Annotated in this window: 119 protein-coding genes and 2 pseudogenes; 71 read left to right on the top strand and 50 right to left on the bottom strand. The window is 43.1% G+C overall.

Annotated elements, in window-relative coordinates; translation table 11 throughout:
* Window positions 1–20: 20 nt before the first annotated feature.
* Window positions 21–725, bottom strand: coding sequence for a glycerophosphodiester phosphodiesterase family protein (locus ACVA58_RS17590; RefSeq protein ID WP_446511672.1), 705 nt, complete (start codon window positions 723–725; stop codon window positions 21–23).
* Window positions 726–1000: 275 nt separating this feature from the next.
* On the opposite strand from ACVA58_RS17590, the gene ACVA58_RS17585 reads away from it, so the two are divergent.
* The 8 genes from ACVA58_RS17585 to ACVA58_RS17550 all read left to right on the top strand — a co-directional run bounded on the left by ACVA58_RS17585 (window position 1001) and on the right by ACVA58_RS17550 (window position 8512).
* Window positions 1001–2014 carry a C4-dicarboxylate TRAP transporter substrate-binding protein gene (locus tag ACVA58_RS17585; protein ID WP_446511671.1) on the top strand — a complete coding sequence of 338 codons (1014 nt, stop codon included), beginning with the start codon at window positions 1001–1003 and terminating at the stop codon, window positions 2012–2014.
* A 72-nt stretch (window positions 2015–2086) separates the two neighbouring features.
* A complete protein-coding gene (locus tag ACVA58_RS17580) occupies window positions 2087–2548 on the top strand; it encodes a TRAP transporter small permease (RefSeq protein ID WP_446511670.1) in 462 nt (153 codons plus the stop codon).
* Between the two features lie 11 nt (window positions 2549–2559).
* Entirely contained in the window at window positions 2560–3843 is a 1284-nt protein-coding gene (locus ACVA58_RS17575; protein ID WP_446511669.1) for a TRAP transporter large permease, read from the top strand.
* A 25-nt stretch (window positions 3844–3868) separates the two neighbouring features.
* Window positions 3869–4651 carry an HAD-IIB family hydrolase gene (locus tag ACVA58_RS17570; RefSeq protein ID WP_446511668.1) on the top strand — a complete coding sequence of 261 codons (783 nt, stop codon included), beginning with the start codon at window positions 3869–3871 and terminating at the stop codon, window positions 4649–4651.
* 501 nt (window positions 4652–5152) lie between these two features.
* A complete protein-coding gene (locus ACVA58_RS17565) occupies window positions 5153–5509 on the top strand; it encodes a YibL family ribosome-associated protein (protein ID WP_446511667.1) in 357 nt (118 codons plus the stop codon).
* Between the two features lie 103 nt (window positions 5510–5612).
* The gene (locus ACVA58_RS17560) at window positions 5613–6191 is read left to right on the top strand and encodes a nucleoside triphosphate pyrophosphohydrolase family protein (protein ID WP_446511666.1); all 579 of its coding nucleotides are present in this window, start codon (window positions 5613–5615) and stop codon (window positions 6189–6191) included.
* Window positions 6192–6297: 106 nt separating this feature from the next.
* Complete coding sequence (locus ACVA58_RS17555; RefSeq protein ID WP_446511665.1) at window positions 6298–7668, top strand: MATE family efflux transporter; 1371 nt, start codon at window positions 6298–6300, stop codon at window positions 7666–7668.
* Window positions 7669–7699: 31 nt separating this feature from the next.
* Window positions 7700–8512, top strand: a complete 813-nt coding sequence (locus tag ACVA58_RS17550) for an alpha/beta fold hydrolase (protein WP_446511664.1) — start codon at window positions 7700–7702, stop codon at window positions 8510–8512.
* An 83-nt stretch (window positions 8513–8595) separates the two neighbouring features.
* On the opposite strand, the gene ACVA58_RS17545 is transcribed toward ACVA58_RS17550, so the two are convergent.
* From ACVA58_RS17545 to ACVA58_RS17535, 3 genes are all read right to left on the bottom strand, one after another.
* Window positions 8596–9096, bottom strand: coding sequence for a hypothetical protein (locus tag ACVA58_RS17545; RefSeq protein WP_446511663.1), 501 nt, complete (start codon window positions 9094–9096; stop codon window positions 8596–8598).
* A 90-nt stretch (window positions 9097–9186) separates the two neighbouring features.
* Window positions 9187–9915, bottom strand: a complete 729-nt coding sequence (locus ACVA58_RS17540) for a nitroreductase family protein (protein WP_446511662.1) — start codon at window positions 9913–9915, stop codon at window positions 9187–9189.
* 93 nt (window positions 9916–10008) lie between these two features.
* A complete protein-coding gene (locus tag ACVA58_RS17535; protein ID WP_446511661.1) occupies window positions 10009–10857 on the bottom strand; it encodes a lipase family protein in 849 nt (282 codons plus the stop codon).
* Between the two features lie 272 nt (window positions 10858–11129).
* Between ACVA58_RS17535 and ACVA58_RS17530 the strand changes: the two genes are divergently transcribed.
* From ACVA58_RS17530 to ACVA58_RS17510, 5 genes are all read left to right on the top strand, one after another.
* On the top strand, window positions 11130–11807 hold the full coding sequence (locus tag ACVA58_RS17530; RefSeq protein WP_446511660.1) for a hypothetical protein: 678 nt from the start codon (window positions 11130–11132) through the stop codon (window positions 11805–11807).
* A 172-nt stretch (window positions 11808–11979) separates the two neighbouring features.
* Window positions 11980–12465 carry an acyl-CoA thioesterase gene (locus ACVA58_RS17525; protein ID WP_446511659.1) on the top strand — a complete coding sequence of 162 codons (486 nt, stop codon included), beginning with the start codon at window positions 11980–11982 and terminating at the stop codon, window positions 12463–12465.
* Window positions 12466–12576: 111 nt separating this feature from the next.
* Entirely contained in the window at window positions 12577–13221 is a 645-nt protein-coding gene (locus ACVA58_RS17520; RefSeq protein ID WP_446511658.1) for an SDR family oxidoreductase, read from the top strand.
* Window positions 13222–13358: 137 nt separating this feature from the next.
* The gene (locus ACVA58_RS17515; protein ID WP_446511657.1) at window positions 13359–14492 is read left to right on the top strand and encodes an acyl-CoA desaturase; all 1134 of its coding nucleotides are present in this window, start codon (window positions 13359–13361) and stop codon (window positions 14490–14492) included.
* A 229-nt stretch (window positions 14493–14721) separates the two neighbouring features.
* Window positions 14722–15624 carry a L,D-transpeptidase family protein gene (locus tag ACVA58_RS17510; protein WP_446511656.1) on the top strand — a complete coding sequence of 301 codons (903 nt, stop codon included), beginning with the start codon at window positions 14722–14724 and terminating at the stop codon, window positions 15622–15624.
* Window positions 15625–15686: 62 nt separating this feature from the next.
* Here the strand turns inward: ACVA58_RS17510 and ACVA58_RS17505 are convergent, their stop codons facing one another.
* Window positions 15687–16370, bottom strand: a complete 684-nt coding sequence (locus ACVA58_RS17505) for an AraC family ligand binding domain-containing protein (protein ID WP_446511655.1) — start codon at window positions 16368–16370, stop codon at window positions 15687–15689.
* A gap of 273 nt (window positions 16371–16643) precedes the next feature.
* Between ACVA58_RS17505 and ACVA58_RS17500 the strand changes: the two genes are divergently transcribed.
* A complete protein-coding gene (locus ACVA58_RS17500; protein WP_446511654.1) occupies window positions 16644–17753 on the top strand; it encodes a 1-acyl-sn-glycerol-3-phosphate acyltransferase in 1110 nt (369 codons plus the stop codon).
* 48 nt (window positions 17754–17801) lie between these two features.
* Here the strand turns inward: ACVA58_RS17500 and ACVA58_RS17495 are convergent, their stop codons facing one another.
* Both ACVA58_RS17495 and ACVA58_RS17490 read right to left on the bottom strand, forming a co-directional pair.
* The gene (locus ACVA58_RS17495) at window positions 17802–18362 is read right to left on the bottom strand and encodes an OmpA family protein (RefSeq protein WP_446511653.1); all 561 of its coding nucleotides are present in this window, start codon (window positions 18360–18362) and stop codon (window positions 17802–17804) included.
* 89 nt (window positions 18363–18451) lie between these two features.
* Window positions 18452–19378 (bottom strand): LysR family transcriptional regulator, encoded by a 927-nt coding sequence (locus tag ACVA58_RS17490; RefSeq protein WP_446511652.1) that lies wholly within the window; start codon window positions 19376–19378, stop codon window positions 18452–18454.
* A gap of 346 nt (window positions 19379–19724) precedes the next feature.
* Between ACVA58_RS17490 and chrA the strand changes: the two genes are divergently transcribed.
* Both chrA and ACVA58_RS17480 read left to right on the top strand, forming a co-directional pair.
* Window positions 19725–20870 (top strand): chromate efflux transporter, encoded by a 1146-nt coding sequence (chrA, locus tag ACVA58_RS17485; RefSeq protein WP_446511651.1) that lies wholly within the window; start codon window positions 19725–19727, stop codon window positions 20868–20870.
* Window positions 20871–21073: 203 nt separating this feature from the next.
* Window positions 21074–21364: a hypothetical protein gene (locus ACVA58_RS17480; protein WP_446511650.1), complete on the top strand. Its 291-nt coding sequence runs from the start codon at window positions 21074–21076 to the stop codon at window positions 21362–21364.
* 67 nt (window positions 21365–21431) lie between these two features.
* On the opposite strand, the gene ACVA58_RS17475 is transcribed toward ACVA58_RS17480, so the two are convergent.
* The 3 genes from ACVA58_RS17475 to rpoS form a co-directional block, all read right to left on the bottom strand.
* Window positions 21432–21971, bottom strand: coding sequence for a DUF1439 domain-containing protein (locus tag ACVA58_RS17475; RefSeq protein WP_446511649.1), 540 nt, complete (start codon window positions 21969–21971; stop codon window positions 21432–21434).
* Between the two features lie 96 nt (window positions 21972–22067).
* Window positions 22068–22295 carry a hypothetical protein gene (locus ACVA58_RS17470; RefSeq protein WP_446511648.1) on the bottom strand — a complete coding sequence of 76 codons (228 nt, stop codon included), beginning with the start codon at window positions 22293–22295 and terminating at the stop codon, window positions 22068–22070.
* A gap of 175 nt (window positions 22296–22470) precedes the next feature.
* Window positions 22471–23346, bottom strand: coding sequence for an RNA polymerase sigma factor RpoS (gene rpoS / locus ACVA58_RS17465; RefSeq protein ID WP_446511647.1), 876 nt, complete (start codon window positions 23344–23346; stop codon window positions 22471–22473).
* A gap of 349 nt (window positions 23347–23695) precedes the next feature.
* Between rpoS and ACVA58_RS17460 the strand changes: the two genes are divergently transcribed.
* Window positions 23696–24151, top strand: a complete 456-nt coding sequence (locus ACVA58_RS17460; RefSeq protein ID WP_446511646.1) for an NUDIX hydrolase — start codon at window positions 23696–23698, stop codon at window positions 24149–24151.
* Between the two features lie 27 nt (window positions 24152–24178).
* Here the strand turns inward: ACVA58_RS17460 and ACVA58_RS17455 are convergent, their stop codons facing one another.
* The 3 genes from ACVA58_RS17455 to ACVA58_RS17445 all read right to left on the bottom strand — a co-directional run bounded on the left by ACVA58_RS17455 (window position 24179) and on the right by ACVA58_RS17445 (window position 25524).
* Window positions 24179–24535 carry a TraR/DksA family transcriptional regulator gene (locus ACVA58_RS17455; protein WP_446511645.1) on the bottom strand — a complete coding sequence of 119 codons (357 nt, stop codon included), beginning with the start codon at window positions 24533–24535 and terminating at the stop codon, window positions 24179–24181.
* Between the two features lie 128 nt (window positions 24536–24663).
* A complete protein-coding gene (locus tag ACVA58_RS17450) occupies window positions 24664–24816 on the bottom strand; it encodes a hypothetical protein (protein WP_446511644.1) in 153 nt (50 codons plus the stop codon).
* 255 nt (window positions 24817–25071) lie between these two features.
* Complete coding sequence (locus ACVA58_RS17445) at window positions 25072–25524, bottom strand: hypothetical protein (RefSeq protein ID WP_446511643.1); 453 nt, start codon at window positions 25522–25524, stop codon at window positions 25072–25074.
* A 239-nt stretch (window positions 25525–25763) separates the two neighbouring features.
* Here ACVA58_RS17445 and ACVA58_RS17440 point away from each other — a divergent pair, with 239 nt between their 5' ends.
* From ACVA58_RS17440 to ACVA58_RS17425, 4 genes are all read left to right on the top strand, one after another.
* Window positions 25764–25907 (top strand): hypothetical protein, encoded by a 144-nt coding sequence (locus ACVA58_RS17440; protein ID WP_446511642.1) that lies wholly within the window; start codon window positions 25764–25766, stop codon window positions 25905–25907.
* Window positions 25908–26044: 137 nt separating this feature from the next.
* A complete protein-coding gene (locus tag ACVA58_RS17435) occupies window positions 26045–26332 on the top strand; it encodes a lipoprotein (protein WP_446511641.1) in 288 nt (95 codons plus the stop codon).
* 71 nt (window positions 26333–26403) lie between these two features.
* The gene (locus ACVA58_RS17430; RefSeq protein WP_446511718.1) at window positions 26404–26913 is read left to right on the top strand and encodes a helix-turn-helix domain-containing protein; all 510 of its coding nucleotides are present in this window, start codon (window positions 26404–26406) and stop codon (window positions 26911–26913) included.
* Window positions 26910–27752: an IS3 family transposase gene (locus ACVA58_RS17425; protein ID WP_446511717.1), complete on the top strand. Its 843-nt coding sequence runs from the start codon at window positions 26910–26912 to the stop codon at window positions 27750–27752. The genes ACVA58_RS17430 and ACVA58_RS17425 overlap by 4 nt, the downstream gene beginning before the upstream one ends.
* A 277-nt stretch (window positions 27753–28029) precedes the next feature.
* On the opposite strand, the pseudogene ACVA58_RS17420 reads toward ACVA58_RS17425, so the two are convergent.
* The 3 genes and pseudogenes from ACVA58_RS17420 to ACVA58_RS17410 form a co-directional block, all read right to left on the bottom strand.
* Window positions 28030–28728, bottom strand: a pseudogene (locus tag ACVA58_RS17420) (ISNCY family transposase); the annotation flags it as partial.
* A gap of 202 nt (window positions 28729–28930) precedes the next feature.
* Window positions 28931–30283, bottom strand: coding sequence for an ISNCY family transposase (locus ACVA58_RS17415; protein ID WP_446511716.1), 1353 nt, complete (start codon window positions 30281–30283; stop codon window positions 28931–28933).
* 166 nt (window positions 30284–30449) lie between these two features.
* Entirely contained in the window at window positions 30450–30707 is a 258-nt protein-coding gene (locus tag ACVA58_RS17410) for a helix-turn-helix domain-containing protein (RefSeq protein WP_446511640.1), read from the bottom strand.
* A 148-nt stretch (window positions 30708–30855) separates the two neighbouring features.
* Between ACVA58_RS17410 and ACVA58_RS17405 the strand changes: the two genes are divergently transcribed.
* From ACVA58_RS17405 to ACVA58_RS17360, 10 genes are read left to right on the top strand one after another with little or no spacing between them, the layout of a single operon-like run.
* Entirely contained in the window at window positions 30856–31092 is a 237-nt protein-coding gene (locus ACVA58_RS17405) for a hypothetical protein (protein ID WP_446511639.1), read from the top strand.
* Complete coding sequence (locus ACVA58_RS17400) at window positions 31089–31313, top strand: helix-turn-helix domain-containing protein (protein ID WP_446511638.1); 225 nt, start codon at window positions 31089–31091, stop codon at window positions 31311–31313. The genes ACVA58_RS17405 and ACVA58_RS17400 overlap by 4 nt, the downstream gene beginning before the upstream one ends.
* Entirely contained in the window at window positions 31310–31591 is a 282-nt protein-coding gene (locus ACVA58_RS17395) for a hypothetical protein (protein WP_446511637.1), read from the top strand. Before ACVA58_RS17400 ends, ACVA58_RS17395 begins: the two co-directional genes overlap by 4 nt.
* Window positions 31588–32139 (top strand): 3'-5' exonuclease, encoded by a 552-nt coding sequence (locus ACVA58_RS17390; RefSeq protein WP_446511636.1) that lies wholly within the window; start codon window positions 31588–31590, stop codon window positions 32137–32139. Before ACVA58_RS17395 ends, ACVA58_RS17390 begins: the two co-directional genes overlap by 4 nt.
* Entirely contained in the window at window positions 32132–32419 is a 288-nt protein-coding gene (locus tag ACVA58_RS17385) for a hypothetical protein (protein WP_446511635.1), read from the top strand. The genes ACVA58_RS17390 and ACVA58_RS17385 overlap by 8 nt, the downstream gene beginning before the upstream one ends.
* Window positions 32419–34101 (top strand): rolling circle replication-associated protein, encoded by a 1683-nt coding sequence (locus ACVA58_RS17380; RefSeq protein WP_446511634.1) that lies wholly within the window; start codon window positions 32419–32421, stop codon window positions 34099–34101. Before ACVA58_RS17385 ends, ACVA58_RS17380 begins: the two co-directional genes overlap by 1 nt.
* A gap of 13 nt (window positions 34102–34114) precedes the next feature.
* The gene (locus ACVA58_RS17375) at window positions 34115–34282 is read left to right on the top strand and encodes a hypothetical protein (RefSeq protein ID WP_446511633.1); all 168 of its coding nucleotides are present in this window, start codon (window positions 34115–34117) and stop codon (window positions 34280–34282) included.
* Window positions 34275–34739, top strand: coding sequence for a hypothetical protein (locus tag ACVA58_RS17370; protein ID WP_446511632.1), 465 nt, complete (start codon window positions 34275–34277; stop codon window positions 34737–34739). Before ACVA58_RS17375 ends, ACVA58_RS17370 begins: the two co-directional genes overlap by 8 nt.
* Before the next feature lie 24 nt (window positions 34740–34763).
* Window positions 34764–35243 (top strand): hypothetical protein, encoded by a 480-nt coding sequence (locus tag ACVA58_RS17365; protein ID WP_446511631.1) that lies wholly within the window; start codon window positions 34764–34766, stop codon window positions 35241–35243.
* Between the two features lie 59 nt (window positions 35244–35302).
* Entirely contained in the window at window positions 35303–35926 is a 624-nt protein-coding gene (locus ACVA58_RS17360; protein ID WP_446511715.1) for an ATP-binding protein, read from the top strand.
* Between the two features lie 27 nt (window positions 35927–35953).
* On the opposite strand, the gene kwaB is transcribed toward ACVA58_RS17360, so the two are convergent.
* Together kwaB and kwaA are read right to left on the bottom strand one after the other, a co-directional pair.
* Window positions 35954–36913 carry an anti-phage protein KwaB gene (gene kwaB / locus ACVA58_RS17355; RefSeq protein WP_446511630.1) on the bottom strand — a complete coding sequence of 320 codons (960 nt, stop codon included), beginning with the start codon at window positions 36911–36913 and terminating at the stop codon, window positions 35954–35956.
* On the bottom strand, window positions 36913–37542 hold the full coding sequence (gene kwaA / locus ACVA58_RS17350; protein WP_446511629.1) for an anti-phage protein KwaA: 630 nt from the start codon (window positions 37540–37542) through the stop codon (window positions 36913–36915). The genes kwaB and kwaA overlap by 1 nt, the downstream gene beginning before the upstream one ends.
* 436 nt (window positions 37543–37978) lie before the next feature.
* Between kwaA and ACVA58_RS17345 the strand changes: the two genes are divergently transcribed.
* The 13 genes from ACVA58_RS17345 to ACVA58_RS17285 all read left to right on the top strand — a co-directional run bounded on the left by ACVA58_RS17345 (window position 37979) and on the right by ACVA58_RS17285 (window position 44785).
* The gene (locus ACVA58_RS17345) at window positions 37979–38812 is read left to right on the top strand and encodes a major capsid protein P2 (protein ID WP_446511628.1); all 834 of its coding nucleotides are present in this window, start codon (window positions 37979–37981) and stop codon (window positions 38810–38812) included.
* Window positions 38813–38821: 9 nt separating this feature from the next.
* A complete protein-coding gene (locus ACVA58_RS17340) occupies window positions 38822–39097 on the top strand; it encodes a hypothetical protein (protein WP_446511627.1) in 276 nt (91 codons plus the stop codon).
* Complete coding sequence (locus tag ACVA58_RS17335) at window positions 39097–39249, top strand: hypothetical protein (RefSeq protein ID WP_446511626.1); 153 nt, start codon at window positions 39097–39099, stop codon at window positions 39247–39249. Before ACVA58_RS17340 ends, ACVA58_RS17335 begins: the two co-directional genes overlap by 1 nt.
* Window positions 39246–39452 carry a hypothetical protein gene (locus ACVA58_RS17330; RefSeq protein WP_446511625.1) on the top strand — a complete coding sequence of 69 codons (207 nt, stop codon included), beginning with the start codon at window positions 39246–39248 and terminating at the stop codon, window positions 39450–39452. The genes ACVA58_RS17335 and ACVA58_RS17330 overlap by 4 nt, the downstream gene beginning before the upstream one ends.
* Window positions 39452–39883: a hypothetical protein gene (locus ACVA58_RS17325; protein WP_446511624.1), complete on the top strand. Its 432-nt coding sequence runs from the start codon at window positions 39452–39454 to the stop codon at window positions 39881–39883. Before ACVA58_RS17330 ends, ACVA58_RS17325 begins: the two co-directional genes overlap by 1 nt.
* Complete coding sequence (locus ACVA58_RS17320) at window positions 39876–40211, top strand: hypothetical protein (RefSeq protein WP_446511623.1); 336 nt, start codon at window positions 39876–39878, stop codon at window positions 40209–40211. Before ACVA58_RS17325 ends, ACVA58_RS17320 begins: the two co-directional genes overlap by 8 nt.
* A complete protein-coding gene (locus ACVA58_RS17315; RefSeq protein ID WP_446511622.1) occupies window positions 40211–40798 on the top strand; it encodes a chemotaxis protein in 588 nt (195 codons plus the stop codon). The genes ACVA58_RS17320 and ACVA58_RS17315 overlap by 1 nt, the downstream gene beginning before the upstream one ends.
* Window positions 40795–41619, top strand: coding sequence for a hypothetical protein (locus ACVA58_RS17310; RefSeq protein ID WP_446511621.1), 825 nt, complete (start codon window positions 40795–40797; stop codon window positions 41617–41619). Before ACVA58_RS17315 ends, ACVA58_RS17310 begins: the two co-directional genes overlap by 4 nt.
* Window positions 41616–42725, top strand: coding sequence for a hypothetical protein (locus tag ACVA58_RS17305; protein ID WP_446511620.1), 1110 nt, complete (start codon window positions 41616–41618; stop codon window positions 42723–42725). The genes ACVA58_RS17310 and ACVA58_RS17305 overlap by 4 nt, the downstream gene beginning before the upstream one ends.
* Window positions 42722–43240, top strand: coding sequence for a virion protein (locus ACVA58_RS17300; RefSeq protein WP_446511619.1), 519 nt, complete (start codon window positions 42722–42724; stop codon window positions 43238–43240). The genes ACVA58_RS17305 and ACVA58_RS17300 overlap by 4 nt, the downstream gene beginning before the upstream one ends.
* A 94-nt stretch (window positions 43241–43334) precedes the next feature.
* Window positions 43335–43550, top strand: a complete 216-nt coding sequence (locus ACVA58_RS17295) for a hypothetical protein (RefSeq protein ID WP_446511618.1) — start codon at window positions 43335–43337, stop codon at window positions 43548–43550.
* 9 nt (window positions 43551–43559) lie between these two features.
* Window positions 43560–43748: a hypothetical protein gene (locus tag ACVA58_RS17290; protein ID WP_446511617.1), complete on the top strand. Its 189-nt coding sequence runs from the start codon at window positions 43560–43562 to the stop codon at window positions 43746–43748.
* Window positions 43749–43843: 95 nt separating this feature from the next.
* Entirely contained in the window at window positions 43844–44785 is a 942-nt protein-coding gene (locus ACVA58_RS17285; RefSeq protein WP_446511616.1) for a trypsin-like peptidase domain-containing protein, read from the top strand.
* Between the two features lie 47 nt (window positions 44786–44832).
* Here the strand turns inward: ACVA58_RS17285 and ACVA58_RS17280 are convergent, their stop codons facing one another.
* The 3 genes from ACVA58_RS17280 to yciH all read right to left on the bottom strand — a co-directional run bounded on the left by ACVA58_RS17280 (window position 44833) and on the right by yciH (window position 46203).
* Entirely contained in the window at window positions 44833–45186 is a 354-nt protein-coding gene (locus ACVA58_RS17280; protein ID WP_446511615.1) for a phage protein, read from the bottom strand.
* A gap of 172 nt (window positions 45187–45358) precedes the next feature.
* Window positions 45359–45511 carry a hypothetical protein gene (locus tag ACVA58_RS17275; protein ID WP_446511614.1) on the bottom strand — a complete coding sequence of 51 codons (153 nt, stop codon included), beginning with the start codon at window positions 45509–45511 and terminating at the stop codon, window positions 45359–45361.
* Window positions 45512–45879: 368 nt separating this feature from the next.
* On the bottom strand, window positions 45880–46203 hold the full coding sequence (gene yciH / locus ACVA58_RS17270; protein WP_446511613.1) for a stress response translation initiation inhibitor YciH: 324 nt from the start codon (window positions 46201–46203) through the stop codon (window positions 45880–45882).
* A 117-nt stretch (window positions 46204–46320) separates the two neighbouring features.
* On the opposite strand from yciH, the gene ACVA58_RS17265 reads away from it, so the two are divergent.
* Both ACVA58_RS17265 and ACVA58_RS17260 read left to right on the top strand, forming a co-directional pair.
* Entirely contained in the window at window positions 46321–46926 is a 606-nt protein-coding gene (locus ACVA58_RS17265; RefSeq protein WP_446511612.1) for an HAD family hydrolase, read from the top strand.
* Window positions 46927–47039: 113 nt separating this feature from the next.
* A complete protein-coding gene (locus ACVA58_RS17260) occupies window positions 47040–47531 on the top strand; it encodes an ATP-dependent zinc protease family protein (protein ID WP_446511714.1) in 492 nt (163 codons plus the stop codon).
* 70 nt (window positions 47532–47601) lie between these two features.
* Here ACVA58_RS17260 and ACVA58_RS17255 read toward each other — a convergent pair whose 3' ends face one another.
* Window positions 47602–47982, bottom strand: coding sequence for a DUF3319 domain-containing protein (locus ACVA58_RS17255; RefSeq protein WP_446511611.1), 381 nt, complete (start codon window positions 47980–47982; stop codon window positions 47602–47604).
* 169 nt (window positions 47983–48151) lie between these two features.
* Between ACVA58_RS17255 and ACVA58_RS17250 the strand changes: the two genes are divergently transcribed.
* Entirely contained in the window at window positions 48152–49123 is a 972-nt protein-coding gene (locus ACVA58_RS17250) for a tyrosine-type recombinase/integrase (protein ID WP_446511610.1), read from the top strand.
* A gap of 82 nt (window positions 49124–49205) precedes the next feature.
* On the opposite strand, the gene ACVA58_RS17245 is transcribed toward ACVA58_RS17250, so the two are convergent.
* The 4 genes from ACVA58_RS17245 to ACVA58_RS17230 form a co-directional block, all read right to left on the bottom strand.
* Complete coding sequence (locus tag ACVA58_RS17245) at window positions 49206–49844, bottom strand: putative adenosine monophosphate-protein transferase Fic (protein WP_446511609.1); 639 nt, start codon at window positions 49842–49844, stop codon at window positions 49206–49208.
* Entirely contained in the window at window positions 49834–50007 is a 174-nt protein-coding gene (locus ACVA58_RS17240; RefSeq protein WP_446511608.1) for a YhfG family protein, read from the bottom strand. The genes ACVA58_RS17245 and ACVA58_RS17240 overlap by 11 nt, the downstream gene beginning before the upstream one ends.
* 135 nt (window positions 50008–50142) lie before the next feature.
* Window positions 50143–51135, bottom strand: coding sequence for a D-alanine--D-alanine ligase (locus ACVA58_RS17235; protein WP_446511607.1), 993 nt, complete (start codon window positions 51133–51135; stop codon window positions 50143–50145).
* Window positions 51136–51382: 247 nt separating this feature from the next.
* The gene (locus ACVA58_RS17230) at window positions 51383–51907 is read right to left on the bottom strand and encodes an SPOR domain-containing protein (protein WP_446511606.1); all 525 of its coding nucleotides are present in this window, start codon (window positions 51905–51907) and stop codon (window positions 51383–51385) included.
* Between the two features lie 155 nt (window positions 51908–52062).
* On the opposite strand from ACVA58_RS17230, the gene ACVA58_RS17225 reads away from it, so the two are divergent.
* Together ACVA58_RS17225 and ACVA58_RS17220 are read left to right on the top strand one after the other, a co-directional pair.
* Complete coding sequence (locus ACVA58_RS17225) at window positions 52063–52572, top strand: DUF2301 domain-containing membrane protein (protein ID WP_446511605.1); 510 nt, start codon at window positions 52063–52065, stop codon at window positions 52570–52572.
* Between the two features lie 161 nt (window positions 52573–52733).
* Complete coding sequence (locus tag ACVA58_RS17220) at window positions 52734–55427, top strand: bifunctional acetate--CoA ligase family protein/GNAT family N-acetyltransferase (protein WP_446511604.1); 2694 nt, start codon at window positions 52734–52736, stop codon at window positions 55425–55427.
* A 119-nt stretch (window positions 55428–55546) separates the two neighbouring features.
* On the opposite strand, the gene ACVA58_RS17215 is transcribed toward ACVA58_RS17220, so the two are convergent.
* Window positions 55547–56443: a LysR family transcriptional regulator gene (locus ACVA58_RS17215; protein WP_446511603.1), complete on the bottom strand. Its 897-nt coding sequence runs from the start codon at window positions 56441–56443 to the stop codon at window positions 55547–55549.
* 401 nt (window positions 56444–56844) lie between these two features.
* Here ACVA58_RS17215 and ACVA58_RS17210 point away from each other — a divergent pair, with 401 nt between their 5' ends.
* Window positions 56845–57561, top strand: a complete 717-nt coding sequence (locus ACVA58_RS17210) for a DUF4344 domain-containing metallopeptidase (RefSeq protein WP_446511602.1) — start codon at window positions 56845–56847, stop codon at window positions 57559–57561.
* Between the two features lie 310 nt (window positions 57562–57871).
* Window positions 57872–58228: a hypothetical protein gene (locus ACVA58_RS17205; protein WP_446511601.1), complete on the top strand. Its 357-nt coding sequence runs from the start codon at window positions 57872–57874 to the stop codon at window positions 58226–58228.
* Between the two features lie 192 nt (window positions 58229–58420).
* Here the strand turns inward: ACVA58_RS17205 and ACVA58_RS17200 are convergent, their stop codons facing one another.
* Window positions 58421–59698, bottom strand: coding sequence for an NRAMP family divalent metal transporter (locus tag ACVA58_RS17200; RefSeq protein ID WP_446511600.1), 1278 nt, complete (start codon window positions 59696–59698; stop codon window positions 58421–58423).
* Between the two features lie 392 nt (window positions 59699–60090).
* Here ACVA58_RS17200 and ACVA58_RS17195 point away from each other — a divergent pair, with 392 nt between their 5' ends.
* From ACVA58_RS17195 to ACVA58_RS17180, 4 genes are all read left to right on the top strand, one after another.
* Window positions 60091–63417, top strand: coding sequence for an intermembrane phospholipid transport protein YdbH family protein (locus ACVA58_RS17195; RefSeq protein WP_446511599.1), 3327 nt, complete (start codon window positions 60091–60093; stop codon window positions 63415–63417).
* Window positions 63418–63521: 104 nt separating this feature from the next.
* On the top strand, window positions 63522–63737 hold the full coding sequence (locus ACVA58_RS17190; RefSeq protein ID WP_373689531.1) for a YnbE family lipoprotein: 216 nt from the start codon (window positions 63522–63524) through the stop codon (window positions 63735–63737).
* Between the two features lie 18 nt (window positions 63738–63755).
* Window positions 63756–64076 (top strand): YdbL family protein, encoded by a 321-nt coding sequence (locus ACVA58_RS17185; RefSeq protein WP_446511598.1) that lies wholly within the window; start codon window positions 63756–63758, stop codon window positions 64074–64076.
* A 171-nt stretch (window positions 64077–64247) separates the two neighbouring features.
* Window positions 64248–65198 carry a YeiH family protein gene (locus ACVA58_RS17180; protein ID WP_446511597.1) on the top strand — a complete coding sequence of 317 codons (951 nt, stop codon included), beginning with the start codon at window positions 64248–64250 and terminating at the stop codon, window positions 65196–65198.
* Window positions 65199–65686: 488 nt separating this feature from the next.
* Here ACVA58_RS17180 and ACVA58_RS17175 read toward each other — a convergent pair whose 3' ends face one another.
* Window positions 65687–66988 (bottom strand): Y-family DNA polymerase, encoded by a 1302-nt coding sequence (locus tag ACVA58_RS17175; protein ID WP_446511596.1) that lies wholly within the window; start codon window positions 66986–66988, stop codon window positions 65687–65689.
* A gap of 3 nt (window positions 66989–66991) precedes the next feature.
* Window positions 66992–67375 (bottom strand): LexA family protein, encoded by a 384-nt coding sequence (locus ACVA58_RS17170; RefSeq protein WP_446511595.1) that lies wholly within the window; start codon window positions 67373–67375, stop codon window positions 66992–66994.
* A 338-nt stretch (window positions 67376–67713) separates the two neighbouring features.
* Here ACVA58_RS17170 and ACVA58_RS17165 point away from each other — a divergent pair, with 338 nt between their 5' ends.
* On the top strand, window positions 67714–68124 hold the full coding sequence (locus ACVA58_RS17165; RefSeq protein WP_446511594.1) for an SPOR domain-containing protein: 411 nt from the start codon (window positions 67714–67716) through the stop codon (window positions 68122–68124).
* A 64-nt stretch (window positions 68125–68188) separates the two neighbouring features.
* Here the strand turns inward: ACVA58_RS17165 and ACVA58_RS17160 are convergent, their stop codons facing one another.
* The 3 genes from ACVA58_RS17160 to ACVA58_RS17150 all read right to left on the bottom strand — a co-directional run bounded on the left by ACVA58_RS17160 (window position 68189) and on the right by ACVA58_RS17150 (window position 70474).
* On the bottom strand, window positions 68189–68719 hold the full coding sequence (locus tag ACVA58_RS17160; protein WP_446511593.1) for a GNAT family N-acetyltransferase: 531 nt from the start codon (window positions 68717–68719) through the stop codon (window positions 68189–68191).
* Window positions 68720–68989, bottom strand: coding sequence for a type II toxin-antitoxin system TacA family antitoxin (locus tag ACVA58_RS17155; protein WP_446511592.1), 270 nt, complete (start codon window positions 68987–68989; stop codon window positions 68720–68722).
* A 108-nt stretch (window positions 68990–69097) separates the two neighbouring features.
* Window positions 69098–70474: an MATE family efflux transporter gene (locus ACVA58_RS17150; RefSeq protein ID WP_446511591.1), complete on the bottom strand. Its 1377-nt coding sequence runs from the start codon at window positions 70472–70474 to the stop codon at window positions 69098–69100.
* Between the two features lie 212 nt (window positions 70475–70686).
* Here ACVA58_RS17150 and ACVA58_RS17145 point away from each other — a divergent pair, with 212 nt between their 5' ends.
* Window positions 70687–71649: a LysR family transcriptional regulator gene (locus ACVA58_RS17145; protein ID WP_446511590.1), complete on the top strand. Its 963-nt coding sequence runs from the start codon at window positions 70687–70689 to the stop codon at window positions 71647–71649.
* 15 nt (window positions 71650–71664) lie between these two features.
* On the opposite strand, the gene ACVA58_RS17140 is transcribed toward ACVA58_RS17145, so the two are convergent.
* Both ACVA58_RS17140 and ACVA58_RS17135 read right to left on the bottom strand, forming a co-directional pair.
* Complete coding sequence (locus tag ACVA58_RS17140; protein WP_446511589.1) at window positions 71665–72594, bottom strand: electron transfer flavoprotein subunit alpha/FixB family protein; 930 nt, start codon at window positions 72592–72594, stop codon at window positions 71665–71667.
* Window positions 72594–73367, bottom strand: coding sequence for an electron transfer flavoprotein subunit beta/FixA family protein (locus tag ACVA58_RS17135; RefSeq protein ID WP_446511588.1), 774 nt, complete (start codon window positions 73365–73367; stop codon window positions 72594–72596). Before ACVA58_RS17135 ends, ACVA58_RS17140 begins: the two co-directional genes overlap by 1 nt.
* A 155-nt stretch (window positions 73368–73522) precedes the next feature.
* Here ACVA58_RS17135 and ACVA58_RS17130 point away from each other — a divergent pair, with 155 nt between their 5' ends.
* Window positions 73523–75154: an electron transfer flavoprotein-ubiquinone oxidoreductase gene (locus ACVA58_RS17130; protein WP_446511713.1), complete on the top strand. Its 1632-nt coding sequence runs from the start codon at window positions 73523–73525 to the stop codon at window positions 75152–75154.
* A gap of 59 nt (window positions 75155–75213) precedes the next feature.
* Here the strand turns inward: ACVA58_RS17130 and rlmF are convergent, their stop codons facing one another.
* Entirely contained in the window at window positions 75214–76218 is a 1005-nt protein-coding gene (rlmF, locus tag ACVA58_RS17125) for a 23S rRNA (adenine(1618)-N(6))-methyltransferase RlmF (protein WP_446511587.1), read from the bottom strand.
* A gap of 270 nt (window positions 76219–76488) precedes the next feature.
* On the opposite strand from rlmF, the gene ACVA58_RS17120 reads away from it, so the two are divergent.
* From ACVA58_RS17120 to pelG, 7 genes are read left to right on the top strand one after another with little or no spacing between them, the layout of a single operon-like run.
* Window positions 76489–79224 carry an endo alpha-1,4 polygalactosaminidase gene (locus ACVA58_RS17120; protein ID WP_446511586.1) on the top strand — a complete coding sequence of 912 codons (2736 nt, stop codon included), beginning with the start codon at window positions 76489–76491 and terminating at the stop codon, window positions 79222–79224.
* Window positions 79225–79248: 24 nt separating this feature from the next.
* Window positions 79249–82758 carry a tetratricopeptide repeat protein gene (locus ACVA58_RS17115; protein ID WP_446511585.1) on the top strand — a complete coding sequence of 1170 codons (3510 nt, stop codon included), beginning with the start codon at window positions 79249–79251 and terminating at the stop codon, window positions 82756–82758.
* 27 nt (window positions 82759–82785) lie between these two features.
* Window positions 82786–83316, top strand: coding sequence for a hypothetical protein (locus ACVA58_RS17110; protein WP_446511584.1), 531 nt, complete (start codon window positions 82786–82788; stop codon window positions 83314–83316).
* A gap of 44 nt (window positions 83317–83360) precedes the next feature.
* On the top strand, window positions 83361–84707 hold the full coding sequence (locus ACVA58_RS17105) for a PelD GGDEF domain-containing protein (protein WP_446511583.1): 1347 nt from the start codon (window positions 83361–83363) through the stop codon (window positions 84705–84707).
* Entirely contained in the window at window positions 84670–85638 is a 969-nt protein-coding gene (locus tag ACVA58_RS17100) for a HEAT repeat domain-containing protein (RefSeq protein ID WP_446511582.1), read from the top strand. The genes ACVA58_RS17105 and ACVA58_RS17100 overlap by 38 nt, the downstream gene beginning before the upstream one ends.
* Complete coding sequence (pelF, locus tag ACVA58_RS17095; protein WP_446511581.1) at window positions 85635–87182, top strand: GT4 family glycosyltransferase PelF; 1548 nt, start codon at window positions 85635–85637, stop codon at window positions 87180–87182. The genes ACVA58_RS17100 and pelF overlap by 4 nt, the downstream gene beginning before the upstream one ends.
* Window positions 87163–88536: an exopolysaccharide Pel transporter PelG gene (pelG, locus tag ACVA58_RS17090; RefSeq protein WP_446511580.1), complete on the top strand. Its 1374-nt coding sequence runs from the start codon at window positions 87163–87165 to the stop codon at window positions 88534–88536. The genes pelF and pelG overlap by 20 nt, the downstream gene beginning before the upstream one ends.
* Window positions 88537–88639: 103 nt before the next feature.
* On the opposite strand, the gene ACVA58_RS17085 is transcribed toward pelG, so the two are convergent.
* Window positions 88640–89413, bottom strand: a complete 774-nt coding sequence (locus ACVA58_RS17085) for a slipin family protein (protein WP_446511579.1) — start codon at window positions 89411–89413, stop codon at window positions 88640–88642.
* Between the two features lie 72 nt (window positions 89414–89485).
* Window positions 89486–90886 carry an NfeD family protein gene (locus ACVA58_RS17080; protein ID WP_446511578.1) on the bottom strand — a complete coding sequence of 467 codons (1401 nt, stop codon included), beginning with the start codon at window positions 90884–90886 and terminating at the stop codon, window positions 89486–89488.
* 283 nt (window positions 90887–91169) lie between these two features.
* Here ACVA58_RS17080 and ACVA58_RS17075 point away from each other — a divergent pair, with 283 nt between their 5' ends.
* A complete protein-coding gene (locus ACVA58_RS17075) occupies window positions 91170–92264 on the top strand; it encodes a transporter substrate-binding domain-containing protein (RefSeq protein ID WP_446511577.1) in 1095 nt (364 codons plus the stop codon).
* Between the two features lie 130 nt (window positions 92265–92394).
* Here the strand turns inward: ACVA58_RS17075 and viaA are convergent, their stop codons facing one another.
* The 3 genes from viaA to ACVA58_RS17060 form a co-directional block, all read right to left on the bottom strand.
* The gene (gene viaA / locus ACVA58_RS17070) at window positions 92395–93843 is read right to left on the bottom strand and encodes an ATPase RavA stimulator ViaA (RefSeq protein ID WP_446511576.1); all 1449 of its coding nucleotides are present in this window, start codon (window positions 93841–93843) and stop codon (window positions 92395–92397) included.
* A 14-nt stretch (window positions 93844–93857) separates the two neighbouring features.
* On the bottom strand, window positions 93858–95513 hold the full coding sequence (locus ACVA58_RS17065; RefSeq protein ID WP_446511575.1) for an ATPase RavA domain-containing protein: 1656 nt from the start codon (window positions 95511–95513) through the stop codon (window positions 93858–93860).
* A 385-nt stretch (window positions 95514–95898) separates the two neighbouring features.
* Complete coding sequence (locus ACVA58_RS17060) at window positions 95899–96168, bottom strand: hypothetical protein (RefSeq protein WP_446511574.1); 270 nt, start codon at window positions 96166–96168, stop codon at window positions 95899–95901.
* Between ACVA58_RS17060 and ACVA58_RS17055 the strand changes: the two genes are divergently transcribed.
* Entirely contained in the window at window positions 96167–96904 is a 738-nt protein-coding gene (locus ACVA58_RS17055; protein ID WP_446511573.1) for a GGDEF domain-containing protein, read from the top strand. The two genes, ACVA58_RS17060 and ACVA58_RS17055, sit on opposite strands and share 2 nt — an antisense overlap.
* Window positions 96905–97227: 323 nt before the next feature.
* Here ACVA58_RS17055 and ACVA58_RS17050 read toward each other — a convergent pair whose 3' ends face one another.
* The 6 genes from ACVA58_RS17050 to ACVA58_RS17025 all read right to left on the bottom strand — a co-directional run bounded on the left by ACVA58_RS17050 (window position 97228) and on the right by ACVA58_RS17025 (window position 106106).
* Entirely contained in the window at window positions 97228–98961 is a 1734-nt protein-coding gene (locus tag ACVA58_RS17050) for a TniQ family protein (RefSeq protein WP_446511572.1), read from the bottom strand.
* On the bottom strand, window positions 98958–99887 hold the full coding sequence (locus ACVA58_RS17045) for an ATP-binding protein (protein WP_446511571.1): 930 nt from the start codon (window positions 99885–99887) through the stop codon (window positions 98958–98960). The genes ACVA58_RS17050 and ACVA58_RS17045 overlap by 4 nt, the downstream gene beginning before the upstream one ends.
* Window positions 99887–100825, bottom strand: coding sequence for a hypothetical protein (locus tag ACVA58_RS17040; protein WP_446511570.1), 939 nt, complete (start codon window positions 100823–100825; stop codon window positions 99887–99889). Before ACVA58_RS17040 ends, ACVA58_RS17045 begins: the two co-directional genes overlap by 1 nt.
* Before the next feature lie 510 nt (window positions 100826–101335).
* Window positions 101336–101722, bottom strand: coding sequence for a hypothetical protein (locus ACVA58_RS17035; protein WP_446511569.1), 387 nt, complete (start codon window positions 101720–101722; stop codon window positions 101336–101338).
* 240 nt (window positions 101723–101962) lie between these two features.
* Entirely contained in the window at window positions 101963–102991 is a 1029-nt protein-coding gene (locus ACVA58_RS17030) for a DUF6765 family protein (RefSeq protein WP_446511568.1), read from the bottom strand.
* A gap of 760 nt (window positions 102992–103751) precedes the next feature.
* Window positions 103752–106106 carry a dockerin type I domain-containing protein gene (locus ACVA58_RS17025; protein ID WP_446511567.1) on the bottom strand — a complete coding sequence of 785 codons (2355 nt, stop codon included), beginning with the start codon at window positions 106104–106106 and terminating at the stop codon, window positions 103752–103754.
* 191 nt (window positions 106107–106297) lie between these two features.
* Here ACVA58_RS17025 and ACVA58_RS17020 point away from each other — a divergent pair, with 191 nt between their 5' ends.
* The 4 genes from ACVA58_RS17020 to ACVA58_RS17005 all read left to right on the top strand — a co-directional run bounded on the left by ACVA58_RS17020 (window position 106298) and on the right by ACVA58_RS17005 (window position 109575).
* Window positions 106298–106444: a hypothetical protein gene (locus ACVA58_RS17020; RefSeq protein ID WP_446511566.1), complete on the top strand. Its 147-nt coding sequence runs from the start codon at window positions 106298–106300 to the stop codon at window positions 106442–106444.
* A 172-nt stretch (window positions 106445–106616) separates the two neighbouring features.
* Window positions 106617–107915: a phospholipase D-like domain-containing protein gene (locus ACVA58_RS17015; protein WP_446511565.1), complete on the top strand. Its 1299-nt coding sequence runs from the start codon at window positions 106617–106619 to the stop codon at window positions 107913–107915.
* A gap of 992 nt (window positions 107916–108907) precedes the next feature.
* Complete coding sequence (locus tag ACVA58_RS17010) at window positions 108908–109153, top strand: hypothetical protein (RefSeq protein WP_187464312.1); 246 nt, start codon at window positions 108908–108910, stop codon at window positions 109151–109153.
* A gap of 26 nt (window positions 109154–109179) precedes the next feature.
* Window positions 109180–109575, top strand: a complete 396-nt coding sequence (locus tag ACVA58_RS17005) for a hypothetical protein (RefSeq protein WP_446511564.1) — start codon at window positions 109180–109182, stop codon at window positions 109573–109575.
* Window positions 109576–109814: 239 nt separating this feature from the next.
* On the opposite strand, the gene ACVA58_RS17000 is transcribed toward ACVA58_RS17005, so the two are convergent.
* The 3 genes and pseudogenes from ACVA58_RS17000 to ACVA58_RS16990 form a co-directional block, all read right to left on the bottom strand.
* The gene (locus tag ACVA58_RS17000; protein WP_446511563.1) at window positions 109815–110108 is read right to left on the bottom strand and encodes a hypothetical protein; all 294 of its coding nucleotides are present in this window, start codon (window positions 110106–110108) and stop codon (window positions 109815–109817) included.
* Between the two features lie 212 nt (window positions 110109–110320).
* Window positions 110321–113173, bottom strand: a complete 2853-nt coding sequence (locus ACVA58_RS16995; RefSeq protein ID WP_446511562.1) for a UvrD-helicase domain-containing protein — start codon at window positions 113171–113173, stop codon at window positions 110321–110323.
* 360 nt (window positions 113174–113533) lie between these two features.
* Window positions 113534–113834: pseudogene (locus ACVA58_RS16990) on the bottom strand (hypothetical protein); the annotation flags it as partial.

Genomic DNA, 113834 nt, shown 5'->3' with positions numbered 1-113834 from the left:
ACTTTACGTCCTGATGCGATTTAAAACTTATCCGGAGCATCGGTGATGATGCTATCAACGCCCATATCGAAGAAAGACTGCGCCTTCTTCTCATTGTTTAGGGTCCAGATTTTTAACAAATATCCTGCATCTTTAATGTCTTTAGCAATGGTCGGCGTCAAAATATGGTGATCGATATGCACGCTGTAAGCCTGGCTAGCGGCGATAGACGTTAAGCTATAGCCGTTCCATACCTCACAGATAAACCCACGACGAACTTCCGGCATTTTTTGCTGGCAAAGCTCTAAAGCACGTTTTTGGAAGCTGGAAAAAAGCAGCTTATCAATGGGGAAATCTGTTTTCTTCACCAAATCAATGACGGCATTAACCAGTGGCTCGATTTGTTCAGCATGGTGGATTTTAAGTTCAAGGTTGAGCGTTAAATCCAGGGCAAGGCAAGTGTCAAATGCCTCGGCAAGGGTAGGGATGTGTTCACCTGTAAAGTCTGAGTTAAACCAACTACCGGCATCAAGTTCTTTTAGCTCCGCAAGGTTCAAGTCCGCAATTTTTCCTTTGCCGTTGGTACAGCGGTTGACCGTTTCATCATGAATAACAACAGGAACTCCATCGGCACTTAACTGGGTGTCGATTTCAACCCAGCTTGCACCTGCTTCGGCAGCTTTTTTGATACTGACAAGGGTATTTTCTGGGGCTAGAGCGGCTGCGCCGCGATGACCAGTGATCATAATATTCCTACAATGATTTCGCATGTTCATTTGAAAATTCACATAACAGTATGTGGCTTATGTTACCGCATTATGACACTCAAATCTTGCCGTTAGTATCGAGTGGATTTCATGTTCATATATATAACCTAATGGAAATTAGTAACTGACATGCTGTTTCATATGAATGCCGAAATTGCGACAATCAATGTTCATATGAATGTAATATTTTCATTTCATACTCCCTGCCGTAAATCGTTTTTCATCCGAATAATACATATTGAAGGCTAAAGGATATGAAAAAGCTACTAGGAACTGTTTTGACTGCCACGGCATTATTGGTTGGTTGTGGTGAAGCTGATAATAAAACTACAGATACAGCGGCTCCGATTGATCTAAACATGAGCTTGGTGTTCACACAGAACGAGTTGCTAACACAAGAGTTGATCAAGGCGACAGATGTGATCCGTGACCGTACCGATGGTTCAGTGAACATTAAAGTATTTCCGGGTGGCCAGCTTCCTGTTTACAAAGATAACCTAGAGCAGGTTGTTAATGGCGCTAACTGGATTGCCGTTGAAGATCTTAGCTATCTAGGCGATTACGTACCAGATTTCGCAGCACTGGCTGGTCCTATGTTGTACAACACTTACGATGAATACCTTGCGATGATGAAAACCGACTATGTTGGTGGCTTGGAAGCACAAGCTGAAGCAAAAGGTATCAAGGTATTGAATGCAGATTACATGTTCGGCTTCCGTCATATGATCAGCAACAAAGAGATTGTTAACTCTGAAGATATGAAAGGTATGCGTATCCGTGTACCGCAAAGCCAGTTGTTCATCAGTACGCTTCAAGCAATGGGTGCTGCACCTGCAGCGCTACCATTCCCGGAAACTTATGCCGGTGTTCAGCAGGGCGTGGTTGATGGCCTTGAAGGCTCAATCCTAACCATGTACTCAACCAAAATTTATGAAGTTGCTAAAAACATGTCTCTGACTAAGCACTTCTTGGGCACCGTGGGCATTTATATTTCGCCATCAGTATGGGACAAGTTCACATCAGAGCAGCAGCAAATCATCATGGAAGAGTTGGAGGCTGGTGCCGAGTCTAACACTGCCGAGCTTATCAAGTTGGATCAAGAGTACACCGAAAAACTTGAAGAGCTGGGTGTGACCTTCAATGAAGTGGATTCAGAAGAGTTCAACAAGCTAACGGCTGATGTATACAACCAGTTCCCGACATGGAGTGAAGGTGTTCATGCAACCATCATGAACGAACTGGCGGTTATCCGAGCAAATCAAGACTAAGTAGTAGCGCTAAAAAGAATCGCCGGTGAAGTAGGGAGCACCGGTGATTCTTTATTTGCTTTGGAGAAAAATGTGTTTTTGATACGTAACTTAGAAGAAATCCTCGCCTCAATTGCAATTAGCATCACTGTACTTGTTGTTATCGTGAATGTGGTATTGCGTTATGGCTTCGGCTTTGTGGTGCCATGGAGCGAAGAGTTATCGGTAGTGTGCTTTATTTGGGCTGTGTATTTGGGTATTAGCTCTTGCTATAAACACAAGCTCCACATGGGGGTGGATGTTGTTGTCGCCCTGTTGCCACATAAGGCAAAACGTCCTTTTCAGCTAGTGGTACATGTGTCTTTACTCGCTCTCAATATTCTGATGGCAGTGCTGAGCTACCAGTACACAATGCTGTCAAATAAAGTTACCCCGGTGATGGGAATGTCTTATTTCACTATTAATGGTGTGCTGTTTATCAGCTTTGCTCTGATGGCACTACACACGGTGAAATTCATTATCTCAGATATAAACACGCTTAAACGTGGTAAGTAATAGGTCATTTTGTGGAAAGCTATCTACCTATCGGTATTCTCTTTGTTCTGTTTTTATTGAACATCCCCATTGCCTTCTCATTGATTGCGTCAGCGATGGTATATTTTTTATTTCTGAATAATTCGATTCCCGTTACCTTAGTCATGCAGCGCTTCATTAGTTCCGCGGAATCATTTCCGCTCTTGGCAATCCCCTTTTTTATTATGGTGGGATCGGTGATGAATTACGCTGGGATCAGCCGCAGCTTATTAGCTTTTGCTGATGCCATGATAGGGCATAAAACCGGAGGCTTGGCGCAGGTGAATGTTGCGTTGAGTACCCTGATGGGGGGAATCTCGGGTTCGGCTAATGCTGATGCGGCTATGCAGTCTAAAATCTTGGCGCCAGAAATGACCAAGCGCGGTTACGATTTGCCATTTACCGCAGCAGTAACCGCAGCCTCATCCAGTATTAGTCCGGTTATCCCACCGGGTATAAACCTGATTATTTTTGCGTTGCTGGCGAATGTATCCGTTCACCAGATGTTTATTGCAGGGTACGTTCCTGCATTCTTGATGGCTATCTCACTGATGGTGACCATTGCCTTTATCGCCAGAAAGCGAAACTATAAGCCATCACGCAGTGAGCCAGCACCAGCAAAGGAGCGTTGGCAATACTTCTTTAAAGCGATCCCTGCGCTGTTGATCCCCTTTGGCATTATTCTCGGTATGCGCTTTGGCCTTTTCACACCAACGGAAGCCGGTGCGATTGCGGTATTGCTCTGTAGCATTATTGGCATCTTCGTATACCGGCAACTTGAGTTTCGCCATTTTCCGATGATTTTGCGTGAGACGGTACAAGGCACCAGTAGCGTGATGTTTATCATCATCGGTGCCATGGTCTTCGGCTATTACATGACGCTGGAGCAAATTCCACACAATGTTGCATCAGGCCTGATTGAGTTAACGGACAATAAATATGTTTTGCTGCTGCTTATCAACGTATTGCTCCTTGTTGTTGGTATGTTTATCGAAGGTGGCGCAGCAATGATCATCCTGACGCCCTTGCTGCTTCCTGCGGTGTTGAACTTGGGGGTTAACCCGGTTCATTTTGGCATTATTATTATTGTAAACATCATGATTGGCGGGGTAACGCCACCCTTTGGCTCAATGATGTTTACGGTGTGTTCCATCCTAAAAGTGAAGATGGTGGACTTTGTCAGGGAAGTACTGCCGCTACTGTTGGCGCTGTTCACTGTGTTGATGCTGCTGACATTTTCAGAAAGTTTGGTGATGTTCTTGCCGAATATGTTGTAACAAGTAAGAAATCTTTGAGGTTTATATGAATTCGGATGTGATGAGCCTATCACCAGCGTGGAAAAATATTGAATGGGTGTTGACGGATGTCGATGACACGCTGACTTGGCAAGGGCAACTGCCTCCAGAGGCATTAATTGCTTTGCAGCAACTGCGAGATGCGGGTAAGAAAGTCATTGCTGTAACCGGTGCTTGTGCAGGTTGGGGCGATCATATTGCACAACTTTGGCCGGTAGATGCGGTATTGGCTGAAAACGGTGCGGTGATCATGGAAAAGAAAGACGGTTACCTGACGCTACGCTCAAATACGCCAATCAATGGAATCAGAAGTGCTCAACAACGCCTTAAAACCGAAGTTGAAGCGATTCTTGTTGATTACCCTGATTTGAACCTGACCTTGGATCAAGCTTACCGGGTTTGCGAGGTAGCGATTGATATAGGTCAAAACCGACCTAAGATTGATAGCCAGATAGTTAATGAAATTGTGGCCCGTATTCATACCCTCGGTGCCAATGCAACGGCAAGCTCGATTCACATCAATGCGTGGTATGGGGAACACTCAAAAAAAGCAACCGCGACTGCATTTCTTAAAGAGAAGGGCCTGACGGAGCTGCAGATTACACAAACTGCGTGTTACGTGGGAGACTCTATGAATGATCAATATATGTTCGAGTTGCTGCCTATGAGCGTTGGGGTAGCGAACATCAAGCATTATTGGGACCAGTTGCAATTCAAACCTCAGGTTGTCATGTCTAAACCTGGCGGATTTGGTTTCGCAGAATTTACCGGCCAACTACTGGCACTTTAGTAAACGTATGTAAGCAGGCCACCCGGCCTGTTTTTTTAGCTAAATAGCCTTTATTGGTGTTTCACCAATAGCAACGAACACTTTACGCTTACAAATTGGGCAGTAGAACTTATATTTGTTTTTTTGGGTGATATGCCGCTCGATAAAACTACGTCTGATTCTTAGACTATGTTGATTTGTTCCACAGTGTATACACATATCCTTATGCTTACCCTTGCTCTGGTGACTGTTTATTGACTTGGCGTTCAACTTATTGACGCTTAACGTTGTCATGAGAGCAAAAATAAGCTAGCAGCGCAATGCAAGGTGTATCATAATTGCGACAGGTTGAGTGAGTTATCAATATCAGGTGCAGCGAACTTCTCATCAATCATGACAAATCAACGACTTTTTTTATGAGAACCTTCGACCAAAGTGTGACGGTTGTTATATAATTGTCGGTCAAGCAATTTATCCCGGCATCAGGTTACGGGATATTGTGAAGTAAAATAAGGTAACTACATGAATTTAAATCAAGAGCTTCAGAGTCTAAATAACCGTTTAGATAAACTTCGCCGTAAGTTGGCTGGAGCAGAAGAGCGTGGTGATCAGGCGATTGCAGGTCAGGCTACACAAGAAATCGAGACCATTACCAAAAAGATTAATAAAGTTAAGGGCCGCTCTAAGCACGAACTTAACAAAAAAGGCTCGGATGTGAAGTCACTGGCTTTCAATCGTCCACTGACAAAAGCTGAGCAGGCCGATATGGGCAAACTGAAGAAGTCAGTTAAGGGCTTAGTTGTTGTTCACCCAATGACAGCACTTGGCCGTGAAATGGGCATTAGCGTTGTTACAGGTTACGCACCAAAAGCTTTTTAATTAAAAGCGTACTTTGAAAAACCAGTCGTGCCCAACGGCTGATTCGTTACTTACTGAGGAATGGTTAATTCCTCAGTGTTGATTTAACTTAAAGGAAAGTTGCATGAAGCTGTCTGTTTTGGATCAAGCACTGTTCGATCACCTTTACCGCGATATCCGCGAATTTCGCAATACTTTTGACTTGGATATTGAGTCGCCTTCCAGTTTGAACGAACAGGCTGATGCATTACACACATCATTGGCGGTAGAAGAGTTAACAGAATTAGCGGAGGCTGACTCACTGGTTGAGCAAGCTGATGCGATTGTTGATTCGGTTTATGTCCTAATGGGACGCTTGGTTCACCTAGGTGATGAGAAAGTAGAGTCTAATATCGGTATCAGCTACCTTATTGACCTGCTACTTCAGATTGCGACGCGTTTAGGCTTTGACTTTGTATCTTGCTGGGATGAAGTACATTCAAGCAACATGAGCAAGGTTTGCCGTAATGAAAAAGAATTCGAAGAAACCAAGGCTTTCTATGCCGAGCAGGGTGTCGAGATAGTAGGTAGCCAGAAGGGCGAATATATTATTGCCAAGTGTGCCAAAGATGTAGACTTAGGCGATAAGCTTGTTCGTCAAGGCAAAGTCCTGAAATCGGTATACTACCGTCCAGCTGATTTGGTTAAGTTGGTGACAGCGTAACTCTAGTTTGTTGTGTTGAAAGCTCGGTAAGGTGAGAACAAACCATTCTCTCTACCGAGCTTTTTTGTACATAGCCTGTAGTCATTAAGAAAAAGACACTCAACCTATGCCTTCTAAATCTACGCCTTCAAAACCACAGCAACAGCTCTCTTCTGATACGTCACTTGGTAGGCAGTTATTTGATATGACTTGGCCGATGCTGTTTGGCGTGCTTTCCCTGATGAGTTTCCAGCTTGTTGATAGTGCTTTTATCGGTCAGCTTGGTGTATTGCCCTTGGCTGCACAAGGTTTCACCCTTCCAATGCAAATGGTGATCATTGGACTTCAAGTTGGGTTAGGCATTGCGACAACGTCACTTATATCACGCGTCTTGGGGAGTGGTGAGTATCTGCGAGCCAAACAGCTTGGTGGGCTGGTGGTGCTTACTGGCGCGATCAGTGTGCTGTTAATTTGTCTGCTAATTTGGTTTTCGCGACATGGTCTTTTGCAATTACTCAGTGCACCCGTAGATGTCTATCCCGTTATAGACAGTTACTGGCCTGCATGGTTGGTAAGCTCTTGGTGTGGAGCGATGCTGTATTTTGCCTATAGCTTATGTCGTGCCAATGGTAATACTATGCTACCCGGTATCATGATGGTCGTGACCAGTTTGCTTAACATGGTGCTAGACCCATTGTTTATTTTCACTTTCGATATGGGGTTGGTGGGGGCCGCTTGGGCAACTGTTGTTGCTTTCAGTGTCGGAATGATTGCCGTCTTTCCTAAAGTGATACAGCGACATTGGCTGAGCTTCGACTGGAAAGGCTTGGATATTCTGGCTTCAGTTAAGGAGCTTATAAACATCATGGCTCCAGCGATGCTCAGTCAGTTGCTGCCACCTCTGTCATCGATGCTAGCAACAAAGTTGGTTGCAGGTTTCGGCGCTGCTACCGTTGCAGCATGGGCACTGGGCTCGAGACTAGAGTTCTTTTCGATTGTGATTATATTGGCTCTGACTATGTCGATGCCACCAATGGTCGGTCGTTGGCTGGGGAAGGGCGAAATTGGCAAGATTAAATCCTTGGTTTCACTCTCAGTGAAATTTGTATTGGTGTGGCAGTTTGCGATCGCGGTTATCTTGTATATCCTTTTATCGCCTTTGACGTCATTACTGACGAGTGAATCAGCAGTCGGCGATATTTTGTCACTTCATTTAACTTGGGTACCATTAAGCCTTGGCCCGCTTGGTATCTGTATGTTGATGGTGTCTATTTGTAATGCGCTTACCATGCCAATGCGAGCACTGGTTATTTCAGCTTTGCGCTTGTTTGTCTGTTTCTTACCGCTGCTTTGGCTTGGTGCACAATACGGTGGTATTCAAGGACTGTTTATTGGTGCCATGATAGGTAATTTATTGGCGGGTGCTGTTGCCTGGGGATGTTATCAGCGAGGTATGCGAGCGGTTGAAGCAAAATTTGCTAACACAGCCTCGTATTAACGAAATAAAACAAGAAGATGGATTAGATTGAATGAAAACTTTTACTCTTAATGACCAGACGATGCATTATCAAGATATTGGATCAGGCCCCGTTCTCGTTTTTGGTCATAGCTATTTGTGGGACAGCGCTATGTGGGCGCCGCAAGTGGAAGTGTTAAGCCAGTCATATCGCTGCATTGTTCCTGACTTCTGGGGGCATGGTCGTTCTTCATCTGCACCTGAAAAAACACGTAGTTTAAAAGATTACGCTAATGATGTACTTTTCCTTCTCGACCATCTGGAAATCGATGACTTTTCGCTTATCGGTTTATCATCAGGTGGTATGTGGGCAACAGAGTTAGTAATCAATGCGCCGGCCCGGGTTAAGTGCCTTGTTCTGATGGATACCTTTGTTGGTTTGGAGCCTGAGGTTGTCCACACCAAGTATTTTGCGCATTTGGCAGAGGCTGAAGCACTATCTACCTTACCAATGGAAACCGTTGAATTCTTTGATGAACGGCAGTTTGCGGCATTAGATAAAGACAATCCTGTTCGTGTGCGCTTCCGCGAGCAATTACTGGCGGCGGATAAAGAGCAAGCCTTGGCGTTGGTTAAAGCGGGTCGAATGGTGTTTGGACGTCGGGATATGTTTGAAGACGCTGAAATGTTTGCGCTGCCAACTCTGATTATGGTTGGTGCTCAAGATAAAATGAGGCCGGTTCTCGAATCTCAATTAATGCATGATGGTATTACTGGTAGTGAGTTTGTGTTGATCCCAAATGCTGGGCATATCAGTAATCTAGAGCAAGCCGACTTCGTCACCGACAAGTTATCGGCATTTCTTGCCAAGCATCTCACTAGATAATCATCTCGATAAATAGCTAAGTGAACAGATAAAAAAGAGCCAGTCACTGAATGACTGGCTCTTTTTTATTGGACTGCTTTCATTTAACCAAGCTGCTCACTATAAAGAGGCTGGTTTGATGCTTTGGTTGCTAGTGATTGTTGCATTTCAGCAACCAACTGCTGCTGATTCGGTAGCGGAATTGCGGCAATATCGCAGATCAGAGAGCCATGCTCATTATCATGAAAGACCATGCCACAGGCTGCAGGTTTGCCTTTGAAGAACCCGACATATAGTTGTGCTGGTGAATTATCTTCAAACATGATTTGAGTGAGATATTCAATGACGGCTTCTTTGTCGGTTTCATTTTGCCAGCGATTGGCAAGGACAAGTGCATATCGGATAGTGAGTGGGTGACAATCCACTGGGTAGATGGACAGCGAGTCAGAGCTGGAGGAGTCGCAAGCTTGGTAAGGACCAAACTCTACAGTTGCTTGGGTATCCTGATATAAGGCAAGACCTTTTTCACTGAGAGGGGTTGGAAACTCCGCATCGGTGATATGGCTTGCCATCCACCGGCTTTTTCGTTCGATGAGCTGCTTCATCTTGACTACTGACCGTATATTTTGCTTTGATTGCCAACACCATACCGCAAAAGAAACCTTGAGGGTATGGCTTGCGACTTATTTGCTCAATTAATGACTGATTATAACCTCATCATTAGCGACGCGGTGTCTTTCGCTATAAATACCATCATCAGAGCGTTTGCCGCAGCTGATAATCATAGTGATTTCAGCATCTTTATGTAACCCGAGCAGTGTTTTAGTCCGCTTGGAGTCGAATCCCTCCATAGGACAGGTATCATAGCCTTCTGCTCGCATTGCTGTCATGAAGGTCATTGCAGCCAGTGAGCTGCTTTTGTGTAAACAAACGCGCAAGTCAGCTTTACTGACTTCTCTTACCATTGGTTTTTTAATGCCAAGTAAAGCACTGACGATCTTTCTGCCGATCCCATAGATCCCAAAGCGATCATTGTTATAGACAAAAGGGATCAGCTTTTCGTAATACTTTAATGCACGTTTTGCTGTCGCATCTTCACGTCCTTCGAATGCACCTCGAATCGTGGCTGCATTCATTTCTGCTCGGCCTTTCCATTTATGTGGCGTAACCACAAAAGCCACTAACTCGTTGGCAGTTTTGGCTGCATTTTGGCCCATACAGTATTGCGCGAGTTGGTTTCGTTTTTCTTCGCTGACAACGCGGTGGAATTCCCATAATTGCATATTTGAACTATTGGGAGACAGTGTCGCTAACTGGAGTGAGCGTGAAACAGCTTGATGCTCAAAAGAAGCTGATTGGTCATATTTTCGAACTGAACGACGGGAATGGATTAGATCGGTAAATACAGTAGTTGATTCAGACATGTTAGGGGCTGTGGCCTTTAGACAATAAAGTTGAAAACCTGAAACAACTATACCTGTTTTAGTGGACCGCCTATATAGACCACACTGAATGATTCAGTGCTTATCAAAGAAATCTTTGTTCCTGATGTATTTATTCATGTAGTGGTAGGTGATGGGCCTAAGCACCCAACTGATAATAGAGCGATATAACCTCACCAGTGTCGGTGTATCTTCGTAAATCTTACCATTGTGTAACCAAAGGGCTTTTCCGACATGCCAGAACATAAACGGGATAGGCGGTAGAAAAGTTACGATATCTAAGTCACAGCAAATCCGATACGTTCGTTTAGCCAAAGGGTAGCGTTGCTTGAAATTCCAGAAGCCAGTTGCCGGTTGACCAAACGTCACAATCCGCTTTATAGCAGCGGGATGGTGTTGGTAGAGGCGATGAGCGACCAAAATGGCCATCGCGCCCCCCGAGGAGTGTCCTGTAAAGCTTACTCGTTTACCTTGTTTGATAAGTGGAACAAGAACCGATTCGACTTGCTGATAAAGTGTTAGCGCTGTTTGTTTAAAGTTTCTTTCACTCGCCTGCATGAACTCTACATTCATACTTTCGCTTAGGTGAGGGTTTGGCTGAATGGTGCTGGCTTTGCTGTTTTGCTCCAATAAAGAATAATAGCCCCAGTGAACATGACAGCATTGATCACCGGAACGAATCTTCTTAGGAAAGAAGGCCAGGTTAATTAGCCAATCCCAGACGCTTTGTGAACCCTTAAATACGACAACAACTTCATTTCTTTCTCCCCACAAAATCCGAATAATGGTACGGCCCCAGCGATCGGTGACTTCATGACGGCCATTTTTATCGAATCCGTATAAGGTGTGGTTGAAGGTAGTGGGGTAAGCAAGGTTACAGAGAATGGCATAGCGCTCGTATTGGTATCGCTTCAGAGGTTTCATTCAATGTTGATCCTTACCTACAAGATAACTAAAACATATAGCTTAAGTATGTGACATTTCGAATAAGAAATGCGGCTTGACGATGATCACGGTGTGAAATAAAAACTGTCATGCATGCCTTGTAGGATGGATAAATCATTGCGTGCAGATCAAATTTTATGAAATGCAGTGCCTAATGTTTGTTCAATGTTAGCTCAATTTGCTATAAGAATAGATGGCTGGCTTTTCATACTTTTTTAACTATTAAATATAGATACATGGCAGGTAACAACATGATGGAATATGACTTTAATACACACCCTTTGATGAAACTCACCGAAGCGACTCAACCTGAATCTCTTGTTAAGCACTTTCAAAGCATGATGCTGGCGGGAAAAGCATTTGAAACAATGACGTTGGACAGTACTAAGCAGATGCTTGAACAAAGTTATCAGCAAAGCCTTAAATTAATTGAGGAAATGGATAAGCAGTTTGTTTATCGAAATGATCAACAGCAGTCGTTATGCTTCCCCTTTGATTTTATGGATCAAGTGACAAGGAATATGGCGGATCAATGGAATGCATTGGCAGGATTGCCAACAAGTTCGGCTGATCAACTTGAGGAAGCCCTTGAAGAGGCGAAAAGTAAAGAAGCTGAGCTATCAAGCAAGATAAAGAAGCAAGACGCTAAGATAAGTGAATTGAACCAATTGCATTTAGATAGCCAAGCTGAAGTGGCAAAGGCAACTAAAGCCAAGCAAACGGCTCAGAGAAATGCACGCAAGGCAAAAGCTGACCTTGAAACGGCTACAGAAACAAGTAAACAACTTGAAGAGCAGGTTACTCAGCTCAGTTCTGAAAAGGCTGACACCCATTTAGAAAACCAAGCGTTGAATCAGCAAAATGAAGAGTTGAAGCAACAGATAGCTCAACTACAATCTCAATTGGAAGCGGTAGGACAAGACTCTTAATACGATCCTGTAAAACCTCATACCGTAAAGAAGCGCCTAATGGCGCTTTTTTCGGAATGGACCTTTTGTTGAGTTAATTACGCTATACGTGAACTATCTATGGGATTGTTGTGGTGTTTTTGTTAATAATGATTTACATAAAATACAGCCATTGCCTTTAGTAGGAGTCGATATGAGTAATAGGCAGCGTGAAGTAACACTGAGGTTCTTGGCTGAGCCGGGTGACGTTAACTTTGGTGGTAAGGTACATGGCGGCGCGGTGATGAAGTGGATCGACTTGGCGGCATACGCATGTTCGGCAGGTTGGAGCGGTATGTATTGCATAACGGCTTATGCTGGCGGTATTCGCTTTGTTAAACCTATCCATGTTGGCAATTTGGTCGAGGTAACCGCCAAGGTTATTTACACGGGTCGCTCATCAATGCACATTGCGATTGATGTACAAGCCAGTGATCCGAAGGAATTGAAAAACCAGCTGACTACACACTGTATTGTGATTATGGTTGCGGTGGATGAAAACGGTCAGTCAGCAGAGATACCTGAATGGTGTCCCGAAACAGAAGAAGACAAAGCCCTCAGAGAGTCAGCTATTCGCCTTATGAATATGCGCAAGGAAATTGGTGAAGAGATGGAAGCTCATGTGAAGTATATTAAGTGATCAACAAGCTAAGGATTTCTTGGGGTAGATCAATTAAATGCGATGAATTTCACAAAGTGCGATAATGATAGTTATAATCATTATCGTTTTCTTTTGTGAGGTAAGGATAAAATGAAACCTGTTGTTTTGTTTGGAGCTAGTCGTGGATTAGGATTTGCTGTTGCTCGTTATTTCCGTGAAAGGGATATTGATGTCTATGCAATGGTTCGTAAACCTGAGAGTGCAGCGGATCTAGAAGATCTTGGTGTTAATGTGGTATTAGGCGATGCGCTTGAACAGAGTAGTATCAAATCCTTCCTAGATGGTGTGCCAAAAGGAAGTGTTGCTGTCTCGACTATGGGAAGTTTCCAAGCGGATAATCCTGTCGATTATATCGGTCATCGAATGGTAATCGATGAGCTTGAAAAGCATAATCTACGTCGTTTTATCATGGTCACATCGCTAGGTTGTGGCGATTCATGGCAGTACTTATCTGACAAAGCGAAAGTGGTTTTTGGTCAAGCGGTTCGAGAAAAGAGTCTAGCTGAGTCATGGTTAACAACAAGTCAGTTGGATTACACCATTCTTCGTCCTGGAGGTCTCAAAGACGGAGAACTCACTGAGCAAGGTGTCTTATCAAGCCAAGGAGAAGTGCATGGTTTGATTACACGAAGCGAAGTCGCAAGAGTGATTCACACGTTATTATCGGACGATGGATCCATTGGTCAGATATATGCGTGTGTCGACCCTGTGTTCACAAGTAATTTCAATTACTAACCTAAAACGTAATATCATATTAAAAGCCATCATTTTTGATGGTTTTTTTTGTTGCAAAATGTTTAACCAATTGACGCTAAAGGTCATCAAGGCTATTCTAGCTTACAGTTGTACGCTCAATGGATAGGATCTAAAGGATGACCTCGACCAAACCTCCCGTGTTGTGGCTAAACGTTACGATATTTGCCCTTACTTTTCTTGTTGCAGTGATTGCGACACCGTTATACGCCTATTTTGTCGGCTTTGATGGTGTGCAATGGTTAATGCTGCTCATTGCTTTTTCATTCTGTGGTATGTCGATTACCGCTGGTTATCATCGGCTTTGGTCGCATAAAACATATGAAGCCAATGCAGTCGTTAGGTTTATATTTGCCATCGGCGGCGCATTTGCTCTACAGAACAGTATTTTGCATTGGTCATCTGATCATCGCATACACCATCGTTATGTCGATAAGAATGACAAAGACCCTTATTCAGCTAAGATGGGCTTCTTTTATAGCCATATAGGCTGGATGCTGAGGGAGTATCAAGCGAGCCGTTATAGCGACTACACAAACTGCCGAGATTTACAAAAAGACAAAATAGTTATGTGGCAGCACAAATACTATGCCCCGTTGGCGATTTTGACTAACTTTGGTATACCACTGTTGTTTGGCCTCATTCATGGTGACGTTTGGGGAGCGCTTTTGTTAGTCGGTGTTGTCAGGCTTGTACTAAGCCATCACACTACATTCTTCATAAACTCGTTGGCCCACATCTGGGGCTCACAACCTTACACGGAAAAGAATACCGCCCGTGACAATGGTCTGTTGGCCTTTCTGACTTTTGGCGAGGGATACCATAATTTTCATCATATCTTTGAAAATGATTACCGTAATGGCATTCGCTGGTGGCAGTTTGATCCCACCAAATGGTTAATCAAATCATTGTCATGGCTTGGGGCAACCAAGAATTTACGTACCAGTCCAGAAGATCGTATTGAGAAGGCGAAAGCTAGAATGCTGCATAATCGGGTGCAGAAAAAATTGATGGATAATCTAGCTAACCAAAGTACCCAACTTAAACTGGCAAGGTTAGATGAAGAGTACGAGCAGCTATTGCAAAAGATCGCAGACTACTATGACGCTAAAAAGCGCTTGTTAGATCTAAAGAAGAAGAAGCTACTTAAGCACTATGAGAGTTTTGAATTCTTGCAGCAATATAAAGAAATGAAGCTACGGCTTGAAGAACAACAGCGTTCATGGCAGCGTCTTACAGCACAATATGTTTAATGATTAAAGTATAGATACCAAGAGGCGGGGAATTTCCCCGCCTTTTTTGACTTCATGAGTGGTCACAAGTTAAGCTCTCAGAAAATCATTGACGTTTAGTTGACGTAAGAAGAGATGGTCACCAGTAGAATCGTCAAATAATGTCTCATTTTTGCAAACGCTGTTATTCGTAATATAGCGGCCAATGAGATTTGCCATAATTAGGGGATGTAGAGATGGAGGTACTGGTGTGAGACGCTTGTTAATAATGCTACTCGCTGGTGTAATGTCGTGCTCTGTTCAAGCGGTTGAATATCAAAAGCCCGATGCAGACAGTAAGTTAGTAGGTGTCATGGAGTACTACCAAGTCATCAAGGGAGACAGCCTGCTTGATATCGCCAACCGATATAATGTTGGTTTGTTGCAGTTGATGGCTGCGAATCCTGGTGTTGATCCTTTCTTGCCGACACCAGGCTCGTTACTAACAGTCCCGATGCAGCTGGTATTACCCAATGCGAAACGCCAGGGGATAGTTATCAACCTTGCAGAGTTACGGTTGTACTATTTCCCTAAGAACAGTGAAAAAATGTATGTCTTCCCAATAGGGATCGGTCGTGTAGGGCGTGAAACACCCAAAATGACGACTAGCATCAGCCAAATGACCGAAGGTCCAACTTGGACGCCTACTGCGAATATTCGTAAAGAATACCGAGAAAAGCACAATATTGAGTTACCAGGAGTTGTGCCTGCGGGGCCTGAAAACCCACTTGGTGAGTATGCAATGAGGCTTTCTTATGGAAGCGGACAGTACTTGATCCATGGAACCAATAAAGATTTCGGGATTGGTATGCGTGTTAGCTCTGGTTGTATTCGAATGAACCCATGGGATGTTGAATGGTTGTTCAGCCAAGTTTCGCGTGGAACTAGGGTACAAATCATCAACCAGCCTTTAAAGCACACAGTTGAGCCTGATGGCAGCGTCTATGTCGAAGTTCACGAGCCGTTGTCCAGAAGTGAAAAGCAAATGGGTGAGTTCAAGACTGTGAAGGCACCTGAAAGCCTTTTGGCCGAGGTGGCTGGTAGCGATGAAGGATACCAAAACCTTGATGTTGCATTGCTAAAACAGTCTGGTGTTCCACAAAGGTTGAACTAAGTAATACTTAATCAGCAAGGTCAAGTAAAAGGAAACAAAAAGCCACCAGTCGGTGGCTTTTTTTATAGCGCTTTACCTAACACGGGGAGTGCTAAGGAAGAAATCATCTCTGGTGAGGTATTAAGTGCCTCAGCAATTTGTGGGAGTTTGCGACCAGAGCGAGATAGCTTAAGTGCCTCTCGCATGAGTACACAAGATTCAATCTCTTTCACAGAGAACCCAGTATAGGCAGTGATTTCTTCAAGAGCTTTGTTGTCCGTTACCTTGTCACCTTTAAGTAGCGATGTTAAGGAAAGCTGGTGATGACCACTTAGCGCTGGACTCGTCGATTTACTGCTGACTTTCAGCTTAGCGACCTGATCAGCTAATACTTTGAGTAAGTTACCAGTTTCGCCTTCCAAAGTGATCTCATTGCCCATGTTTAGCCATTTATTGAGCTCTTTGGAAAGCGCACTGATTAGAGGTGTCATTCGAAAGAACCCAGCTTCACGACAAATGGCAGTTGTCAGGCGAGGGGAGAACTCGACTTTACTGTATGTTGACCCAGGCATCATTGTGACAGCATGCAGACAATCGAATGGAATGAAAAAGCCATTTCCGGCCGTCACTGTATATTCAGCTTTGCCTAAACGGATAAATGCACAACCTGATGTCAGGATAAGCATGTAGGCGGTATGATTTTTTTTTCTAGAACCGACATCCAGAAAAGTATGTTGATGCAGTGAATATTCAATAGCTTGTTTCATAGTTAGTCTCTAGCAATTTCGCTGGCACATGTTGTTCGCTTTTAATGCAAGCGTCAACTGATCGGGGAATTTTAACAGATAAATGGCGTTTTTTTGGCTAGAAATGTTAGCCGTTGGGCAGACATTACAACACCAAGAAGGTAAAGTGATTGAAATTAATGCGATTTAATCTGGTAAGACCTCCAACCATTGCAATGTTGGGGGGATGTCATTGGGTAAATCTAATAAATCTGCGTAAAATGTCGCAGTTTTTTCAACATATGAAGCAGTACAGTGCAGTCTAATAACGATATCTATAAAGAAATTCGCCCTTACAATGACGATGAAGTCAGTGGGGCTATTACGCGTCTGGTTAACGATAAAGAGTTCATAAACGCGATTCTCAATTACCGTTTTCCACAGCTATCAGGTGTGTTTGGCTGGCTGCTTATACCGCTGATTAAACGCTTTCTTATTAACAAGTGGTCAAACATCAAAACAGTCGATGATGTTCAACGCCAAATTGCAAAATACATGCATGCGACGATTGATCACTCTTGTGACGGTGTCACTTTTAGTGGCCTTGATAAGCTTGATCCTAAACAATCCTACCTCTTTGTGTCTAACCACAGGGATATTGCGATGGATCCGGCGATGGTGAACTGGTGTTTGTTTAATAGCGGCTTTGATACGGTTCGCATTGCTATTGGTGATAACCTACTCAAGAAACCTTGCGCGACCGAGTTAATGCGCCTGAACAAAAGCTTTATTGTTAAGCGTTCAGCGAAAGGCCCGCGTGAAATGATGAAAACGCTTGGTTTGCTTTCTAATTATATTTTCCATTCTCTAGAGACAGGGAATTCCATTTGGATCGCTCAAAAAGAAGGGCGAGCCAAAGATGGAAATGACAAGACAGATCCAGCCATCCTAAAAATGTTTTATATGGATGGCCGTAAACAGAAAATCGAATTTTCTGAATACATGTCAAAGCTAAACATTGTTCCAGTTGCCATTTCCTATGAAAATGACCCATGTGATGTTGCAAAGGCGAAAGAGCTTTACCTTAAGCAAACTGAAGGCAGTTATGAGAAAGGTGAGCTTGAAGATATTGAAAGCATCATCCAAGGTATCGTCGGCCAAAAACGCCGTATTCATGTAAGCTTTGGCGATGCGATTGGCTCTGACTTTGAAACACCTGAATTGCTAGCAGAAGAGATAGATCGTCAGATTACTGCTAATTACCATTTGTTCCCTGCCAACTACATAGCTGCAGATATGGCCGATAGCTCAGTAAATGATGCCGAAGTGGCTCGGTTTAATGAGAAATTTTCGGGCTTACCTGATGGAGTCGTTACTATTCTCAAGCAGATGTACGCGATACCCGCACAGAAAAAACATCAGTAATAAGAAAGCAGCCATTAGGCTGCTTTTTTTGACGCTGTTGATAAAGACTTAAAAATTCGTATCATTAGCGGGGCTCAAGGTGCGTACTATTGATTTCGGAGACACCACCTCAACACGTCTATTACGCTGTTTGTCCACTGCACGACTTCCTGAGCTCAATGGCTCTGTACTCCCTGCTGAGACTATCTGAATCCGCTCTTCTTCAACGCCAAAAACCGACGATATGTAAATAGCGATGGTAAAGGCGCGTTCATAAGAAAGTCCGACGTTATCATCTTCATTAGAAAAATCATCGCTGTGGCCAACGACGATTACATAGCTATCTGGGTGTTGACGTAATCGGACAGCAATCGGGTCTAAAAGCAACTGGCCATCAGAAGTTAAATCAAAGCTCTCGATATCGAAATAAACAGTGGTACGTAATTCGGGCAGTTCGGTCAACAAAATCTGCGCATTGGGAACCACATTGTCATTACTACCAGACGATGGCGTAGTAGATGTGTTGGTGACATTGTCACTTCCATTACCACAGCCTAAAGCCAACACAACAAACGTAATTAGCGTGATGCGTGAAAGGGTTGAAGCGATAATGGGGGCTAGAGTTTTCAAACCAACTAAACCTAATTATGAAGTCATATATGTTAGGTTTAGCTGATCTGTAATGAATCACAACTGCGAATATAAGATAGCTAGGTAGATCAACGTGCTGCAGGATTAGGTGTTCGATATGGAGGAACAGACATACGCTCTGCCATGAAATCGATGAACGAACGCACTTTAGGTGCGAGGTATTTACGACGTGGATAGACGGCGTAAATCGGTAGCTCAACGTCAGCCTTCCATTCAGGTAGTAGCTGTATCAGTTTACCTGTCTCAATTTCGTCGGTAATAAGGTATGTCGCTAGATAAGCGATGCCCAAACCGGACAGAGCTGCATCGAGAACAGCAGGGGCATTATCTATACGATAGTTACCACGCGCTCGAATGGCTTGCCTTACACCGTCTTTAGTAAATTCCCAGTTTGTATATTTTCTTTCTCGGCTCTGGTAAGTGATGCAGTTGTGTTGACGCAAATCTCCAGGAACCTTGGGCATGCCATTCTCTTGGATGTAGTCCGGTGAAGCAACAACGGCAAAATGGCAATCTGCAAGTCGACGAGCAACCATGCCTTCCGGTGGGTGTTCATGGATTGCTACCCAGCAATCAAAGCCTTCTTCAAGTAGGTTAGGGCGATGATCAAAAAGGCTAACCTCTAATTCCAATCCCGGGTGTTCTTTTTGAAACTCAGCAAGTGCAGAAGTGATATGGGGATTACCAAAAGACTGCGCTATACCAATGCGTAACACACCTTTAATCTCATTACGGTAACCTGCAACAAGCGCTTCAGCTTCATTCACTGTATCGAGAAGCTGCTGGCCATATTCTGCATATTGAAGGCCTATTTCTGTCAAAGCGACAGTACGAGTGCTTCGCTGTACGAGCTGACAACCAAGGCGCTCTTCCAAAAAGCGAATTTGTTTACTGACTTGAGATTTAGAAATCCCAAGACGCTCTGCTGCCCTTGTGAAATTTTGTTCATGACCAACAGTCGCAAGGATCACCATTTGTTGCAGATTTTCTAGCATAGGTAAGACCAACTTCATGTTATTGAAGAAATTATATCACTGAACAGAATGTGGGAGAATGCTTGTGAATCGCTTGGTAGGCAGAAAAACGTGAAAAAAGACTGTGTTAAGTGAAAAAACACACCAAATAAAGTTATTAAAAACAATGGTTAACATTCATTGTTTACCGTGGGAGATAATGGTGATGTATGATAAACGTTTATTTAGTTAGATTAGTCGTAACTAAAGAGTGCTACCGTTTGAATATATAGTCATAAAATTAACCATATCAATGGATAAGATTAAATAGAGCGATTTTATTAATTATTGTTCTGGCTATATTATCAGAGCCTCATTAGGAGGTTTTATGTTCAAAGTAATGTGGCAGTTTTTTCTGCTAGGTCTTTATAGTTTTGGTGGTCCTGCTGCTCATATTGGTTATTTCCAACGAGAGTTCGTTCAGAACAAAAAGTGGCTTACCGATCAAGACTTCACCCATGCGGTTGCCTTATGTCAGTTTCTTCCTGGACCTGCCAGTAGCCAGCTTGGTATGTACATCGGTTTTAAGAAAGCAGGGTACCTAGGTGCTGTTGCTGCTTTCGTCGGTTTTACTTTCCCGTCTTTCTTGTTGCTGACTTTTTTGGCTATTGGTAATCAGCAATACAACGATGTGGCTTTTATTGATACGGTTATTCAGGCAGCAAAATTGTTGGCTGTAGTCGTGGTTGCTGATGCTATGTGGGGAATGGTCAAAAAGAACATTACCAGTAAGTTGACAGCTGGCATTGCGGTTGCGACAGGGGGGAGTGTCTTTGTAACTTCTGGTCTATTAGGTCAAATAGCTCCGATTTTACTTGCGGCATGTTTAGGCTTTATTCTTTCTTCGCAAAAGCATCGTAATTTAAACGTTGCGAGCCAACCAGTAATAAAGCCTAACCTTGGTATCATTTCGGTGTTTGCTGTTTTGCTTATTGGTTTGCCTGTGATTGCTGGCCAGTCTGAGTTATTGAACCTGTTTAATGTTTTCTATCAAGCGGGTAGTTTTGTATTTGGTGGTGGTCATGTTGTTCTTCCTCTTTTAGAACCAATGATGGAAGGGATGGTGGAACCTGATACATTCTTGAGTGCCTATGCATCAGCGCAGTTGGTGCCTGGACCAATGTTCACAATGGCTAGTTATTTAGGTGCTTCCACTATTATTGCCAATCCAGTGTTGGGTAGTCTGCTTGCGACTATTGCTGTCTTCCTGCCTGGTAGCTTATTATTGTTTGCTTTCTTGCCGGCATGGGGCGCGTTGTTCAAGCATCAACGTTTGCAAGAATCGATTTTACTGGTCAATGCATGTGTTGTTGGTCTTCTCGCTAGTGCATTCATAAAACCTGTGATCTCTACATCTATTGCATCTGTATTTGATGTGGTTGCCGTGTTAATCGGTTTCTATCTTTTGAAGTACCGAAACATTCCGGTATGGGGATTGATTCTTCTATTTGTTGGATACCAGTTGATAATTTAGTCATAACATTTTAAGGTCACAGCCTTCGGGCTGTGACCTTCTAATCCTAACGCACTATAACTATCAATTCGGTGAGATATCAACCTTACACATCAACAACAACAATGTGCTATAGCAATGTTTAATGCTGATTAAGGTAAAGTTAAGAATCAATTGCTAAAGTAGCATGCATTATCCCGGACTTATTGGTCAGAATTAAATATATGAAAAACCAAAGAAAAATAAGACCAAATCTTACGAATTATGATGTTATCGAAATACTTGAAAAAGAATTGAGAGCATCGGAGAAGCGAATAATTCAACGTACCGTTATGGCCGTCATTGCAGCTTTATTTGCTCTTGCGTTGTTTATCTATGTTTTTGTTAATTCACACGAAACGACAATACAAAACTATGCGGCGGAAGCTATGAAAAAAGCGTTTGAAACCGAACGTGTCATTCATATTATTGATGAGGCCGCTGGTACAAACTTCCTCGAGAGAGGCAACAGGTAATACATTTATGTAAATCAATCGACAGAAGCACCATAGGTATGGTTGCATCTATGGTGCAAAGTGTCGATTAAATTTGTATTACTAGTTCATGGTTTTTGATTAAAAGCTCGGGTCTTGCTGTTTTCAACATCGATTGTTTAAAGTCTTCGTCACTCAAACGATATACTGGTCTGGTCAATAAATACTGCCCAACCATCTCAACAATAGGCGACAACAGCTGTTTGCTTGGAAGATTCAGTTCATTTGGCTTTATGTCGATGTCTTCAACATTTAAGTCATTAAGGAAGATAGCCCCTTCTTCTTTATCGTAATAGGGTACGGCACTGAAGCTCACTTTTATTTGCAGTTGTTGCGGGCTTTGTCCTTGAATGGAAATCTGGGCTTTTGAATCCGCATCTAAGTTAACTCGGTCATTTGCAACCCTACCAATACCTACTTTTACATTCTCAAACTTTATATTGGCATGTGCTAGGCCTTTGATTCCGACTGTCCGTTCAAAGCCGCTTCTATCATCAAGATAGTCCTGTACCTCTTGCTCTGTGACGCTGTAACTCGCGCATGAAGATAAAAGAAATGATACACATAGGGCACAGAAAAATTTCAACATGAACGCCTCAGGCAATAATAATTATCTTTAAAGATTATCAGAGCTAGAGCGCAGCAACGGCTCACATACGAGATCACTAGTTACAAAAGTAGTTATTCAAAGGCAGGCCTCAAATTGCTTTTTGTATAACTTATTCAATCGCTTGTTATACTTTATGCCTTGCTTTACTGAATATCCATTACGCATTTTTTTTTGTATTTTGGTGATTTTGTTATTAACTTTTTCACATTTTTCTTTCTTTGTATTGGAAGAGGCTTGCACTATCCCTGTATGCCAAAACAATAGCACAGAAAGATATGATATAAGTAGGGTGTGATTTGTCATGTTCAAACTCCTGATGAGGGACAGAAGTCACTGTAATTAGGGGTGAAAGCGAAAAATATACACAGATGGAAGGTTTTGAATATCCATCAAAGAAAAAGGAAGTGATGGATATAAAGGTTACATAAAACTAATAAGCCCTCCGGAAGGAGGGCTTATGAATTCATTCGCAAGCTGTTTATGCCGTTTCAGCAAAAAGTAACTCAAGATCGTAATTCTCACGGCTTAGTGTATTTTTAAGTTTCTTCAATGAGCTGACTTGTAACTGACGAATACGTTCACGTGTTAGGCCAACTTCGTCAGCAACTTGCTGAAGCGTTTGAGCCTCGTAACCCAGCAGGCCAAATCGGCGGCACAAGATTTCGCGATCCCGTTTGTTTAAACTCTCAAGCATGCTAATGGCAAGGTTACTGATATCTTGGCGGTCGAGTTCGTTTTCAGGCTTTTCGCCTTCACTATCGGCAATAAAAGCAGAAATAGTTTGTGAGCCTGAATCGTCTGTGATCTGCTGATCAATAGAAACAACCGGTGCATCGTAAGCAAGAACGTTTGAGATATCTTCTACTGAGCGCTCTAGTTTAGCAGCAATTTCTTCTTGGCTTGGCTCTTGGTTTGTACTTTTCATTAGCTGCTTATGAGTTCTCAGGATGGTATTGATCTCTTTTGACACATGTACTGGCAGCCTGATCGTACGTGCTTGGTTATGGATAGAGCGTTCAATGGTCTGTTTGATCCACCATGTCGCATAGGTTGAGAATCTAAAGCCACGTTCTGGGTCAAATTTTTCAACAGCAGTAATTAATCCGATATTTCCTTCATCTATTAAGTCGCTGAGAGACATACCACTGTTACGGTACTTCTTGGCAATACTAACAACTAAGCGCAGGTTACTTTCAATCATGGTTGCCTTGGCTAACTTATCTCCACGTAAGCACTTTCTGCTATAGAGAACTTCTTCCTCTTTTGACAACAACGGTTTGTGCGCGATTTCTTGCAGATACAGATGAATAACATCAGCATCAAAGCTATTTGAATCTTGTGATTTGATATCCATATCTTACCCCTAACAATGACAACCCAATAAATGTTATATGTTTGTTTTATTTTTTAACATGTTCACATTATCATGAACCGTATGCATATGCTATTGAGGTATTGTCGTTTTTTATATAAAAGCAAGAATGTGTTGCAAAGTGATGTTGACAAAGTCCTTTGAATTGACAAAAAAATGATAGGTGGATAATACTTTCAATCAGCAACTACATATCAGAACATGTGCTCACTATTGTCTATTTAATCAGTATGTTGTGCACATATAACTGACCCTAACAGCTCTGTATTCATCAAAAATTTCGTAAAAAAGATTATATAAGGTTTTCTTATCATTAATGGAGAGTTGTGCGATGAAACTCAAAACGAACCTTGTCTCTGGTGTTGTTTTAACAAAGGAAGAACATCAATTTAAAATGTTACTGCTAAAAAGAGTTGGTGAAGGGTACTGGTGTAATGTCGCTGGTAAAATTGAGGATGGTGAGCTCGCATGGCATGCATTCCTACGTGAACTAAAGGAAGAAACTCAACTATCTTCAACTCAGTTATATAATGCGGATTATTTACAGCAGTTTTATTTCCCTCAAACCGATCAAATCTTCATCACTACCGGGTTTGTGGTCTATTGTGACCCAGACAGAAAAGTCATATTGAACCACGAACACACTGACTACCGTTGGTGTTCATTAGAAGAAGCAATGCAATTAGTCCCATTTCCTAATCAGAGGAAATTTTACCAGCATGTTTGGCAGCACTTCATTTATCAATCACCATCGTCACATTTACGCATTCAGGTGAATGATCTTTAATGCTTGGGGAAGTCACTAAGTGGCTTGTCAGTCATCGGTGCAAGTCGAAGTCCAGGGAATGATTTTCAAACGTTCGAATGGAATAGGGTTACCAGATTTATCACTTATGCCATATGTGCCATGTTCCATATGGGATAAGGCTTTCTCTATTAGTACTAGCGTTTCAGTATACTGTTCCACAAGGCCCATAGCTCTGTCGGCTTCTTCTCGTATATTAGCCGCTTCGGCAACGTCCGTGACCGAGCAGTCTTCTTTTTTTGCAATGAGATGGCTTAGCTTGGTGATTTCATCTCGGAAGTGCTCTCGCTTAAGTAATAGTTCGCTATGAAGCAGTTCGATCTTTGCGTCGTCCAGATCGGAGTCCGGATGATAGGTAATGGTCATAAGCTTCTCCAAGTAAGGACACAAGTCATAAGTATAGAGTGCTTCTCGCTGACAGAAAATCGTAGCTTAAACTTGAAACAAAAAAAGGCAGCCAAAGCTACCTTTATCAAATCACCGAATAGTAATAATTATGCTTTCTTAAGATCACGAGCAGGGTAAGTCAGTGCCATACCATCGACTTTAACGTGAACCCAAAAGCCGCCACTGCTTAGACCAGCAACAACCATCTCACCCAGATCAACACCTTTAGTCGCTACAACACGATCGTCTACTGAAAACATTTATAACACCTTGTTTATTAACAATTAGATTAGAATTATCTATGGCGCTATTAAAGCAGAGTTATCAGTCTTCGACTAATCGAGTTTCTGCTTGGGACGATAAAGGTTTTTGATGAATAAGGTTAGAAGGAGTGGAGATTTTCAATACTACAAATACACTTTTCGGTAGCACTTATTTTATCTTTTTTAGCCAGAGCACGGTAAGTTCGCAAACTTTCGCTTCAAAATTAACCTTCTAATGGTCATATTAAAGTACTAAAAGTCACTTACACATATCATGAATGACTCGTACGTATCGTATAGCCGGTCTTCAACTTCTTCGACTTCTGATTGTTTATTCAATATTGTGCTAGTTTCTTTTGCGTTATGTGTTCCCAACATTGGGGTATCAATCATTACATTAATTTTATCGCTCTCAACGTTGGTACTTAGTCGTGCTGTAATCCTCTGAATACCCGAATTCAAAAGTACGTCGGTCTGAAACGTTAATGCCCAGGATTGCGCTTCTTCTGATATATAGATGAATTGCTGTTCAGCAGAAGGAACAGAGAAAAGCTCCTTCGCACAAATCTTAGAAGCTTCATAGGCTGTATAGGAATCACCAATTATCGTTTTTGATATAGGTGTAAATTGTAATGTTTGTGTGCTCGCACCGACATTTCCTGAAAGTGCTGAAACAAGGACAGACGCGATGATGTACTTTTTCATTGTTTGCCTTAATAGTAAAACGGACTTGCATTTCCCTGTGTGATTGAAGGGGTATGCGTCACCAACTTGGTCTAATGCTCTGTAAGGTTCTGAATACTATCATTAAAGCCTACGGCCAGGTATCAACCAGGATTAGTCATGGGTTGGTGATCACATCATATATTTCCTTTCCTTATTAAGTAGATGTGTTGATTGGCTTGTTGGATATGGTTCGCCAGGAAAAAGGCTAGGGGGCTTGGATGGATGTTTACCAAACAATGCTTGTTGCTGCAGCTACGGGGTGCTTTTCTGCTTCTGGGGCTGGAATCGCGATGAAGACTAATATCGTGTGGATTAAAAAAACGCTTGAACATCTTGATAAGCGTATTTCTAAGTTTGAATAGATAAACACAGCGCAGCAAAGAATGTTACCTATTTATTTTTAAGTGAATAAATAAGAAAACCACCAAAAATCATATTGCAGCATAGCGTGTAGTTGCATATTGTTTGTTATCACTTTAAATTCACATGGAGTACAGAAATGAAACGGATCGTCATCATTACGCTAGCTGTATTGGCATTAGCTGGTTGTAATCAACAAGCTAATGTTCAAGTTGACCAATCAAAGTTATGTGCTTTTAGTACTGATGTTGAGGCTAAAGCGTGTAAAGCTGGTGAATTAGCTTGGTTCAGACCAAGCACGTGGGGCAATGAACAGTTACCCCTTAACGTTGCAGCGGCATATTGTGACTTTAATTACGACGTAATGTACAACAACGCTGGTGTTTTATGTGTATTTACAGACAAGCGTTTGTCGATGTTAAATTAAATTCATGTATAGAAGAGCCCGCAATTGAACTGACCCCCAATAGTTGGACACCAATTATTGGGGGTCTTTTTATGTGCAAGTATAGCCGCGAGCTAAAATGTATCATTGCTAAACAATGCTTAGATGGCGCGTCATCTCGCTATTTAGCAAAACAATATTCAACCTCTTCGAGACAGATACGGTATTGGGTTCAAGTCTTTGCCATCCATGGTGCAGGTTCATTTTTACCAACTAAGCATGCTGCTACTGCTCAGACAAAACGAAAAGCATTAAATTTAATGTGGACGAATGATTGGTCTCTCACGCACACTAGCGCAGTATTAAACCTCTCGTCCCCTGGGATACTCTCTGTCTGGCTCAAAAGATTTAATGAGCTCGGTATCAAAGGGCTCCAAATGCGCCAGAAAGGAAGACCCTCAATGAAACAGCAACCTCAACGTACCACTAAGCCTGATAATGAAATGACACTTGAGGAGCTAAAAGAGGAGTTGGTCTACTTACGAACCGAGAATGCCGTTCTAAAAAAGTTGGAAGAGTTGGAGCAGGAAAAAAACCGTCGAACAAAGAAAAAGCGGTCATAGCTCTAACTCTTAAAGGCAAGTACCCGTTGAAGCACTTACTGCACACTCTACAGCTGGCAAAAAGTGTCTTTTATTATCAGGCTCAAACGAGTAAGCGCCCAAATAGCTACGAACGTGAGCTGCGGTTGATAAAGTCAATTTATCATGAACATAAGGGTCGATACGGCTACCGCCGTATTCACTTGGAACTAAAAAATCAGGGGTTCGTGCTTAATCACAAAACGGTTCAAAGGCTTATGGCTCAGCTCAACCTTAAATCGACGGTCAGGATTAAAAAGTATCGTTCATACCGAGGAGAGTCTGGAAAAGCTGCTCCCAACGTGCTTGAAAGAGATTTTAGTGCGACTCAACCCGATGAAAAGTGGGTAACTGATGTCACGGAGTTCAAAGTCAAAGAGCAGAAAGTGTACTTGTCTCCCGTTGTCGACTTGTTTACTCAGGAAGTGGTTGCTTATAGAGGGGCCAAAAATGCCTGCTTGCCGCTTGTCACGGATATGCTGACGGAGGCTATATCAAAGCTTAAACCCAACTCAAAGCCAATTATACATAGCGATCAAGGTTGGCAATATCGCCATCGACAGTATCAGAAAAAGGTAGCGGAGGGTGGGTTAACGCAAAGCATGTCGAGAAAAGGTAACTGCTTGGATAATGCTGTTGCTGAAAACTTTTTTGCTTTACTCAAAACAGAGATGTATCACAACCAAAGCTTTGAAGATGCAGATGCTCTGATAGAGCAAATTAAAGAATACATAGAGTACTACAATACGAAACGTATAAAAGTGAAACTAAAAGGCCTGACTCCGATAGAATATCGAACTCAGGCCTTGAAAGCCGCTTAACAGAAATGTCCAACTTTACGGGGTCACTTCAAATCGCGGGCTTTTTTACGTCTGATCAAAGGCTAGGGAGCGGATGCTTGCTTCTTAGCATCTACTTTTTCTTAACTCTATGGTGGGCTTTATTTTTTCCTTTGGTGATCGTTTCTTCCCGAGGTTGCTTCAAACGTCGGCCACCACGGAACGGCAATGGTGTGACAACGTTGGTTCGCACGGGAACATAATCCAATTTATACATTCGGCTTAACGCATGGTAGCGATCATAACGAATGGCCCAAGTTTCGATATTAAAATCATTCAAGACCCGATCAAATTGGGTCAAACGTTCAGTGTGCGGATCACGTTTACTGACGTGGAAGGCTGCGTGGCGATCAATGTAGAATGCGATAGGCTTGCCATGTTGCTCAAGGTACTCACGGGTTGCAGACATATAATCGAAGGCCGACTCGGTTTCGCTGAAGCGCAGGTTCATCAAGAAGCCAGTGGCATCATCGATGTAAACCAGCAAACAGCATTTTGGACTGCGGCCTTCAAATCAGTCATGGTGGGAGCCGTCAATTTGAATCAGTTCACCCAGGCAATCACGGCGGTGGCGAGGCTGATAGACACGTGCTCTGCGCTTGGTATGAGGAACTCAGAGTCCATCGGCGATCATCCATTGGCGCAAGGTTTAAACAGAGACATGAATACCATGAAGTTCTATCAGTTTTTCATGAGCCAACGTCGGGCCGAAATCTTCGTATTGCCGATGGAGCAAGGCCAGCGTCTGTAATTTTAATTTATTATCATGGCGAAGATTGCCAGGCTGACCACGTTTTAAAGAAACCAAACCAGCAGCACCAAATTCGATGAAGCGTTCGACCAAGCGATAAACTTGACGAGAACTCAGCTTAAGTAAGCGGGCGGCATCGACACCAGAGATCCGTTTGTCACAGATGTCTTGGATTAGTTTGATTCTCAGTAATTCATTGTTAGTCATGGTCAATATCAAACACGGCAAAGAAAGCGTGTTTTGAAGCTAGAGCAACATGACATTTCAATCTGGCTCAAACCTGACATTTCTAATTAGATCTTACACCCTCTGTTTATCCCACTTTAAAATGTCTGCCTGTTTTCCCAGATTAAACTGTCTCTCTTTAAGCTAGTTCATCCTGCAGCTGAGTGGCTGCAGAGTAGGGATGTCATGGCTTTTTCCTGTTGCTGGCTTTGAACTGTTCCGGATGGATTAATACCGGGTTGATGCCTTCGAGCTGGCGGATGGCTCTTTGCTGGGCTGTACGTTTGGGGGCTCTCTTACTGCGGGTACGTTTCTGCTGCTGCTCGAATTCCTGCTGTTTATCCTGGGCGAATTTGAGTACCGCCCCCAGGCGCTTGTTATCGACTATCTGGCCTTGGTCTACAGCTTCCAGCTTATCGAAGATTTTAAAGCCCAGCTTCCGGTGCCCATACTGGATGGCGATGGTGCCGTCAGGCCGGTCGAGCACCTTGACCATCTGATTGACGAGCCGCTGGTTTTCTTCTGTGGGGTCAATGAGATAGAGAACCTTATCATATTGAAACGTCAGCGATTTAGTGAGCTTACGCAGTTCTTGCCAGGCAAAGATATCATCGAGCTCTTCGATAGACTCCCGTACTGGCCGGTGCATGTCCTTGGGAAACCTTGGCGGTTTGGCAAAGCGGCGGTTGAAATCGGCGATGAAGTCGGGGAGCCATGCGTTAGCTTGTTCAATCTTATCAATACCTTGCAGTCGCATTTCCTTGACTAAGCGATCCTGTAACGTTTTATTCGCGCGTTCAACACGGCCCTTGGCTTGTGAGCTGTTGGCACAGATCAGTTCGATGTTGAGATCACTCAGTACACGACCAAACTGGGTCAAGCGCTCGGTGTGGGCATCGCGCTTGCTGACATGGAAGACCGCATGCCGGTCACTATAGAATGCGGTGGGTTTGCCGTGCTGTTCAAGGTATTCGCGGGTAGCCACCATATAATCGAAGGCTGACTCGGTTTCACTGAAGCGCAGGTTCATCAAGCGGCCGGTGGCATCATCGATGTAAACCAGAAGACAACACTTGGGGCTGCGGCCTTCAAACCAGTCATGGTGGGATCCGTCAATTTGAACCAGTTCACCCAGGCAATCACGCCGGTGGCGAGGCTGATAAACGCGAGGCTTGCGCTTGGCATGGGGAACCCAGAGGCCATCAGCGATCATCCATTGGCGCAGAGTCTCCAATGAGACGGAAAGACCATGACGCTCGGTGAGTTTTTCGTGCGCTAGCGTTGGCCCAAAGTCAGAGTAATTTTGATCGAGCAAAGTTAAACAACGATAGCGAATGCTGTCGTTGATTTTATTCGAAGAAGGTTTGCCTCGGCGTTGATGGACAAGGCCTGCGGCACCTGATTCACGAAAACGTGTCACTAATCGTTGTACTTGGCGAACACTGAGAGAAAGGATACGAGCAGCATCGGAACGACGAATGCGTTGCTCGCAAACATCGCGGATAGCACTCAGGCGTAAAATCTCTTTATCATTCATAGTTACCAACATCGTTAAGTTCATCTCACACAGACCAGACAGAGTCTGATCAACATAGGAAAAACAGGACATTTTCACTTTGTAGAAAAGAGACATTTTAGCTTTGTGGCTACACCCTCGGTGCGCATTATGTATAGTAAGGTTAAGTTGCTAAACACAAAAAAGCTTAAATATTTTCATCTAAAACACTGATAACGCGAGGGTTTTCGTATTTGTCTTTTAATAATCCATAAACGACATTTTGATCGTCGATTTCTAGTAAGTCAGCGATTTTAAAAGCAATTTCCCATTCCATTGTATTTTTACGTTTCATCCAGTTACTAACTCGAGCTGTACTTACGCCCAATTTCTTCGCAAGTTGGTAGTCTGAGCCCAGTTTATACCTAGCTTTTACCATGTTGAGCAATTCAATTGTGTAAGTCATAAGTTAGCCGTTCCTAAGTCCCTGTTTGTTAAATAATAGGCGATCATATTGCGTCTTTACATAGCAAGCGGCATCTTGCTCACAAGAAAACTCTTGCTAATAATACTCATGCAGCTATGCAAAAACTTGCTTATGGGGATATTAGCAAATGGATACTTCAAAATTAACAACTCGCAACCCAATACATCGACCCTGTCCAGATATGGCTGGGTGTTCTGACCCAAAACCTGAGTTAACCCAAAAATCACTCGATACCGTTCGTCAACTTCGTGAGAAGTTTGGTTTCAAAACCACCAAGCAACGTGCTAAGGAACATAGTCAGTACCTCAAGGAATTAGCCATTTATCAATATAACCGTGATTTGATGGCAGGAGGTGCACGATGATAAGCAAAGCAAAAGCGAGCAAAATTTGCTGCCAGCTATTGAAGACGGCTCGTAAACAATCAGGTATGACTCAACGTGAGTTTATCCAGCATTACAAACTCAAAATTAAACAAGGGACTTATTCTCGTTGGGAAAGTGGTACTTATAAAATCCCTGCTTATGTCCTGTTACGTGTTGGGGCTATTCAACCCGTGGATATGAGTGATGGGGGTGCAAAATGAATGTTCATAAAGAACTATATAAATTGTTCTATCAGGCCGAGCGCATCAGTAAAGCAAAATTTTTTGGGAGATATCACGGGTATAAATGCCCTCTTGATTCTTCTCAGGATGCGATACGAATGGCCTACCGTTATGGGCTTGACGGCATTGATATCGATGATTTGTTTAAAGCTCAAGCCGCTGCAACTACTGTGATGGTCCGTCGTAGAAAGCCAGAGTTTCAGCAGTCGGAAAGATTACTAGATGCTATTGCTAAGCGTGAGGAGGTTTTAGCATGAAACCTATTAGCCTAGAGAATGCCGTCATACTGGATACTGAAACGACAGGCTTAAACGACTTTGCCGAAATCGTTGAAATATCAGTAATGGAAGCTAAAACGGGTAAGCCATTATTAGACACCTTGGTAATGCCGGCCCAGCTTGTTCCCGGTGAAGCAATGGCAATTCATGGGATCACTAATCGCATGTTAGTGGGGTCCTCTACATTCCCGGTAATCTACAAGCAACTGGCCCACGAGTTAAAAGGTCGTGATGTTCTGATATACAACGCTGCTTTTGATGTGCGTTTGATTCGTCAAAGCCTCAAACGTTATGGCATTGATTTTCTCCCATTCAAAACGCAATGCGTAATGGAGTGGTATGCAGAGTTCTTTGGGGAGTGGAATGAACACCACGGCAACTTCAAATGGCAAAGCCTGACAAACGCCGCAATTCAGCAAGGCATTGATATTTCGGACTTGAAAGCCCACCGAGCAATGGCCGATTGTGAAATTACGCGCAGATTGATACTTGCAGTTAATGAGCAGCTCGGAGGCAACCATGACTAATTTAAACCTTATCCCTAAGCAAGCAACCAAAGCCCCTTCGGGGGCGGCGGTTTCTTCTATGCCATTACACGAAATTACTATTCCATTGGATAAGCCCGTAACCGCCGATTTCATGGCGAAACACGCATTGGTTGAATGGCAGCACTCCATGAAAATGGTGAAGCACCATCAAAGAATGGGTGATAAGGAAGGTTCAGCGTTCTTTCTCAATGATGCCGCTGAGTTTCGCCGTATTTATGTTTCGTTTCGGCGGGCAGTGATAGAAATGGGAGGGCTTTGATGCTCCCCATTAATGATCTCCTGTATGTGGCTGGCGCCGTCCAGCCACAGGACAGAACCCAAAATAATATCGCCAGCCATGAAGCTGGTTTTTTTGGTTCCAATTCTGCTGATTGGTTAAAACACGAGCAGCAAAAACTCAATCAATTCGCTCAATTTCACTATGTGAAAACCAAAGGTCTTGCCGAGCAAGGCCGTGAATTAGTCGCTAAACATGCCCGCGAAGCGGCGGCACGAAGTGACGGAGACAATAGGCTTGTCCAAGGGCGCAAAAGTCCGACACATCAGAAAGTGGTTAATTTATCCAGCCGTGTGGGCAGGCTACGCAAGTCACAGCGCCGTGATATCGAATTGGACAGCACCGAGTCTCACTACAACCATGATCGCCTGTATGATCTCCCTGATGCGCCTGCTGACAAGCGGTTATCGACCGTTCGACTCATGCACCGGGAATGGTCGGGCAGTTTCCGCATTTTGCACCATACCCAAACCCGTCCGGGTGATGCGCCAGACCCACAAAGCGGGGAGCGCTATACCGAGAAGCTAACCCAACGCGCAGTAACCAAAATTTTCGAGTCGGGCGCGTATGTTGCGGCATGTGAAGAGGGCTTTACCACCTTTCTAACCCTGACTTTTACCACTGAGCAGCGCAACGCCATCTTTGGAGGTGACACCACGCTAGGCCGTGAAGTGTCCCGTTTTCTTGATGGCATCAAAAAGATGTTCCAGCGAGGTTGGCACGGCATTGATGCCGATGGCGAACCGTTTGAACTTGAGGGTATTGCCGAGCCATTTCATTACATCTGGGTAGCCGAGTGTCCGGCCAATGATGATGGTGAACCCAATCCGCATGTTCACCTGATCATGAATTGGAAAGTAGATAAGCAATATTTTCGCGCCTGGTCTGAACGATTGGAAAACATTTGGGGTAATGGGTTCGCCCATTTGGAGAGAATCCGCCAGCCGAAAGCGGCAGGTTCATACATCATTAAAGCCGTTGGCTATGCCGCCAAAGGTGAGAACGCCGACCAAGGCTTAATCAAAGGCAACCGCTATAACATTGCCCGTTGTAGCCGTGCCCCCGGTTGGGATTGTTTGGCCAATTTCGAAGCCCACAACATGGCCGCGATCATCAAAGAATGTGGCTATCGGCTGGAGCACTGGAAAAAGCCATTACAGCGCAGCCTTTACCGATTGGATAAGCAAAAAGAACGCGCCATTAAGGCCAAAGCTATAGCGAAAAAAGCGCAACGACCCAAGGCCGCAATCCAAAAGCTTACCGCCTTAATCTCACGGCTTGAAGGCCAACAACAAGCCATCAATAACCAAATCAAAGAACGCGGCATTCATGCCAGCACTAAGAACCGGTTCTGTTTGTCTTTTGAAGGCGAACAGGCCGAAAACAAAGTCTATGACTTTCTGCTTTGGGCCGCAGGGGCCCGAGGATGGTCCATGCAATCCAAAGATGATGATCCCGACTATCAGAAAAATGTTTCCGAAGCCCGAGCAATCGCCCAACGAGAGTACAGCCAACAGTACCAACGCTTTTTGCTCAAGCAGGCTTATTGGAAATCTGTCTTGAATGACCCGCTTGCTCCAAACAGGGAAGAGCCTACCGAACTCGATGTATCAGCCGCCAAAGCTGATCTCGAATGGTACCAAAACCAGCAACTAGCCGCGTAAAGGACGCTATCAAATGGAAGAACTGAATCAAATCACCGACCAGCTCAAAGGCGAAGTAAACAAGGCTTCGAAAAACCCGTTCGCCAGCAAAATCATGTCACCACTTCGCTTGGTGTTGGTTTGGATGCAAGGCGTAAACAACAAACTCATGGAATTAGAGCAAAGGGGGAAACATGGCTGAATCAATGCCCGTTCGTGCGTCGGCAAACAAAGTCGAAGGGGTTAATCGGTGTGAGTGCGGCAATGTCCGCACCATCCACAGGGCAAGGGGCAAACGCTCCAAGTATCTATATGCGATTTGTGACGACTGTGGTACCAACCAACAAACTGGTACATTCTGGCAGTCACGCTTTGAGCAGCATTACCCAAGTATTGAAGCACTGCACCAAGCCGAACAAGCCCCGCCAATAGTGGAATCGGTATCCGAACCCGAGCCGAATGTTGAACCGGAACAAACCGAGCTTGATACCGAACTAACTAACGAAAGCGCGGAAGTAGAAACCAAAACTAAACCGCAGCCAAGCCAAACAAAAACCGAACATGAAACCCAAACGGATGCGAAGCCGTCCGGCTGGAAGTCCGTCATAGCAGGTGTTGTGCTTGGCGCTTTAACTGGCGGCATGATTGCCCGCTTTTAACCGAAACTAACCAAGAGAATGAGTATGGATACTGAAAACCTAGCCGCCAATGATGACGAACTGAATACTGATTTAGGGCTGGAAAGCCACAACGAGCAAGACGAGAAAGATTTCATCAACAGCCTAGAAGACTTTGATCCAGCCGTTGCCGATACCAAAGTGCAGCAACAAGAGATAGAAACCCAAGCCGCTGGCGCGATGGTGTTTGTAGGCTTGATGACTATCGAGCAGACCATGAAAACCATGGTGCACCATAACTTTGAATTTGATCCACAACAAGCTGAAAACGTAGCACAAAAAATAGCACCGCTTATCGTGAAATACGGCGGTAATCCGCCACCATGGTTAGCTAAGTACATGGATGAAATCATGGCTGTCGCTGCGATTGGGATGCTGGGGCTTTCAAGCTATATGCAGGTGCGAAACCTCAAGATTAAAGATATCGAACTGGCTAAAAAGGCCAAGCAGGCCGCCAATGATGATAACCAGCAGGAGGCCGCTTGAAACTACAACCTATCAACCAAAACAATGCCCTGAGTAATCATCATGTCTATGTGGTTGGTATGTCTGGCTGCGGGAAGACTTCCGCAGCCAAAAAGCTGTTTATCAAACCCACCGACCAAGTCGCTATCTTTGATCCACTTGGTGACTATGAAGGTAAATTGGCAGGTCGCCAGGTTCGCAGCTATGCCAGTTTAAAAGCCTTTGCTGCCGCCTTGATTGCAGGGCGTAAGACCAACCAAGGCTTTAAGATTGCCTACTATCCAAACCATGAAACCACCGAAGAAGATTTCGACAAATTCTGCATGGTGGTGTGGGGCATGGGGAACGGCAAGCACGAGAAACCATTAAAGGTGATCTGTGAAGAAGTGGCCGAGCATACCAGCACCGCAGGCAAGGCCACGGGGTATCACGGCAAAATATTGAGGCTAGGGCGCAAGTTCGGCCTGCACTCCATCAACATGTTCCAGCGTGGGCAGGAAGTATCGAAAACCATCATTGATAACTGCCAGTTCGCGTGTGTCATGATGCAAAAGGCTGATGATAGTGCGCGGTACTTGCAGCAGAAGACGGGTATACCGGCTAGTGAAATTGCTCAATTGAATAAACTGGAGTATGTACTGCAAAATGGTAAGAAATGGAATACTGGAAATATTTCTTGGGGTAAATATAAAGGTGATCCTTAGTAATCACCTTTAACAATTAAGAAAAAATCATAAAAGATCTTTAGAACGAGCAAGATAATTTCGATTAGTTAATTCTGACTTTAGAAAGTCATCATCAAGAAGCTCAAGAAACTTTTTACACTTAATAATACTATCAAGTTTAAAGCTTAATCCACTTTCAGAGGGCTTAAGATACTGCGAGTAATAATCATTATTGGTTGCAAAGTTAACTATCTTTTCATTAGAGATTTTTTCTTTTATTACTGCGGAGTTCTTATATGCTTTTACCAACTTTCTTGCAAAAGAATCTTCTTTTGAAATTCGGTCATTAAATTTTGTCATGTCTTCAACTAAACCTAATGTCTCGATCTCACCTGAGTATTTTTCAGCACGAGTTCTAATGACTTTTTTAAAGTGAAGCTGACTTTCAAGCGCATTTACATTTTCAACCAAATAATGTTTCCCTAGTTGCATGAAAACAAACTTTGTTGTCAGTTTTAACACATCTTGTTCTAACTCAACAATTCTAGTCTTATGTGTAGTTATATTAAGAACACCTTTATCAGGGCCTAATAGTGAAACAGGAAAAACATGTTGAAAGAAAGCAACTGATTTATTTTTAGAGCTTGATGTGAGTAGTACAATTACAGCATCAATATTATCCAGCTTATCATTCTTCACTTGATACAAAGGAACTTGGTCAGTTGCTTTCAAATTAAGCACGTCAGATGTTAGCTTAAATTGAAGAGGCATTTCCTTAAGTTCAAAGTCATACTTATAAAGTGCATTCTTACGCTCATCATAATTTGATAATTTTGGTAAGCTGAAATTATCATTTTCTGTGTATTTTAAACGTAGGTCTTTGCAGAAACTTGTTCTAAAATCGGCAAGAAGCTTACTATTAATATCTGAGTTAAAAATCTTATTTGTTTTATCGACAAAATAGACAGATATTCCATCACAACTATCTACAAAATCAACAAACCATTTATTAAAATTAGTAGTCATTACTGCTTAACACTCTTTTTTATAAAGAATACATTTTTGGATATAAGTTTGTATTTTACTACATCATTTGCAACGATATTATCTTTGGATATCAGTATTACTGAATCATAAATTCCATTATTATCTGCTAGCGTTGCTTTATATAGTTTAAACCCTAATACAGAAAGAGTTGGGTTAGCATAGTATTTATCTGTTTTGATAAACATTACACCAATTATTATCAATAGGACTGTATATGCTAACAGTCGTCTAGGATCATCAAATGTAAACCCAAAAAATGGGATAATATATGTAGCTAAAAATGTTAAATGTTCATAGTCCTCACTTTGTATATTTTGGACACGAATAACTTGTTCACCGCCGCCGCTAAGTAGATAGTCAAACTCATGTTTTATATACCAACTTATTAACATTAACACTAACATCAATAGAGGTATTTTATTGGAGGTAATTAGATTTAATAAATATTGTTTCAAATATGTATAGAACACGTTCAAGTTAAAAGTATCATTTACATAATAACTCTCATATTTGAAGTCGGGGATCTTAACTGTCATGATGAAGACTATAAGAAACAGCAAAGCTAATGACAGGATATATAGCTTAACTTTAAAAATATTATTAATCATAAGTTAATCTCAAAGATTAAAATATAGCATCTTGTCGACATACCTTGTCCTCTCTCCCTGAATGTGCAGTGCCTCGAATAGCTGACCTAGATGTCAATAATATCAGGCTGATAAGGCATTATCGAGATAAATCACTTCAAATCAAGAGTAGTCGCTCTATTACTAATCAATATGAATATTAAATTGATTTAAGTCACATAAATCAATACGTAACAACCTATAGCATTAGCGTGCTTTTTTGTGCTTGCCTTAAAACCAAATCACTTGCTTTCCTGATGGGGAACTTTTGTTAACCAACAGAGAGCAAACATCATGAGTGCAAAAACTAAGGGCTATGTGATCACTGGCGTGATCGCGTTAATGGTCGCTGGAGCGGTTGTCTGGGCATCGAATAACGTTGATGCCGTCGAAGACGCGATCGGATAAGGGGAGCATTATGGAATTAGTGCAAACCCCATTCGCACCACGTCCCAAAGAGCTAGACCCGGTTGAGGGTGTAGGCTGGGGCAACCGTGCGTCACTGCGTTTGGTATCAGGCCCGACATATCACAGCATTGAATTGGTAACGAATATTACCGATCCAAAAGACATCGAACGTGTCGAAGTGTCGTTGAATGGTTCGGCTAAAATCAATGTCACTGGCGAAACACTCGTCAAACTGCAAGCCCACCGCAAGAACTACGCCCAAGACGGCCGCTATGTCATTTCCTTTGGTGATGCCACGCTGCGCACCAAAATTGGTGTACGCCAAACCGACCTTGTCACCTTGGGTGGGGAGATCTGGTTTGTGTATATCACCCTCAAGTCAAAACCAGCCGGAACGACTGCACCAAGTATCCGAGCTCGTGCCCATGTGCTGCCAGCACAATCGGTGCGTTACTACATGCCGCGCATTTACGAGCTAACTTGGTTTGCTTCGGCAACAGGCCGCACGCCGTTTGATTTTTCCGAACGCAGTCCAGCACTGAACCTCAAGCGTATCCATTTCCTTGATAAGTCCGTTGATCGCGTTCGTGTACTTCGTGACAGTTTCGAAGAAATGAACATCACCAAAGAAGATAACGCTTATGACTTGGCACAAGCCAAGAAAGAGCAAAACCCTGAGTGGTTCAGCCTCGATTTCATCCGTTATGGATTTGGTGCAGATGGCATGTTGAATACAGCCGCTCGTAGCCAACTCGCGTTTGAGCTAGATAAGTCAGAAGTGGGTAGCGTACCGGTGATTATCGAAGCCGTTGAACAGGTGAACGCATTGCCGTCCAAGGGCTAAGGAGGCGCTATGAGTCTACTTGATTCCGTAGGTGAAACACTGGGTGGAATTTGGGATACCGCCAGTGATGGTGGTGAAGCCTGGTTAAATTCTTGGTTCGATAACGAGGCAGAAAAAGTGGCCTCGGCTGCACCGGAAGAAAACCGCACACCGCAACACCAAGAGCCAGCAAAACAGCCGACAGGTCAGCCGATTTATACCATGGCCCCGAACAACACCGCCATGATGTTGATGGGTGGCGGTATGGTGGTTTTGGCCTTGGTTGTCCTGCTTAGGGGGAAATAATGCCATTACTATTTTGGCCGCTACTGGCGGGCACCGTTGGTTTTGCCACTGGCATGTTTACCAGCGAAAAAGTCGGGCGAACAGTGCGCATTCTGGCGGCAGTGATTATGGGGCTATGGCTCTATGACATTGTGACAGGGAAGAAAGCATGATGAATATTCCCGGTTTGACCAACTCCGGCTCTATGCCAATTAATGCGGGCGGCGGTGCGGCAGGTCCATCGGGTGTGCATAGCCAAAATGATTCGGCTTTGCGTGTCGGTGGGATCAGTATGGGCGGCAGTTCGCTGCCCAACTGGTTGCTTGTTGTTATGGGGGCTGCTGCCTTGTGGTTTCTAATTAAAGGAGGCCGGTGATGCACTTTCGGTTAATTCGTCCATCGGCACCAGATTTCCATAACCACTTGGAACAAATCAAACCCGCGTTTGCGGGGTCTGATCTCCCCAAAGCGGAGTTTGATGAAGTGAAATCAATGGTCTGTGCCAAGGAAGCGAGTTTCTATCTACTGACTGGCAAAGGGATCAAATTGTGGTTTATCAGCCGCATTCAAGACAACCGCTATCACATCATTGCGATGACCGGGAAAGGCATGGTTGATGCCGCAAACCATATTATCGAGCGCGTTGCTGATTGTGGCTATTCGGCCATTTCCTATCATACCTACCGCAAAGGGATGCGCCGTATTTTGGGGGCATTTGGTTTCAAGCAGGTAGAGCAAATTAGGGAGTTCAACGACACCAAGGAAACTGTCCATCAACTAGATATTGAGGGATCACAAGATGGGTAAAGCTTCAAAAAGTAGTGCTAACAAAGTACCTGCGGCGAAAAAGCCAACAAACAAAGCACCAAGACCAACAGCCAAAGCACCTACTAGTGGCAGCAGTGCTGAACGTCGATCTCGAAGAGCACGTAAGCAGCCATCACGCGTTACCGCTCGGCCTACACAAAACGGTAAAGGGCGTCGTCCAACTTTAGCTGAAAATTTCCGGGGTAAATCTGGCGGTAGAGCGAGCAGCGGCGCAAAAAGTGCACAAGGTAACTTGGCAAGGCGTGAAGGTGTTTCGGAGTTACGCACAACTAGCCAAAGTAAAGCTAGTCGTTTACGGAGGTCTTAATGGGTAAGGGAGGAAGAAGTTCCAGCTCAAGCACAACCACTAACACCAATACCAGCGGCCAGAATGCGATTGATGGCGATAACCTTGGCGTATCAATTGCGGGCGTTAACGATTCGAGTGTCCATGTGACCATGACCGATCACGGGGCGATGCAAAGAGCATCTGATTTATCAGAGTTGGCATTGCTCAGCAATGCTGATGTGACTGAAGAAGCGCTTTGGAGCATGGCTGATGTCACCGAAGCCGCATTGGCAATGGGGGAAAGCTCGGTCAGTGAAGCGATGGATTTTGGTCGAGATTCATTGGAGGGCGCTTTTCAGTTTGGTAGTGATGCCATGTTGCTTAATGCCGAAGTAAGCAGTAATGCAATTGACGAAGTCAGTCAGGCCCACCATGAAAACCTGCAAATGATCGCTGGGCTAGCTGGAAACCAAGCTGCTCAAAACACTGAGAATTTGGCGGCGCTCAAAGATTTAGCCGGGATGAAATCCGATGGCGGGCAGGTGTCAACCAGTCGGCAAATGACCATTGTCGTCGGTTTGGTAATGACATTCATGGCGATCATGATGCTTGGGGGTAAACGATGAATTTTTATCAGTTGATGCAACCGCGCCAACGTTCGCAATTCCATGCCGTCGGTGAATTTCTCTATGTCGAATCGTGCCCCGAGAGTGTCAATATCACCACGGAGCGAGGTGATTACCGACTCGAAACAGGGGCGCAAATTCTCGACCCAGACTTAACCGGACGTATAACCGTAGAGAACATGGGGGAAGCGGGCGAGGTCAACATCATTTGCGGTTACGGCCAATATATCCCGCCGACAGATGGGCAGGAGGTCGCTGTAACCCACATGCCAGCAGTGACCCTGTCACCTAACCAGCAGGTGAATATCGGTCAGTTACCACAAGTAGCCTTGGTCGATGGGCAGGCAGTAGTCGTATCGCATTTACCGAAGGTACAACTTGAGGCAAATCAGTCTGTCGGTGTCAGCCAGCTACCAAAGGTACAGCTAGAACCCAATCAGCCCGTGACCGTGTCACAACTGCCAGCGGTGTCTTTATCTGAAGGGCAACAAGTTGCGATAACAGAATTGCCACGGGTGAAATTTGAGAGTGGTCAGGCAGTTAGAGTCTATGCAACGACACCACTTTTAACCAAACCCGTGGGTGGTGACGGCATTTTAGCTCGCAAACTAACCATTGAGAGTGGTATTTCATCAGTTAATGCGGATACGTCACGCTGTCACATTTTAATGAAAGCGGACTCAGCAAACACTCAACCGGTAGTTATTAATGAGGGTTGGGAATTGGCCGCAGGCGAACAACTAAAACTTGAAACCACCGCCGCCTTGAGCTTTTCAGGCATCGACGGTGACACCATCCAAATTATTGAGGTCACACGATGACAGACAAAACATTACGGGAGAGTTTGCCCGTAGGCAGTCCACGAAACAAAGTTGAATTTTTGGCTGATGCAATGGAAGCCGCGCAGATTGAACTCATGGCGTTAATCAAAGACGCTTTAAATAATCAGAATGGAAATAGCGAAACCATACCTACGGGGAACCTACTCGTAAACAGTGATTTTACCCAGTCTGCAAACTGGTTGGCAGGTCAGGGAGATACTTGGATTGGTAACATGTCGCGCTTTACCAATACTGACCCCGAAAGTTGTGTCTTGTCGGAAGGAACGGCTATGCCGATGCCATTTGGTTGGTGTGCTGAAGTTAATATACATACTGGGCAATCATCAGCATCTTGCGGCGGAAAGGTTATGACCGCTGGCGGTGAAGTGGCTGACTATAACTTTAATGAACGCGCAAACTGTGCCTTTTTACTCAATGGCTACAGCTGTGATGCAATCATGTATCAGCCGTTTGATATGCCCTGTATTTCTAGCATCGGTATGGAGATCCCGCAGAAAAAAGCCATGGTTTCGGTCTATTACCGTGGGTTTGCTAAAGGCAAAACAGCGCGGTTCGGTATTTTAGAGCTGGATGATGATTATCACTACGTCCGTATCGTTGCCGAAAAGCTTGTCGAAGAAGAGAGCAACGAATCACGACTTATCAAGCAGTTCATCCATGGTGTCGAATTACAGGCCGGGAAAAAGTACGCCTACTTCATTGAGGTAGAAAAACTGAATGGTTTGGGTAACTCAGTTAATGAGACCGGGGTATTTATCAACCCGGAGAAAACTGACCGTGTACCAGCACTGAACCCGAACCGTTCACTGGTGCATCAGTATGGGCAACTTGCGACATTCCCCAAAGCAGATCTGAATACAGGAAAAGCCGTAACAAGTCCGATTCTGCCAATGCCATGTGGGATTGGGCGTCACTTGCTTCTACAAAATGTTGATTCAAGTTTAAGGGCAAGCCTAAGTCCAATGTCAGCCAGCATGGACGGTCACACGATTACATTAACCACTACAGGCAATGTGAATGAAGATACCGTTAACGTGCGGTATTACTACTCACATATCCCAATGAAATTGAAGTTCTACTCATGAAATGGCTGATAGCACTTGCCATGGTGCTGTTATGGCTTAACAGCCGCAAAGCGCTGGTTATTTCTGATAACCAGCCAAGCCAACCCACCAATAACACAGGGATGAATGAAGATATGACAACCGGAATGCCACGGGGTATCCGCAATAACAACCCGTTGAATATCGAATACAGCAAGCACAACAACTGGCGCGGCCAAGTGTCTAGCGATGGCCGATTTGTGATTTTTGAAGATGATAAATGGGGTTTCCGTGCTGCGACCCGTATCTTGCGCAGCTACCAGAAACGCGGGATCACCACCATTAACGAGATCATTCATACGTTCGCGCCAAGCCATGAAAACGACAGTGATCATTACGCCAACATGGTGGCGACTTGGACGGGTTACGACAAGTACCAGGCACTTGATGCGACCAACGATAATACCGCCGCCGTACTCATTCAGGCCATGGCCCGAATGGAAGTCGGCCGCCAATATCCAATCAACCACGTAATGAAAGGAGTCGCACTGGCATGACAACAAAGAAAGCCGCTACTTCGGTAGCAATCAGTGTTGCAGGCGTGATTATCGGCGCATACACACTCAAATTTCTACGTAAAAAAGGATGGTTATGATTGATTTGAAACGGGTGATTAACCTTGAAGAGACAAGCACCAAGACTGGCTTGATGTTACTTGGCAGTGCTGCCGTAGGTTTACTAACAGGCAACAGTGATCTCGTTACCGTGACTATCGGTGAGTCTGGTGCGCAATTAGGCGGCACAATTCCAATGATTGCCGCCATGTTTATCGGCCTGTTCGACACGGTTCGCCGGGAAAAAGGCTAGGGGGCTTGTGTGGGAGAGCTGATCAAATTGTTCAGTGAGTTGGGGGTGACGCCCCCGACGATGATCATCTGTTATTTGCTGTTTCGGTCTGTTAAGGCGCATGAATCCGTATTGGGTGAGCTTAAGAAAATGTTAGCGCAGCATGAGAAACGTATTCTCAAGCTTGAGTGGCTCAATGATAAAACAGATGTAAATTGATAACAGCCACATTTTATCGTTATTAAACATGATATTATAAATTTGAAATGCATAGAGTTTTATAGTGTTACTCTCATATATACATGTGGACAATAATGAAAAATAAATCATTCAAGTATGGCATTGTTGCAATGTCAGTTGCCCTAATGGCAGGATGCCAAACCACGGGAAACAGCGCGGATAACCTTTATAATCAATACAGAGCTAAGCCAAATAATAAAGCGTTTGCGATTGGAACCAACAATGTTGCTGGCGCAGCTTGGGGATCTCCAACAACATCTGAGGCAATAGAACTAGCGAAGAAAACCTGTATTGATTCAGGTGGTAATAATTGTAGTGTGACAGAAGTCAATGGGCGTTCTGTCTCTACACAATCAGAATCATCGACAGTCAACAATTTTAATATTGTTTCTCAGGGAACCGTTTATAGGGCAAACACTTACAAAAAAGGATCTGGATTTTTTGTAAACAGTGTCAATATCTTAACGACAAGTGACATGATTGATGATTGTGCGAAAATCAATTATGAGCGTTCAGGCCAATTGCTCGAAACAACAGTTGTCCGTGTAGATAAAAGAAATAATATTGCTGTACTTAAAGCATTAACACCAAATAAATCTTACGCCACAATTAGCCTGAATAAACAGACCATTCAAGGTGATCGTGCATATACCTATGGCTATGTTCTTTCAGATGTAGTGAATTCTAAAACGCCAACGTACCAAGGTAAAATCACAGATGGTATCATTAGCTCGGCATCAGGCAGCAAAAATGATGTCAGGATCATGAAAACAACGAATGCAGTTGATCAAGGTAACGTTGGTGGACCGGTAATTGCCGAGAATGGCGCAGTTATTGGTTTGGTTACCGATGGCGTTAAGAAAGAATCAATCAAGTCATCGATGTTTACGATTTTCCTAAATGAATCAAGCATTGACTATAAAACGACTTCAGATAAAAAGTCGCTAGCGCCTTCAAAAATAGCCGAGAAAAGTAAGCAATTCTCTGTACCGTTGGTTTGTTTGAATGAAGCATAAAGAATACTAAGCCCGCAATCGCGGGCTTTTTTACGCCTGAACAAAGGCTAGGGAGCGGATGCTTGTTTCTTGGCATCCGCTTTTTCCTTCGCTCTACGGTAGGCTTTCTTTTTGTCTTTGGTGATCGTTTCTTCCCGAGGTTGCTTCAAACGTCGGCCACCACGGAACGGCAATGGCGTAACCACGTTGGTTCGCACGGGTACATAGTCCAGTTCATACATTCGGCTTAACGCATGGTAGCGATCATAACGAATGGCCCAAGAGTCCAATTCTTTGGGACTGAATTGGCGACCCTCGGGGGTAATGATGATGCAGCGATCTTCATCAACCCGGAAACCTTGCCAGCGGGTATCATCGGGCAGATAGCCACGGGCACGGATAAGCAGGAGTTTTTCGGCCATCGGGTTAACGTCAATTTTTCCCGTGAGCCATCGTTTGACGGTGATTGGCCGGACGTGAAACCACGCGGAAGCCTCAGCGATGTTGTCGAAGTGACGCCAGAACAGCTTGACGAAGGATTCATGTAGCATGATGTGCCTCGCAAAATTTATCGTTTATAAAAGTTATTTCCGATTAATCAAACGCTGGTTGATAGAGCACGCCGATAAAACCTAGCCAACAACGCCAACCGGACGAAACCGAACGTTTGTGGGCATAGGACGTTAACCAAAGATGGACAGGATAAAAAGCAGCAGGGTTCGATTTAATTAACTGTTTCCAAAGCATTTTGAGACTCCTTAAAGTGAAGTTTCGAAGCTGACACAAACGTCCTAATCGAATGTTAAAAAAAGACACCTCAGTACGTATTATGTATATTATGTTAAATAAGATGTGTGGCTATCTGTATCTCTTACTTGTCGTATTTCCATTCTAACCTACTCTTTACCATGTTCTTTTATTCCTCTCTTCAATTACAGTGTCACTTCGTGCTATTTAACAGTAATGCTTATTTACCATAAAGTAGATAATTTGCAGATAAGCAAAATGCCTTGCGCAAGATGCGTGTGTCAGTTTGCTATCGTGAAAATTATCTAATAAAAAGCCCCAAGCAAAATGCTCAGGGCTTTTGGTTGTTAGTTGGCTTGGTAATCCTATTAACCGCCAGCCAGTTTCACTGTGTGGCCTTTTTTCTCAAGCGCGGCTTTGAGAACGTCACGCTTATCGCCTTGGATTTCGATGTTGCCATCTTTAATCGAGCCACCACAGCCGCATACTTTTTTTAGCTCAGCAGCAAGCAACTTCAGTTGTGCATCTTCAAGGTCTAGGCCCGTAACAATGCAAACACCTTTACCTTTACGGCCTTTTGTTTGACGCTGAATACGAACAATGCCATCGCCAGTTGGACGTTGTTGAGTTGGCTTGTCTTCTTTGATCCGGCCTGTTTCTGTTGAAAATACCAAGCGGCTGTTGTCGTTCATGGGATTATCTCGTTAAATTTGTTGGAACTGTGAACTAGGTAATATCTTGTGATTTCTCATTTGCTTATCACCTGAACCACAATAATATCAATATTAGGTACTGTAACGGAAACAGATATGATTAAAAATGTAATTTTTGATTTTGGCGCAGTTTTATTTGAATGGAATCCTGCAAAGATCGTGTCTACCTTTACAGATTCTAAGGATGAGCAAACCCTATTGCTCGAACATGTACTTCAACATCCAGACTGGGTGTCGCTGGATCGTGGTACAATGCTAATGGCTGAAGCGATTCCTCGCTGTGCCGCCCGAGTCAATCTACCCGAGTCCAGGATGGAAGACTTTTTCGAACATATCCAAAGTAATCTACAGCTCATTGATGACACTTACGATTTAGTCAATCAAGTTCTTAGCCTCAACTACTCAGCTTACTTTCTGACTAACATGAGCAGCGCTTTTTTTGAAAAATTGAATGAGCACCATGGTTTGTATCAGCTGTTTGACGGTGGATTAGTTTCGGGTAAAGAGCTAACCATTAAACCTGAAGCCGAAATTTTTGAATTACTTTGTCAGCGTTTTGATATCGTGCCAACAGAATCACTCTTTATTGATGACCAGCCCAAAAATATAGATGCAGCAAAAGCCCTGGGATTTGAGGTCTTCCTCTTTAAATCACCTGGTGAAAGCTGTTCAGATATTCGTAATTTGCTAAAAATTAACTAGAATTTTTCATAACAAGATGAGATTCATATAACGTTCATCTGATAAATGGCATATTGCCCTTAGTTTGTACCTAATAGTCAGGAGTTTTCGTGAAAAAACTTTTTATCCCAGCAATGTTGTTCTTCTCTGTTATTGGTTCCAATCTTGCCATGGCTGAATCAAAAAGTGACGATTCGAAATCGATTGTAGGTCAGGTCGAGACGATTAAAGTCTATGACTTAGAAATGGATTATCTTGCTCGTATTGATACCGGCGCCGCAACGACCTCGATACATGCTAAAGATATCAAAGTCATTGGTGATGAAAGTGACAGTGATAATATGCGCGATCATCTGGGTCATACCGTTGAGTTCACCTCCGTCAATGAAAACGGCGAAGAAGCCCAATACAAAGGTAAAATTGTTAAAGTGAGTAAAATCCGTAATGCCCAAGGCGTTGAGCGTCGTTATTCAGTAGAAATGGATTTAGGTTGGAACGGTGAGCATAAAACAGTCGCAGTTAACCTTCGTGACAGAAGTAAGCTTGAATACAAACTGTTGATTGGGCGTAACTGGCTTGAAGGTGATTACCTAGTTGATGTCGAAAAGCTCGATGAAAATGACTAGTTACTATGAATTAGCTCGAAAATAATGAAAACGCCCTACTCTGGGCGTTTTTTTAGCGACTATAGGAATATTATTTTTGCTGCATTTTAGTTATCACGAGGTCTAAGTGCTTTTTAATTGCAGTCGGCGATCCTTTTAATAGCTTCGTTCCAAGAATCACATACCAACCATTTGGCTCTCCGTTATCATTGATTAACTTGAACCCCTTGTAGTCCTCGACTTTTTGACTCGCTTTCTCAGTTGAACTCGCAACAATAAATTTTTCGGGTGGCATAAACGTCTGCATGTCATACCACCAATCAATACTTTTCTTTACTAGCGTAAGTTTACTGATAATGGTGTTTCCATTGATGGATGTTTTCCAGCCATCCGGTGCTCCTGAGGCATTTTCAATATTGTGGCCTCTGTGGAACAGTCTTTTTTTCATTTCTGCCTCGTTTGGTTGAGCCATAATGAGCCTTATGATTATCATCAGTATTCTTAAATATAAGCATCAAAATCTTTAATTGTCTGCTTATTAGGCTCATTAGTGTTACATTTGTGCAATTATATATGAAGTGCGTCGAATTCTATATTAGAATGTTAGAGATAGTAAATTATAGTGCACTAGGAGTTATGTCATGGCTAAAGAGATTCCGCCGATTCAAAATGAAGCTGATTGCTTGTCCAGTATTCAACGTTTCCGTCACCACCAGGAATCAACAGCATTACTTGATGAATTGACTCATAGTCAATATGCCTCAAATACGCTGATCTCTTTCAAAAATGACTGGAATAACTTTTTAGTTTTTTGTAGTTCTGAGCACATCCCTTCGCTGCCAGCAAAGCCGGATACCGTGCATCGCTATATTGAGCAAATGGCGAAAAGCCGAAAATTAGCTAGCCTAAAGCGTTACATTGTAACCATATCACTTATTCATCGCTGTCATAATTTAAGTGACCCCTGTGCTAAAGCAGAGATTCGACTTGCCATGAAAAAGCAACAACTGGACAAACACGACGATTACCAGAATGCAGCTCCTTTCCGTGATGAGCATCTTCAACAGCTGTTAGATAGTTTCGAACTATCAACAAAGCCTAAAGATATCAGAGATTTGGCTATATGGGCAGTGATGTTTGAAGCGATGCTGAAACGTAGTGAACTTGCTGCGCTGTATGTGGATAATTTATACATACATAGCTCGGGTTTGATAGATTTGGAGGTCGGTTCGACAACTATTTCATTGAGCTCTATCGCGTCTAAAGCCTTACAACGCTGGCTCGTTATTGGCATGATTACGGATGGTTTTGTGTTCAGGCGTATCGACCGACATAGCAATATCGGTGATAAGCCGTTAGATCACTCTTCGATATATCGTATTTTCCGCCGAGCCAGTGATGAATTAGGTTTAGGTGACACTTCTCTATTTTCAGGGCAGTCTCCACGTGTCGGTGCAGCAAAAGATTTGTCCGATGCCGGTATGTCCATAATCGATATTCAAGAACAAGGCCGCTGGAAAAGCCCCGCTATGCCAGCTCAGTATGTTGGACAAACTGATCGACATGAGAAAGAAGTTAATAAGTTTATTAAACCTAAGCCCTGGGAAAAATAGATATTTAATATGAATGATGGTAAGAGTATATTTAGTTCACATTGAATAAAATTATAGTGCATTAGATATGGCTAACAAGTTACTACCGCTTAGGTTCATCAGTCCAATGTTCACTATAATCCGCCGCTAAATTGATCGGGGTTGTGACCCGTTCAAATAATGAGTGTAACGGCTCCATATTGCCAAAATAACCTGCTTGGTTGGCTTCTACCCACTCCTTCAAACTGATCCCCTCCCAGCAGATTTCATACCCAGCATTAATAGCAAGGATTTCAAAAAATATGCGCTGTACTCGGCCATTGCCTTCTCTAAACGGGTGGATAACATTCAACTCACAATAAAAGAAGGCAATTTTTTCTATGAAGTCATTAAGCGTCAAATTACATAGGTGATCTTGGTTAGCTAACTCGGTTAATAGTTTTTTAGATTCACGTTCAATGTTTTCCCAATGACAAAAGCGGGTTTCCCCCTTGGTGATATCAACCGTACGCTGTAACCCAGCCCATGGATAGAGATCTTGAAAGAGAATTTGGTGGATTTGTTTAAGGTAATCGAAAGTGAAGTTATTGAAGTCAGGCTCAAAATGACTAGCTCGTACTCGAGTGAAATCTCGCTCAGCCGCTTCTAATTCATCCTCATCATGGATATTGAGCAAGTTGATCAGAACTGTGCTGTTTGGATAGCAATCTGGGTCTTTATCAACCCCGTATTTATCTGGCATATTGTCCTTTCAGCTTTTTAATATGTTCAATTTCAGCCAGTACGCTATCGTTTTTATCACTCTCATCAGCCTCTAGATGGATACCTTCTAGTCGTAAACTGGCTCGATAGTTCTTTCCCTGCAACTGCTTAAAGCGCTGCCTCTTTTGATCATCCGTTAACATTAAGTATATGTCGCCTCATAATTGTTATCTTTGCTGGCGTGCTCTATCTGAAGTATAGCCATTTTTACTCAAGTGACTTCAAGCAGGTTGGGTATACTACAGGTATAAAAAAGCCGGGAAAACCCGGCCTTTAAATTACTTCACAGCATTCATTATTGCTTGTTCTAAGAAGCCTTTGAATGTATGACCATGATTCTCAAGCATCTTAGGAAACATGGAAATCGGCGTCATACCTGGGAAGGTATTGATTTCGTTTAGAAGAATTTCGCCATCTTCACCCAAGAAGAAGTCAATTCGTGACAAATCTTTAAGCTTCATATGTACAAAAGCTTTGCGGGCATATTCACGAATGTCTTCGACTTGTGCTTCCGTCAGGTTGATCGCTTCAACTGAAGTCGTTGAATGGCTGTCAGCACTGTACTTCTCTTCATAGGTATAGAACTGATCGTCAGGACAAGACACTTCGCCTGGCTTGGTAATAATTAGCTCACCATTATATTCATATGAAGAAATTTCTAATTCACGTGGCTTAATGGCTTTTTCAATCAGCACTTGCTCAGAGTAACCAAAAGCAGCATTCACTGCTTCAGCCAGGGCTTCTTTTTTAGTGACACGGTAACACCCTACCGATGAGCCTTGGCTAGCTGCTTTTACAAATACCTTTCCCCACTTATCAAAAGCGTCTGCCGCCTGAAGATGCGATTCATCACAGTTTTCACTCAGGAAAACATAGGGCGTATTAGGGATACCTAGCGCATCAAACCATAGCTTAGTCGTAATTTTATTAAAACAATTGGTGCTCGCTTCAGCGCCACAACCTAGATACGGTAATTTGGCCATATCTAGAAATGACTGTAGGTCACCGGTTTCGCCAGGGAAGCCGTGAACACACGGAATGACATAATCAACATTCTGTTGTTCTTCACCCTGATGCAACGTGCGATCTAGGGTTAGATGGCAAAGTTGGCCTTGTTGATTAAACCAGCCATCAGTGTTCATTTCTAATCGGGTATAGGTAATGTCGTCAATCTGCTTGAGCTGCTGTTCAATATAATTTGCAGATACTAGAGAGACTTCGTGTTCGGCGCTTCCACCGCCACAGAGTAATAAAACGTGGATTGAGCTCATTATCATCCCTTGTCTAAAGTTCTTCCTTAATAGTAATAAAAAAAAGGTGACTATTGCACCTCATATCTCTCTTTATGGCTATTTCTTTCGATAATTTAACAATAAGCAGTCATTCGAGCTAAGGTTAGCTCACAATGAGTGATATTGGTTTGCAATAAGCACAAAACCCACAACCTCATCATGTATGATTGTGGGTTTTGACAACAGACCAACTACGGTTGCTAAGGCTGTCCTGATTGGTTTATCGTTAGTTCAAACGTGTTAACTTCGGTGAGGGAGAGGTTTTAACTTCATCCATATCACGAATGAAAGGCCCGAACTCTTTAACATCTCTTGGTAATGCCTCAAGAGCCTCACGCGCTTGTTCTTTAGTGTCAAAATTTCCATATAACAAAGTATACCAAGGCACACCATTAAGTTGCTTCGTGTTGGTCCATACAGGTTGATCCGACGGTAGCTTATTCATGTAAGTCACAAAGCCTTTGTTATGACTTAGCGCCAAAACCTGTATTGAGTAACCTGCCTTAGACAGTTGTAGCTCTGAAGCTTTATCCTCTTCAGCTGCTTTCTTTATGACGTCTGTCGCTGTTGCTTGATCAGCACTCTCGCTGTTGGAAATAGCATCCTCTTCCAATTTAGCCAAAGTCTCTGGCTCAACTTTCTCCTGAAGATATATTTCTTCTTGAGATGAAGTAATAATCTCAGTATTTTCAGAATCTGAAGCGCACCCAGACATTGCCGTAACTACGGCCAATATGGCTAGTTTTTTCATTATTTCTCTGCCAAACAAAAAATCTAGTCACATTCTGCCGTCGGAATTTCAACCATTCAAGCCTAAGTTTACGTTAGATCAAAAACTATATGCCCTGCATCACAGGAATTAGAGGTAAAATACTTCTGCATTCTTTCGTTTTATTGGAGTTCAACATGGCCGATCCTCACATTAAGAGCGACCTGGATAATCTGGATAAATTAACAGTGATCCTATATCGCTCAGCTCTTACGGCCGCTGCCGGTATAATGTCTATTCTCGCATGGGAAGTTGATGTGGGTACAACGGCACTTGTCATTGCCGCCATTCTTGCCACGACTACGGTACATATTTACGACAAACGCTTCCGTTGGTTGATTCTTGGAAGTGCGCTATTCGCTGTTGTTTGGTTGTTGATAGGTCTTTGGGCACCTCTGGCCCTCGGCGCAGCGTTATTTTCATTCAGTGCCCTAGCCATTAAAGAGTATTTCTGCTTTCAATTAAAACCTTTATTGCTCACCCCTTTGGCGTTGGCTGGATATTGGTTTTGTTTAGTGTTCGACCAGGCACAAATTAGTATCGCATTCAGTATGACAGGCGCCATTTTGCTTGCCGTTGCCGCGTTTTCAAAATGGCGTATGCCAATGCATTACGATATCGGCGATAAGTCCAAGTACCAAATCTAAATCCGCTATTCGACATTTCATTTTGTGGCAAAGGACCTGCCACCTTCACTTCCTCACCTAATTCATTGATATTAGGCATTGATCACAGCTCCTACACTTTAGTCAGAAACTCGCTGTTGCTTTCGTTAAACTCAGTTGAAAGCATTGCGAGAGAGTGTGATATGGACGGATTAGACAAACTGTTAAAACCTAAGTCAATTGCCGTGATCGGTGCCTCGGATAACCCAAACCGAGCTGGTAATGTGGTTATACGTAACCTTTTATCTGGTTCTTTTCATGGCCCCATCATGCCAGTTACACCTAAGTATGATGCAGTAGCTGGCGTTCTCGCCTACCCAACCATTGAAAGTCTCCCTCGTATTCCAGATTTAGCCATTGTTTGCACCAACGCCCATCGTAATGTCGACATTATTCGCCAGTTAGGTGATAAAGGTGTAAAAGTTGCCATTGTGTTGGCTGCGGGTATGTCCACTATTGTGAAAGAAGGTAAAACAGAAGAGCAACGAATGTTCGATGTTGCCCGACAGGTCGGTATGCGTTTGGTCGGGCCTAACAGCATGGGGCTGATTTTGCCATGGATTAATCTTAACGCATCCTTTTCTCCAATAGCCGCCAACAAAGGTAATATAGCCTTCATTTCTCAATCTGCAGCGGTATGCACCACCATTTTGGATTGGGCCAAGAATAAAAATGTTGGGTTTTCAACATTTCTTTCCCTTGGTGATGCCTGCGATATCAATTTCGCCGAGTTACTTGATAACTTATGCCGCGACAGTAAAACCGAAGCCATACTGCTTTATATTGATTCAGTGAAAGATGCACGACGATTTATGTCTGCAGCTCGAGCCGCTGCACGTAACAGGCGGATCCTCGTGGTAAAAAGCGGCAGAACACCGGCAGGCAGCACAGCAGCATTCTTGCATACTGGATCACCCGCTGGGCTGGATGCTGTTTATGACGCCGCCATTCGTCGCTCAGGTATGTTAAGGGTAAACAATACTCACGAACTGTTCGCCGCTGTTGAAACACTCGCCCACTCAGTCCCATTGCGTGGAGAACGGTTGGCTATTTTGACCAATGGTGGTGGGCCGGCAATCATGGCTGTCGACGCGTTAGCAGATCGTGGCGGTAGGCTTGCTCAATTAAGTGAAGAGACCACCAGCAAGCTTTCAGCTATTTTGCCGTCATGCTGGCCTAAGGCAAACCCAATAGACATCATTGGCGATGCCGATATCAGTCGCTACGAAGAAGCGGTCAAAATCCTACTCGATAGTGACGACTTTGATGCATTGTTGATCATGCACTCTCCTTCCGCTATTGCTACGGGTAACGAGACCGCTCGCCGTTTGGTTGAAGTGCTTAATGCTCATCCCCGAACCCGAAAATTCAATATTCTGACCAATTGGGCAGGTGAAGATGAGGCTGTCTTTTCTCGAAAAATTTTCACAGAAGCCGGCTATCCCGCATACCGAACACCAGAAAGTGCAGTGTCTGCTTTCATGCATTTGGTCGAGTACCGACGAAATCAAAAGCAGCTAATGGAGACACCTGTATCATTTGGTGAGACCAAGGCCAACCCAAAACACGTACATGACGTTGTAAACCACCTTTTAGCACAAGGCGTCGCCCAATTAGAAACTCACGACGTTAGGCCGGTGCTCGAATCCTATGGCTTTAATACTCTACCAACCTGGATTGCTGGTGATCCTGCTGAAGCCGCACATATCGCCAACCAAATAGGCTATCCCGTTGCTGTGAAATTACGCTCGCCTGATATTCCCCATAAATCAGAGATTCATGGTGTTCTGCTTTATTTACGTACGGCGGAAGAAGTGGCTAATGGCGCGCAAGCGATCCTTGATCGTGTGTCATTGGATTATCCTCATGCAAGAATCGATGGTCTTTTGGTCCAGAGAATGGCAAAACGTGCCGGCGCTCAGGAACTTAGGTTATCCGTACACAACGATGATGTCTTTGGTCCTGTCATCTTGTTGGGAGAGGATATGGGAGATTGGGACATTCATAAAAATGCCGCTGTAGGCATCCCGCCATTAAATATGGCGCTAGCACGTTATATGGTCATCAATGCGATCAAAACAGGGAAAATTACCCAGCGTAACTTGCCGGAGAAAATAGATATCCCTGCGCTATGCCGCCTGTTGGTAAAAACGTCTCAATTGATTATCGATTGCCCAGAAATTGAATCATTCGATATCCATCCGTTACTTGCCGCAGGCAATGAAATGACGGTAATTGATGCTTCGATGACACTTTGTCATTTCAAAGGCAACCGCCAAGAACGTCTGGCTATTCGTCCATATCCGAAAGAGCTTGAGGAAAACGTCGCCTTAAAGACTGGTGAGCGGATATTGCTTCGTCCTATCTTGCCCGAAGATGAACCTCAGCATGCAGAATTTATAGCCAAAGTCTCTGTTGAAGATCTTTATAAACGTTTTTTCTCTGACGTGGGAGAATTCAATCACGAAGCGCTAGCAAACTTTACCCAGATAGATTACGACCGTGAAATGGCCTTTGTCGCGATACAAGAGACCACAAATGGCCAAGGAGAGATTGAAGAAACTATTATTGGGGTTACTCGTGCTCTATCCGACCCTGAAAATATCGAAGCCGAATTTGCCATTCTTGTGCGATCTGATCTTAAAGGTGTTGGGCTAGGCAGTATCTTAATGAATAAGATCATTCGGTATTGCCGAGAAGCAGGACTGCAGCGTATTACCGGTATGACCATGCCTTCTAACCGAGGCATGATCATGCTTGCTCAAAAAGTCGGGTTTGAAATCGATATTCAAATGGAAGATGGTGTTGTCGAAATGTTACTGCCTCTTAAGCAGTAATAACAAACCGAGTTACGGAAAGGTAGCAGCATGACTATACTGCTACCTCTTATTCTTTTAGAACAATGACAACATCACAATCTTCATCGTCAATTTTTGCACTAAGCTGATGAGCCTTGTTAATTGCTAGCCTGTTTTTTCCAAATCGATGTTATATGCTGAATACACCATGATTTTGCTTTCCCCATTCGGCTGCGGTTCCAAGCAATCACCAACTCAAGTTCATTAACGGGATCGTCACCAATAACCACCAGTTCCCCACTTTCAATGGCTTCTTTCGCATAACTGTAAGACATGGTTGCAATACCTAATCCAGCTTTCAACGCATTTAACTTGTCATGCATTGAACCCACGGTCAGTAATGGCTGATCATCAAGAATGTTATAAGTAATAGGCGGTAAATTGCGTGCCGTATCGGCTACGGCTATGCCTCGGTATTGTTTGCGAATGACCGGATCAAGTGGGTATTTATGCTTGTGAATAGGATGATCAGGGTGTGCAACCCAAATAGTATCTAATGTTCCTAATGTTTGAATTTTGACTTCCGGTGGTGCAACAGTTGGCGCTGGAGCGATAAGAATATCAGCACGATCTTGCGCCAATGCTTCCCAACAACCAGCCAATATTTCTTCCTGGAAGCGCACCCGTGTTTTACTCTGCTGAGCAAGTCCTTCCACCAGCGGAAAAAAGACATCCACTTTAACCAAGCCATCGTAAGCAATCGTAATATCAAGCTCCCAGCCATGGGCCAATGCACTGGCATCAGCAATCATTTCATCAGCAGCGGTTAGTAGCAGTCGACCTCTTTCAAGTAGAAGATACCCTGCTTTGGTAAACACCGCTTTATGGCCAGAACGATCAAAAATCACTAAGTCCAAGTCTTGTTCAAGCTTTTGAACTTGGTAACTCAAAGATGAAGGCGCCCTGCCTAACTCTTCCGATGCTGCTGCAAAACTACCTCGCCGCTCAATAGCATCGAGAACCATCAAAGCTTCAAAAGACAATAGCTTGTTCACCCTCTCTCCTTGTTATATTGGCCTTTGTAATAGCCTTGTTGATATAGCAGCTAGCATACACATTTATGTGATTCATCGTCACTATCAATTTTTGTCTAAATCCGTCAATTTCCTTATTATTTACAACGCGATTTTGACTTTATCGTAGCAAGATCACCCTTGAAGCCCTCGCGATAGGCCATACTTATCGATAGTAGATCATTGATTAGGATACATTCATGATATTCAGCGTCTTATTTCGTATACCCGCTTTCCATCTAAAACGTCTTTTAAACCGAAATAGCGGTAGAATACGGTATAACGGCAAAGCGTTTCTGCCTTTCAAACAGACTCGCCGTATTATTCGCACAAGCCTTGTATTCGCCACCTGCTTTGTCTCTGGATACGGGTATAGCAGCGAGATGTCCAACATCCGAAGCACTTTTATCCCTAGTGTGAGCGAACTTGATAATCAAGCTATTCTCGAGATAAAGAAAACACAGTCTATTAAAACGATACAATCACTCTCCCAGTCAGTTATTGATTTTCCAACTCCAGTACACATTGTCTTCGGCACACTAGATGGTCCACTTTACGACCCCGAGTCCAACCAAATAGAAATCCCATATAGCTTTTGGCGTGAGATGATTGAGAACTTTTCTACCGATGTTGCTGACAGCAACGATAATGCCAAATCAAACGAACCCAACACATTGTATGCTTTCGAAGCGAGTGAAGGTGCGCTGTTACATACCTTGCTCCATGAGCTCGGGCACGCATATATTGCACTGAATGATATTCCCATTCTGGGTAAAGAAGAAGATGCGGCAGATAGCTTCGCAAATATCCTCATGCTCAATTATGTCGAAGATGGCGATACCCAAGCAATACATGCAGCAACGCTTTTTGCCATTGAAGATCAACAAATCGAGATCTTTGATGATCTTGATTTCATTGATGAACATAGCCTCGATATTCAACGTTACTTTTATAGCTTGTGTTTAGTGTACGGCAGTGATCCTGATAAACACAAAACCCTATTTCAGGACCTCGATTCTGACGTCAAAACTGAGCGAGAAGATATTTGTATCGAAGAGTTTGAACGAGTGACAGCAAGCTGGCAAAGTTATTTCAAATAGATTGATATGTCATAACACACCCTATTCACGCTACAGAATAATCATTCAAAATGTTTTGTATATCCCCCGCAAAATTTCACACCAATGTGATAAGTTAGTCATAAAAGCGACTAAAACCACATCTATTCAACGCCTTGTTTACGCTCAATTTGATCTATGCCAATTTCTTTTTCCTCACACTGCCCTAAATTGTATTTAAAGAAAACACAACAACTATACAACCATTTTTCTTATTCTAATACTTATCAATAACGGACGTCATTATTGCCTTTGAGCCCTGTGGCATAATGAAATTTCAAGGAGTTCTCGGATGGACAAAAACGCTCAGTCCCTAAGCCAAACCCTCTCTTATTTAAAGCTATGTACCTCGCAAATTATCTCTAATCAGCTGTCTGTCTCTTCTTCGGGCTCAGCCAAACAAGTCAACGATCTTATCTCTCTTGGCTCTATCGAACTTGACCATGCCAATAAACAAGTCGCTGAACTACAAAGAACATTATTCCGAGCACTACATGCCCTAGAAGCTGGACAAACTGACGTTGTGCATAATGCACTTATAGAAGGGATAGAACAGATTAATGCTGAGTTAACCGTTCCAAAAAAGCGGTTAGGTACGCACTCAAAGCAGAAAGATGAAGCCATAATTGATCCCATACTGGCTGACTAATTGAATACTGTATCCAAACCGCATGAAATCATTTAATTAACCCTTAATACCGAATACTGGCTTAGTCAGAGGAATTTTAATAACTATAACGAGGGTTGTGTAGCTTTCAGCATGAGAGCTCACGGAAGATAACAGCCCACACCAAGATGGAATCTGCCGGATACCTACGTCCTGTCTGTATCCGGCTCTTTTTTACATTAACCACTTCCACCAGATAAATACAGCCAAGAACCCAAACAGATACGTTAGACCAACCCACGATAGTAGCTTCATTTTTTTAGACCATTGTAATGCCACGGGTAAGTCGGCTTGTGAGACTAATTGATAGTTCAGCAAGGCAAAGATAGGTGTGGTCATAAAGGCCAATACCATCGCAAAATCAAGCATTGGCATTAGCGCTGAACTAAAGAACAGAATGATCCCCATTGCTGATATGGCAATAAACAACATCCAACCATGGTGTAAAGCACGTTGGCCAACAGGCTTTGACTGCAATAATGACTGGGCTTCAGCCAACGAACGAGCATAGCCATCAATCACCGTGATAGTACTACCAAATATGGCAAAGAAAGCCACAACAGCAATAAGGTAGCGTGACCACTCACCAATGGTTGACGCATACATACTTACTAATTGATGTGAAAAGCCAATCCCCGACGCTTTCAATTCAGTACCGTTGCCATGCAATACCAATGCTCCCAAGGAAAGGAAAACAATCGCAAGGATCGCTGTTCCGATATATCCCACATTGAAGTCAAACAGTGCGGACTGTGGCGAAACTTTCTGCTCTTTACACTGGCTCTTAAGCCACAATGATGTTAGACACGAAATTTCAATCGGTGCAGGCATCCACCCCATCATCACCACAATAAAACCAATAGAGGCGATAGACCAAGCTGATGGCGCTTCGAAATCAGCAGGTGCCACACTTCCTTTACCCGCAGCAATGACAACTGCCGATAATGTCGCGATAACCAGCACAGACATAATAATCTTAGAAAGGCCATCTAACGCCTTATAATGACCAGCTATCAATATCGCCAAGCAGGCAGTGACGACAATGCCAGATAGGACTGGTAATGAAAGACTGAACGGTAAGAAGTACCCCAATAGACTAGCGCTAAAGAGCAATAATGCAGCCGTGTTTACCACGCCTGAGATTAAGCTTAATCCGGTAAAGACCCATAGGTATCCTCTGCCCATACCATCATAGCCCTGCACTAAGCTATTCCCTGTCCCCATGGTGTATTGCACGCCGGCTCTAAAAAAAGGATATTTCAAAATGTTTACCAGCAGAATCAAAGCGGCAAGCTGCCAACCATATATTGCCCCCGCCTTGGTTGACGCGACTAAGTGTGAGCCACCAACGGCGGCCGTTGCCATCATTACACCAGGACCAAGTGAGCGAATCAATTTGCTCAGTGGGATTGATCCGGAAGGAGACGGCTGTATTGGAGAGGTTTCTGACATAATCACATCCTGATGATTTTCTTTTATTTGGCCTCACTTTGTCTCAGTTTTGTCACAAACAATCAACCTTCCCAAAACAAGCAATAAGACAATTAATCTGAATTAAAGCCAAAAACTAGATTTATACATCAAAATTACACCTCGAAACTTTCTTGATATCAGGCAAACTCTCACAAAAAAACAATAAAAAAATCACAATAATTCAGCAACTTCAAAGAATGACAAAATTTTATCCTAAGCAGGATAAAAAAGGTGACACGCAGTAGAATAAACCACAAATTAATTAAGCTAGAAGTGTTTGATTTATACAATATTTATCACAGTTTCCAACACAGCGTTTATGCTTATAAAAGTCATAAAACATTTGTGTAAGTTAGAATATTAATTGCTATATGAATGACGCTGTAGGCAAAAATAACAATGCTTCGCCATCAAAGCCGACCCGCTATCGGTATGTGCGCGTGTTTATCTATGGCTTGTTCTTTGTCGTCTTCTCCATCGTTGTACTCGCTGTGTTCATCCCCCCTTGGTTAGCGTCAAAGGGAATCGAAATCAATGCAATCTCTGGTATTCATATCGGCAAGCGTATCCAAATTGACGAACTCTCAATTTCAGTGAACAAAACAGCTATCACTATCAGGGATTTGTCCCTAGAGCACTTCTCAAATGACCAAAGTGCCATTTCTACCTCATCATGGCGCCTACTGTCACCTCATACAGTGGTTCGTTTGGCCCCTAGTATACAGAATGCGATTAAACCCCATGGGGTCTCGGTTAATGAGATTACATTCAACGACATAACATTTAACTTAACAGATTTATCAGCCCCGTATGTTTTTAGCGCGCATAGCGATCAGGCTTCAGTTACGGTGGAAAACATCGTAGGAACACAGATCCCACAACAGGTTAATGATTTGCAGCTAGTTCTGACCACAGATCCTTTCATTACCTTAACCGGTATTATTGATGCTGCTGAGCTAAACATTTTTCTGCCACAGGATATCGGGCAAAATATCTATCCCATTACGTTCAACAAAGGGCATTTTTCGCTCAGCTGGCAACAAGACAACACACCGTTAGCCGTACATATAGACAACCTAACTCCACAATGGCAAACGTTACTTGACGATTTTCAGCAGCAAGGTAATGACATCGCTCTGACCGTTGATCTTAACCAACCAACAACTAGTATGCGATTGCTGGCAGAAGAGTTGCGCTTTGCCCAACCGGTAGAGCTACCTGAATTTTTAGAAAAGCCCGATGACACTCATGAAGGCCTGCACCTTGGCCACGCGATAGCCAATTTAGCCCTGTTGCCCATAAAGCATTTAAAAGTGAGTCATTTTACCTATGGCAACCTGATCATAAATGCAAAGTTGGTACTGGATACCCCACGTGTTCGCGATAACAGGCCTGACAAACAAGCAAAACTGCATTTGAAAGGCAAAGCGCTTGGCCCTGAAGAGCCCTATGACATCAATGTTCTGATCAAGCACCGCTCTATTGAGGATGCCGATTTTAAAGGCACAGTCATCGGACCCAAAGGCAATAAACTTGACTGCAAAGCCGATGTGAATTTTATTAGTCCTTTACCCAAAGAATTCCACTGCGAGGCTAAATTTAACCGGACACGTGATCTCACCGATAGACTCAAGCTTTACGATATCCCAAGTGCTGAACTCACCAAACCGATCATTATCTCGGCTAAGCAAACATCATTGTCATTTAAGGATGACGCATCTTCAAGTACTAGTGCTAATGACCCCTTTCATTTCCGCGATGTTGAACATGCCAGCTATGCCATCGAAGTCGCTTTACCGGAAAACGTTAGTGTTGAACTCAACCGCTTTGCTTTCCAACACGCCGTACTTAGTCCTAGTGGACCAAATATGTCCATACCTTCCCTTGCACTGCTAGAACTCAACACCGATGGTGTGCTGACCTTTAACGCTAATTATCGAGATGGCAATATTGCTGTGGGGTTGGATAAGCACACTGAGGAGCTTCGGTTTTACAACCATAAACTCGGCTATGACATGCAATTCACTTTCTCGAAGCTTCAATGCCTGATACCTTTTCTCAGAAGTGATGGTGTATTACAGTGCCATGCGGCAAGTGTTATCAATGCGCTCATTCCACAATTATTTCCAGTACCAGAGCTCGCCATTTCAAATAGCAAAATAACATCAACAGTGGTCGGTGAATGGACAGACGATCGTGTTGAATTGACGTTAGTCGATACCCAGCTCAACATAGAAAAAATGGTCTATAAACATACTGGAGTGTGGATTGAAGCTGATGCTGATAACGTAATCATTGAAGCTAAACAAATAAACCTTGCCCAAGAATTCAGGCAAGACAAAATCACCAGACTATCCATTTCGACCGATGACAAGCACCCTATTACCATTAAAGCCAATAACCTTGACGCTTTAAAATTGATTATTCCAGAAGAAACATCTGACGCTAAAATAGCTGCAATCCGCCAGACAAAAAATACTGGTCAATTGCCGGTACAGCGCTATAACGGACAGCTCACTTCCGTCTTGTCTGACTTAGCATTTAATATAGAATTGCCGCCGAAAAACCCCATCCTCTTTGAGGTTAATGCCGGTTATAAGATCCATCTATCCCTGAGTCAAAATAACCAGCGCCTGCCTGGATTAATGACAGAAGGTGTACTTGATATCGACCCCAACCGGTCCAGATTCAAAGGCAGTATTTTAAACAAGCGCCATACTAAATTATTCGTTTACACCATCGATTACTTACTTCCTCTTAAGCAAGCAAATATTGAGTTACACCGTAATGATATTCCTTTTTCTAGCGAGCAATCGCTTAAAAAATATTATCTCCCTAAGCTGCCTATAGATCATGATATCACTGCTGGTTCATTGGGCTTTGACGCAAAACTCACGGTAAAAGACAATCAATGGTCAGGTCAACTTGGGTTATATACAAAAAATTTAAGCGGGTATATCCATAATATTCACTATGCAGACCTCAACGTGTCATTTGCTATCGATATGTCCAATAAAGGAATGCGCTCGCGTCAGCCTATCAGCTTACATGTCAGTTACTTACACACCGGGATCTTGCTTGAAAACCTGTATGCCTTGCTTGAGTTTGATACCCAGCAACCGTTTTACAAACTGCATAGAGCTAAAGCTTACGTATTAGGGGGAGACATCAGCCTACACAATGTGACCAGTACCTCCCTTTCTGATATCTCTCCGGCTCCTATTCGTGTCCATGGTTTGAAACTATCCAGACTCATTGAGGCCATAGAAGCTAAAGATATCGAGATGACGGGAGTTGTGGATGGAATTTTGCCTTTTGGGTTGGAAGATGAAGCGCCGGTTATTCAGGCGGGGAAACTCCATGCTCGTTACCCTGGCGGGATCCTAAAATACAAGGAAGGATCCACCATTGATCAGAATGTCGAGGCTGCTGGAGAAAGTAGCTTGCTTGTTGTTAGTAAAATTCTCAAAAATTATAACTACCACTCACTGATTGTTAATCTAGACTATTCTAAAGAAGGACAACTGAGTGCCAGATCACATTTTAAAGGGCGAAACCCTGATGTTTTATCTGGACGCCCAATTAATCTGAACCTTAGTTTAGAAGAAAACATACCGGCTTTGATAAAAACACTGAATATGATTAATTCAACAAAGCTGGAAAATATGTTCTTAAAGCAGATTGGTGTGGATAAGTAGCTTTTTGCGCTTGAATTTAACAAATCACATGGCTGGACGCGCCTATCGATTCTATGCTGCTAGCGTGCAGTGTTAGGTATGAGGTCCACAAAAGGTTGTAACCAATGGATATCCAACTTAAGCTGTTTTATATACCATTTTTTATCACCCTGTTTTCGGTAATGTCTCTGACTGCACTATCAGGTTGCACTCCGACGGTACAGGTTACCGCTTCAGAGAAACCGATAGAAGTTAATCTGAATGTCAAAATAGAGCACGAGATTCGTATTAAAGTTGATAAGGAAATCGATGAGCTGTTTAATGATGATGACGTCTTTTAAAGCGGCAGGGAGTATGCCATGACAAGAGTATTGCTCTTCCTTCTATCGTTCATCGCTTTTAGTGCATTTGCTCTCAACCTACAGCAGGCCAAGGACCAGGGGCTTGTGGGTGAAGCAAATACTGGGCTCATTTCTCCTATAACTGCTCGCCCATCGCAAGAAGTCAGAAGCTTAGTTACCAAAGTCAATAAACGGCGAACCAACACATTCAAAAAAATTTCTGTATCCCATGGATTAACGGTTAAAGAAGTTGGTCATATCGCACATAAAAAAGCGATAGAGAAAACCTCTTCAGGCAACTATTACCAAGACTCTTCAGGTAAGTGGGTCCAAAAATAGCAGCCGGGGTCGCACTTCGCAGTTGAATTCGAGCCTAACCTCTATGCTGTCTATTCAATACCACTAAACTGTTGGTTAAGCATTCCTTAACCCCGGCATAAAAAGATTATAATTATCCTTATATCACTTTAGACATATACTCCTGCCACGTTTGATTCATATGTAAAAGCAATGTCTGCAGTTCAACCTGATTTCAGTAAATTGACCCCAAAAAACGGCATTTTCATCGCGGCAGCACTTCTGTGCCTGTTGCCTGTTGTTAGCTCGCCGATCGCCTTAGTTCTTGGTTTTACTCTTGCCACTTTCGGAATCGTCCCTACCCAGTTCAATCTAACCGCCTTGACCAAAAAGCTCCTTTCTTACTCCATTATTGGTTTAGGCTTTGGTATCCAACTCGACCAAGCTATTGAAGCCAGTAAACAAGGTTTCGGGCTTATCGTGGCATCTATCTTCTGTACGCTTATCCTGGGTTACGTATTAACTAAATTGCTGCGCATTGAGCAGAAGACCGGCCACCTAATTGCTTCAGGTACTGCGATTTGTGGAGGAAGCGCGATTGCGGCTGTTGCACCAGCCATTAATGCGAAAGATGACCAAACATCGTTGGCTTTGGCTACCGTGTTTGTCCTCAATGCTATTGCGCTGTTTATTTTCCCGGTGATCGGTCATTTCTTCGAGATGAGCCAACATGCGTTTGGTACTTGGGCCGCAATTGCAATACATGATACTTCATCGGTTGTTGGTGCTGCTGGTGCGTATGGCGATGAAGCATTAAAAACAGCCACAACATTGAAGCTTGCCCGTGCACTGTGGATTATTCCAATCGCGTTTCTCAGTGCCTTGATGTTCAAGGGCAACAGTAAAAAAATTGGTGTACCATTTTTTATTCTTTTTTACTGTCTAGCGATTGTAGTGGCTTACTTGCTACCTGACTTTCAGCCTTTCTACAGTGCGGTTTTTTCACTCTCTAAGCGTCTATTGGTGGTGTGCCTATTTTTGATTGGTTCTGGCATCACAATCCAAAAACTGCGCGCTGCGGGTATCCAACCACTATTGCTGGGCGTGTTACTTTGGGTATGTATCGGCGGAAGTTCGTTTGCTTACATTCAATTTTTTAGCTAAGCCACTTACCTGCTAATACTGACAGAAAGGGTCTACATCTAAAAAACCGGCTGAACCCCAACATCATCATTTTTCGTTGTGGTTTACCGGTTTTTTAGCTTTCGTTATGGTGTAATGTCTATTCGATCAGACTTTTTGTTAATATGATTCAATTCCTCATTAAATTCAGCACTATTCTTTGCGCCCTTCATCTGACTCTCTCTTGGGATATTTCGTTGACTCTTTTGATTTATCCGCCTAACTCCAAGACACAAAATGATGATGAATGCGGCGAAGTCTAAAACAGCACTCATCAGCCCTGAGGTAAACGATGAGGCGATCAGAATGCAACTCACAATCCCTATCCAAACAAACATTCATAGCCTCTATCTTTAACAACCTAAGTAGATACAGGTAATTATTAACTAATTGTCTAAGTTCAGAAATTCGCTTTCACTCTATTACATTCGGTTTTGTTATATATCCAGCCGAGCTAGTACGTTCACCCCTCAACACTTTGCCACCTGCAACTCATCCAGCCGTGTTGTCCAGCGATTGGAGCGAAATGCTTGGCGCATATGCCAGTTGGTTGAACTAATCACTGAAGCCGGCTTAACGCCGTTCTTAAATTTGGCGTTCATTTGATCGGTGATGGCCATTAAGTCTCGTCGTTTCACCTCTTCCAATACGCTACTGTCGAACATATCAAATTGAAACTGATCATTGTTGGCATCTGTCAACCCCTCTAAGGTCACGCCGATCTTCTGATAGGCATAACCCGGGCGATAGACGGACTTCAGCAGCGCTATGGCCGTATCGAGGAATCGATAGCTATCTTGACTAGGACACATAAGCTCTTTCGCACAACTGATATTATGCTGTGGTAAATCTTTATAGCGGTTTGTTCGAAGAAACACGCTGACAACACTGGCCTGACTATGCTGACGGCGAAGTTTCTCTCCGGCACGCTGGCAATGAAAAGCAAGAGCGGCGTTCAAATCACCTAAATCCATCAAGTCGCTGCCGAAACTACGACTGGATAATATCTGCTTGCGCTTTTCATCTATATCCCCAGGCTCTATACACGCGACTCCTTGAAGCTCAAGTACGGTTCTGGCTAGCCCAACATTCCACAATCTGCGCATATCAGCTGGGTTTTGCTCTGATAGTGCAAGGGCATTAGCAATACCACTGGTCTGTAAACGTGTCGCCGTTTTAGCACCGACCCCCCATATATCTTGCACCGCACAACGCTCTAATAACCAACGGCGTCGCTCTTCATTATCAATTTGAATAACGCCTTCGACCCGCTGTTCGAATTGCTTTGCAGCATGGTTACCCAGCTTGGCCAATGTGGGACTAGCCCCAATCCCGACTCTTACAGGCAATCCCAAATGGGTATAGACGGTATCTCGAATGTCTTTGCCCATTTGTGTCAGACCATCCAATTTAAAACCATCTAACCGTATAAAGGCTTCATCAATGGAATACTGCTCTACATGGGGAGAAAAACGATGCAATTCTTCAATAAAACGACGACTCATATCAGCATACAGGGTGTAGTTGGAGCTCCGAACCTCAACCCCCATCTTTCGTGCCTCCCGTTCAATTTTGAACCAAGGTGCACCTCGCTTGATACCTAACGCTTTGGCCTGTGGTGAAAGAGCTACACAGCAACCATCGTTATTCGAAAGGACAACAAGAGGTTTATTGACTAATTTCGGGTCAAAGATTTGCTCACAGGCACAATAGAAGCTTTTCGCATCGACAAGGGCCCATACCTGATCACGATATCCATCTAATGCCGCCATGGCTTACCCCAACAAGTTGTGAACATTGCGTGTTACCACCCCAAAAATTTCAGAATCTTCAGGCAGTTGGAATGGTTGAAAGCTAGGGTTTTCAGCCACTAGCCACCATGCTTGGTCATGACGGAGCAATCGCTTGCAAGTAAACTCATCGTAGATTCGGGCTATCACAATTCGCCCGGGGACAACCGGCTCCGCTCGGTCTACAACCAAGAGATCACCATCGTAAATTCCAGCCCCCGTCATTGAGTCACCCGAAGCCTTTAGAAAAAACGTTGCATTGGGGTTTCGAATCAAATAACTCTCTAAATCTAGCTCTTCTTGATGGCCATCAGCAGGTGACGGAAAACCGCACTTCACGCCTTCGATAAAGTAAGGAAATGGCGTCATCTCTATCACTCTTAAATTAACTGTATATATATACAGTATAATAAAAAATAGTTAGAATAGTCACACCTTAGTTTCATCTTTTGAGGTAACTGAAGATTGAACCACCAAGCGAGTTGTTTTCTGTACAATTTCAATCGCATAGCACTAATGCGCTGTCATTCATCTACTCTGTGGTGATTTTTCAATCAACTATTGCTGTGTTCTTCGGCAAACACACTCTCCACATCGAGTTATGTCAAACAAACACTCATCAATGTTGATAAAATTGTCGTTTATAAAAATTAAAATATATATCCAAGATGCTGGGTATAGCGGTTATTAACCAAGGAGTTTTTTTAATGCAAAAGATTTTTGCAATACTAGCGGTACTTCTGCTGGCTGGCTGTTCTACCACTGAAAATACACACACTGATAGCCAATGCATTGGCCAAATGACCACTGAAGAAGCCTATGGCCACCTCAACCCTGAGCGCTTCACAATCCAGGTCTTGGCCCTGACTGAAGAACGTCAAGCAGATGTCAGAAGCTATATAAACCATATCCAAGGCCAACAACCAATTTGGGTTAACTGGAAAAAAAGCCAAAGTGGCCGTTGGTATGCTGTGATTTACGGGGATTACGAAACAAAAGAAGAAGCCAAGGCAGTCATCGATCGACTTCCTGAAGCCGTTCGCCAACAAGGCCCGTTCATCCGAAGCTTTGCCGAAGTACAAAACGACAAACAAACTGACGTATTCCGTTTGCGCTGATCAAAAAAGCCGGAGCAATCACTCCGGCTTTTTTACGCTTAATTCAACTAAGATCAGACTAGCTTCAATCAAACAACTGGCCGACCGTTTTCATTGGAATAAACATCCTGATGCGGCCATTGTGCTCACACAATACTTCAAAACCGTATTTGGTATAGAAAGACTCAGCGTCTGAGCTCAAACAATCGACCACTATGGCGTAAGCTCTCATATGGGCATTAACTTGCCACAGGTACTTCAAGGCTTTTACTAAACTGACTTTACCCAAACCATTACCATGATATTCATGATGAACCGCAAGTTGGGCTAGCAGGAATACTGGGATCGGATACTTGGGGAGTTTTTTTGCCATTGCTGCAGGTAATGTATCGCGGCAGATTGAGCTTGGCGCAATGCTATAGAAAGCACAAATCGGTAGTTTTTGGTTTGGGAGCGGAAGTAAGGCAGGCAGTACCATTGTTCGGCTAATACCTGCCTGCATATGTTTCGCCGCTTGGGTCTGTATAAATGTGTTGAGCTCCGGCTCTCCACAATCAAACGATACACGGTCATGCAACCTTTTATCTAGCTCGATAAATTCTTTGGACCAACTCACTTACTTAAAGCCCTTTTCATCTGCAAAATTAACTGCATCGAGCAATGCTTTATTCGGTGACTTCGCCTTATCACATGCTTCGACAAATCGGTCAAACGCATCATTCTCAAGGGTGATGCTTTCATGTCGTGCGATCACTTGGCTGGCATCTTCATCCATAAGACGAACCACATATTCAGTCAGACTCTTCAGCCCCAATAATGCTGAGGCCTTTTCGGCTTTGGCTTTAATTTCTTCATCTAAACGCAAGTCTAAACGCGCTGTTGCCATGTTAACCTCCTATATACGGAAGTGTTCCGTACAAACGAAGTATAACCTCTCCCTTATCACTCAGCAAATCGTACGGAAGCTTTCCGTACGATTTTACTCAGAGCGCATTTAGGATGACATAATTACGTCGTCTTGGGCTTTATGAACTTCTTGAGGCCCCTCTTCAAGCTTGCGGAGCTCCCGTAACAAGATGAACAACAGCATTAAGCCTGTCGCGGCAAGACCGGCAGCTAACCCACCCCACACGCCTTCCAAGCCGAACATGTGCATCAATACCCATGCAGCAGGAAGACCTATAAGCCAGTAACCAATGGCTGTTGTTACTGTCGGGGCTTTCACTACTTTCATACCACGTAGGATACTGATCGCCGCTAATTGCCATGCATCAACCACAAAACAAGCAGCAACCATGATCATCACACTCGGAAGAGCAGCCACCAATTCTTCTGCAAGCGCATCACCCTCAACATTGAATATAACGGTAAGGAATTCAGGCTTTGCGACAATCAAGGCACCAAATACCGCACTCGTCACTGTCACTAATACCAAGCCTAACTTGGCATACCGCTTGACCATACCATGCTCCTGTTGGCCGACATGTTGACTAACCAAGATCGAAGCTGCTTGAGACAAACCGAATGCCACATTCCAAGACAAATTCAGGCACTGCATGGCAATTTGGTGGATCGCCAACGACACTGCACCCAAAGTACCTGCCAGCAGTGCTGCTGTAGAAAACAAGGCATGCTCCATTAAGGTCGCAATCATAATAGGCACACCAATCGCCATTAGCGGTACGAGGATGCCAAAGCGATACTCATGCCAATGAGTAAACGGGTTATATTGACGGTATTTATTTCGGGTGAAGATCCAGTAACCATAGCCGAGCATAACAATAAAGGCGGCTAACGCTGTTCCATAACCCAACCCTGCTAAACCCATTTGCCAATGGAAAGCCAGCAAATAGCTTAATGGCACATTCAAGATAACGGTAACAATAGACATCACCATGACCGAACGAGTGTCGCCAAATGCGCTTACCAAGCTACGTAATACCAACAAAATTAAAGTCGGTAACATCGCCCACTTAAGAGCATCTAAATACTCTACGGCTAAAACAACAGCATCAGGGTCTTGATTTGCTTTAGTTAACAAGCCATCCATCAGATAGAAAACCGGTAACAAAGTCAGCGATAGAATAACGGAAAGCAACAATCCACTCTTGAGTGAAGTGCTGACTTCGGCATCCCCTTTTGCCGAGTCTTTGAGTCTTTGACCATAAGCGATGGCAATCAGATTAGCCACACAGCCTACTGTGCTACCAGCAACCGTAAACACAATGGAATACACAGCCGCACCTAGGCCACCACCGGCAATGGCAAGAATACTCATCTGCGCCATCATCCAAACATCAGTAAACACCAACAATTGCGCAACCAGCTGAGAAATTATTAGCGGCACAGCCAAGCTGATCAGTTTTTTCATTTATCACCACAAACACTAAAGCATCAAAACAGACAGGAATATCAGTAGTGATTAAAAGAGGCTCAACAATGTGTGATAGGCATCAAACTACTGAAAGATAAACTTTAAGATCTTCAGGTTTGAGTTTCAAACGACATTTATAGTATCTTTGCATTCATAAAACTCATGCGAATACAATTTAACCGTTTCCATTTACGCTAAAAGGACAAACGATGAAAAGAAGACATCGCCTACTGCCGCCATCTTTAAACGGATTACGGGTTTTCGAAGCGGCAGCTCGTCAATTAAGCTTTACTTTGGCAGCTGACGAACTCAATGTGACACAAAGTGCTGTGAGCCGCCAAATCAGGCAACTAGAAGAGCAACTTGGGTTTACTTTGTTTATTCGCCACCACCGTTCCCTCGAACTCTCACAACAAGGGAAGGAAGTTGCGTTATTGCTCACACGGCAATACAGCGAATTGAACCAAACCATCCGACAGTTGAAGGCAAAAGAAACCGGTACCTTGAGAGTACAGGTTGCAATGAGCCTTGCGGTCCGTTGGCTTATCCCACGTTTGCATTCCTTTAAATCACTCAACCCTGATGTCAATATTGTCTTGTCTTCAAGTATGGGACACAGCAATGAGTTACTACAATTAGAAGAGGATGACTGTGATATTGCGATATATAACGTTCCTGAGGTGACCAAAAGTAGCAATATGCTCACTTTCTTCAGAAAAGAATACCTCGCCCCCGTATATTCAGAGTTATTAACAAAAACAGAGCAGCCAATCTCTGTCGATGAACTCATCACCAACTACCCGCGATTACACCCGACACCTGACCAATGTGACTGGCGCGAATGGCTCTCCCGCAATAACCGGTCAGAGCAAGTCAATGAAGATGGGTTAACGTTTAACACATTAGATATGGCGTTAACATCCTGCTTTGCAGGCCAAGGCGTTACCATCACCGATCTGATGCTTGTCGTACACGAACTTCAGCAGGGCTATTTGAAACTACCGAACCTAGCAACCATTGTTACTAATAGTACTTGGCAATATTACTATCAAACCGTCAGTAAAGGTGACACCGTCACTCGCTTTATTGATTGGATGGTCCAAGAAGAAAGAAAAGATATGGCCGCACTAACCCACATGGCGGATCTGTACGGCTGGAAAATCATTGATTAACAGCTAGCTATACGCTTACACCGAGTCAATAAGTTCAGGTAAAATATCAAACAGATCGCCAACTAATCCATAGTCCGCTATTTCAAAGATTGGCGCTTCTGGATCGCTATTTATCGCCACAATAACCTTGGCATCTTTCATTCCCGCGAGATGTTGAATAGCGCCCGAAATGCCCACTGCAATATATAACTCCGGTGCAATAATCTTACCGGTTTGTCCAACTTGGTAATCATTGGAAATATATCCGGCATCCACAGCCGCCCTTGAAGCCCCTATTGCTCCATCAAGTTTATCGGCAAGCTGCTCGATTAACGCAAAATTTTCTTTGCTGCCAAGCGCCCGGCCGCCAGAAACGACGACTCGAGCAGCCGCTAACTCAGGTCTTTCACTTTCAGATGCCTGTCTTTCAATAAGCTCACTCCAGTCATTACTTATCGCAATGTCTACCGCTATTTGTTCCGCTTGACTAATGCCCAAAGAAGCAGCATCAAATGCCGATCCACGAAGGGTCATCAATACTTTACTATCACAACTGCGTACTCTCGCTAGCGCATTACCGGCATAGATTGGTCTGATTACCGTATTTTCACTTTCAATTGTAACGACATCAGATAGCACCCCCACATCCAATAATGCGGCGACCCGAGGTAGGAGGTTTTTACCGAATGTTGTTGCCGGAGCAACAATATGGCTGTAATCCTTGGCAAGCTCGGCGATCAACTGCGCACAATTTTCAGCCAGCTGATCTTTATAATTAGGATTATCAGCAACAAGGACTCGACTGATACCTACAATTCTTGATGTTTCTTCAATTACCGACTGGCACTGACTCCCTATAACCAATACATCAGTGCTTTGTTGTAATGTGGATACAGCCCCGACAGACTTGAGTGTTTCCCCGCCCAAACGGTGATTATCATGCTCTGCAATTACTAAAATCGTCATCAGATCACCTTTGCACTGTTTTTTAGTTTATCGATAAGCTCGGCAACAGAATCGACTTTTATACCACCAGCCCGCTGTATTGGCGTTATTATCTCGATAACCTCTTGATGATTTTTTATCTCTACCCCTAACGCTTCAGGGGTCAGTACATCAAGCATTTTCTTCTTTGCTTTCATGATATTGGGGAGGGATGCATAACGTGGTTCGTTCAACCGCAAGTCTGTGCTCAGTATCGCAGGCAACGTTAAGCGAAGAGTTTCTAGTCCTTCATCAACTTCTCGTGTTACGTTGATTGATTGTTCCCCCTCACTTGTGACACCGTCACCTTCAACGCAGATCTTTGATGCAAATGTACCCTGAGGGTAGCCCAACAGAGCCGAAAGCATTTGCGCAACCTGATTATTATCAGTATCTATCGATTGCTTACCTAATATAAATAGGTCTGGTTTATCTTGTTTAACCAACGCCGCTAATAGTTTCGCAACGGACAAAGGCTCAACCACTGCATCGGTTTCAATATGTATTGCTCTGTCAGCCCCCAGCGCCAAGGCCGTTCTTAATTGCTCTTGGCAAGCGGCCTCACCTGCTGAGACCACAACAACTTCATCAGCATGGCCAGCTTCACGGAGGCGAATTGCTTCCTCTACCGCAATTTCACAGAATGGATTCATGGACATTTTGACATTGGCGGTTTCAACACCAGAGCCATCAGTTTTTACCCTTACCTTAACGTAAGGATCAATGACACGCTTAATCGCAACATACACTTTCACAGGCACATCCTTATCAAACCAAGGCGGCTAAACCCCGTAATTGACGTATTCTTTGAGCCTAGTTGAGTTTACGTTTACGTCAACTGGACTATATTTTAACCAATCGCAGTACAGTTAGGGATTGAAGCATGAGTTCAGAGCAGCAAAGAGAAAGCATGTCGTTTGATGTTGTCATTGTCGGTGCTGGCCCCGCCGGATTATCTGCAGCCTGTCGACTGATGCAACTTGCCATTGAAAATGAACGCCCTTTGTCAGTTTGTGTTGTAGAAAAAGGCGCTGAAATCGGAAGCCACGTTCTCTCAGGTGCACTATTCGAACATAAAGCGCTGGATGAACTTTTTCCTGACTGGGAACGCATGGGGGCACCACTACACACCGCCGTGTCCGACGATAAATTTTGCTATTTAACCAATGAATACAACTACATCACCGTCGCTGAACCATTGGTACCCGATACCTTACAGAACATAGGTAACTTTGCTATCAGCTTAGGTAACCTCTGCCGCTGGCTAGCTAAGCAGGCTGAAGAGCTAGGTGTCGAAATCTTTCCTGGGTTTCCTGCCAGTGACATACTCTACAATAGTCAAGGCATAGTAACGGGAATCATCACAAAAGATATGGGGCTTGATAAGCAAGGAGAACTTAAATCCACTTTTGAACCCGGTATTGAACTAGAAGCAAAGTACACAATTTTTGCTGAAGGAGCGCGGGGGCATTTAGGTAAGCAGCTCATTAAACAATTCCATCTCGATCACGGTAAGCAACCTCAACATTATGCCTTGGGACTAAAAGAGTTATGGGAGATCCCGCCAGAGCACCATCGCCCCGGTCATGTTATCCATGGCGTCGGATGGCCGCTAAGTCAAACAGGCACCAATGGGGGTAGTTTTCTATACCATCTTGATAACAACCAAGTCGCAGTCGGGTTAATAGTCGATCTGAATTATCATAACCCCTACCTAAGTCCCTTTGATGAATTCCAACAACTCAAGCACCATCCATTATTTACTCAACATCTAGCCGGCGGACAACGTATCGCTTATGGTGCTAGAGCTATAACCAAAGGCGGTCTGTCATCCCTACCGCGGCAACAGTTTCCTGGCGGGCTTTTAATTGGCTGTGATGCGGGCACTTTGAATATGGCGAAAGTCAAAGGCAGCCATACTGGGATGAAATCCGGTTTAATTGCCGCCGAGGCAATTTTTCATGAATTAGAACAAGGTTTTCACCAAACAACACCTGGCTATGACAAAATATTCTGCCAATCTTGGTTACATGACGAACTGCATGAGTCACGAAACTTCGGGGCAGAGATCCACCGCTTTGGTACATTGATCGGTGGAACCTTGGCTTCTATCGAACAAAAATGGTTTAGAAAGTCCTTCAAATGGACACTGGAAGACGATAAACCAGATCATGAATGCCTAGACCCAATTGCTAACCACCAGCCTCTCAGCTATCCAAAACCTGATGGTCTGCTCAGTTTCGATAAAGCATCTTCGGTATTCTTATCTGGAACACAGCATGAAGAAAACCAGCCCTGTCATTTAAAATTGGCTGATGACGCTATTCCGATCAATTTTCATCTCGAGCGTTATGATGAACCTAGCCAACGATATTGCCCTGCTGGCGTTTACGAAGTAATAGAAAAGGATGGTAAAGCTTCATTTCAAATCAATGCAGCCAATTGTGTGCATTGTAAGACCTGTGATATCAAAGATCCTTCCCAGAATATTACCTGGACACCACCAGAAGGCGGTGGCGGGCCTAATTATCCAAACATGTAGAGCAGCAGACAGTTGTCGACCCTCCCCAAATAGCTTCACGCTACTTGGGGGGATACGTATTATTTAGACCAACGGGTTTTTCGCCATACTTCCTGTTGTTCTGCAGAAAGGAATGTCCATGCAACAACCCGAGTAAGCTTTTGTCCCTGCGCCATGTCGATCGTTTTAACCTCAGTTGCGCCGACCTTTTTCAGCTGCTTATAAATCAAAGGCAAATTGTCTTTCTTCGACACCAAAGTGGTAAACCAGAAACATTGGTTCGCTTTATCCACACTCTGATCAATCATACGCTTAATAAACGCTGATTCTCCGCCGGGACACCATAGCTCCGCTTTTTGACCGCCAAAATTCAAAACCGGCTTTTTACCTTTCATTGCATTTGCTGAATGGTGGGAGCCTTTCTTTTGCGAGTTAGCAGCAAGGTTTTTTACCTTACGGGCACTTCCTGCCATGGCCTCTTCTAAAGAGGTATGAAACGGAGGGTTACATAAGGTGAAATCAAATAAATCGTTGTCGTTGATCATACCGGTAAAAATATGATCTGGATTTTTCTGCAGTCTGCATTGAATGCCGCCTTTCAATGAAGGATTAGCTTCAACGATAAACTTGGCCGCTTTGATTGAAATCGGATCTATGTCGGCAGCCGTAAAATGCCAACCATATACACGGTGGCCGATAATTGGATAAACACAATTTGCTCCGCTTCCGATATCAATACCCTTTATAGCTTTTCCTTTTGGGATCTTGCCACCGTTGGAGTCTGCCAATAAGTCGGCAATATAATGCAAATAGTCAGCCCTTCCAGGGATTGGAGGGCAGAGAAAGCCTGCGGGAATATCCCAATAAGGAACCGAGTAAAAATGGCTAAGCAATGCACGGTTCAGCATTTTGACGGCGTCAGGGTCACTGAAGTTGACCGACAAGTCACCGTAGGGATTCTTCTCTACAAACTGTGATAATTCCGGACAACTTTGAATCAGCTTGTCAAAATCATAACGGGCTCGGTGAGGGTTTCGTGGATGCAGCCCCTTACTCGGCGCTTTTTGCTTATGTTTTTGTGCCATATCGCTTTCTTTATAGAGTATTGCTCGGCCTAAAGCCAAAAAGAGAAGTATCCTACTTGAATCTGTCCGGCCATGGAACCGCCATATCTTTCAGGCTGGCTGTTTTTTGAACTAATGACCAGACTAAAAATACAATATGCAACCTCATCATGAAATATCTTGTGACAACATCAATAAAAATTGTACATTTTCATAATCTTAACTTTACTATTACATACAGGCCAATAACAATGCATTTTAGGACTGAGTGATTAAAGGAAGAAATTGCACATGGATGTATTCAAACGCACATTATTCATCATTACCGTTTTAATACTGCCTATTCACTCAGTACAGGCAGCCCAGTCCATTGCTTTTTATTATAACCAAATTGATTCTGTTAGAGAGCTTATCAACTACGACCGAGTTGTCGTCACCCCTAGCTTGATTACTGATAAACAGATTGAAACCCTACAAAAAGCAGAGACTCAAGTTTTCGCCTACCTCAGTATTGGCGAGTACGACGGTGAAGCATTACCCAATACCCTTGCAGGGCTTTCTCCGCTCACCAATCCAAATTGGTCTAGCCATGTTATGGATCTATCTGCAAGTGAGTGGCAAGAATACCTAATCCATCAAGCAAGCAATCTTACTGAACGTGGTTTTGACGGTATTTTCCTTGATACGCTAGATAGCTATACTCTTTTTACCACTTCACCTGATAACACAAGCAAGCAGCAAACAGCACTCGCCCATATCCTCGATGCGTTGCATACACTTCCTGCCAAACCTCTACTGATATTTAATCGAGGTTTCGAAATACTCGACCAGCTTAGTTTCAAACCTTATGCACTAGCCGCTGAGTCAATGTATAACAGTTACGACCCAGTAGCAGATAGCTACCAGTTAGTGCCTGAGTCTGACCGCCAGTGGCTAACAGGCAAACTGGAAGAAGTAAAAAAAGCGGGTGTTGAAGCCATTGTCATTGACTATTTGCCGGCCAGTAATCGTGAAGCACAAAAGCGCGCAGCAAGACGACTGATCAGCGAAGGCTATACCCCTTATATCAGTGACGGTTTACTGTATGAGTTCGGTGTCAGCACCATTGAACCTATCGCTAAACGGGTTCTCGGTTTTTATGACGGTCAATTTGGCCGAATGGTAACATCACAGTGTCACCGGATGATGTCGATGCCGATCGAATATTATGGCTATGTTCCCGAGTGCTTGGATATCAGAACAATCAACTTCAACCAGATTGATATTACTCGTTATGCCGGTTTCTTTTTTTGGCTAGAAGAAACGAGCTACCAACAAGTTCCAGCTTTGCAAACTTGGATTGATACGCTGATCGATAAACGCCCTGTATTATTCCTCAGTGCACTACCAACAAATCAAGCTATCTTAGCCAAACTCGGTATTACCGCTAAAGGAGAAATATCCGGCAACATCACCCAACAACAAGGTCAAAGCTGGACACAGCAGTTTTATCCCGCCTCATATAGCCAGTTTGAAAAGCACACACTTTGGCAACCCACCCAGATCGGCGTAAACAGTGAAATTACCTTCGGTAACGAGAGCGGCCAAACAACAACGGCACTGTTCCAAGCACCATGGGGAGGTGCTGCATTATACCCGTTTCCTGTAACACAGCTTGCAAACGGAAGAATTAGTTGGAGTATTGACCCATTCAGGTTGCTTGACAACACACTAGGGCTAGCAAAAATCCCTGCGGCTGATGCAACAACAGAAAGTGGCCTTCGCATCCTGACTAGCCACATTGATGGTGATGGATTTCCATCCAAAGCTTGGTTCCCAAACAAACCTTATACTGCAGAAGTAATATACGAAAACATCCTAAAACAATACTCTCTTCCACAAACTGTATCAGTTATTGAAGGTGAGGTTGGACAACGAGGTCTATACCCTGATCAAAGTCCACAACTCGAGAGAATTGCAAAGCAAATTTTTAAACTGCCTAACGTTGAGATTGCTTCACACACCTTCAGTCATCCTTTCTTTTGGGATCTAAAAAATGCTAATCAAAAAAAAGCTTATGGTGACCACTTGCCTATACCTGGCTACTCCATTGATTACTACAACGAGATCCTTGGTAGTACTGAATATATCAACACCAAACTTTCACCGAGTAAGAAAGAGGTCAAACTCATTCTTTGGTCTGGAAATGCCGATCCTACCGAAGAAGTCATCGCGATTGCCGAGCAAGCAAACTTATTGAATGTAAACGGCGGCAATACATACGTTGTAAGGGGAAACAAAAACTTTACTCAAGTATCACCAACTATCGCTTGGTACCCTTCTGGTGTTCAAGTCTATGCGCCTGTTCAAAATGAAAACCTCTATACTAACCTCTGGACTGAACACCACGACGGTTATGGGCGGGCAGTTGAAACATTTGACATATTAGGTACCCCACGTCGGTTAAAAAGTATTAGTATTTACTACCATATGTACTCAGGCGCATACCCTGCATCAGTCAATGGCTTAAAGAAAGTTTATGATTGGGCGGTAAAACAGCAAAGTACCCCTTTGTACTTAAGTGAATATGCCGAAAGAGCGCGAGCACTGTATGAGACCGGTATCGCTCGCACATTAGATGGTCAATGGCAAATTGCAAGTACTGGGATAACAAGTATCCGGCTATCTGATTCATTGGGCTATCCTAGCGGAAGCCAATTTGCAGGTTGGAACTCAGGGCCAGATGGTAAATTTATGATCCTTAAACAGCCCAAAACCCGATTCGCAACTACCGATTCACCAGACAGTGCTCTTCACCTCAAGAGTGCAAACGGAAAACTGGTAAATTGGGAAGTCAAGAACAACGTTATTGATTGGGAGGTTTCCACACACATGCCACTAAAGATGGTGGTAAGAGGCGCCAAAAGCTGTAAGCGAATTGACGGCCCTGAATTGACCATCAAACACAATGTAAAAAAAGGACAAATAGAATTGGCAAGCCCTAAAACAGGGAAGCTAACGGGTACAATCCAGTGCCAAGTGCTATAACGCGAAAGGAATATTGATAAAGCGATGGCTAAAAGTAAGAACAAAAAGCCAAGGATAAGGCTTATCAACAAATTCACCCTGGTGGTGTTAACTGCAACGTCTTTATGGGCGCTGTGGCTTGTTGCGCCTAATAAATCCATGCTAGTACAACTTATTGCCCGCTCTTCTTCACCTGAAGTTTCATTGGCCTTTTTACAACAACTTTATAGTAATGATCCGAAAAACCGCGAGATCATAAATCAAATCGTAGATAACTACGCTGCCACTGGGCAGTTGAACGATGCGACAGAGCTGTTAGAGAGTATTCTTAGAACAACAGAAGGTAACGACGATTGGGATTCAATAGGTCGATACCTGTCTCTGCTACTAGAACAAACATATCAAGACCATCCGGAACAGAAACAACAAGCGCAAGCAGCGTTACTCACACTGTTGGATAAAATTAATTATATTCCAGAGGCAGAACTTGCACGTCAATTTGCTGACACCGCGATTTCATTATCGATGCCAGATAAGGGGTTTGATTACCTATACCCCCACCAACAAAGTGGCGAAACCTCTTACGACGAGTTAGTTTCTCTTGCCTTACAAAGTGAGGATTATGACAAGTCATTGAGAGTTCAACTTGATGCATTTCGGGAGTTTGAAGATCTTGAAAACGCCCAGAAGCTGTTTGACTTAATGATAAAAAGCGGCCAATCCCAGCTTAGCAAATATTTCTTTAACAGTTACAGAGGACTGCTTTACAACAACGCAGACTTTCTCAATGCAGCCATAATGCATTCTAAACAGATAGGAAACCTTGATATTGTCTTAGCTTTATCTCGCCATCTACTATCAATTGAACCAACAGCAGAGCTGTATTCTCAAACAGCACAAATTGCGATTAGTATCGGTGACCTCGACCTTGCCGAAGAATTACTGCTTCAATCTATCACCATAGCACCAGACCAATATGATTATGTTTTACTACATCAAATTTATCGCTGGCAAAGCGAGATAGAACAAGCACAGTCAATTAGCATCAAGCTGGTATCGCTTAATCCGAGTGCAAAAAATATCCGTGCCGGTATAGATGAATCAAGAGCGCTGGGTGATATCTTAAATGAAGGCAGTTTTTTCAAAAAGTTGGCAACATATAACCACATCCACCCAGCCGAGTATGCCCAATGGCTCAACGCACTTGAAAAAGGTCAAGGGACATCAGCCGCATTTCAAAGTCTGCTGGCTCTTCTCGCAAAACGTCCTAATGACCCTGAACTTCTGAGTCACACTACCCGCTTATACAGTTACCGCAGTGATCATCGTTCTGTGATCCGTTACGGTAATCAGCTGCAGAAAAGGCGGCCACTAAACGTCACAGAAGCATTACGTATATCCAATGCACATATCATGTTGAACCAGCCTAAGCTGGCTCTAAATACACTGGTCAATCCAACCAATTGGATGGAGGCTGACGAAGACTACCTTGAAGCTGTTTCTTCATTAGCTTGGGAAACCAACAACCGAGCATTATCGATTAGTTCACAATCAGAATTGGCAACACGAGCCAGTTCAAATATTGATGTATACCGCTATATCAATATATTGTCGCCACTAAATGAAGAAAAAATAGCACAACTGCTTAAACTCTATGAAAAAAATCGTAATCCACAGTTACTCTTGGCCGCCGTTCAACATGCAGCTCAAACAAAAAATGAAGAATTACTTACTGAACTCATAAAAAAAGCCGAGCAAGACCCTGATATTGAACAACATATTGAAATTATGACATACCGAGCGCTGCTCGCTGAGTGGCAAGGAGAGCCAGAGCAAGCAAAGCAACTCTACTTGGCGATTTTACAATTAGAGCCAACCAACTCATCGGCTGTCGGTAATTTGCTCTGGTTTGCTCTCAATGAAGGCGATGTAGATACACTTGATCAAATTTACCGTCGCTATAAGCCTATGTTGGCTTCTGAACGTAATCTTTGGTTAGCTTTTGCCAGTGCAAGCCAACAACTCGGGCTTAATCATGACGCGGATATTTGGTATCGCCAACTCTTGCTTAACGACAATAACCCTGAACCTTCTATTCTACTCAATTACGCCCAGCTACTAGAACAACAAGGCAATGGTGAAAAAGCCTATCAATTACGCCATTATCTATTCGACAAACAGTCATCTGAATTACTTGCATTACCGGATGGTGACATTAGTTATCGAGCCCTAATAAGACTATTTATTGGCGACCAAATGGCTAGCCAGGTGATTGAAGATAACACTCTAAACGAACCAACTATTAGTAACGTTAGTGAGCTATTTGCCGACCATTTAGCACAAAACCACGGTGAGAAGATACTGTTCTGGCATCAGAGAACAGCCCTTGGCCGTTATAAAATGCCAGAGTGGCAGCAACTGTCACTCGCTCTACAGAAAAAAGACCGGGTAAAAGTTGAAGAGATTTTAGCCACCGCAGTCAAATTACCAAAAGCGGATGAAAACGCGGCCTTACAGTTTATTGGCAAGCACCAAGAAGCATGGCAACAAGGTCAGGCTAACCTTGGCCAACTAGCTGATAAAAAATCGGAAAACCAACTTCGCCGTATTCATGTTCTGCAACATCCAACGAAGACGCACAGTATCCGAGCCCAACATTCACAAATCACTCATTGGGATATAGACCGCTCCAGTCTTGATTATTACTCACCCCATTATCATGGAAACTGGCGACTTGGCTTGGATCACCAACGGTCAGGCTCCCCTGATCAACTAGCCAACACTGATATAGATGATGAGTTCCGCTTGCGAGGCCGATATCAATACCAGATGAGCGAAAGCTATTGGGCACTAGGCGTTGATCTAGCCGATGGTATTGGTGATCAGCGGCTTGGACTCAATGGGGAATACCAATTTGCTGTCGACGACTACCTACGTCTAGGCTTCAGATTCGGCTTCAACAGCCATATCGAGGCCAGCGAATTACTTAATATCGCGGGGCAAGATAACTTGCTTGGCTTTAATCTTGCCTATCAACCTACAGCAAGAGAATCGTTGGCATTTCAGTTTAACTTACACGACCTCTCTACCCGCTTTGACGATGAGATCGGTCAAGGCTGGGATCTCAGCTTGAGAGTAGCCGAACAGTTTTTCTTTGCTGATCCAGCCTGGCAAATCTACGCCGATGTCACCATGCAAGATGTTAATCTCAGCGATGATCCCTTGAACGGAATCAACCGTTGGCACAATGAAGCAACGCCACTGACAAGCAGTGATTTTATCGAGGACAGTTACCAGCGCGTTGGGATCGGCCAACGAGTTTGGCATGGTGAACCGGGTCAACCAGGTGCGACTGTACCGTCACCAAGATATTGGTTTGATAGTTCGCTTGGATACAACTTCTCAAGTTCACAAGTCGATGTCACCCTAAGCGCAGGTTTGGGTTGGCGTGTGTTTGGTAATGATGAGCTTTACTTCAGCACAGACTGGCAAAGCCAAGACAGAAATGGTGATGAGTCGTTGAGAATGACACTTGGCTACTACTACGGCTTTTAACCTCAACCGAATTTTACAAGGATGACCATGATGAAAAAGATAGTCACTTTCGCCAGCCTCTTAGCTCTGAGTGCTTGTAGTAGTTATCAAGTCACTGACAGCAATACATTTTCGGCTGATAGCCGCTGGGCAATCATGCCTATGTACAACCATTCAAGCACCCCACTTGCGGCTGAAAAAGCTGAGCAAATTTTGAGCTCCCAACTTTTTGCCAAAGGTATCATTGCGGTTAAATACCCGCCATCGGCTGTCAATGATTTGCAAAGTATCCTTGATGACTCTGCGAAGCAAAAACAAGCCAATGCTTGGCTTGCTACCCAGCCTGTTGACTATGTAATCACAGGTTCAGTTGAAGAATGGCATTACAAAAGTGGGCTAGACGGTGAGCCAGCAGTTGGCATTACACTAGAGGTAAAGTCAGCAAAAAGTGGTCAAACCTACTGGCAAGCTTCAGGAAGTCGTGGCGGCTGGGGTCGCGAAAGTGTCAGCGGCACTGGACATATCGTCATTGAAGAACTGCTGAGCGGCCTGAATGTCGCAACAAGAGATAACCAGTAAGTGATAGGTTGATCTATATAGATTTATAATAATGGTTGTTTAATATGGATAATAAAAGCAGCAGTAAAGCCTTTCTCGGGTTCTCAAAGAGCAGCTATGTATGGCTAGAAACACTGGTTGTCGCCATCATATGTATCTACATTTGGGTTGAATCTGATTCCTTATCCCCAAATTCGACGGAGCATAACTTTTTTTGGCCTCTTTTGGGTCCTTTGCTCATAGCCCTGCGTTACGGTTTTGCCAAAGGCTTTGTCTGTTCATTGCTAACAACAGCCGGACTCGCAACCATTATGAATGCATCTGGTATGCTGGATTATTATCCACTGTCATTAGCAATTGGTATCATCATGGTGGCAATGGTAGCTGGTGAATTTCACGATTATTGGCACAACATTAATCAAAAGCATATTCTTGACCATCAATATATGGCGCAGAAACTAGATAGCTTTACCCAGAACTATCATTTGCTCAAAGTATCACACGACCAACTCGAACAACGTACCGCAGGTCAAACCGTTAGCCTACGGGCAAGCATCAGCGAGTTGCATAAAATTGCCGCCAAACATGCGACGCACCGCTTAGAGTACCTTGGTTTTCCCTACCTCAACTTGATGGCTGACATCGGTGGGATTGAGGTTGCAGGGATCTATAAAGTCACCCATGGCAAGATCCATCAAAACGCTGCGGCTACCCTTGGAGATCACCATCGATTAGAGGATTCTGACCCTATGCTTCTCGATATGCTGGAAACCAAAAAACTACTTTCTCCAGCGAAGCTAGAAGCGAATCAAATCCACCAATCTCGCTATCAATTATGTATCCCACTCATCGATACGCGAGGAGTACTACAGGCGGCAATCATTGCTGAATACGCCAAATTTTTCATGCTCACCCCTGCAAATGTGGCACTGCTTTCACTGGTTGCCAACTACGCCGCAGACTTATTAAGTGATGAGATCCTTACCCCGATTTTACGTCCACATCAAAGTGATTTATTTATCGACTACCTTAAGCGCGCCAGTTACAACAAACGCCATTATGGTGCTGATAGCTCGGTGGTTGTCTGTATCGATAGTGATGGCAAACATCAACAGGTGCTCGATAACACGATCAGTTACCGTCGAGGGGCTGATGTTTATTGGTCATGCAGAACGTCACAAGGCAATGCCGCGCTTGCCATACTTCTTCCCCTTACAACAGTCTATGATGCCCAGCAATATATCGTCAGGCTACAAGAGTTGTTAAAAGACCAACTAGGCGAAGATGCTAAAGAAATAGATATCCTTGGTCCTTTGTCGATGTCGACTGACCGGGCTGAAATCAGAAAGCTTATGGATGAGCTTGGAGCATACGATGAAGACATGGCTACTTCTTCAGACCATAGCATTTGAGAGCTCTGGCCTTTACATTATTACCACCCAGACAATGACGCCAAGTATGTGGTTGGCCTTTGCCAGCACCCATGCTATATCATGTCTCAGTTATTCAGCCCTCTGCTGGTTGATACTACCGAGGCAGTATAAAACGCCGGTCATCAGCTCTTTTTCGTTCCTGTTTATCTTCAATTACCTATTACCGGTTGTCGGTATGATCGGAACAAGCTGCTCTCTTTTAATTGCGCTTTATTTACCAAGGGAAAAGTCTAACGTTACTTGGCAAGAGTGTGAAAAAAGTGAACTACCACAGAGCCCCGGCGAAGTGATTGACACTCAATTTGGTTCAGGTGCATTACGGGAAATCCTACTCCACAATCAAGACCCAGAACGTCGGTTACTGGCCGTTAGCGCTGTTCGTAACTTACCCCGTCAACATGCAGTCCCACTATTACAGCTCGCATTGAAGGACTTGACTGATGATGTACGTCTGCTTGCTTACGCAAGCTTAGAGAGCATCGAAACACATATTAACGAATCCCTCTCTCTCTCCAAAAAACAATTTGAATACAAGCCTTCAGCTTCAAAAGCATTTGACATTGCTCAGCAGTATTGGGAGCTTTGTTATCTCGGTATTGCCGAAGGCATTTTACGTAACCATTACTTAGAACAGGCCGAAAACTACCTCAATCAATCCAACAGTATCAAGACCTCCGCATCTGCGAATCTCCTTCTAGGCCGAGTACTGCTCGAGCTAAAACGCCCTATTGAAGCCGCACCGGTATTAAAAGCCGCAATGGACGGAGGCTTACTACTCAAGCAAGTCGCACCTTACCTGGCAGAAGCATCTTATATCTCTGGTGATTTCCAAACCGCCCGAGAGTATATTTCTTACTTCCCCGAGCAAAAAGGTAACAAATTGAGTCAGATAAAGGAGTATTGGGGATGAGACTTTTTAACCGTAAGCCTGACGTCGAAAACAACGCAGACGTAGATGTATGCCTTCTTCTGGAAGGAACATACCCGTATGTTCGAGGTGGGGTCTCAAGTTGGGTACACCAAATTATCAGCGGCTTACCGGAATACCGTTTTCATTTAATTTTTCTCGGCGGACATCCTGATTTTTATGATGAGCCAGCCTATGAGTTCCCTGAGAACGTTGTTGGATTTGAAGTCCATTACCTCTTATCTGATAAGGGGCACCTCAAACCTTCAGCGCGTTCAGGTAAGACCAAATTATTCAATGTCTGGAATCGCTTCCTCTCCTACTTCGAAAAAAAAAATGAGCCTATTCCCGGCCAATTACTCGCGGATGTGTCTGAATTTCTTGACGCTAATAACAAGTTAACTCTCATGGATTTTCTCTACAGCCGTGCATCATGGGAAGTGCTGACAGAACGGTATTTAGAGTCCGCACCAAGACAGTCATTTGTTGATTTTTTTTGGACCTACCGCAATATCTACCAGCCCTTGTTTGTGTTATCGCGTATATCGCAAACCCTACCAAAGGCGAAGATATTTCATAGCGTGTCGACAGGATACGCTGGTTTTTTAGGGGCATTGAGCAGGGAAAAATCCCAAACCCCATTTATTCTGACCGAACATGGTATATACACCAAAGAACGGAAAATTGACCTTTCCCAGGCAACTTGGATTAAAGACAACCACAACCAAATTGACATATCCATGCATAAAGGTATGAATACGACCCGAAAAACCTGGATTCAATTTTTTGAACAATTAGGGCTGTCGGCCTATCATCAAGCCGACCACATTGTAGCTTTGTTTGAAGGGAACAGGCAGCGGCAACATACTGACGGGGCCCCAACAGATAGAACCCGCGTTATTGTCAATGGCATTAGTACCGAACGTTTTGAAGATGCCTATCATCGCCGGCCAGACACTCCACCTATGGTTGTCGGTCTCGTCGGTCGTGTAGTGCCGATCAAAGACATCAAGACGTTCATCCGAACCATACGCGGAGCTATCGAAACCCTACCTGAACTTGAAGGTTGGATTATCGGACCAACTGAAGAAGACAAGGAATATGTGCGTGAGTGTGAACTGCTCATCGAAAGCTTGGGCTTAGAAGACAGCGTCAAAATGCTGGGCAGTAAAAATGTAGCTGAAATTATGCCAGAACTTGGCGTAATGATGCTGACCTCAATAAGTGAAGCTCAGCCCTTAGTCTTACTCGAAGCCATGGCAGCAGGCATACCGTGCATCGCGACAGAAGTTGGCGCCTGCCGTGAGATTATCGATGGTACCGAAGGTGAAGATGCGGCTATCGGGTCAGCTGGCGAAATCATTCCCATAGCCAGCCCAACCGAAGGGGCGCATGCCATTATCAGCGTGCTTGGTGATGCCGAACAATGGCTAAAGGCCGGTGATAATGGCCGAGTCAGAGTAAAGCGCTATTACGACGAACCTATGATGTACGGTGCTTACCGTAATTTATACAAGGAGGCAATCAGTGGCCGGCATCGGATTTGAATTAAGGAAAATTCTTAAGAAAAACTCTCTGTTATCCATGCTTGAAGCTTATGGTTTGGCAGGGCTTATCAGCTCGGGCCCATGGGTTTTATCTATTTTGGCTTTGCTGACCATCGGTATTATCAGTGTTGGAATTGTCTTTCCAACCTATGTGATTGTGCAATTTCTGGTCATCATCACCTATCTGATGGCTGGTTCTTTAATAATCAGTGGGTTATTCCAATTATTGCTTACTCGATTTATTTCTGATTTATTATTTGCTGAAGATGACCATCGAATTGTACCTAACCTATTAGGCTCGATGTTAGTTACCAGCATTATTGGAGCCATGGTTGGCGGTGCGGTTCTTGCCATCAGTGGTACAATAACCCCTGCAGAAAAAATAGCGATTTTTACATCCTTTATTTTGATGTGTAACCAATGGCTAATCATTATATTCCTTAGCGGGATGAAAGAATACTACCGTATATTTTTCACCATGATGTTCAGCTACGGGCTAATGGTGATATTAAGTATCTTCTTGCCGCCGTTTGGCCTAGTTGGTTTGCTGATGATCTTTGGCTTTTGCCAAGCTATCCTCACTTTTGCTTTTTTGTACCATATCATTCGTGATTTCCCTGCAAAGGAGCTGATTTCATTTGAATTTTTGAATCACAAAAAGACTTTCTTCTCTCTCATTTTCTGTGGTTTTCTCTACAATCTCGGCGTTTGGTTAGATAAATTTGTATTCTGGTTCCGAGATGAAACCTCACATCAGGTGATCGACGTTTTCAGAGCATCCTATATCTATGACCTGCCTATCTTCATTGCTTACTTGGCCATTGTGCCGGGTATGGCGGTTTTCATGTTGCGGATGGAAACGGATTTTGCCGGTGCTTGCCTGAAGTTCTATGATGCCGTGCGCGAAGGCGCCACATTAGATTCAATTCACCTACTCAAAGACAAGATGGTGCTTGCCTGCCAACAAAGCATATACGAAATCTTCAAGGTACAAGGTCTGACTCTAGCATTATTGATCCTTTGGGCTGAAGATATCCTGAATTTCTTAAGTATTGACCTGTCTTACTTGCACCTTCTCTATGTCGACTTGGTTGGAGTCAGCCTACAGGTACTAGTCATGGCCATCCTCAATGTGATGTATTATTTAGATAAACGCTATTCTGCACTCTTTCTGACATTATTAATGGCGGTAGGAAACTTCGTGTTAGCGCATGTCAGTATCGATCTTGGCCCTGTATTTTATGGCTACGGTTTCGCAATAACGATGCTGGCCACAACTATCATTGGACTGATCATGCTTGATAGCCAGTTCGATGATCTTGAGTATCAAACATTCATGCTACAGCGTTCATAGGACATCAAACTAAAGAAACAACATGCCCCTCGGAGGTAAATTCAACATCCGAGGGTTCCTTATATACTAAGTACCTTGAAGTCATCTGGGTATAAAGAATCGTTTACTGATCTTCTTTCTTCTTGGCTGTCGCCATCAACTGAGTAACATTTTCAACCAAGTCTATCGGCATCGGGAACACTATGGTCGTTGTTCTATCGTTGGATATTTCTGTTAGTGTCTGCATATAACGCAACTGAACAGCATTGGGTGATCGATTGAGCACATCAGCCGCTTCCTGCAACTTGGCTGACGCTTCAAGCTCACCTGTGGCATGTATCACTTTAGCCCGGCGTGAACGCTCTGCTTCGGCCTGACGTGCAAGCGCGCGAACCATGCTGTCATCAAGATCGACATGTTTAATCTCAACATTAGCAATTTTGATCCCCCAGTTGTCTGTGTGCTGATCCAAAATTACTTGTAGATCTTTATTCAATTCTTCACGAGCTGAGAGCAGCTCATCGAGTTCATGCTGGCCAAGCACTGAACGTAGCGTTGTTTGGGAAAGTTGGCTGGTAGCTTCGAGATAATTTTCCACATTATTGATCGCCATTTTTGGGTCAACAACTCGGAAATAGACTACGGCATTCACTTTAACCGACACGTTATCACGGGTGATCAAATCCTGAGTGGGCACATCCAATACAATAGTTCGCAGATCGACTCGAACCATTTGTTGGATAATTGGGATGATGATGATTAGACCAGGCCCTTTCACCTCATAAAAACGTCCCAATAAAAACACAACGGCACGTTCGTACTCACGAAGCACTTTGAACATGCTTACAATAAGCACAAACACCAGTACAATAATCGTTGCTATTGAGTATGTGATCATATTATTGCTCCTTATAAAAAAGGTTATATACCCAAGCCGCTTGAAGTCACTTGGCTATACCATCACATGGATTCATTTCGCCTGCTGGTTTACTTCCAGACAAAGGCCATGTATTTGCACCACGATTACCCTGTCACCTTTCACCAATACAGCGTCGCAATTTGCTTGCCAAATTTCGCCATCCACTAACACGCGGCCACTACCAGGAAAACCGCTTACCACTATAGCCTCTTGACCCAGTAAGACTTCAACACCAGTAGTGACAGGCTTGCGCCTTGTTTTGAGCAGCAAGCTAAGAATGACGAAGGTAAACAAAGCCGATACCACTGTCAGGCCAACGATCAATGGAATGGCGATCTGGTATCCCGGCGTTTCTGTATCCATCAACATGACTGAGCCAAGCGCAAAGGCAACAATACCGCCAAGCCCAAGGATGCCAAAACTGGGGCTGAAAGCTTCCGCGACCATGAGGGCGATTCCCAACAGTAACAAAGCCAAACCTGCATAACTCACCGGTAGCATCTGCAATGAATACATCGCTAGCAACAAGCAAATCCCACCCAATACTCCCGGAAGCCCGACGCCAGGATTATAGAACTCGAGTAACAAGCCATAAATCCCAATAAGCATCAGGATATAAGCAACATTGGGGTTGGTAATAACCGACAATAACTTGAATCGCCAGTCTTGTTCTCGCTCAATATAAGCCACATCAGCTAATTCGATTTTTGCTTCAAGCCCATTAATGATAACGGTACGGCCATTAGATTGAGTGACTAAGCTATCCAGATCCGACGCAAGAAAATCTATAACATTTAACTCCAACGCTTTTTCAGCATCGATACTGGCCGCTTCTGTTACCGCGGTTTCTGCCCACTCCTCATTCCGTCCATGCAGTTTAGCCAAGCCGCGGATATACGCTCGGGCATCATTAATCACTTTTTTTTCCATTGCTGTTTTTGCGGTCACTTTTTCACTGTTAGCATCATCATCGTCTTTAGCTTGAGCTGCTTCACTATCAGATGCCTCTGTTTCTTTCTCTTTTTTTGGTGCAAATGGGTTACCGCCTGAATCATCATCCTTTCCTCCAGGCGCAGTAAGTGAAACCGGCGTAGCCGCACCAAGGTTAGTACCAGGGGCCATCGCCGCAACATGACTAGCAAGGAGGATATACGTCCCGGCACTCGCAGCCCGGGCACCAGCGGGACCAACCCAAGTCGCAACCGGCAACGGTGATGTCGTAATTGCGCGGATAATATCCCGCATGGAGGTATCAAGACCTCCGGGCGTATCCACTTTCAAAACAATAAAACTGGCTTGCTCTTTATGTGCCTGCTCGATTTCTCGTGACACATAATCACTGGTTGCAGGCCCTATACCACCGGAAATTTTAATCACCCATACATTTTGTGCCAACGCAGGCAGACTAAAAAACCAGATGCTGAGAGCCGCTAATACAGCCAACAATTTCATAGACCCTCCTCGCCAAAGCAGCTAAAAGCTCATTACGGTTAATTAAGCTCACCAGTGGTGTCCATTAAAGTAATAACCAATTTTTTACTAAGCATAGTTCATTGACTTCATTGGCTATGCAACTGTTCTCTCGATGGCGATAGAATTGGCAAGGTTTGTTGACAGTGAATTGGGAAATCCGTATCAGAAAGAGAAGTATGGATGACAAACTTGTGAAATTGGCACGATGTTTATACTTAACTCATAGCTAATTTTTCGTCCTCTACTGGAGTATGGCCATCCTATGCGAGCAGTACACCACGCTTTGCTATTCACATACCTGTTTATTATTTACCTGCTTACAGGCCCTACAACAGCCCATGCCACCAGTAATGGCACTGTGAAAGTTGGGAGCTATCATTGTCCCCCCTTCGTCATCGAGGGTGAAACAGAGGCGCCATCGGGGTTGAGCATCTATCTTTGGGAACAAATTGCCACCGAGCTTGGTGTAAATTATGAAATCAGCCAACATGAGTTGGGTGAACTCCTTGAACAAGTCAGTACCAAAACGCTCAATATTGGTGTTTCATGTATTTCGATCACTCCAGAGCGAGAAGAAATTCTCGACTTTTCCCATTCGTTTTATGAGACCCATCTAGCGATTGCAGTGAAACAACAAGGGCACTTCTCTTCCATTAAGAATATTTTTACGAATAAAAAACTATTGCTCGTACTCGGGTTTGCCTTTATCGCGGCAGGAGTTGTGGGAGGCATCTATTACTTATTAGAGCACCGGGTCAACGACAAACTGTATTCCATGCGTTCAAAAAAGTCACAAATGGTTGAAGGTTTTATTCTTGGTTTGCTCTTTATCACTAAAGGACCATTTAATTACTATGAATTTAAAACACTGACAGGTCGTGTACTCACTGTATTATTGGCGATATTTACGACATTCTTCATTGCTAGCATTACCGCAATTTTAGCCAGTACCTTTACCCTAGGCTTATTAAACAGTGATATCAAAGGACCAAACGATTTAGCGAAGCTCAGAGTCGGCGCCAAGGCTGAATCAACCTCATCGTTATTTTTAACTAGCCACAGTATTGTTCATCAGAGTTTTGAATCAACCAACGACTTATTAGAGGCACTAGACAATGGTCGAGTGGAAGCCATCGTTGCAGATGATGCCGTATTAAAATATTTGATTAAAAAGGCCAAAGAATCGGGAGATTATGAGTCGCTGTCAGTTCTGCCATATCAATTTGAAAAGCAAAACTACGGTTTAGTATTAGAGAATAACAGTCCTCACCGAGAAAAACTCAATCGAGCGCTACTCAAAATTCGTCAAAGTCCGGGCTGGCATCAAACCCTCAATAAATACTTTGCCGATAAATGAAAATAGCCATAAAAAAATGGCGCTCATATGAGCGCCCAAGCAAAGACAACTATAAACTGATGTTAATTCTAAAACCAAGCACCATGATGTACCCAAGTACCATCAAGGAGCTTGAGTATATCCCAATGCTTTATTTCCACTTTAGTAACCGTCCGAGTTTGGAGGGATGATAAGACCAGCAATGATCAAAAATAGTCATTAACTCAGGGTTGCCATACTTCGATAAGTTAACAGCATGAAAGCGATTTCGGCTTTCTTTTAGCTTATTGATTCGCTTCATCATTTCTTCTGGTTGCGACGGTGCTATGAAATCAGATAACACGATCAAATCGGCATTCTTATATTTACCACCCAGCATTAATTCGATTGACTGATCAAGTACCGGCCCTAAATCAGTACCGCCATGAAATGAATACGAGAGAAAATTCAGCACTTCACTCAACCCATCTTGCTTGGTCAACTCATAAGTGATCTGTTGCGTCGAGAACATAATAACGTAACAGTCTCTATCCTCGGCCAAGGCGATTTGCATCAAGCCGTAGGCCAGTGCCTTGGCACATTGCTCTGGAAAGCCATTCATTGAACCTGATGCATCAATACATACGATAAATGGGCCTTTATCTTGCTCTATCTGTTTAGTTTGCCGCTTGAATGCTTTCACCCGTCGAAGTTTTCTCTGCGTACCTTGCACCTTGTAGTTCAACAGCCGCTTATCGACTAAATGTTTATAAAAGACCACTTCCAATTCTGGATAAGCCAAAAACATTGCTTCATTCGGTAGCAATTTAGACAAGTCGTCACTTTCATGGATACCGACAATATCATCAGTAACGTTATCACTTTGCTCTTCGACCATTTTTAAATCTTCAGAACGCACCCGCTCTTTATTCGGATCATCCACTTCATTGGCCATCCGACCTAGCTTTTCAGCAATCTCTTTTAAGCCGCTATTCTTCTTCAGAAAATGCGCCATTTCTTTAAGAGTGCTAACATCACTTTTGGTCAGCTTTGCCTTGGCCATATCCCATAAACGGCCTGCTTTTTTCTCATCGCCGGCTTCGGTCACCGATTCCATGTGCTGCATGGTTTCGATGCGCTGATAAAGATCTGCCAACAGTTTTTCTTTATGCTGCTCCAACTCAATCTGTTGGGCCTCCGTTAGCGCAAGCGTTAGGTACTTGTGCCACTGGCTACAAAAATAACTCTGAAACATCGGGTTGTGCTTTTGATGATCCCGCTCTATCAACGTTTTTGCTTTGAAGTAGAACGCTGAATGCCCTTCTAACTGTTTGACAACATTATCAACGTGATCAAAAAAATACTGCGCTTCCCATTGGCATACCTGCTGATAGAGTTCTATTTCCTGATGAAAACGTTCTTCAACACTGACATTCGTGATTCGCTTTTGAACATGACCACGCCACTTCATGATCTGCTTTTTCATCGCAGACTTAATGCCAGGGTTAGCTTCCGCAGCAACAATTATCTGCTGCTGCATCATCAATTCCTGTACTGCATTATCGACGATGCCGGATTCAGCTAGCATCATCGCCAGATTTATACCTTCAGAAACCGGCATAACCTACACTCCCGCTAAGCAAAGTATTCAGTCAAATGACTGATACGGAATACACTCTTATCAACCATTACTTTCAGGTCATGCACCGAATCCGTTGCTTGCGATAAACTCTGCTCAATTCGCTCGGGTAATTGAGGGTCGATAAAGTTATGTGGTAAAGCACCATGGAAGCTACTGCGAGAAATTTTAAGGTTGTGATCTGCATCCAACACTTTCGAGGACGCTTTTTCTGCCATAGTTACCCAGTGCTCTTGTTGCTCCTGAGAAATCCCATTATCACCAGCAATACCCACCAAGACTGATCGATTTGCAATATCTTTAATTACCAATTGCTGCTGAGCATTCACCTCAAACTGCAGTCGGCAAAGGTGAGTATTCTTATTTACAAATCCATAGATATCACATTGACCGGTTTTGATTTTTTTCTCAAAATCATCACCATCAACATAAACCCAACGGCTGTCGCCTTTCTCCTGTTCGGAAACAGATGGGTTATGTTGCAACATAACCAGCTTGATCATTCGTGAGTTGTGATTAACGGTATAACGCTTCGCCCCGCTGAGATCGCATTTGAACCATTCTTTACGCATCATGGTTTCGCGACTCAAGTTAACCGCCAACTCAGTGGCCACTTCGGCGTTCACGTCATCAATTATAGACTGTGCATCTGCAGCATTGATTTGAGCAGATTCCTGATTGAATGCTTTTTCAATGGCGAAATCACTAACAATTTCCCTAATCACATTACGAGATTCAGGGCTATGCCACATACAGTCTTGCAGCAACAGTAAATCAAGTGGGTTAATGGCATCGCGACCATTGTAGAAAGCACTCGCCTTCAATAACCGAACAGATTTCTTCCAGCGTCGGTCAGAGATGTATAGCTCACTTTCATGTTCATCAATTGTTTCAGTGCCTTCTGCACGCCGCTCAATCATAGTCTTGAGCTGGTATACTTTCTCGAAAATATCTTCAGACAACTTTATGTCATCAATGTGTAACTGCCAATCATCGTACTCTTCATCAGTGATCGCCAAGCCCGGTTCTAGCTCCTGGATAGTTGGGCCTTCCCCCATCAACATGGCTTTAAAATTTTGTTTTTCCTGAATACGATTCACAAACACCCTAACCAGCATCCTGTCATACAAAGCCTCTAGACCACTGTCTTCTTCAGGCAATTCATTGGACGCAGTTACCAACAGGCGCATAGGTACAGGCAGAACGTCTTGACCATTCTTAAAGGTTCGCTCATTTACGACTGTCAATAACGTATTAAGAATCGCCGGCCCTGCTTTCCATATTTCATCAAGAAATACCACTTGAGCAGTTGGTAGATAACCATCAACTAATCGGACATATTTTCCATTATCCTTCAGTTCCTGAATTGAAAGAGGGCCAAATACTTCTTCAGGAGTAGAGAATCGGGTCATTAGGTAATCGAAAAACTGGCTATTATCGAAAGCCTGAATCAATCGCTTAGCAATCAAGCTTTTTGCAATACCGGGAGGCCCTAATAGAAACACACTCTCACCAGCAAGCGCTGCGAGAAGACATAACTTAATTGTCTCTTCTCTTTCATATACGCCATTTGATAACGCTTTGATTAGCTTCTGAATCCTTTCAGAAACAAGCGCTTTATTAGGCTGCGCTCTTCTTGCCATTGTCAGCATATTTCCGACCTCTTAAGTTGTCATATCCCTGTACTTTCGTACTTATATTGAGGATAGACACAAACCACCGTATGTTACAATATTGTAAACTGAAATATTTAGTTACACTCTTTATATATCAAAGAGTTCAGCTTGCTACCAGAGCTCAATCTTTGTTTTCAAAAATGGGACGGAGTTAACACAACTGATAATGAGCTGTAAACAAAAAGCCAACAAACCACATAGAAATTCATAATTGATGAATTAGCATTGATTTATATATAGAGAGAGAATAAAAATTCGATTCAAACAGGCTTTTTATTTGTTTCTAACACTGAATATACGTACGATACCTGCATGAGGCGATGGCTTCGCTTGCACTACCGAAAAAAGGGTCAAATACAACTCATTGGTTCATCTTTAATATTGAAAGAAACGACAGAAAATTGAATTTATCCCCTAATAAATAAAACCCTTTGTTAGCGTTGAACGACTCTGCAAAGATGATGAAAATAGCCTTCACGCGAATATAAATACTCATTATGAGCTCACTATCTAAATTACCCACACGAATGACTGTTGTGGTTTGTATCGGCGTGCTGCTATCTGCACTCGTCCCTTCTAGCGGCAAACTCGATATTATCGTTTCTGTTCTAACCTTGGTTTTAATCATCATGTTGCTACGTGAAGATATGGAACAAGAAATGCGAGGATGGATGAAGTTAGCATTGGGTACTTATGCAATAGGCGTAACGGCCGATTTACTCGATGAAATACCCGAGCTGAATGATCATTGGCTAATTGATTCAAGCGACGACATTTTTCTTCATATTGGTGTTTTTCTCATATGTTTTTGCTTTATCAAAATGCTCGCTATCCACCGCACATTAATATCTAAACTCCACCGACAAGTTGAAGTTTCTCAAACTCTGGAAAAAAACCTCAGCCGCCTCGCACTTGAAGATGATCTAACTGGTCTTAATAATCGTCGTGCGTTATTTCGTCGGTTTGACGATATGGCAATCAATACCCAGCGCGGAATATTGGCCTATATCGATCTTGATAATTTTAAACAAGTGAATGACAAATTCAATCATCAGTGTGGTGATGAATTGCTGATCACCATTGCTAAATACTTATCCCAGACGGTACCCAAAGGAAGCCATATTTATCGTATTGGTGGTGACGAATTTGTTGTTTTACTGCCTTCTGATAACCCTAAGATTTGCCAAGCATGGATAAACGCTATATATGATATTTCCGCACCTATACGGGAAAGCTACAACATTGATGTCAGCATCGGATTATCCCCATATTACCCCGGAAATTTGAGTGATCCGGATTCAATCCTAGCTAAAGCTGATAAGGCGATGTATCAAGAAAAACAAAACAAGCGAACAACTTACGTATAATGGTTGTGCATTTGTAGATTCCAGATTCATTTGAGACCGGCTGTACAGTAAATCAATGAGTTAGGATAGAGATACCAGTTTGTCAGCAAGATTAATCCGGTTAATAGCAAGACCCAGTGCAAGATTCTGGCATTCAATGAGACTTTAGATATCTCAGTTGGAAAAGAGGCAAACTGAGACATTTAAATCTCCCACCTACCAACTTGCAGTATAGCAGACTATTTATTGATAAAAATATCAAATTCAATTACTCAATTGGTTGAAATTTTATTAACTCTAGACAAAAAAAAGCACCTGAAACATCAGGTGCTTTTTGCCGAAAATCATTTTTTCCTTCGTCGCTTACGCACTTCATAACTAGGCGATAACTGTTCATACCTATCAAGCAAATATCCCTCGGCACTCTTTGGATAAATCTCAAACGAGCCACAGTAACGGTCTTGTACTCTGACCAATGGCTCAATACCCGAACGCTTAAGAGCACAAAGACACTTAGTCTTACTCTTGTTATGACGGTGTGCCCAAGTATTCAAGATGAGATAACTATCTGTAATTTGCTTTAGGTCTTGAGTCAGAACTTGCTCCCTAGCTTCTAGAAAGACGACATCTACTATCTCTTTAAAGAACTGAGTCTGAATCAAGGACTGAACATTATCCCTGACAGTACCAAAGAAAGAAGGTAGCTCATCGATAGAAATACTCTTTCTCGAAAAGATGCGTTGTTCCAAATCCATGTACCTAGAGTCAAAAGCTTCCTTATCAACTAATAAGTTATCAAGAATAGTACCATTGTCATTAGCTAATCGAACCGCCGGCAGTTTCTGCTTGAAGATATCATCCAATATTTCGCTTTCACTAACTACAGCAAACTTACACGCTTTTGTAGCAAAGTCTGCATAAGGCAAGAATCCATCGATAGTTTTGTCAGTCATTGGAATCTGCGCAATCCTATTTACCACATCAGTAAAGTCATATAGGGCATACTTCCTTGCTGTATTCGGGTTAACTAGAGTAAACACACCTCTTTGATGCATTTCTTTCATACTACTAGGTTTCACTCCCAGCAATTTCAATACTTCTGTAGCCCGAACAAGCCCACCAACCTGATCACCAACCAACTTTATAGCAACTCCTTTGGTACTTTTTAAAATTTCAAGTTCACGCTCAGGAGATTCGAAGATAGGATAACGCCATTCATTTTCCTCACCAAAGTACTCAGTGCCGATAGCTAAATTCTCAGCTTCAAGATAGAGAGTTAAAAGAATCTCTTCCCCAACAATACTGCTTTCCCATTTCCACTTAGAAAGCAAAGAGTCCTTCAGTGACTTTCTTGCAGCTTCACTATTAAGCAAAACCCATGACTTATTCATCAATTTCATTACCTCAACTACTCGCATATCTCTTACGCGAATGTCTGAAGAGAACAGGTCTGTATCACGTACAGCTATTCTTGCGACCTCAAGTAGAGGAACTAGCAAAGTATCGTATCCCGATTTTTCTAAAATCCTTTGCTGCCAAAGAGGCACTGTAGATTCTTCAATATTCCAGTTTTTCGTAGATGAACCACAATGTATACAAGAACCTACAAAGCAGGTGTCAACTTGCAGTGGTTCACCACAATTTTGGCATGATTCGACTAACAACTGGTTGTGTTCTGGACAGACACAATACAGCGCATGCTGCCATTCATGTCGATGATGAAGTGACTCACTTAAACAGGTGGTACAGACCCTAATTGAATTTACTAGCATTTCAGTTGTACCTGTAACGCAGGGTGACCAAAGGCTTTCTGCCTGAGCAATAGTAAACACCTCTCTAAGCTTTGTTTCCTCAAGGTTTAGTACTCTGGATAACGTTGAGAATAACCTATTCTCAACAAAAGAGCCTGGTAGGCCAAAAAGGTTACGATGGCTATGTACTCCTAAGAAACGAAGTAATTCAGAGTATCTACATGCGTTTACAATAGATAAACGCATTAAGAACCCATGCACACTCTCGCCAGGTAATGGGGTCAGCCTTACTGCCAAAGATTGATTATTTCTTGCGCCTAAAATCATTTCCCAGCCCTTCTCATTAAAGCCTTAATCTCAGGTTTCTTCGCATTAAATGGATTAATCCCAATTTCTTTATAGCGATACCTGAAATATGTTGAAAATGCGCTGGAAAAGGCACTTAGTTCCAAAGCTTCAGCTTCATTCTCTTTAGCTACCAACAAAGCTTCTGTGGCAAGCTTTTTAACCATAGCAATGCTTCCTTCTGTCGCGAGATAAAGACGCTCTAAGTCAATACCTCTAAACTCCACAGCTACGTGCATTGGACAGTTTTTCATCAGATGCTGAATGAAGATTCGAAAATATTCTGAAGATTGAGGACTATGCATATTTAAGTTCGGAAGCTCGTAAACATTGTAAAGTCTTCGAAATTGCCGATTAATTTTAAATAAGTTAGCAACCTCCTCCGTGCCAGAAATAACTATCGGGATCCTCATTTCTTTCATGAAACCTTTATAAAAATTAGCAGTTCGAACGGCTTCTGTCGTTGCTTTACACTCAAATAAGTCCTGGAATTCATCTAGGATGATTACAATCACCCCTCGCTCTACTAGCAATGTTTTAAGCCTTGTTCTCATTAAATCGGCAGTACCAGAATCAGGTTTTAAAGCCCCTAACTCATGGAGCAAGTTACTGTAAAAACTCTTGGGTGTTGTTATCGTTTTTGTCGTAATGTAGATCACAGGTAACTCATCAGAATTACTTGGAATCTGACTTTGCAGTTGCTGCTTGAATACACGGCATACAGTACTTTTTCCCACACCTGTTGGCCCAGTTATAGCAACAGATTCAAACTCATGATCACCCGAGAAACATAACGCCTTTTTTAAGAAAGCGATAGCCGCTTTAAAGTGAGGGTGTTGAACGCATGATGATTTGAAATCAATGAGTGATTGATCACGATACTGCTCTAAAATACTACTCTTCATCATCACTCCATATTTTCCCAGTCGTCATTTAAGCCTTCAAAGGGGTCAAGTCCTTCTAATGATTTTGCAGCTCCCAGCAGTTGATTTATCTCACTATGAAGCTGCTCTCCTGATATAGCAGGGTTTGCCTGTGACCTATTTCTATCTTGTTTATTTTTTCTATCACGGGCTTCCTTCACTTCTTTAGAGCCTCGTGTCCTATCCTGGTAATTTGTTCTTTCGTTGTCATTGTCACCGATTAAAATTCCCTTAATAAATTGTGTTTCACCAAGGGACATACCATCTACTACCGCTTTGTTTGTGCATGGAACCATTAGGTACTCTTGGTGAGAAGGATCACACACGAGAACATGTGACATATCAGAATGAGTAATGAAGATTTCAATTTTTGGATTTTTCTTGTCGCTTGGTTTACTGATATAACGGTAAATGTTTCGTAACTGATCGCTGTGATATTTTAAGCCCTTGTACTGAACACCACGAATGGGATCCAATGACACCGTTGCACACCTTGGGTAAGTCATTCTGATAACATTGGCGCTTTCCGGTACAGAGTAACCATACATGTCGATCCCTTTTTTCCAGACGTTAAGTGGCGTGTCACCGTTTAAACCTCGATGTGGACGCAGGTGGTAGTCCCGTAAAATATAATGGTATAGCTCATCTTTAAACTGACTAACTGTCAAAGAAGCGCTCCGTTTTAACGTTTCATCGGGCTCCAAATCACTGGCATAGCGACTAGCTGAGATATAACCAGGTAACTGCTGAAGAAAGCTCTTCCTCATCGTTCCGAAAAAACGTTCGATAAACGGCTTTTTCCAAGGCTGCCTAACTTTTGCTGTATCTCTCGATATATCGCATAAAGCCAATAATTTCGTAAATGCAATCGAAGTATATGCAGCCCCAGCGTCAGCGATTACCTGTGACGGTTTCCCGAACATGGGCCCCTCTTTGTAGATAACTTAAGCAAGCGACAATTGATAGTTCACAGAAAGCAATTGAGTTATTTATCAAAGCTTGAGGGAAAATCTATACAAGAGGCTACTATACCAAATAGCTGGCGTTTACGTTTGTTGTGATTCCATCAAAACGCACTGCTGGACAGAATGTCAGTAACATACAAACTAAGCGAATCATAAATAAATAATCTCAAGTATCGTTATTGTGTAGTGGTTTCCTACCAAAATTCAACAACATCATATGTGGTAATTGATTATTCAAAGCTCCGGTACACTGCTTAAACTTTTTCGTACTCCACTTATGCAAGTGCCAATACCCGCAAGCAGCTATCCCTCCCAAAAGAAACGCAATAACAATACTTTCAGTGCTAGGGATTTTATAGGGGGGCTCAACCTGCCACTGACTTAAGAAGGGTGTTAGCCCTAAAAAAATAAGGTGTCCAATAGGAACTACTAACAAAATCAGATTAAACGTGCCCATGACCTCCCTAGTTATCGGCTGATGTATCCGCTCACTCCAAGCATCCCAACAGATTCCCTGAGTAAAGAAACAGGTTGCCCGTCATTGATATCCTGAATTTCCTGCTCCGTTTCTCTGATACGCGACATATAAAAGCGTATGATAGAGAGTTTTAAACAATTACGCTGCTCAAGCCATAGCAACGATAAGTTTATTGAAGCAAAAAAACCAAAGGCGATAATAATGCTATTCACACCAGGTTCGAGAAGCTTTTCCATGAAAGCGGGTACCAAGACTATAGCAACAACAGCACCAATATATTTAACATCATCAAAAGTTGATAGCGAATAAATTTTTAACGTGCTTTTATAACTATCCAACTCTTGGTATAGAATCTCAGTTTGCTTATTAGTATCCATATCACTCAATTCCTAACTTATAGGCTTCCCAGTCATTTTATAAAGCACCAACTGCTTTACTGCTAAATCATGCATTGTAGAAATCAGAGTGCTAGCATAAAAACACATCCACTAGGTAAGTTTGCCCTCTTCCATCTAATCCACAACATTATTCTAGATCTTGTTAATTTTTACTTATCATACAAGTGTTTAATGAGTTATCCACGATGGTCAGAGGGCAATAATACTTAGTCGCTGCCTTTAAACTCTTTTTCTTGGCTCCAAATCATACCCCATACGCTTAAATATTGGTGAAAGTAACTCTATACCTAAAGCCTCGTGAGCCTTTACAGCTGACTGGAATTTGTACCAATTGGTAGCACGCTTTTCGACATCAACTCTCCAGAGGTAAGCATCATCAAACAAATTAACTTTTGAAAATATTCCGTCGTGAGAATCTTTAAATCCTCTAACTTTGGTGTAGATTGCCTCATCAAACCAAAGACGCTCATTAAAATCATCCCACCCTTGAAGTGTCTCTTTGTATTTTTCTATTCTTTCATCACGATGACGAACCTTACTACCACTGTATGTGTTTCCTTGAATAACTATAAGTTCAGACTCCAGTTCACTCCACTCATCACTATTATCTACTCCCCTGTCATCAGCAAGGTAGCCACAATATTTCATAAATAGTGCTTTAGCTGCAGCGGTAAAGCGCACGCGATTATTTACTACTGGGTTTACTAATCTATTATCATCCCAGATATGGCTTACCCAATCAGGATGATGTTCACCATCGGCATGGCCGATATCTGGTTTTAGATCAATGCCAATGTTATTGAAATAATCGTACCAACCAACAAAATTTTGGTGTGCCCAGGTATCTACAAATGCATGAGTCGCGATGCCTATGCGATAAAAGCGTGTTCGTTCTGGCGCATTAAATGCAGCGTCCAGCATTTTATTGACATTGTCATTATCTGGTGTTGTGTTGAGAATATGCATTTTACCATCTTTACGACAGGCACTATCTGCTTCGGGGTTGCCTGGTACAAAATGAAAGATGGGATAAATGCGCATTAAATCATGCTTTGGCTTTAAGATGTTCATTGTCTGACTAATGAAATTCTCATACTCTGAACCATCACTTTCGTCTTTTATCACCAGACATACATCATTATCATCAACGTATTGGGATGCATAAGCTATTATCTTCGCTTCGCCGTCCTTAAAACCTGCTCTTTTTGCTATCAGTCCAGTTATCCAATAGTGGAATTCGATGTCCATTCTCATTCTCCTTCTACCTAGCTTGGTATCTTCCCTCCGACTGCAATACTGGAAAGGTTAATTTGAGTATAGAAATCACTGCTGGTTCAATTTTAAAAATTAGAGGTTTACATGATATACCTCAAACTTTTAACCCTAAGAAAAGTGGGCAGGTTCCCTGTGACATTCTGGCATTTTCAAGATAAAAACAATGAATCGAGTGATTAACTGTAGAAGTAGGAATTAAAGCGATATGCAGTAAGCCATATAACGAAAAACAGAAAGAAATATATATCAGTTACACCTTTGGGAAAGAAGGTAATAAACCGGAAATGCCCAAAGAAAGCCGGAAAGACTTCTAGATGGCTGAACGGCATAATGGGAATTTTACCTGTTCTTAATCATGAACTTAAGGGTCTAGCGGTCTAAAGACTTCATGGTTATGTCAAACGGGCTTTTTCAAAAGCAAGTGATTTAGGCTTCGGTGGTGGTAAATGATAAAAATGAGAGAAAAAACCATGTTACGCTGTCACTAGGGGTTATGAAATCTTTCAAAACGTTGAAAAGCTAGAGTTACGCCCTTTTACGTAACTCTCCTTTGAATACTTCTTTGTCACGGTATAGAAGATATTCTGATTTTTCGGATAACTTTATCTACTTCAAATAACATATTAAATTCACTACTCCAGTACACTTGTTAGACTTTTCTGCGGACAAGTGCCATTAGTTTATGAAAAAATGGGCGTACTTCACGCTACCTCAAAATGTATGCAATCAAAGACTAGGGCGAAACTTTATTTCCAGAAAATGTATTATTACCAACGCACGTCAAGACAGCATCAGGAGTAGAACGATCCCAAGTCCATGTACTGCTACCAGATATCGATTGTGAATTTCCATCAAAAGTGACATTGGCATCTTCGGTTACAGAGCCTTGATCCTCACTATAAGTAAAGGTGTTATTTACAATTAACACGTCATTCACGCTATCAATATCCAGAGACCTGCCTAACAAAGAAACCATGTAGGTAGAATAAGGTTCGACAATATTAATAGAGATTCTAGTTGTACCTGTTTCCCCGATGCATGTTCCAGGAGGATCACTCATGGTTACGGTTTCAGATACTTCTCCGTTCCATATACCACACAGTTTATCCCCGACCTGAGTGACACTGATATCACCACTAGCAAACGTCCCTAAGTTTCTATATTCCGCCTGAATTCTGACAATAGAATTAGGCTTGACACAAATATCAGGGGTTGGATGATCATAAGCCATAACATCCCCAGTATCTCTGAATTCTCCAATAAAACCATTATTTTGGAAAAAATTAACCGTTAATGCGCATGTAGATAATACAGTCGTTATATCACCGTTAGGAAACAAACTGCAGGCGGATTGTAAAGCACCACCTAAGTTGGTCTTCGAACCCAAGTTTTTTAATATTTTTTGAAGTCCGTCCGATATTATTTTATTAACCAATTCGTCTGTAATTGGAGTTGTAACCGTTTCGAATGGATCATCGAATAATTCCGCATACTGTTCAAATAAACGGGAAGGATCGAGCTTTGAAAAAGCTATAACTATACGTTTTGCAATTGTTCCAATGATTTTTGATGCTGCCACATCCGCGCCTCCTTCACACAGGGACTGTGCTGCGGGAAATTTGCCGGTAACAGTAATGTTTGTTGTCTCTAAATATTTAATACTGCTAGTATTGGTCGATAATGTGAGATTATTGCTTAACGTCGGTATTAATGAAATAGGTATCGTGATGAGTTTTTCTGCCAAGGTAAATGAGGCCGCCTGAAGCGAGCATGTCGTTGCAAGTAATGGATACTTGACCACCATCGCAAGACATGATGGCAGCAACCAATTGGTCGTCCCATCGAGGATATCACCGACCCCCTTCAGAGAATCACTTAACTGTGAGAGCTTTGTCGCGGTATTGTTAGAACAGGTCTCTTTCGGTTTCAGAGCCACAGAAGTCAATATTTCTTTCTGTGAGTCATCAACAGTAAACCCATTAGCAACCGCCATTTGTGCGAATGTATTCCGTTCGTTGTCATTCAATGACTCAACAAAGACAGCAAGGCTATCAAGGCTGTCTATATACGACTTTGATGAACCATCCATCACGGCTTTTAATGTATCAGCATCTTCAGTTCCAGCACCAGTCGTGGTAAACCAGTCACCATAGGTATTATTTAACAATGACAGCTCGTGTTTCGCTATTGATATTTTACCAATTAATTGAGAGTAAAAGTCGTTGAGTGTTTGAGCTGGGGGTACTTCAATTTCCCATTGTTCTAGGATGTTATTGTCAGGGCCGACTATTTCAACTGTTGTTGGAGCAGAATCACGACTTGTCAACCCTGATGAGCTTTCGGGCACAATAAACGTGGCATACCCAGGAATAACCCTATTAATAGGAATTTGTTGATTAAATATCCTTAGTTCAAACTGGGTATCGATATCCAAAAGCGACTCAGAGAGTATTACTACAACAGTATTGGGTTGAGGTTGGCTCTGCGTTATATGAGATGGCCAAGTTTCCCCCTCTAGAATCATGCCCTCAATTATTTCAGCATCCGTCTTATCAACTACCCCATTCAAATCAATATCCGCGTTAAACTTACTGTCATCATCAAGTAAAGAGGTCGTTTCAACATGAGATTTTATCAAGTCGGCGTCGATCTGATCGATGGTGCCATTGTTATCGACATCACCAAAGCTAATACCAAGGAAGTAAGGTGGAAAGGTTCCATCAGCGACATTGATTACAATACCACTCGTATAAGTTTGTGAAGTACTGCGATCAGTTGCAATTAGTCTGATTGGGTACACACCAGATGTTGCAAATGAAATTTCAATTTCTTCTCCAATAAGCTGCCTACCGTCAGAAACTTCCCAGATAAAATTAAAGTCCCCAGAAGTATTGTTAGCTTGAAAAGCGGCGCGTAATAAAAAAACCGTATTTACACTACCTAGTGATTTTTCATATTCAATAGCTAACGTCCGTTCTTCAGATGGTGGTGATTGGCTGATTTCTGTATTATCAGAATCACCACATGATGAAAGAAAAACAATTAATAACAATACCTTAATGTAACCGTGAATATATTTATGCTTCATTACGGTGTACTCAAACGAAGACTTGATGGTAAGTATTATCTGAAAAATATAGAGAGCCAGTCTCACTTATAAGAAACCACAGATAATACAGTCTAATTTGAGCGTCGCACAAATTAGCCCTAAAAGTGACAGTTACAGGTTAATAACATGCTATTAGTTCATTTTCGCATGATTAAAGCCGAAGCATATGGTTGCCAGACAGGGATGCCGAGGAGACCGAACAAGGGCAGTTGACTTGGGTGCATCACTACAGCGGCGGTTCCAACGACATGGGCACCAGTTGTTTCGGTCGCTGGGCATACCACGATGATGGTGACGCCTCTGCAATCCCTTATTAGCTTTGAGCAGTTTGCGGCGATAAAAAAACACCTTAACTGGTGCATGACGTCGGCGGGGGGATACCATACCCCGCCGTATACTCATTTCGTTTTGCACTCGTTCATCATGCACATTGATTATCCCCCGATTAATATGCAAACTATTGTAGATAACATTAAGCAGGGAATGACCATGAAAGTAGTGCGCAAAGCGGAAAAAGATTGGGTGAACATCATAAATTCGGCGAATGGCAATATCGACCTCTACTCGCCCTTCCTCTCAGATTGCCGCACGCTAACAGCACTGACAAAGGCGGCGAAACGTTTTAAAAAAGAAAAGAAACAAACGAACTCTTTCAGTTGCAAAGTCTATACCTTCAGCGATCGCCATTATCATGTTTCAAACTGGTATCAACTTGATGCCATGGAGTCCCTTCTAGAGGCTGGCGTAGAGATATACATGGTCGAGAACCTGCACCTCAAGGCACTGGTTGTCGGTCAGGATTTGCAAGCATTCGGCTCCCAAAACACTACAGCCAAAGGTCAGAAAATAAACCGCGAGCTTGGTGCTATCTACACTGAGGTTACCAGCGAGGATACCCAAAAATACTTCAATGAACTTGGTCTTGAAGGCGGACTCAACCCCATCGATATAGAGACGATCCTACGATGGAAGAAAAAACACAAAGTTGCCAAGACCATCGAAGAGGCAAGGGAAAAAGCCCTCAGCGACCTGATGGCGGACGAACCGCCGCATCAACGTCCCGCCAAGAAAAGGTCACAAGAACAAATAGGATTACCCGACCGCCCACGCGGGACAAAAGCCTCAGGTTCCCGTCAGACTGACACCGCGTATGACCTGATTATCTTGACACCTTCCGCTGGTGATTACGTTATCCGACCCAGCAACACTGCAGAAAACCTAGATAAAAGTTTTTTCGAAGCGCTGGATAGAACGGTTGAGCAATCAGGCAAGATCAAAAAAGGCAGCATTGTACCCATATTCCACCCCGACGCGTATTGGACTTTTACTAGGATCAATAAAAACAGCATCACAAAGTTCACTCGAAAGATACAACGAAAGAACATTTCCATACTCAATGATGAGGTCAAAGGAATCGTCACGGTAGATAGCTTCCGACGCTTGCCGGAGGATGGTGCCACCCACTGCCTGACCATCAAGGAAAATGTCAGTGAAAAATGGGTCAAGTTGCGCTTTTCGATGACAGATAAAGGTGTCAAAACAATAAGTCGGCCAGAATTTTTGCAAGAAACCCCAATACTCAAAAAAATAGCTAAAAAGGTTAAAACCGTAGCAGGACTGACAGACATTTTAAACAAAGTACTTTATGCAAAAACAAACGAATACAATATTGGTTTCGAGAATGCAGAAAAAGTCTTCCAAAAACGCATTAACCATGAAGAGCGCTACTTCAATATGCACTACGTCAATCGTTTCGGAATTCCCTACCTCGAAATGGAACCAGCATGACAACCAACTGAATTAGCCACTTATGCACCGCGGTATTTTGTCATAAAGCGCTCTTTGGTGATTAAATGACCGCGGCCTGCAATCATCTCGTCCCAATCCTAGCTAAAGGAGCGCGACAAAAATTCTTTGAAGTAATAGCTGGTTAAGATCTTGTAAGTCCCTGCATGCCCAGTGATGAGCTTTACTGGAACCACATTTCGACAACAGCTCGCCCGCACAAATGGGACAATATGCACGCTCGCCCTTGGTCGAAGGTACCTGCAGCCCCTCGCTATCTAATTCAAAAAACATAATCTCAAAATCATTTAAAAACAGTCAGTTAATATAACCCTTAAAAAATCCTATTAACTTGGCGGCATTCGCCTGTTATCTGTACTCTAGTTTACTTTCGATTTGAAAGCTAAAGCTCAAATAAGCTTGGCAAAAGCATTCCAGGCAGATTCAGCTATGAAAGTCCCAAAAGAACAATAGTATTGTGTTGAATCCACCGAATCTAACGTAGCAATCCTCTCTGAGGATTAACTTGTCTCTTTAGTTGCTCCAGCCTTCTGACATGACTCAGTAAGCTTGCCCAAAAATCCAACATCCCCCCTCTCGAGCAGTCATTGTCCAAGAATGAGTATTCTACTTTTATACACTTTGGGGTGAATCCACCACAACATATATTACGCAGATATGACTGGAATACCGATTGTAAATCAAAGAGATCACTCATCTTCTGGGTATTGTGTCTTACTTTCCTCGTCTCAGATACACCGACAAACACCAGTATCTAACACTGTACCAATCGGTTAAGAGGCTGCTCTGGCTGACAAACAAACCGTACTCATGCATCCAAGCTGATAATTCAAGCTCATCCCGAGCATGCACCTGATGCTCAAGAAACAAAATATCTGAACATGCCATAATTCGCCCTCTTTGTGCTTGCATTAAAAAGAAAAGCAACTACTGTATATAAAAACAGCATAGTTCAACTCGAGGTACATCTCGCTATGGCCAGATATGATGAGAAGAAAATCACATTAACTCCTAGGTATATTGAAGCCCTACACGAATTACTTGAAGCTGAACTCGAGATGATGCAACAACAGGATGACAACAATCGTGAGTGTTGGGCCTGGGGGATCTGCACCATCAATAACCTCTGTGAACAAAACCATTTACAGTTTGAGTTTGGCGATGAAGGCTCTAGACCGAAAGGTATGAAACGTAATACGTGTGTTCGAGAAAACTGTTAACTGTATCTGAATTCCGAGGCCATGAAATGAAGCACATTGTTCTCAATAGAATAAAAACACCTGACGGTACAGTTTTGATCAGCAAGCACCGTCACGATTATGTCTCTCATCTTGATGCCAACGGCAAGTGCTACATGGTGGATGGAGGCACTGACTACCTTAGACGGAACGTCAATATCGAGCCTTTTGAAGAACAATCTGTCTATTCTGACGCACCTCACACTGACATAAGGCAAGGCTTTTACTGGGGAACACGAGGTAAAGACGGAGATCAACCTGTTCAATTCAAGCCGCTGGAACAGCTCGATACATCACACATTGAAGCTATTATTCTGACACAGACCCACTTAGCAAAGTGGAGGTTAGACATTTTTGAAGCCGAGCTATTATTCCGTAAGGCTAAAATGGAACCATCCCCCTAGCAAGCTTCTTTGACTTTTTTGCAACTAAGCACGGTCTTCACTACAAAGAGATATACATCGTACAAGCGACAGAGGCTTTATGATTTAGCCTTAACCAGCTTAGATCTGTCAGTTCCACTTAGAAAAACCGTATTAGCTCAGTTAATGTAGCGAGTTAGACAAGCCAGTAAATGCAGTTGGATGTAAATCTTAAGAGGAACTTCCTCCTGATTACCATATGCCGGCATGTTCTGTGACGTCTATTGATATAGAAACTGCGGTATATCATTGTTTTGAAGCTGTTTTGCGATGGCAACTTCAACATCGACTATCTCTTTACGGATTTCTTTTATATCTAGCATGAGTTTTTGCTTACGCTTCGTGGTCGAATGAGAGGCGATCATCCAACCGATTACCCACAATCCACCAGTAAAAACAGAAACGGCTAGATGAACAATATGGCTTGTTTTTTCGTTGTTATAATCCAACTCAGCTTGATTTAGCTTTTGCTGTAATTCAGATCTGTACTTAATCAGTTCTATCTTGTTCTTCATAATTTATTTGTTTTTAATCAGTGCCTTACCCATACTTCTAGTAAAGGTATCCTTATACTTGGACATTTTACCATATTGCTATTTACACTTGATCTAGACTTTTCTAATTTAGCAAATTATTAATTGGCGACTTCCCTACAACGTGCCAGTCAAGCTGGCACGTGATATTTACTCTCAGATTCTTTTCGGCTAGTTAGAGTTGTAAGGATAACTTACCCATCATCCTCAACTTTCTGCGTGTTCTTACATGCATCCTGGCTCAGGCTGAATCCGCTGCAACCCCAGAAAGAACCGTATTTCCCAGTTCGCTTTTTCATCGGCCTGCCGCATTCATCACATATCTTGAAGGAGTGTGAACAACCTGGATTTTGACATTGGCTAGTGCCACGGGAATCGATTGATGGCGAGCCACACTTCTCGCAACTTCTAGCACGACCGACTTTGCAGCCTTTACCAGTACTACACACATAAAACTGGCCATGCTGACCCTCGATCCTTTTCAGGTAACCATCAACACAACTTGGGCACTTGAAAATTTTCCGGTAAGCATCTTTGAATGAGTCGGAATAAATACCTACCTCATACTTAGGTTCGAGCAGTTCGGTAATAAACTTCGAGGGAGAAGAGGGATCTGCAATGATGTAGCACTTCTTCTTGGCCCTAGTGATACCAACATAGAGGAGGCGTCTTTCTTCAGAGTCAGGGGAGCTATCGAGAGATGGAAGTAGAGCTTCAATGATTGCGTTTTCCTGCGTATCACTTGGGAAACCATTCTTACCCTGTGTAAAGCCAATCAAGATACAATAATCAGCTTCAAGCCCTTTAGACTTATGGAAGCTCCAAAAATGAATGTTGTTGCAGTGTCTAACACTTGACAGTTTTTCTCTGGCATCACGTAATAAAAAGTTATACCGCGCTATTACAGCGATACTCCCCTTACTGTCTCGACTTCTTATCTTCTTAACGACATCGACCACTTTACTATAAAGTGCATCCTCACCATTGACCTTATCATCCAGCAGGTAGACTTGAGGCTCATCTACTTGGGTATGAGTTTCAATGTCCTTTTTGAACTGGTTCGGGTTCTCCATAACAAAACGGCCGGCAGTCGTTGCGATGCTGTTGTTGTACCGGAAGGTTTTCTGCAATTTGGTTTCCGTATATGACCCTATCAATTCACTGAACGCTGTTGTTAACTCGAGTTTACCCCCAGAGAATCGATAAATTGACTGCCAATCATCACCAACAACAGTCAAAGAAGGGTTATCACTATGCTCAATGATGGTGTTGACCAAGTTCATACGCGCAGATGATATATCTTGGAACTCATCAATTAAAATATATCGCCACTGAGGTTTGAAACTCCCCTCTTTAACCAACTCTGTTGCTTTGATAATCATGTCATCAAAGTCGATGGAAACCTGTGACTCAAGTTCTTCAACGTAACCTTGATGTAAAGACCATAAAAGCTCAGTCGCTCCCTCTGGAGAAACAATTTGCTGACTCTCTAGCCTAGTGAATATCTCTTGATACCCAAGTTGCTCTGTTCGAATAGCAGCTAATGCTGTTCTTAGCAAAGCTGAGCCCTTACCGACATAGTCACTTTCTTTGAGCGTAGTAAGGATTTCTTCTTCACTTAATCGATTAAACGGCACCCCGGCGTCTTCAAGAAGGAGCTTTAATCGGTCATTCAACGTCCCTTCTTTCCAATCATAATGATAGGTCTCGAGCAAAGTTGTCCCATAGGACTCATGCAACTGACGCTTTCGTTTAATCGATTGATTGTACTGTTCGGCGTCGATGTCAGGGCGTGTTGAACCATCACGACTGATGCCAAAGTGCTCTAGATAAATATCGGTTCCAGAAATATGGAAATCAGGCAGATAATCAAAGCCAACATCAATCCTTTTCTTAGCTAGATATTGCGCTTCATATTCGTACTCTACGCCGTTGATAAACAGAAAATTAGCTATAAGTAACTCTTGATAGCCCTTAACTTTGTCACCCTTGAGTGTCGTAAATTCATTATCACGCACGTACCTTTGGTAATCAGCAGCATCTGAAAAACTCAACGGGTCAAGGGGAGGATTCAGTAACTCAATAAGAGTGGGGATATTCGCAGTATTCGATGTTAGGTAGTCTTGTAGCCAACGGGTGATCCAAATATCTAGCTTGTTATCGGATTCTGCAAAGTCGCTCAATCTTATCCTTTCTCCACAGCCCTTAAGGATATGGAGTCCAAGAGCATGAAAGGTGGAAGCTTTAGGATCTACTGTTAATTCAATTCGACTTTTTTCTGCTTTCTCTTTTATTCGTTCTTCAAGTTCAGCTGCTGCCGTCTTGTTATAAGCCAGAATAAGAATTTGATCTGCAGATGCTAATCCCCTATCGATCAAATCAAGAGCTTTAGCGACCATTACTGATGTCTTGCCTGTACCTGCAGCAGCAAGCACCATATTACGGTCGTTATTTCGAATGACGCCCAGGCGTTGCTCCTCTGTTAGAGGGTTAGACTCGACTAAGTCATAGAAGTGGCCCCTTTGCTGAAGCTGGTACCCTTCATGTATATGCCTAAGAGCTGTAGCCTCTAGTGGGTAGGTCTTGCGAATCACATCAACAGTCCTCATCACCGAAGGTGAAAAAAAAGATGTCATCGTGGGCCGCTGTCTCATCAAAAATTCAACACGAGAGCATATTTCTGTAAGCTCCGGCAACTTTAAATCCCTGGGGTAATTCACCAAGGCATGTTCATGAAAAGTACCAGCCATTAACTCAACACGTACCTGAACATGTTCAGCGATGTTGCTATTCAACACTTCTATCAGACTCGAGTAATCTCTCTTGCTGAGTCTACTGAAGCTAAGCTGGTCACCAAGATTTAACTTGTAACCAAATATCGACTTTTCGAGGGACGCAAAGTTATCTAAGTCTTTGATAGGAAATGATTGGGTAATCTGGCCTTTCTTAAACAAAGTGATTGAATCGGGAGTTATCTCCAGAGAATCAAACTTGTTTAACCAACGTCCCAAAAGATTACATGAAATTTGATTAGAGCTCGTTACCACTGCTTACTATCCTGCCTACAACTCAAAGGCGAACGAGTGACTCAGTGAGAATCACTCATAGGGATAGCCGATGCTACCTAAGTATTGATACGGTTTCTATATGGTTCTGGTAACAATTCATGATGGTTACTGATGCAGCAACTCACCTCAAGGTTAAGCACCGCTCTTACAAGTTGTAACGCTTGTTGAGGTTAAACCAAAAGCAGCAGCACCGAAGAAAGTATCATTCGAAGAAGTGCTCAAGCTTGGCAAGCTCGCAGAGGATCTATCAGAATAATTCAAAAGCAGACCTATTGATACAGCAACCGCCGGCAACCTTGAGACTTTTGCAGCATGTGTAGAGAGTCTGTCGAATTCAGATTACCGAATAGTCCCTAAATAAGCATAGATTTGAATGCTTATATTCATCACCAATAGCACCCATTGGGTGTAAAAAGTGCAGAGATTTAAGTTTATTCGGTGCAAAAAATGCGGTGACTTGCTTTTATTCGGTGTAAAAAGTGTGTATTGATCGCCTCTATATGAGGAAATGCCATGACTGATGGTAGTCACAAATGCTGCATCCAGCATATGTGACACGTCATTGTCGGATAGGCGACACCTGTTACCAAGTGCCGCCCTCCTAAGAACCGTACGTGCAACTTTCACTGCATACGGCTCA

It is taken from the genome of Photobacterium sp. DNB22_13_2, from assembly GCF_052873915.1.
The sequence above is the reverse complement of the archived record's forward strand: the minus strand, read 5'-3'. Positions and strand labels throughout refer to the sequence as shown.

What these genes read in the sequence shown, in the direction of transcription:
- ACVA58_RS17590 (WP_446511672.1), bottom strand. Translation starts at nt 725, where the DNA reads ATGATCACTGGTCATCGCGGCGCAGCCGCTCTAGCCCCAGAAAATACC.
- ACVA58_RS17585 (WP_446511671.1), top strand. Translation starts at nt 1,001, where the DNA reads ATGAAAAAGCTACTAGGAACTGTTTTGACTGCCACGGCATTATTGGTT.
- ACVA58_RS17570 (WP_446511668.1), top strand. Translation starts at nt 3,869, where the DNA reads ATGAATTCGGATGTGATGAGCCTATCACCAGCGTGGAAAAATATTGAA.
- ACVA58_RS17565 (WP_446511667.1), top strand. Translation starts at nt 5,153, where the DNA reads ATGAATTTAAATCAAGAGCTTCAGAGTCTAAATAACCGTTTAGATAAA.
- ACVA58_RS17560 (WP_446511666.1), top strand. Translation starts at nt 5,613, where the DNA reads ATGAAGCTGTCTGTTTTGGATCAAGCACTGTTCGATCACCTTTACCGC.
- ACVA58_RS17555 (WP_446511665.1), top strand. Translation starts at nt 6,298, where the DNA reads ATGCCTTCTAAATCTACGCCTTCAAAACCACAGCAACAGCTCTCTTCT.
- ACVA58_RS17550 (WP_446511664.1), top strand. Translation starts at nt 7,700, where the DNA reads ATGAAAACTTTTACTCTTAATGACCAGACGATGCATTATCAAGATATT.
- ACVA58_RS17545 (WP_446511663.1), bottom strand. Translation starts at nt 9,096, where the DNA reads ATGAAGCAGCTCATCGAACGAAAAAGCCGGTGGATGGCAAGCCATATC.
- ACVA58_RS17540 (WP_446511662.1), bottom strand. Translation starts at nt 9,915, where the DNA reads ATGTCTGAATCAACTACTGTATTTACCGATCTAATCCATTCCCGTCGT.
- ACVA58_RS17535 (WP_446511661.1), bottom strand. Translation starts at nt 10,857, where the DNA reads ATGAAACCTCTGAAGCGATACCAATACGAGCGCTATGCCATTCTCTGT.
- ACVA58_RS17530 (WP_446511660.1), top strand. Translation starts at nt 11,130, where the DNA reads ATGATGGAATATGACTTTAATACACACCCTTTGATGAAACTCACCGAA.
- ACVA58_RS17525 (WP_446511659.1), top strand. Translation starts at nt 11,980, where the DNA reads ATGAGTAATAGGCAGCGTGAAGTAACACTGAGGTTCTTGGCTGAGCCG.
- ACVA58_RS17520 (WP_446511658.1), top strand. Translation starts at nt 12,577, where the DNA reads ATGAAACCTGTTGTTTTGTTTGGAGCTAGTCGTGGATTAGGATTTGCT.
- ACVA58_RS17515 (WP_446511657.1), top strand. Translation starts at nt 13,359, where the DNA reads ATGACCTCGACCAAACCTCCCGTGTTGTGGCTAAACGTTACGATATTT.
- ACVA58_RS17505 (WP_446511655.1), bottom strand. Translation starts at nt 16,370, where the DNA reads ATGAAACAAGCTATTGAATATTCACTGCATCAACATACTTTTCTGGAT.
- ACVA58_RS17490 (WP_446511652.1), bottom strand. Translation starts at nt 19,378, where the DNA reads ATGCTAGAAAATCTGCAACAAATGGTGATCCTTGCGACTGTTGGTCAT.
- chrA (WP_446511651.1), top strand. Translation starts at nt 19,725, where the DNA reads ATGTTCAAAGTAATGTGGCAGTTTTTTCTGCTAGGTCTTTATAGTTTT.
- ACVA58_RS17480 (WP_446511650.1), top strand. Translation starts at nt 21,074, where the DNA reads ATGAAAAACCAAAGAAAAATAAGACCAAATCTTACGAATTATGATGTT.
- ACVA58_RS17475 (WP_446511649.1), bottom strand. Translation starts at nt 21,971, where the DNA reads ATGTTGAAATTTTTCTGTGCCCTATGTGTATCATTTCTTTTATCTTCA.
- ACVA58_RS17470 (WP_446511648.1), bottom strand. Translation starts at nt 22,295, where the DNA reads ATGACAAATCACACCCTACTTATATCATATCTTTCTGTGCTATTGTTT.
- rpoS (WP_446511647.1), bottom strand. Translation starts at nt 23,346, where the DNA reads ATGGATATCAAATCACAAGATTCAAATAGCTTTGATGCTGATGTTATT.
- ACVA58_RS17460 (WP_446511646.1), top strand. Translation starts at nt 23,696, where the DNA reads ATGAAACTCAAAACGAACCTTGTCTCTGGTGTTGTTTTAACAAAGGAA.
- ACVA58_RS17455 (WP_446511645.1), bottom strand. Translation starts at nt 24,535, where the DNA reads ATGACCATTACCTATCATCCGGACTCCGATCTGGACGACGCAAAGATC.
- ACVA58_RS17450 (WP_446511644.1), bottom strand. Translation starts at nt 24,816, where the DNA reads ATGTTTTCAGTAGACGATCGTGTTGTAGCGACTAAAGGTGTTGATCTG.
- ACVA58_RS17445 (WP_446511643.1), bottom strand. Translation starts at nt 25,524, where the DNA reads ATGAAAAAGTACATCATCGCGTCTGTCCTTGTTTCAGCACTTTCAGGA.
- ACVA58_RS17440 (WP_446511642.1), top strand. Translation starts at nt 25,764, where the DNA reads ATGGATGTTTACCAAACAATGCTTGTTGCTGCAGCTACGGGGTGCTTT.
- ACVA58_RS17435 (WP_446511641.1), top strand. Translation starts at nt 26,045, where the DNA reads ATGAAACGGATCGTCATCATTACGCTAGCTGTATTGGCATTAGCTGGT.
- ACVA58_RS17430 (WP_446511718.1), top strand. Translation starts at nt 26,404, where the DNA reads ATGTGCAAGTATAGCCGCGAGCTAAAATGTATCATTGCTAAACAATGC.
- ACVA58_RS17415 (WP_446511716.1), bottom strand. Translation starts at nt 30,283, where the DNA reads ATGAATGATAAAGAGATTTTACGCCTGAGTGCTATCCGCGATGTTTGC.
- ACVA58_RS17410 (WP_446511640.1), bottom strand. Translation starts at nt 30,707, where the DNA reads ATGACTTACACAATTGAATTGCTCAACATGGTAAAAGCTAGGTATAAA.
- ACVA58_RS17405 (WP_446511639.1), top strand. Translation starts at nt 30,856, where the DNA reads ATGGATACTTCAAAATTAACAACTCGCAACCCAATACATCGACCCTGT.
- ACVA58_RS17400 (WP_446511638.1), top strand. Translation starts at nt 31,089, where the DNA reads ATGATAAGCAAAGCAAAAGCGAGCAAAATTTGCTGCCAGCTATTGAAG.
- ACVA58_RS17395 (WP_446511637.1), top strand. Translation starts at nt 31,310, where the DNA reads ATGAATGTTCATAAAGAACTATATAAATTGTTCTATCAGGCCGAGCGC.
- ACVA58_RS17390 (WP_446511636.1), top strand. Translation starts at nt 31,588, where the DNA reads ATGAAACCTATTAGCCTAGAGAATGCCGTCATACTGGATACTGAAACG.
- ACVA58_RS17385 (WP_446511635.1), top strand. Translation starts at nt 32,132, where the DNA reads ATGACTAATTTAAACCTTATCCCTAAGCAAGCAACCAAAGCCCCTTCG.
- ACVA58_RS17380 (WP_446511634.1), top strand. Translation starts at nt 32,419, where the DNA reads ATGCTCCCCATTAATGATCTCCTGTATGTGGCTGGCGCCGTCCAGCCA.
- ACVA58_RS17375 (WP_446511633.1), top strand. Translation starts at nt 34,115, where the DNA reads ATGGAAGAACTGAATCAAATCACCGACCAGCTCAAAGGCGAAGTAAAC.
- ACVA58_RS17370 (WP_446511632.1), top strand. Translation starts at nt 34,275, where the DNA reads ATGGCTGAATCAATGCCCGTTCGTGCGTCGGCAAACAAAGTCGAAGGG.
- ACVA58_RS17365 (WP_446511631.1), top strand. Translation starts at nt 34,764, where the DNA reads ATGGATACTGAAAACCTAGCCGCCAATGATGACGAACTGAATACTGAT.
- ACVA58_RS17360 (WP_446511715.1), top strand. Translation starts at nt 35,303, where the DNA reads ATGTCTGGCTGCGGGAAGACTTCCGCAGCCAAAAAGCTGTTTATCAAA.
- kwaB (WP_446511630.1), bottom strand. Translation starts at nt 36,913, where the DNA reads ATGACTACTAATTTTAATAAATGGTTTGTTGATTTTGTAGATAGTTGT.
- kwaA (WP_446511629.1), bottom strand. Translation starts at nt 37,542, where the DNA reads ATGATTAATAATATTTTTAAAGTTAAGCTATATATCCTGTCATTAGCT.
- ACVA58_RS17345 (WP_446511628.1), top strand. Translation starts at nt 37,979, where the DNA reads ATGGAATTAGTGCAAACCCCATTCGCACCACGTCCCAAAGAGCTAGAC.
- ACVA58_RS17340 (WP_446511627.1), top strand. Translation starts at nt 38,822, where the DNA reads ATGAGTCTACTTGATTCCGTAGGTGAAACACTGGGTGGAATTTGGGAT.
- ACVA58_RS17335 (WP_446511626.1), top strand. Translation starts at nt 39,097, where the DNA reads ATGCCATTACTATTTTGGCCGCTACTGGCGGGCACCGTTGGTTTTGCC.
- ACVA58_RS17330 (WP_446511625.1), top strand. Translation starts at nt 39,246, where the DNA reads ATGATGAATATTCCCGGTTTGACCAACTCCGGCTCTATGCCAATTAAT.
- ACVA58_RS17325 (WP_446511624.1), top strand. Translation starts at nt 39,452, where the DNA reads ATGCACTTTCGGTTAATTCGTCCATCGGCACCAGATTTCCATAACCAC.
- ACVA58_RS17320 (WP_446511623.1), top strand. Translation starts at nt 39,876, where the DNA reads ATGGGTAAAGCTTCAAAAAGTAGTGCTAACAAAGTACCTGCGGCGAAA.
- ACVA58_RS17315 (WP_446511622.1), top strand. Translation starts at nt 40,211, where the DNA reads ATGGGTAAGGGAGGAAGAAGTTCCAGCTCAAGCACAACCACTAACACC.
- ACVA58_RS17310 (WP_446511621.1), top strand. Translation starts at nt 40,795, where the DNA reads ATGAATTTTTATCAGTTGATGCAACCGCGCCAACGTTCGCAATTCCAT.
- ACVA58_RS17305 (WP_446511620.1), top strand. Translation starts at nt 41,616, where the DNA reads ATGACAGACAAAACATTACGGGAGAGTTTGCCCGTAGGCAGTCCACGA.
- ACVA58_RS17300 (WP_446511619.1), top strand. Translation starts at nt 42,722, where the DNA reads ATGAAATGGCTGATAGCACTTGCCATGGTGCTGTTATGGCTTAACAGC.
- ACVA58_RS17295 (WP_446511618.1), top strand. Translation starts at nt 43,335, where the DNA reads ATGATTGATTTGAAACGGGTGATTAACCTTGAAGAGACAAGCACCAAG.
- ACVA58_RS17285 (WP_446511616.1), top strand. Translation starts at nt 43,844, where the DNA reads ATGAAAAATAAATCATTCAAGTATGGCATTGTTGCAATGTCAGTTGCC.
- ACVA58_RS17280 (WP_446511615.1), bottom strand. Translation starts at nt 45,186, where the DNA reads ATGGCCGAAAAACTCCTGCTTATCCGTGCCCGTGGCTATCTGCCCGAT.
- ACVA58_RS17275 (WP_446511614.1), bottom strand. Translation starts at nt 45,511, where the DNA reads ATGCTTTGGAAACAGTTAATTAAATCGAACCCTGCTGCTTTTTATCCT.
- yciH (WP_446511613.1), bottom strand. Translation starts at nt 46,203, where the DNA reads ATGAACGACAACAGCCGCTTGGTATTTTCAACAGAAACAGGCCGGATC.
- ACVA58_RS17265 (WP_446511612.1), top strand. Translation starts at nt 46,321, where the DNA reads ATGATTAAAAATGTAATTTTTGATTTTGGCGCAGTTTTATTTGAATGG.
- ACVA58_RS17260 (WP_446511714.1), top strand. Translation starts at nt 47,040, where the DNA reads ATGTTGTTCTTCTCTGTTATTGGTTCCAATCTTGCCATGGCTGAATCA.
- ACVA58_RS17255 (WP_446511611.1), bottom strand. Translation starts at nt 47,982, where the DNA reads ATGGCTCAACCAAACGAGGCAGAAATGAAAAAAAGACTGTTCCACAGA.
- ACVA58_RS17250 (WP_446511610.1), top strand. Translation starts at nt 48,152, where the DNA reads ATGGCTAAAGAGATTCCGCCGATTCAAAATGAAGCTGATTGCTTGTCC.
- ACVA58_RS17245 (WP_446511609.1), bottom strand. Translation starts at nt 49,844, where the DNA reads ATGCCAGATAAATACGGGGTTGATAAAGACCCAGATTGCTATCCAAAC.
- ACVA58_RS17240 (WP_446511608.1), bottom strand. Translation starts at nt 50,007, where the DNA reads ATGTTAACGGATGATCAAAAGAGGCAGCGCTTTAAGCAGTTGCAGGGA.
- ACVA58_RS17235 (WP_446511607.1), bottom strand. Translation starts at nt 51,135, where the DNA reads ATGAGCTCAATCCACGTTTTATTACTCTGTGGCGGTGGAAGCGCCGAA.
- ACVA58_RS17230 (WP_446511606.1), bottom strand. Translation starts at nt 51,907, where the DNA reads ATGAAAAAACTAGCCATATTGGCCGTAGTTACGGCAATGTCTGGGTGC.
- ACVA58_RS17225 (WP_446511605.1), top strand. Translation starts at nt 52,063, where the DNA reads ATGGCCGATCCTCACATTAAGAGCGACCTGGATAATCTGGATAAATTA.
- ACVA58_RS17220 (WP_446511604.1), top strand. Translation starts at nt 52,734, where the DNA reads ATGGACGGATTAGACAAACTGTTAAAACCTAAGTCAATTGCCGTGATC.
- ACVA58_RS17210 (WP_446511602.1), top strand. Translation starts at nt 56,845, where the DNA reads ATGTCCAACATCCGAAGCACTTTTATCCCTAGTGTGAGCGAACTTGAT.
- ACVA58_RS17205 (WP_446511601.1), top strand. Translation starts at nt 57,872, where the DNA reads ATGGACAAAAACGCTCAGTCCCTAAGCCAAACCCTCTCTTATTTAAAG.
- ACVA58_RS17200 (WP_446511600.1), bottom strand. Translation starts at nt 59,698, where the DNA reads ATGTCAGAAACCTCTCCAATACAGCCGTCTCCTTCCGGATCAATCCCA.
- ACVA58_RS17195 (WP_446511599.1), top strand. Translation starts at nt 60,091, where the DNA reads ATGAATGACGCTGTAGGCAAAAATAACAATGCTTCGCCATCAAAGCCG.
- ACVA58_RS17190 (WP_373689531.1), top strand. Translation starts at nt 63,522, where the DNA reads ATGGATATCCAACTTAAGCTGTTTTATATACCATTTTTTATCACCCTG.
- ACVA58_RS17185 (WP_446511598.1), top strand. Translation starts at nt 63,756, where the DNA reads ATGACAAGAGTATTGCTCTTCCTTCTATCGTTCATCGCTTTTAGTGCA.
- ACVA58_RS17180 (WP_446511597.1), top strand. Translation starts at nt 64,248, where the DNA reads ATGTCTGCAGTTCAACCTGATTTCAGTAAATTGACCCCAAAAAACGGC.
- ACVA58_RS17175 (WP_446511596.1), bottom strand. Translation starts at nt 66,988, where the DNA reads ATGGCGGCATTAGATGGATATCGTGATCAGGTATGGGCCCTTGTCGAT.
- ACVA58_RS17170 (WP_446511595.1), bottom strand. Translation starts at nt 67,375, where the DNA reads ATGACGCCATTTCCTTACTTTATCGAAGGCGTGAAGTGCGGTTTTCCG.
- ACVA58_RS17165 (WP_446511594.1), top strand. Translation starts at nt 67,714, where the DNA reads ATGCAAAAGATTTTTGCAATACTAGCGGTACTTCTGCTGGCTGGCTGT.
- ACVA58_RS17155 (WP_446511592.1), bottom strand. Translation starts at nt 68,989, where the DNA reads ATGGCAACAGCGCGTTTAGACTTGCGTTTAGATGAAGAAATTAAAGCC.
- ACVA58_RS17150 (WP_446511591.1), bottom strand. Translation starts at nt 70,474, where the DNA reads ATGAAAAAACTGATCAGCTTGGCTGTGCCGCTAATAATTTCTCAGCTG.
- ACVA58_RS17145 (WP_446511590.1), top strand. Translation starts at nt 70,687, where the DNA reads ATGAAAAGAAGACATCGCCTACTGCCGCCATCTTTAAACGGATTACGG.
- ACVA58_RS17140 (WP_446511589.1), bottom strand. Translation starts at nt 72,594, where the DNA reads ATGACGATTTTAGTAATTGCAGAGCATGATAATCACCGTTTGGGCGGG.
- ACVA58_RS17130 (WP_446511713.1), top strand. Translation starts at nt 73,523, where the DNA reads ATGTCGTTTGATGTTGTCATTGTCGGTGCTGGCCCCGCCGGATTATCT.
- rlmF (WP_446511587.1), bottom strand. Translation starts at nt 76,218, where the DNA reads ATGGCACAAAAACATAAGCAAAAAGCGCCGAGTAAGGGGCTGCATCCA.
- ACVA58_RS17120 (WP_446511586.1), top strand. Translation starts at nt 76,489, where the DNA reads ATGGATGTATTCAAACGCACATTATTCATCATTACCGTTTTAATACTG.
- ACVA58_RS17115 (WP_446511585.1), top strand. Translation starts at nt 79,249, where the DNA reads ATGGCTAAAAGTAAGAACAAAAAGCCAAGGATAAGGCTTATCAACAAA.
- ACVA58_RS17110 (WP_446511584.1), top strand. Translation starts at nt 82,786, where the DNA reads ATGATGAAAAAGATAGTCACTTTCGCCAGCCTCTTAGCTCTGAGTGCT.
- ACVA58_RS17105 (WP_446511583.1), top strand. Translation starts at nt 83,361, where the DNA reads ATGGATAATAAAAGCAGCAGTAAAGCCTTTCTCGGGTTCTCAAAGAGC.
- ACVA58_RS17100 (WP_446511582.1), top strand. Translation starts at nt 84,670, where the DNA reads ATGAAGACATGGCTACTTCTTCAGACCATAGCATTTGAGAGCTCTGGC.
- pelF (WP_446511581.1), top strand. Translation starts at nt 85,635, where the DNA reads ATGAGACTTTTTAACCGTAAGCCTGACGTCGAAAACAACGCAGACGTA.
- ACVA58_RS17085 (WP_446511579.1), bottom strand. Translation starts at nt 89,413, where the DNA reads ATGATCACATACTCAATAGCAACGATTATTGTACTGGTGTTTGTGCTT.
- ACVA58_RS17080 (WP_446511578.1), bottom strand. Translation starts at nt 90,886, where the DNA reads ATGAAATTGTTGGCTGTATTAGCGGCTCTCAGCATCTGGTTTTTTAGT.
- ACVA58_RS17075 (WP_446511577.1), top strand. Translation starts at nt 91,170, where the DNA reads ATGCGAGCAGTACACCACGCTTTGCTATTCACATACCTGTTTATTATT.
- viaA (WP_446511576.1), bottom strand. Translation starts at nt 93,843, where the DNA reads ATGCCGGTTTCTGAAGGTATAAATCTGGCGATGATGCTAGCTGAATCC.
- ACVA58_RS17065 (WP_446511575.1), bottom strand. Translation starts at nt 95,513, where the DNA reads ATGCTGACAATGGCAAGAAGAGCGCAGCCTAATAAAGCGCTTGTTTCT.
- ACVA58_RS17055 (WP_446511573.1), top strand. Translation starts at nt 96,167, where the DNA reads ATGTTGCTACGTGAAGATATGGAACAAGAAATGCGAGGATGGATGAAG.
- ACVA58_RS17060 (WP_446511574.1), bottom strand. Translation starts at nt 96,168, where the DNA reads ATGATGATTAAAACCAAGGTTAGAACAGAAACGATAATATCGAGTTTG.
- ACVA58_RS17050 (WP_446511572.1), bottom strand. Translation starts at nt 98,961, where the DNA reads ATGATTTTAGGCGCAAGAAATAATCAATCTTTGGCAGTAAGGCTGACC.
- ACVA58_RS17045 (WP_446511571.1), bottom strand. Translation starts at nt 99,887, where the DNA reads ATGATGAAGAGTAGTATTTTAGAGCAGTATCGTGATCAATCACTCATT.
- ACVA58_RS17040 (WP_446511570.1), bottom strand. Translation starts at nt 100,825, where the DNA reads ATGTTCGGGAAACCGTCACAGGTAATCGCTGACGCTGGGGCTGCATAT.
- ACVA58_RS17035 (WP_446511569.1), bottom strand. Translation starts at nt 101,722, where the DNA reads ATGGATACTAATAAGCAAACTGAGATTCTATACCAAGAGTTGGATAGT.
- ACVA58_RS17030 (WP_446511568.1), bottom strand. Translation starts at nt 102,991, where the DNA reads ATGGACATCGAATTCCACTATTGGATAACTGGACTGATAGCAAAAAGA.
- ACVA58_RS17025 (WP_446511567.1), bottom strand. Translation starts at nt 106,106, where the DNA reads ATGAAGCATAAATATATTCACGGTTACATTAAGGTATTGTTATTAATT.
- ACVA58_RS17015 (WP_446511565.1), top strand. Translation starts at nt 106,617, where the DNA reads ATGAAAGTAGTGCGCAAAGCGGAAAAAGATTGGGTGAACATCATAAAT.
- ACVA58_RS17010 (WP_187464312.1), top strand. Translation starts at nt 108,908, where the DNA reads ATGGCCAGATATGATGAGAAGAAAATCACATTAACTCCTAGGTATATT.
- ACVA58_RS17005 (WP_446511564.1), top strand. Translation starts at nt 109,180, where the DNA reads ATGAAGCACATTGTTCTCAATAGAATAAAAACACCTGACGGTACAGTT.
- ACVA58_RS17000 (WP_446511563.1), bottom strand. Translation starts at nt 110,108, where the DNA reads ATGAAGAACAAGATAGAACTGATTAAGTACAGATCTGAATTACAGCAA.